The 113,075-nt window shown below is 68.8% G+C and carries 98 protein-coding genes and 6 tRNA genes (2 of these 104 cut by a window edge); 37 read left to right on the top strand and 67 right to left on the bottom strand.

Translation table 11 applies throughout. From position 1 onward, the window contains the following. The 18 genes from ACG04Q_RS14500 to ACG04Q_RS14415 form a co-directional block, all read right to left on the bottom strand. Positions 1-1,000 carry the 5' portion of an ATP phosphoribosyltransferase regulatory subunit gene (locus ACG04Q_RS14500; protein WP_394511640.1) on the bottom strand. It extends 164 nt beyond the left edge of the window, so only the first 1,000 of its 1,164 coding nucleotides appear in the window; the start codon lies at positions 998-1,000; its stop codon lies beyond the left edge, outside the window. 73 nt (positions 1,001-1,073) lie between these two features. After that, positions 1,074-1,256, bottom strand: a complete 183-nt coding sequence (locus ACG04Q_RS14495) for a DUF2065 domain-containing protein (RefSeq protein WP_394511639.1) — start codon at positions 1,254-1,256, stop codon at positions 1,074-1,076. After that, positions 1,253-2,149, bottom strand: a complete 897-nt coding sequence (hflC, locus tag ACG04Q_RS14490) for a protease modulator HflC (RefSeq protein WP_394511638.1) — start codon at positions 2,147-2,149, stop codon at positions 1,253-1,255. The genes ACG04Q_RS14495 and hflC overlap by 4 nt, the downstream gene beginning before the upstream one ends. A 15-nt stretch (positions 2,150-2,164) precedes the next feature. After that, on the bottom strand, positions 2,165-3,412 hold the full coding sequence (gene hflK / locus ACG04Q_RS14485; protein ID WP_394511637.1) for an FtsH protease activity modulator HflK: 1,248 nt from the start codon (positions 3,410-3,412) through the stop codon (positions 2,165-2,167). Further along, complete coding sequence (hflX, locus tag ACG04Q_RS14480) at positions 3,409-4,650, bottom strand: GTPase HflX (RefSeq protein WP_394511636.1); 1,242 nt, start codon at positions 4,648-4,650, stop codon at positions 3,409-3,411. Before hflX ends, hflK begins: the two co-directional genes overlap by 4 nt. Positions 4,651-4,660: 10 nt before the next feature. Continuing rightward, positions 4,661-4,903 (bottom strand): RNA chaperone Hfq, encoded by a 243-nt coding sequence (gene hfq / locus ACG04Q_RS14475; RefSeq protein ID WP_056198163.1) that lies wholly within the window; start codon positions 4,901-4,903, stop codon positions 4,661-4,663. A gap of 79 nt (positions 4,904-4,982) precedes the next feature. Continuing rightward, positions 4,983-6,314 carry a ribosome biogenesis GTPase Der gene (gene der, locus ACG04Q_RS14470; RefSeq protein ID WP_394511635.1) on the bottom strand — a complete coding sequence of 444 codons (1,332 nt, stop codon included), beginning with the start codon at positions 6,312-6,314 and terminating at the stop codon, positions 4,983-4,985. A gap of 10 nt (positions 6,315-6,324) precedes the next feature. Further along, positions 6,325-7,470 carry an outer membrane protein assembly factor BamB gene (gene bamB, locus ACG04Q_RS14465; protein ID WP_394511634.1) on the bottom strand — a complete coding sequence of 382 codons (1,146 nt, stop codon included), beginning with the start codon at positions 7,468-7,470 and terminating at the stop codon, positions 6,325-6,327. After that, positions 7,467-8,138, bottom strand: coding sequence for a YfgM family protein (locus ACG04Q_RS14460; RefSeq protein ID WP_394511633.1), 672 nt, complete (start codon positions 8,136-8,138; stop codon positions 7,467-7,469). Before ACG04Q_RS14460 ends, bamB begins: the two co-directional genes overlap by 4 nt. A gap of 36 nt (positions 8,139-8,174) precedes the next feature. Further along, a complete protein-coding gene (gene hisS / locus ACG04Q_RS14455; protein WP_394511632.1) occupies positions 8,175-9,482 on the bottom strand; it encodes a histidine--tRNA ligase in 1,308 nt (435 codons plus the stop codon). Between the two features lie 11 nt (positions 9,483-9,493). Then, positions 9,494-10,756, bottom strand: coding sequence for a flavodoxin-dependent (E)-4-hydroxy-3-methylbut-2-enyl-diphosphate synthase (gene ispG / locus ACG04Q_RS14450; protein ID WP_394511631.1), 1,263 nt, complete (start codon positions 10,754-10,756; stop codon positions 9,494-9,496). Beyond that, positions 10,756-11,679 (bottom strand): helix-turn-helix domain-containing protein, encoded by a 924-nt coding sequence (locus tag ACG04Q_RS14445; protein WP_394511630.1) that lies wholly within the window; start codon positions 11,677-11,679, stop codon positions 10,756-10,758. Before ACG04Q_RS14445 ends, ispG begins: the two co-directional genes overlap by 1 nt. Before the next feature lie 31 nt (positions 11,680-11,710). Beyond that, positions 11,711-12,496: a type IV pilus biogenesis/stability protein PilW gene (gene pilW / locus ACG04Q_RS14440; RefSeq protein ID WP_394511629.1), complete on the bottom strand. Its 786-nt coding sequence runs from the start codon at positions 12,494-12,496 to the stop codon at positions 11,711-11,713. A gap of 29 nt (positions 12,497-12,525) precedes the next feature. Beyond that, a complete protein-coding gene (gene rlmN / locus ACG04Q_RS14435; protein WP_394511628.1) occupies positions 12,526-13,719 on the bottom strand; it encodes a dual-specificity RNA methyltransferase RlmN in 1,194 nt (397 codons plus the stop codon). A 41-nt stretch (positions 13,720-13,760) separates the two neighbouring features. Next, positions 13,761-14,189: a nucleoside-diphosphate kinase gene (gene ndk, locus ACG04Q_RS14430; protein WP_394397155.1), complete on the bottom strand. Its 429-nt coding sequence runs from the start codon at positions 14,187-14,189 to the stop codon at positions 13,761-13,763. Between the two features lie 83 nt (positions 14,190-14,272). Next, positions 14,273-16,216, bottom strand: a complete 1,944-nt coding sequence (rluB, locus tag ACG04Q_RS14425; protein WP_394511627.1) for a 23S rRNA pseudouridine(2605) synthase RluB — start codon at positions 16,214-16,216, stop codon at positions 14,273-14,275. A gap of 5 nt (positions 16,217-16,221) precedes the next feature. Further along, the gene (gene scpB, locus ACG04Q_RS14420) at positions 16,222-17,034 is read right to left on the bottom strand and encodes an SMC-Scp complex subunit ScpB (RefSeq protein ID WP_394511626.1); all 813 of its coding nucleotides are present in this window, start codon (positions 17,032-17,034) and stop codon (positions 16,222-16,224) included. Positions 17,035-17,273: 239 nt separating this feature from the next. Further along, positions 17,274-18,296, bottom strand: coding sequence for an RluA family pseudouridine synthase (locus ACG04Q_RS14415; protein ID WP_394511625.1), 1,023 nt, complete (start codon positions 18,294-18,296; stop codon positions 17,274-17,276). Positions 18,297-18,338: 42 nt separating this feature from the next. Here ACG04Q_RS14415 and ACG04Q_RS14410 point away from each other — a divergent pair, with 42 nt between their 5' ends. Further along, the gene (locus tag ACG04Q_RS14410) at positions 18,339-19,154 is read left to right on the top strand and encodes an outer membrane protein assembly factor BamD (RefSeq protein WP_394511624.1); all 816 of its coding nucleotides are present in this window, start codon (positions 18,339-18,341) and stop codon (positions 19,152-19,154) included. A 62-nt stretch (positions 19,155-19,216) separates the two neighbouring features. On the opposite strand, the gene ACG04Q_RS14405 is transcribed toward ACG04Q_RS14410, so the two are convergent. Both ACG04Q_RS14405 and ACG04Q_RS14400 read right to left on the bottom strand, forming a co-directional pair. Further along, on the bottom strand, positions 19,217-21,268 hold the full coding sequence (locus ACG04Q_RS14405) for a DNA repair helicase YoaA (protein ID WP_394511623.1): 2,052 nt from the start codon (positions 21,266-21,268) through the stop codon (positions 19,217-19,219). Beyond that, positions 21,255-21,458: a YdcH family protein gene (locus ACG04Q_RS14400; protein WP_394511622.1), complete on the bottom strand. Its 204-nt coding sequence runs from the start codon at positions 21,456-21,458 to the stop codon at positions 21,255-21,257. Before ACG04Q_RS14400 ends, ACG04Q_RS14405 begins: the two co-directional genes overlap by 14 nt. A 62-nt stretch (positions 21,459-21,520) precedes the next feature. Here ACG04Q_RS14400 and ACG04Q_RS14395 point away from each other — a divergent pair, with 62 nt between their 5' ends. Further along, entirely contained in the window at positions 21,521-22,294 is a 774-nt protein-coding gene (locus ACG04Q_RS14395; protein WP_394511621.1) for a PP2C family protein-serine/threonine phosphatase, read from the top strand. Positions 22,295-22,299: 5 nt separating this feature from the next. Here ACG04Q_RS14395 and ACG04Q_RS14390 read toward each other — a convergent pair whose 3' ends face one another. The 5 genes from ACG04Q_RS14390 to ACG04Q_RS14370 form a co-directional block, all read right to left on the bottom strand. Continuing rightward, positions 22,300-22,884, bottom strand: coding sequence for a hypothetical protein (locus ACG04Q_RS14390; RefSeq protein WP_394511620.1), 585 nt, complete (start codon positions 22,882-22,884; stop codon positions 22,300-22,302). After that, positions 22,884-23,984 (bottom strand): cell division protein ZapE, encoded by a 1,101-nt coding sequence (gene zapE / locus ACG04Q_RS14385; protein ID WP_394511619.1) that lies wholly within the window; start codon positions 23,982-23,984, stop codon positions 22,884-22,886. The genes ACG04Q_RS14390 and zapE overlap by 1 nt, the downstream gene beginning before the upstream one ends. Positions 23,985-24,036: 52 nt before the next feature. After that, positions 24,037-25,458, bottom strand: coding sequence for a dihydrolipoyl dehydrogenase (gene lpdA / locus ACG04Q_RS14380; RefSeq protein WP_394511618.1), 1,422 nt, complete (start codon positions 25,456-25,458; stop codon positions 24,037-24,039). A 157-nt stretch (positions 25,459-25,615) separates the two neighbouring features. Then, positions 25,616-26,866 carry a 2-oxoglutarate dehydrogenase complex dihydrolipoyllysine-residue succinyltransferase gene (gene odhB / locus ACG04Q_RS14375; protein ID WP_394511617.1) on the bottom strand — a complete coding sequence of 417 codons (1,251 nt, stop codon included), beginning with the start codon at positions 26,864-26,866 and terminating at the stop codon, positions 25,616-25,618. An 89-nt stretch (positions 26,867-26,955) separates the two neighbouring features. Then, positions 26,956-29,811: a 2-oxoglutarate dehydrogenase E1 component gene (locus ACG04Q_RS14370; RefSeq protein WP_394511616.1), complete on the bottom strand. Its 2,856-nt coding sequence runs from the start codon at positions 29,809-29,811 to the stop codon at positions 26,956-26,958. 295 nt (positions 29,812-30,106) lie between these two features. Between ACG04Q_RS14370 and ACG04Q_RS14365 the strand changes: the two genes are divergently transcribed. The 5 genes from ACG04Q_RS14365 to ACG04Q_RS14345 all read left to right on the top strand — a co-directional run bounded on the left by ACG04Q_RS14365 (position 30,107) and on the right by ACG04Q_RS14345 (position 37,110). Further along, on the top strand, positions 30,107-30,949 hold the full coding sequence (locus ACG04Q_RS14365) for a 2OG-Fe(II) oxygenase family protein (RefSeq protein WP_394511615.1): 843 nt from the start codon (positions 30,107-30,109) through the stop codon (positions 30,947-30,949). A 354-nt stretch (positions 30,950-31,303) separates the two neighbouring features. Continuing rightward, positions 31,304-32,872, top strand: coding sequence for an ABC transporter substrate-binding protein (locus ACG04Q_RS14360; RefSeq protein ID WP_394511614.1), 1,569 nt, complete (start codon positions 31,304-31,306; stop codon positions 32,870-32,872). Further along, positions 32,869-34,434, top strand: coding sequence for an ABC transporter substrate-binding protein (locus ACG04Q_RS14355; RefSeq protein WP_394511613.1), 1,566 nt, complete (start codon positions 32,869-32,871; stop codon positions 34,432-34,434). The genes ACG04Q_RS14360 and ACG04Q_RS14355 overlap by 4 nt, the downstream gene beginning before the upstream one ends. 58 nt (positions 34,435-34,492) lie before the next feature. Next, complete coding sequence (locus tag ACG04Q_RS14350) at positions 34,493-36,439, top strand: UvrD-helicase domain-containing protein (protein WP_394511612.1); 1,947 nt, start codon at positions 34,493-34,495, stop codon at positions 36,437-36,439. A gap of 23 nt (positions 36,440-36,462) precedes the next feature. Beyond that, complete coding sequence (locus ACG04Q_RS14345; protein WP_394511611.1) at positions 36,463-37,110, top strand: trimeric intracellular cation channel family protein; 648 nt, start codon at positions 36,463-36,465, stop codon at positions 37,108-37,110. 21 nt (positions 37,111-37,131) lie between these two features. Here ACG04Q_RS14345 and ACG04Q_RS14340 read toward each other — a convergent pair whose 3' ends face one another. The 5 genes from ACG04Q_RS14340 to ACG04Q_RS14320 form a co-directional block, all read right to left on the bottom strand. After that, positions 37,132-38,823, bottom strand: coding sequence for a beta-1,3-glucanase family protein (locus ACG04Q_RS14340; RefSeq protein ID WP_394511610.1), 1,692 nt, complete (start codon positions 38,821-38,823; stop codon positions 37,132-37,134). Positions 38,824-39,209: 386 nt separating this feature from the next. Further along, the gene (locus tag ACG04Q_RS14335) at positions 39,210-40,163 is read right to left on the bottom strand and encodes an NAD(P)H-dependent flavin oxidoreductase (RefSeq protein ID WP_394511609.1); all 954 of its coding nucleotides are present in this window, start codon (positions 40,161-40,163) and stop codon (positions 39,210-39,212) included. A gap of 13 nt (positions 40,164-40,176) precedes the next feature. Then, a complete protein-coding gene (locus ACG04Q_RS14330; RefSeq protein WP_394511608.1) occupies positions 40,177-41,964 on the bottom strand; it encodes an acyl-CoA dehydrogenase in 1,788 nt (595 codons plus the stop codon). Between the two features lie 75 nt (positions 41,965-42,039). After that, entirely contained in the window at positions 42,040-42,972 is a 933-nt protein-coding gene (locus tag ACG04Q_RS14325; RefSeq protein WP_394511607.1) for an electron transfer flavoprotein subunit alpha/FixB family protein, read from the bottom strand. Positions 42,973-42,998: 26 nt separating this feature from the next. Further along, on the bottom strand, positions 42,999-43,748 hold the full coding sequence (locus tag ACG04Q_RS14320; RefSeq protein WP_394511606.1) for an electron transfer flavoprotein subunit beta/FixA family protein: 750 nt from the start codon (positions 43,746-43,748) through the stop codon (positions 42,999-43,001). A 173-nt stretch (positions 43,749-43,921) separates the two neighbouring features. Here ACG04Q_RS14320 and murI point away from each other — a divergent pair, with 173 nt between their 5' ends. Together murI and ACG04Q_RS14310 are read left to right on the top strand one after the other, a co-directional pair. Further along, positions 43,922-44,722 carry a glutamate racemase gene (gene murI / locus ACG04Q_RS14315; RefSeq protein WP_394511605.1) on the top strand — a complete coding sequence of 267 codons (801 nt, stop codon included), beginning with the start codon at positions 43,922-43,924 and terminating at the stop codon, positions 44,720-44,722. 43 nt (positions 44,723-44,765) lie between these two features. Then, entirely contained in the window at positions 44,766-44,981 is a 216-nt protein-coding gene (locus ACG04Q_RS14310) for a putative motility protein (RefSeq protein WP_394511604.1), read from the top strand. A gap of 31 nt (positions 44,982-45,012) precedes the next feature. Here ACG04Q_RS14310 and ACG04Q_RS14305 read toward each other — a convergent pair. The 12 genes from ACG04Q_RS14305 to ACG04Q_RS14250 form a co-directional block, all read right to left on the bottom strand. Next, positions 45,013-45,100: transfer RNA gene (locus ACG04Q_RS14305), tRNA-Leu, on the bottom strand. A gap of 70 nt (positions 45,101-45,170) precedes the next feature. After that, positions 45,171-45,246: transfer RNA gene (locus tag ACG04Q_RS14300), tRNA-Gly, on the bottom strand. Between the two features lie 49 nt (positions 45,247-45,295). After that, a tRNA-Gly gene (locus tag ACG04Q_RS14295) sits at positions 45,296-45,371 on the bottom strand. A gap of 13 nt (positions 45,372-45,384) precedes the next feature. After that, positions 45,385-45,458 (bottom strand) — tRNA-Cys (locus ACG04Q_RS14290). Positions 45,459-45,544: 86 nt separating this feature from the next. Further along, positions 45,545-45,620 (bottom strand) — tRNA-Gly (locus ACG04Q_RS14285). Between the two features lie 116 nt (positions 45,621-45,736). Next, on the bottom strand, positions 45,737-48,151 hold the full coding sequence (gene lon, locus ACG04Q_RS14280) for an endopeptidase La (protein WP_394511603.1): 2,415 nt from the start codon (positions 48,149-48,151) through the stop codon (positions 45,737-45,739). 69 nt (positions 48,152-48,220) lie between these two features. After that, positions 48,221-49,489, bottom strand: coding sequence for an ATP-dependent Clp protease ATP-binding subunit ClpX (gene clpX, locus ACG04Q_RS14275; protein WP_394511602.1), 1,269 nt, complete (start codon positions 49,487-49,489; stop codon positions 48,221-48,223). 125 nt (positions 49,490-49,614) lie between these two features. Further along, entirely contained in the window at positions 49,615-50,223 is a 609-nt protein-coding gene (gene clpP, locus ACG04Q_RS14270) for an ATP-dependent Clp endopeptidase proteolytic subunit ClpP (RefSeq protein WP_394511601.1), read from the bottom strand. 112 nt (positions 50,224-50,335) lie between these two features. Beyond that, entirely contained in the window at positions 50,336-51,649 is a 1,314-nt protein-coding gene (gene tig, locus ACG04Q_RS14265; protein ID WP_394511600.1) for a trigger factor, read from the bottom strand. A gap of 28 nt (positions 51,650-51,677) precedes the next feature. Continuing rightward, a tRNA-Leu gene (locus ACG04Q_RS14260) sits at positions 51,678-51,764 on the bottom strand. A gap of 298 nt (positions 51,765-52,062) precedes the next feature. Next, positions 52,063-55,248: an efflux RND transporter permease subunit gene (locus tag ACG04Q_RS14255; protein ID WP_394511599.1), complete on the bottom strand. Its 3,186-nt coding sequence runs from the start codon at positions 55,246-55,248 to the stop codon at positions 52,063-52,065. A 13-nt stretch (positions 55,249-55,261) separates the two neighbouring features. Further along, on the bottom strand, positions 55,262-56,284 hold the full coding sequence (locus ACG04Q_RS14250) for an efflux RND transporter periplasmic adaptor subunit (protein ID WP_394511598.1): 1,023 nt from the start codon (positions 56,282-56,284) through the stop codon (positions 55,262-55,264). Positions 56,285-56,523: 239 nt separating this feature from the next. On the opposite strand from ACG04Q_RS14250, the gene hpnC reads away from it, so the two are divergent. The 3 genes from hpnC to hpnE are packed head-to-tail and all read left to right on the top strand — an operon-like array spanning position 56,524 to position 59,467. Continuing rightward, positions 56,524-57,348, top strand: a complete 825-nt coding sequence (gene hpnC, locus ACG04Q_RS14245) for a squalene synthase HpnC (RefSeq protein ID WP_394511597.1) — start codon at positions 56,524-56,526, stop codon at positions 57,346-57,348. Then, positions 57,345-58,193, top strand: coding sequence for a presqualene diphosphate synthase HpnD (hpnD, locus tag ACG04Q_RS14240; RefSeq protein WP_394511596.1), 849 nt, complete (start codon positions 57,345-57,347; stop codon positions 58,191-58,193). The genes hpnC and hpnD overlap by 4 nt, the downstream gene beginning before the upstream one ends. Then, the gene (gene hpnE / locus ACG04Q_RS14235; RefSeq protein ID WP_394511595.1) at positions 58,157-59,467 is read left to right on the top strand and encodes a hydroxysqualene dehydroxylase HpnE; all 1,311 of its coding nucleotides are present in this window, start codon (positions 58,157-58,159) and stop codon (positions 59,465-59,467) included. Before hpnD ends, hpnE begins: the two co-directional genes overlap by 37 nt. Here hpnE and ACG04Q_RS14230 read toward each other — a convergent pair. Continuing rightward, on the bottom strand, positions 59,404-60,399 hold the full coding sequence (locus ACG04Q_RS14230) for a TIGR03790 family protein (protein WP_394511594.1): 996 nt from the start codon (positions 60,397-60,399) through the stop codon (positions 59,404-59,406). The genes hpnE and ACG04Q_RS14230 overlap by 64 nt on opposite strands. A gap of 139 nt (positions 60,400-60,538) precedes the next feature. On the opposite strand from ACG04Q_RS14230, the gene ACG04Q_RS14225 reads away from it, so the two are divergent. Then, positions 60,539-61,306 carry an IclR family transcriptional regulator gene (locus ACG04Q_RS14225; RefSeq protein WP_394511593.1) on the top strand — a complete coding sequence of 256 codons (768 nt, stop codon included), beginning with the start codon at positions 60,539-60,541 and terminating at the stop codon, positions 61,304-61,306. A 115-nt stretch (positions 61,307-61,421) separates the two neighbouring features. Here ACG04Q_RS14225 and pbpG read toward each other — a convergent pair whose 3' ends face one another. The 4 genes from pbpG to pssA form a co-directional block, all read right to left on the bottom strand. Next, on the bottom strand, positions 61,422-62,399 hold the full coding sequence (pbpG, locus tag ACG04Q_RS14220) for a D-alanyl-D-alanine endopeptidase (protein WP_394511739.1): 978 nt from the start codon (positions 62,397-62,399) through the stop codon (positions 61,422-61,424). A 359-nt stretch (positions 62,400-62,758) separates the two neighbouring features. Then, the gene (locus ACG04Q_RS14215; protein ID WP_394511592.1) at positions 62,759-64,300 is read right to left on the bottom strand and encodes a 2-isopropylmalate synthase; all 1,542 of its coding nucleotides are present in this window, start codon (positions 64,298-64,300) and stop codon (positions 62,759-62,761) included. Further along, positions 64,297-65,985: a 2-isopropylmalate synthase gene (gene leuA, locus ACG04Q_RS14210; RefSeq protein ID WP_394511591.1), complete on the bottom strand. Its 1,689-nt coding sequence runs from the start codon at positions 65,983-65,985 to the stop codon at positions 64,297-64,299. The genes ACG04Q_RS14215 and leuA overlap by 4 nt, the downstream gene beginning before the upstream one ends. 197 nt (positions 65,986-66,182) lie before the next feature. Continuing rightward, positions 66,183-67,007 carry a CDP-diacylglycerol--serine O-phosphatidyltransferase gene (pssA, locus tag ACG04Q_RS14205; RefSeq protein WP_394511590.1) on the bottom strand — a complete coding sequence of 275 codons (825 nt, stop codon included), beginning with the start codon at positions 67,005-67,007 and terminating at the stop codon, positions 66,183-66,185. A 73-nt stretch (positions 67,008-67,080) separates the two neighbouring features. On the opposite strand from pssA, the gene ACG04Q_RS14200 reads away from it, so the two are divergent. Continuing rightward, the gene (locus ACG04Q_RS14200; RefSeq protein ID WP_394511589.1) at positions 67,081-67,416 is read left to right on the top strand and encodes an NIPSNAP family protein; all 336 of its coding nucleotides are present in this window, start codon (positions 67,081-67,083) and stop codon (positions 67,414-67,416) included. A gap of 50 nt (positions 67,417-67,466) precedes the next feature. Here the strand turns inward: ACG04Q_RS14200 and ilvC are convergent, their stop codons facing one another. The 3 genes from ilvC to ACG04Q_RS14185 form a co-directional block, all read right to left on the bottom strand. After that, positions 67,467-68,483 (bottom strand): ketol-acid reductoisomerase, encoded by a 1,017-nt coding sequence (gene ilvC / locus ACG04Q_RS14195; RefSeq protein WP_394511588.1) that lies wholly within the window; start codon positions 68,481-68,483, stop codon positions 67,467-67,469. A gap of 52 nt (positions 68,484-68,535) precedes the next feature. Further along, positions 68,536-69,027, bottom strand: coding sequence for an acetolactate synthase small subunit (gene ilvN / locus ACG04Q_RS14190; RefSeq protein WP_268168339.1), 492 nt, complete (start codon positions 69,025-69,027; stop codon positions 68,536-68,538). A gap of 164 nt (positions 69,028-69,191) precedes the next feature. After that, positions 69,192-70,979: an acetolactate synthase 3 catalytic subunit gene (locus tag ACG04Q_RS14185; RefSeq protein WP_394511587.1), complete on the bottom strand. Its 1,788-nt coding sequence runs from the start codon at positions 70,977-70,979 to the stop codon at positions 69,192-69,194. A gap of 229 nt (positions 70,980-71,208) precedes the next feature. On the opposite strand from ACG04Q_RS14185, the gene ACG04Q_RS14180 reads away from it, so the two are divergent. The 7 genes from ACG04Q_RS14180 to ACG04Q_RS14150 all read left to right on the top strand — a co-directional run bounded on the left by ACG04Q_RS14180 (position 71,209) and on the right by ACG04Q_RS14150 (position 75,451). Further along, the gene (locus tag ACG04Q_RS14180; protein ID WP_394511586.1) at positions 71,209-71,775 is read left to right on the top strand and encodes an RNA polymerase sigma factor; all 567 of its coding nucleotides are present in this window, start codon (positions 71,209-71,211) and stop codon (positions 71,773-71,775) included. Positions 71,776-71,831: 56 nt separating this feature from the next. Beyond that, entirely contained in the window at positions 71,832-72,251 is a 420-nt protein-coding gene (locus ACG04Q_RS14175; protein ID WP_394511585.1) for a DUF3619 family protein, read from the top strand. 4 nt (positions 72,252-72,255) lie between these two features. Then, a complete protein-coding gene (locus tag ACG04Q_RS14170; RefSeq protein WP_394511584.1) occupies positions 72,256-73,089 on the top strand; it encodes a DUF3106 domain-containing protein in 834 nt (277 codons plus the stop codon). Further along, positions 73,086-73,598 (top strand): RDD family protein, encoded by a 513-nt coding sequence (locus ACG04Q_RS14165; protein ID WP_394511583.1) that lies wholly within the window; start codon positions 73,086-73,088, stop codon positions 73,596-73,598. Before ACG04Q_RS14170 ends, ACG04Q_RS14165 begins: the two co-directional genes overlap by 4 nt. Next, positions 73,595-73,972, top strand: coding sequence for a diacylglycerol kinase (locus tag ACG04Q_RS14160; RefSeq protein WP_394511582.1), 378 nt, complete (start codon positions 73,595-73,597; stop codon positions 73,970-73,972). Before ACG04Q_RS14165 ends, ACG04Q_RS14160 begins: the two co-directional genes overlap by 4 nt. An 18-nt stretch (positions 73,973-73,990) precedes the next feature. Further along, positions 73,991-74,776 (top strand): AraC family transcriptional regulator, encoded by a 786-nt coding sequence (locus ACG04Q_RS14155; RefSeq protein ID WP_394511581.1) that lies wholly within the window; start codon positions 73,991-73,993, stop codon positions 74,774-74,776. Positions 74,777-74,839: 63 nt separating this feature from the next. Beyond that, positions 74,840-75,451, top strand: coding sequence for a LysE family translocator (locus ACG04Q_RS14150; protein ID WP_394511580.1), 612 nt, complete (start codon positions 74,840-74,842; stop codon positions 75,449-75,451). A 152-nt stretch (positions 75,452-75,603) separates the two neighbouring features. Here the strand turns inward: ACG04Q_RS14150 and ACG04Q_RS14145 are convergent, their stop codons facing one another. Both ACG04Q_RS14145 and ACG04Q_RS14140 read right to left on the bottom strand, forming a co-directional pair. Further along, positions 75,604-75,942, bottom strand: a complete 339-nt coding sequence (locus tag ACG04Q_RS14145) for a P-II family nitrogen regulator (RefSeq protein WP_394397071.1) — start codon at positions 75,940-75,942, stop codon at positions 75,604-75,606. Between the two features lie 33 nt (positions 75,943-75,975). Beyond that, on the bottom strand, positions 75,976-77,970 hold the full coding sequence (locus ACG04Q_RS14140; RefSeq protein WP_394511579.1) for an NAD(+) synthase: 1,995 nt from the start codon (positions 77,968-77,970) through the stop codon (positions 75,976-75,978). Positions 77,971-78,073: 103 nt separating this feature from the next. Here ACG04Q_RS14140 and ACG04Q_RS14135 point away from each other — a divergent pair, with 103 nt between their 5' ends. After that, positions 78,074-79,237 carry a GNAT family N-acetyltransferase gene (locus tag ACG04Q_RS14135; protein ID WP_394511578.1) on the top strand — a complete coding sequence of 388 codons (1,164 nt, stop codon included), beginning with the start codon at positions 78,074-78,076 and terminating at the stop codon, positions 79,235-79,237. A 16-nt stretch (positions 79,238-79,253) separates the two neighbouring features. On the opposite strand, the gene ppa is transcribed toward ACG04Q_RS14135, so the two are convergent. Beyond that, positions 79,254-79,793 (bottom strand): inorganic diphosphatase, encoded by a 540-nt coding sequence (gene ppa, locus ACG04Q_RS14130; protein WP_394511577.1) that lies wholly within the window; start codon positions 79,791-79,793, stop codon positions 79,254-79,256. A 147-nt stretch (positions 79,794-79,940) separates the two neighbouring features. On the opposite strand from ppa, the gene ACG04Q_RS14125 reads away from it, so the two are divergent. Both ACG04Q_RS14125 and ACG04Q_RS14120 read left to right on the top strand, forming a co-directional pair. Then, complete coding sequence (locus tag ACG04Q_RS14125; protein ID WP_394511576.1) at positions 79,941-82,139, top strand: sodium-translocating pyrophosphatase; 2,199 nt, start codon at positions 79,941-79,943, stop codon at positions 82,137-82,139. 85 nt (positions 82,140-82,224) lie between these two features. Continuing rightward, entirely contained in the window at positions 82,225-83,076 is an 852-nt protein-coding gene (locus ACG04Q_RS14120; protein ID WP_394511575.1) for a J domain-containing protein, read from the top strand. 18 nt (positions 83,077-83,094) lie between these two features. Here ACG04Q_RS14120 and ACG04Q_RS14115 read toward each other — a convergent pair whose 3' ends face one another. Genes ACG04Q_RS14115 through ACG04Q_RS14105 form a run of 3 tightly spaced genes read right to left on the bottom strand, consistent with a single transcriptional unit; the run spans position 83,095 to position 86,833 of the window. Next, positions 83,095-83,526, bottom strand: coding sequence for a hypothetical protein (locus tag ACG04Q_RS14115; RefSeq protein WP_394511574.1), 432 nt, complete (start codon positions 83,524-83,526; stop codon positions 83,095-83,097). Between the two features lie 39 nt (positions 83,527-83,565). Continuing rightward, positions 83,566-86,277 carry a protein kinase domain-containing protein gene (locus ACG04Q_RS14110; protein ID WP_394511573.1) on the bottom strand — a complete coding sequence of 904 codons (2,712 nt, stop codon included), beginning with the start codon at positions 86,275-86,277 and terminating at the stop codon, positions 83,566-83,568. Between the two features lies 1 nt (position 86,278). After that, a complete protein-coding gene (locus ACG04Q_RS14105) occupies positions 86,279-86,833 on the bottom strand; it encodes an ECF-type sigma factor (protein WP_394511572.1) in 555 nt (184 codons plus the stop codon). 244 nt (positions 86,834-87,077) lie between these two features. On the opposite strand from ACG04Q_RS14105, the gene ACG04Q_RS14100 reads away from it, so the two are divergent. Next, the gene (locus ACG04Q_RS14100; RefSeq protein ID WP_394511571.1) at positions 87,078-87,584 is read left to right on the top strand and encodes a diguanylate cyclase domain-containing protein; all 507 of its coding nucleotides are present in this window, start codon (positions 87,078-87,080) and stop codon (positions 87,582-87,584) included. A gap of 163 nt (positions 87,585-87,747) precedes the next feature. Here ACG04Q_RS14100 and ACG04Q_RS14095 read toward each other — a convergent pair whose 3' ends face one another. From ACG04Q_RS14095 to ACG04Q_RS14070, 6 genes are all read right to left on the bottom strand, one after another. Continuing rightward, complete coding sequence (locus ACG04Q_RS14095; RefSeq protein ID WP_394511570.1) at positions 87,748-88,458, bottom strand: ABC transporter ATP-binding protein; 711 nt, start codon at positions 88,456-88,458, stop codon at positions 87,748-87,750. Further along, on the bottom strand, positions 88,455-89,228 hold the full coding sequence (locus ACG04Q_RS14090; RefSeq protein ID WP_394511569.1) for an ABC transporter ATP-binding protein: 774 nt from the start codon (positions 89,226-89,228) through the stop codon (positions 88,455-88,457). The genes ACG04Q_RS14095 and ACG04Q_RS14090 overlap by 4 nt, the downstream gene beginning before the upstream one ends. Further along, positions 89,225-90,523 carry a branched-chain amino acid ABC transporter permease gene (locus tag ACG04Q_RS14085; RefSeq protein ID WP_394511568.1) on the bottom strand — a complete coding sequence of 433 codons (1,299 nt, stop codon included), beginning with the start codon at positions 90,521-90,523 and terminating at the stop codon, positions 89,225-89,227. The genes ACG04Q_RS14090 and ACG04Q_RS14085 overlap by 4 nt, the downstream gene beginning before the upstream one ends. 1 nt (position 90,524) lies before the next feature. Beyond that, complete coding sequence (locus tag ACG04Q_RS14080) at positions 90,525-91,487, bottom strand: branched-chain amino acid ABC transporter permease (protein WP_394511738.1); 963 nt, start codon at positions 91,485-91,487, stop codon at positions 90,525-90,527. Between the two features lie 198 nt (positions 91,488-91,685). After that, on the bottom strand, positions 91,686-92,939 hold the full coding sequence (locus ACG04Q_RS14075; RefSeq protein ID WP_394511567.1) for a branched-chain amino acid ABC transporter substrate-binding protein: 1,254 nt from the start codon (positions 92,937-92,939) through the stop codon (positions 91,686-91,688). 56 nt (positions 92,940-92,995) lie between these two features. Beyond that, positions 92,996-94,642, bottom strand: a complete 1,647-nt coding sequence (locus ACG04Q_RS14070; protein ID WP_394511566.1) for a 3-(methylthio)propionyl-CoA ligase — start codon at positions 94,640-94,642, stop codon at positions 92,996-92,998. Positions 94,643-94,776: 134 nt separating this feature from the next. Here ACG04Q_RS14070 and ACG04Q_RS14065 point away from each other — a divergent pair, with 134 nt between their 5' ends. The 6 genes from ACG04Q_RS14065 (at position 94,777) to ACG04Q_RS14040 (ending at position 99,703) form a co-directional block, all read left to right on the top strand. After that, positions 94,777-96,237 carry a protein adenylyltransferase SelO gene (locus ACG04Q_RS14065; RefSeq protein ID WP_394511565.1) on the top strand — a complete coding sequence of 487 codons (1,461 nt, stop codon included), beginning with the start codon at positions 94,777-94,779 and terminating at the stop codon, positions 96,235-96,237. Next, positions 96,234-96,659, top strand: coding sequence for a peptide-methionine (R)-S-oxide reductase MsrB (gene msrB, locus ACG04Q_RS14060; protein WP_394511564.1), 426 nt, complete (start codon positions 96,234-96,236; stop codon positions 96,657-96,659). Before ACG04Q_RS14065 ends, msrB begins: the two co-directional genes overlap by 4 nt. Next, positions 96,656-97,285, top strand: coding sequence for a septation protein A (locus ACG04Q_RS14055; protein ID WP_394511563.1), 630 nt, complete (start codon positions 96,656-96,658; stop codon positions 97,283-97,285). Before msrB ends, ACG04Q_RS14055 begins: the two co-directional genes overlap by 4 nt. After that, positions 97,282-97,545 (top strand): BolA family protein, encoded by a 264-nt coding sequence (locus ACG04Q_RS14050; RefSeq protein WP_394511562.1) that lies wholly within the window; start codon positions 97,282-97,284, stop codon positions 97,543-97,545. Before ACG04Q_RS14055 ends, ACG04Q_RS14050 begins: the two co-directional genes overlap by 4 nt. 69 nt (positions 97,546-97,614) lie before the next feature. Continuing rightward, positions 97,615-98,406: a peptidylprolyl isomerase gene (locus ACG04Q_RS14045; protein WP_394511561.1), complete on the top strand. Its 792-nt coding sequence runs from the start codon at positions 97,615-97,617 to the stop codon at positions 98,404-98,406. A 70-nt stretch (positions 98,407-98,476) separates the two neighbouring features. After that, positions 98,477-99,703, top strand: coding sequence for a cystathionine gamma-synthase family protein (locus ACG04Q_RS14040; protein ID WP_394511560.1), 1,227 nt, complete (start codon positions 98,477-98,479; stop codon positions 99,701-99,703). On the opposite strand, the gene ACG04Q_RS14035 is transcribed toward ACG04Q_RS14040, so the two are convergent. Then, positions 99,700-100,371, bottom strand: coding sequence for an ABC transporter ATP-binding protein (locus ACG04Q_RS14035; RefSeq protein ID WP_394511559.1), 672 nt, complete (start codon positions 100,369-100,371; stop codon positions 99,700-99,702). The two genes, ACG04Q_RS14040 and ACG04Q_RS14035, sit on opposite strands and share 4 nt — an antisense overlap. A 49-nt stretch (positions 100,372-100,420) precedes the next feature. Between ACG04Q_RS14035 and ACG04Q_RS14030 the strand changes: the two genes are divergently transcribed. Then, on the top strand, positions 100,421-101,017 hold the full coding sequence (locus ACG04Q_RS14030; protein ID WP_394511558.1) for an arylesterase: 597 nt from the start codon (positions 100,421-100,423) through the stop codon (positions 101,015-101,017). Positions 101,018-101,035: 18 nt separating this feature from the next. Here ACG04Q_RS14030 and ACG04Q_RS14025 read toward each other — a convergent pair whose 3' ends face one another. After that, the gene (locus ACG04Q_RS14025; protein ID WP_394511557.1) at positions 101,036-102,949 is read right to left on the bottom strand and encodes a DUF6600 domain-containing protein; all 1,914 of its coding nucleotides are present in this window, start codon (positions 102,947-102,949) and stop codon (positions 101,036-101,038) included. A 76-nt stretch (positions 102,950-103,025) separates the two neighbouring features. Further along, positions 103,026-103,565 (bottom strand): peptide deformylase, encoded by a 540-nt coding sequence (def, locus tag ACG04Q_RS14020; RefSeq protein ID WP_394511556.1) that lies wholly within the window; start codon positions 103,563-103,565, stop codon positions 103,026-103,028. 46 nt (positions 103,566-103,611) lie between these two features. Between def and ACG04Q_RS14015 the strand changes: the two genes are divergently transcribed. Continuing rightward, on the top strand, positions 103,612-104,568 hold the full coding sequence (locus ACG04Q_RS14015; RefSeq protein WP_394511555.1) for an MBL fold metallo-hydrolase: 957 nt from the start codon (positions 103,612-103,614) through the stop codon (positions 104,566-104,568). Then, positions 104,565-105,185: a response regulator gene (locus ACG04Q_RS14010; RefSeq protein WP_394511554.1), complete on the top strand. Its 621-nt coding sequence runs from the start codon at positions 104,565-104,567 to the stop codon at positions 105,183-105,185. The genes ACG04Q_RS14015 and ACG04Q_RS14010 overlap by 4 nt, the downstream gene beginning before the upstream one ends. A gap of 29 nt (positions 105,186-105,214) precedes the next feature. On the opposite strand, the gene ACG04Q_RS14005 is transcribed toward ACG04Q_RS14010, so the two are convergent. Next, the gene (locus tag ACG04Q_RS14005; RefSeq protein WP_394511553.1) at positions 105,215-107,032 is read right to left on the bottom strand and encodes a hypothetical protein; all 1,818 of its coding nucleotides are present in this window, start codon (positions 107,030-107,032) and stop codon (positions 105,215-105,217) included. Positions 107,033-107,142: 110 nt separating this feature from the next. Then, on the bottom strand, positions 107,143-109,470 hold the full coding sequence (locus ACG04Q_RS14000; RefSeq protein ID WP_394511552.1) for an ATP-binding protein: 2,328 nt from the start codon (positions 109,468-109,470) through the stop codon (positions 107,143-107,145). Positions 109,471-109,862: 392 nt separating this feature from the next. On the opposite strand from ACG04Q_RS14000, the gene nirB reads away from it, so the two are divergent. The 3 genes from nirB to ACG04Q_RS13985 form a co-directional block, all read left to right on the top strand. Continuing rightward, positions 109,863-112,397 (top strand): nitrite reductase large subunit NirB, encoded by a 2,535-nt coding sequence (gene nirB / locus ACG04Q_RS13995; RefSeq protein ID WP_394511551.1) that lies wholly within the window; start codon positions 109,863-109,865, stop codon positions 112,395-112,397. Positions 112,398-112,417: 20 nt separating this feature from the next. Then, positions 112,418-112,750: a nitrite reductase small subunit NirD gene (gene nirD / locus ACG04Q_RS13990; protein ID WP_394511550.1), complete on the top strand. Its 333-nt coding sequence runs from the start codon at positions 112,418-112,420 to the stop codon at positions 112,748-112,750. Positions 112,751-112,927: 177 nt separating this feature from the next. Beyond that, positions 112,928-113,075: the 5' end (the start) of a formate/nitrite transporter family protein gene (locus ACG04Q_RS13985; RefSeq protein WP_394511549.1), read on the top strand. Its footprint extends 668 nt past the window's final position; 148 of the gene's 816 nt are visible here — the first part of the coding sequence; its start codon is at positions 112,928-112,930; the stop codon falls past the right edge of the window.

The following is a 113,075-nucleotide window of genomic DNA, read 5'->3' as shown; positions in this document are numbered from 1 at the left end:
GAGCGCGCACGGCGGCCCGCAACGGCGTGGCCGGCACCAGCGTCACCAGCGTCTTCAGATCCAGGCTGAAGCCCGCGGCTGGCCGGCGGCGGCCGAACACGGCACCGACCTCGTCGTAGCGGCCACCGCGCAGCACGGCGTCGGAGCAGCCCGCCGAGTAGGCCGCAAAGCGGATGCCTGTGTAGTAGCCGTAGCCTTGCAGATCGGCCAGGTCGAAGCCCAGGCTGACCTCCGGATGCACGGCCGCCAGATGGCCAGCCAGCCAGTCCAGGTCGGCCAGCGCGGCCTCGACCAGCGGATGCGCGGGCAGGCGGCGCGCGGCCTCGGCCAACACCTCGCGGCCGCCGAACAGACTGGGCAGTGCCAGCAGCGCGTCGCGCGTCGCGGCGGGCAGGTCGGCGGTCAGCGTGGCCAGCACGGCAACGTCCTTGGCGGCCAGCGCCGCGGTCAGTGCCGTCAGCGCTTCGGGCGCCAGCTTGACGCCGTCCAGCACGCCCTGCAGCAGGCGCGCATCGCCGAGATCCAGCATGACCTTGTTCAGCCCGGCGCGGCGCAGCGCATCCAGCGCCAGCTCCTGCACTTCCAGGTCGGCCTCCAGGCCGGCGTGGCCGTAGATCTCGACGCCGAACTGCAGCGGCTCGCGGCTGGTGTTCAGGCCGTCCGGCCGCGTGTGGGCCACGGGGCCGCAGTAGCACAGGCGGGTCACGCCCTGGCGGTTCAGCAGGTGGGCATCGATGCGGGCCACCTGCGGCGTCGTGTCGGCGCGCAGGCCCAGCGAGCGGCCGGACAGCTGGTCGACGAGCTTGAACAGCTTGATTTCGCTGTCGCTGCCCGTGCCGGACAGCAGGGAGTCCAGGTGCTCCAGCAGCGGCGGGATGACCAGTTCGCAGCCGTAGCTGCGGGCCATGTCGAGCAGTTCTCTACGCAGCTCTTCGATGCGGCGCGCCTGCGAAGGCAGGACATCGGCAATGTGCTCTGGCAGCAGCCAAGCAGAGGACATGGTCGGGGCAGGCGGTTAAAAACGGCATTGTACCTATGCCCTCCCCGCCTTCAGCGCACCGCGAGCCTTCCGATCAGCGCAACCAGAGCAATCCGACCGCGCCCAGCACGATGCTGAGCAGGCCGATGAAGCGGATCTGGCCATCGCTCATGGCCAGCACGCGGGCGAAGACCTCGCGCCAGCGCGCGGGGCTGAGCAGCGGCATCAGCCCCTCGATGATCAACACCAGCGCCAGCGCGCCGAGCAGTTCGTTCACTTGCGCGCAGGGGCGGCAGCGGGCGCGGCGCCGGAGCCCCGCATGGCCTTGAAGAAGTCGCTGTTGGGGTCCACCACCATCACGTCGCTCTTGGTCTTGAAGCTGGCGCGGTAGGCCATCAGCGAGCGGTAGAACTGCGCGAACTGGGGGTCGCGGCCGAAGGCCTCGGCATACAGGGCCGACGCCTTGGCATCGCCCTCACCCATGATCTTCTGCGCATCGCGGTAGGCCTCGGCGACGATGATCTCGCGCTGGCGGTCCGCGTCGGCCTTGATCTTCTCGCCCTCGGCGGCACCGGTGGAGCGGGCCTCGGCGGCCACGCGCTTGCGCTCGGAGTCCATGCGGCGGTAGACAGACTCCGTGATGCTGGACGCGAAGTCCACGCGCTTGATGCGCACGTCGACGACCTCAATGCCGAACTGCTTGGCCTCGTCGGCCAGGCGCTTGCGCACGTCCTGCATGATCTTCTCGCGCTCGGTGGCCAGCACGGCGATGACCGTGCGCTTGGTCACTTCCTCGTTGAACGCGGCCTGCACGACGGGCGCCAGGCGGTTCTCGACGTTGCGGATGTCGGCACCACTGTTGCGGATGAACTGGCGCGGCTCGGTGATGCGCCACTTGATGAGCCAGTCGATGACCAGACTCTTCTTCTCGGCGGTGAAGATGGCGCGCGATTCGGGGCTGTCCAGCGTCTGCACGCGGCGGTCCAGCAGCACGACGTTCTGGAACGGCGGCGGCATCTTGAACTTCAGGCCGGGCTCGGTGATGACTTCCTTGATCTCGCCCAACGCGTAGACGGCAGCAAACTGCCGCTGGTCAACGATGAAGAGCATGGACGAGCCCAGCATCAGCGCAACCAGGGCGCCGGCGAGGATGGCGGCAATACGGTTCATGAGTCGAATCCTCGATCAGCGGCCGTCGCGGCTGCGCTGGTTGTCACGGCTGCGCAGGTCGTTGGCACTGGGCAGGTTCTGCGGCTCGGGCAGCGTCGTGGCCGGCTGCGGCGGCGACACCGTCACGGTGCCACTGCTGCCCTGCTGCAGCAGCTTGTCGAGCGGCAGATACAGCATGTTGGAGCCGTTGCGGCTGTCCACCATGACCTTGCTGACGTTGGCGTAGATCTGCTGCATCGTGTCGATGTAGATGCGGTCGCGCGTGACCTGCGGCGCCTTCTGGTACTCGGCCAGCACGCTCTTGAAGCGCTCGGCGTCACCCTCGGCACGGGCGATGACGCTGGCCTTGTAGCCCTCGGCCTGCTCGCGCAGCTTGGCGGCATCACCCTGCGCGCTGGGAATCTTGTCGTTGGCGTAGGCCTGCGCGTCGTTCTTCAGCTGCTCGCGGTTGGCGTTGGCCTTCTGCACATCATCGAACGCCGCCTGCACCTGCTCGGGCGGCTGCACGCTCTGCACGTTGACGTTCTTGATCTGCACACCGGCCTTGAGGCGGTCCATCTGCGCCTGGATGGATTTGACGAGGTCGGCAGCGATCGCGTCGCGCTGCTCGTACAGCACCGAGTCCATCGGGCTCTTGCCGACGATCTCGCGCACGGCGGACTCGGCGGCCAGCAGCACGGCCTGCTCGGGGTCGCGGTTCTCGAAGAGGAAGTCCTTCAGGTCGCGGATGGTGAACTGCACCGAGAAGCGGATGTCGACGATGTTCTCGTCCTGCGTCAGCATGGACGAGTCGCGCAGACCCGTGGCCGCGACGACCGAGTTGCGGCCCACCTCGACCTGGCGTAGCTGCGACACCGGCTGCACCTCGTGCGCCTGGAACGGATACGGCAGCCGCCACTGGAAGCCGGCGTCCACCGTCTTGCTGTACTTGCCGAACGACGTGATGACGCCCTGCTGGCCTTCCTGAACGATGAAGAAGCCGCTTGCAAGCCAGCCCATCGCGACGACGCCGGCGATGAGCCCGACGCCGATGCCCGCGCCCTTCATGTCGGGCGCGCCGCCAGCACCACCGCCAGACGACCCGCCGCTGCGCCCGCCGAACATGCCCGACAGCTTGCGGTTGAAGTCACGCCACAGCTCGTCGAGGTCGGGCGGGCCATCATTGCGGCCGTTGTTCAGCAGCCGGCCTGCGGCTCGCGCGACCGGCGTCATCAGGCGCCGGGCCCAGGGGCTGCGGGGCGGAGTGTTGAGAGTGCTGCTCATGCCTGGGTAGGGTCTGAGGAAGAAGAGGCGATGTCCGACGGATCAACGTCGAAACGTGGGTCCCGCTCGTCGGGAATCAAGGGCTGGGCCTGCATGGCCGTCGCAATCAGCTGGCGCAGCTCCGCCAAGCCGTCGCCTTCGACGGCGCTGACGAAGACGCGCGGCGTGGGCTCGGTCGAGCCATTGGGGCGCAGCATCGCGTCAACGATCTCGCGCGGGCGCTGGTCATCGGCCAGCAGGTCCTGCTTGTTGTAGACGAGAATCTGCGGCACGCCGCCGGCGCCGATTTCCTCCAGCACGCGCTCGACCTCGGCCATCTGTTCGTCCAGCACCGGGCTGGCGGCATCGACGACATGCAGCAGCAGGTCGGCGTCGGCCGCCTCCTGCAGCGTCGCGCGGAAGGCCTCGACGAGCTTGTGCGGCAGGTCGCGGATGAAGCCCACCGTGTCGGACAGCGACACGCTGGCCTCGGCCTGCTCCAGGTAGAGCGAGCGCGTGGTGGTGTCCAGCGTCGCGAACAGTTGGTTGGCCGCGTAGCTGCGCGCCTTGGTCAACGCATTGAAGAGCGTGCTCTTGCCTGCGTTCGTGTAGCCGACCAGCGAGACCTTGAAGACGCCGTTGCGGGAGCGGGACTTGCGCTGCGTGCTACGCTGCTTCTGCACCTGCTTGAGGCGCTCCTTGGTCTTCTTGATGCGGTCGTCGATCATGCGACGGTCCAGCTCGATCTGCGCCTCGCCAGGGCCGCCGCGCATGCCGATGCCGCCACTCTGGCGCTCCAGGTGGCTCCAGCGCCGCACCAGGCGCGTGGCCAGGTACTGCAGCCGCGCCAGCTCAACCTGAAGCTTGCCCTCATGGCTCTTGGCGCGCTGGGCGAAGATTTCGAGGATCAGCGCCGTACGGTCGGCGACAGGCACGCCCAGCACCTTCTCGAGGTTGCGCTGCTGCGCGGGCGAGATGGCCTGGTCGAACAGCACTGTGTGGGCCTGGTGGGCCTGCACGAGCAGCTTGATCTCGTCGGCCTTGCCGGAGCCGACGAACAGCGCCGCGTCGGGTGCCGGGCGACGGGCGATGACCTTGGCCACCGGCGTGTCGCCGGCGGACTCGGCCAGCAACGCCAGCTCGTCCAGGCTTTCGTCGAAGCCCTGCTTGGCGGACTGTCGACCGAAATCGACGCCCACAAGAATGGCGCGCGCCGCCTCGGAGGGCGGCGTCGCGGTGTTGGCAGAAGTCGAGGACAAGGGGGTGGGATCAGGCGTCCGCGGGAGCGTCGCCGGCGTGGAAGTTGACCGCGCGGCCCGGCACGACGGTGGAGATCGCGTGCTTGTAGACCATCTGGGTCACCGTGTTGCGAAGCAGCACGACGTACTGATCAAACGATTCGATGTGGCCTTGCAGCTTGATGCCGTTGACGAGGTAGATCGAGACCGGCACGTGCTCCTTGCGCAGCAGGTTCAAAAAAGGATCCTGCAGAAGTTGGCCTTTGTTGCTCATCGGTATGCTCCGAGTTATCGGGGGGTGGGGACTACGGGTAAGACCTTAACACACGGTCTTTGTCCCTCCGGAGGTCAGCCTAGGTCTTTTCGTCGAAGGGATTCTTCGAAGAACGCAGCTCTATCTTCAGCGGCGTGCCAACCAGTTTGTAGTGCGCGCGAATGCGGCCTTCGAGGTAGCGCTTGTAGACCTCGGTGACACCATCCAGCGCATTGCCGTGGATGACGACGATGGGCGGGTTCTGGCCACCCTGGTGCGCGTAGCGCATCTTGGGGCGGGACACGCCCGAACGCTTGGGCTGCTGGTGCTCCACGGCCTCCTGGATGAGGCGGGTGAGCACCGGCGTCGTCATCTTGCGGTAGGCGGACGCATAGGCATCAGCCATCGCGTTCCACAGCGCGGCCAGCCCCTGACGCTTGAGCGCGGAGATCTGGTGCATCGGCGCGAACTTCAGGAAGGCCAGGCGTTGCTCGATCTGGCGCTTCAACGTCTCGCGCTGGTAGCTGTCGACGGCATCCCACTTGTTGCAGGCCAGCACGACCGCACGGCCGCTGTCGAGGATGTAGCCGGCGATGTGAGCGTCCTGGTCGGTCACGCCTTGCGTGGCATCCAGCAGCAGCAGCACGACGTGCGCGTCCGCGATGGCCTGCAGCGTCTTGACGACCGAGAACTTCTCGATGGCCTCGAAGACCTTGCCCTTGCGGCGCAGGCCGGCCGTGTCGATGAGCTTGAACTTCTGGCCGTTGCGCTCGAAGTCCACAGCGATGGCGTCGCGGGTGGTGCCCGGCATGTCGAAGGCGACCAACCGCTCCTCGCCCAGCCAGGTGTTGATCAGCGTGCTCTTGCCGACGTTGGGCCGGCCGGCAACCGCGAGGCGGATGACATCGCGATCCTCGGCCTGGTCGTCGCGCTCGGTCGCGTCGAAGGGCTCCAGCACGGCATCGAGCAGGCTGCGGATGCCCTGCCCGTGCGCCGACGAGATCGGGTGCGGCTCACCCATGCCCAGTTCGTGGAACTCGGCCAGCAGCGGCGACTCGCTCATGCCCTCGGCCTTGTTGACGGCCAGATGCACGCGCTTGTTGACGCTGCGCAGGTAGCGGGCGATGTCGCTGTCATGCGCCGACAGGCCCAGGCGGACGTCGACGACGAAGATGACCGCATCGGCCTCGGCGACCGCCTGCTTGGTCTGCTTGGCCATCTCCTTGACGATGCCGGTGGAGCTGTCGGGCTCGAAGCCGCCGGTGTCGATGACGATGAACTCACGGTCGCCCAGGCGGCCGTCGCCGTAGTGGCGGTCGCGCGTCAGGCCGGCGAAGTCGGCCACGATGGCATCGCGCGACTTCGTCAGGCGGTTGAACAGCGTCGACTTGCCCACGTTGGGGCGGCCGACCAAGGCAATCACTGGCTTCATGTCGTGGGCTTCATTCCGCCTTGATGGCGAACAGGCCGCCATTGCGGGTCGCCACCAGGGCGGTGTCACCCAGCAGCGTGATGGCGGCGACGGGGGTGCCGTCGGTGGCGATGCGTGAGCGGGTCTTGCCGGTATCGCGGTCCAGCAGGTGAACCTGGCCTTCGAAGTCGCCCACGATGACCTGCTTGTTCAGCACCACCGGCGCGGACAGCTTGCGGAGCTGGAACTGGTCGGCCGACCAGGCCAGGTCGCCGTTGGCCAGCTTCCAGGCCGACATGCGATCCGACGCGTCACCGGCGACGACGATCTGGTCGTCCGCACCGATGCCGTTGGTGCCACCGACGATGCGGTTCCAAAGCGCGCTGCCGCGCTCGGCGTTGACGCAGCCCACGGAGGACTGGAATGCGCGCGCGCAGATGACCTCGCCCTGGCGCACGGCCGGGCCGACGAGGTCGGCCAGACGCTCGACCTCATTGGTGCCCCGCGGCGTGGCCACGCTGGCTTCCCAGCGCAGCTGACCCTTGAGCGGGTCGACGCCAGCCAGGCGCGCACCCTGGCCAACGATCAGCGTGTCCTTGTAGGCCATCAGCACGCCGGCCTTGGCCAGCGTCAGCGGCTCGCCGGGGCGGCGCAGTTCCCAGATCTTGCGGCCGTCCAACGCGTCGAACGCGATGACCTGACGGTCCAGCGTCAGCGCGAAGACGCGCTCACCGGCCACCAGCGGCGCGGCGATGACGGGCGTGGGCAGCGCCTTCTTCCAGACCACGCTGCCCTTGTCCAACACGACCAGCTCGTTGTCGCGGTTGACCACCGCGGCGAAGCGGCCGTCACTGCCGACGCCGGCCGCCAGCTTGGCGCCGGCCGTGCCGCGCCACAGCTCGCGGCCGTCGGCGGCGGCCAGCGCGCGCACGCTGCCGTCGACGCTGGCGACGACGAACCGGTCCCCCGGCGTCGCGATGCTGAGCGGGAAGGTGACGTCGTCACCCTTGCTGCTCCAGACGACGCGGCCCGTGGCCGGGCCGGTCAGCGCCTCCAGCACGGCGGGCTTGTTCTTGGCGTCGCCGAACCAGTTGTTCCAGGTGTTGCTGATCGTCGAACAGCCCGACAGCGTGGCCGCGGCCAGCGAGATCAGCGTGACGTGAACGAGGCGCTTCATTGCGCGGCTCCAGGCGTGGCTTCGACGGCGGTGGGCACGCCCAGCGTGGCGAGCTTGGCTTCGATGATGCGGCGGTAGTCCTGCGTCTTCTCGAGGCCGGCCAGCGCCTTCTGGTACTCGGCCTTGGCCGCATCGCGCTTGTCCTGCAGCAGCAGCGCGTCACCGCGGCGGTCGGCCACCAGCGCGGCGAACTCGGCGGACTTGATGGCGTCCAGCGTCTTCAGCGCGTCGTCGTAGGCCTTGGCGTCCAGTTGCAGGCCGGCCAGGCGCAGCCGGGCCAGGTCACGGTAGGAGCTCTCAGAGCCCTGCTCGGCCACCCAGGTCAGGCTCTGCTTGGCGTCATCGGCCTTGCCCTTGTCCAGCTGCAGCTTGGCGACCTGCAGGCCGGCCTGCGCCGCGAAACCGGTGGCAGCGAAGCGAGCCTTGAGGTCGCCGGCGGCGGCGCTGGCCTTGTCGAGGTCCTGCGCGCTGACGGCGCGGTCAAACTCGTCGTACATCGCGGCGGCCTTGGCGGCCTGGTCGCGCTGGTACCAGTTCCAGCCCTGCCAGGCGGCAAAGGCGGCGAGCGCAGCCGTGATCAACCACGTGATCAGGTTGCCCCAGCGCTTCCAGAAGGCCTTGAGCTGGTCAAGTTGTTCTTGTTCTTCGAGGTCGAGATGCGATGCCATGAGAGGAAGTCAGCTTGTGCAGGGCGGGGCCCGGGATTATGCGGTGCGCAGTTCGGCCGCCCAGGCGGCCACGTCGGCGAGTTGGCGGCTGGTCTGTTCAGCCCCGTCGCGAAGCGGCTTCACAGCCACTTCGCCGCGAGCCAGCTCATCGGCGCCGAACACCAGCGCGTAGCGCGCGCCGGAGCCATCGGCCTTCTTGAACTGCGACTTGAACGAGCCGCCGCCGGCGTGCATCTGCACGGCCACGCCGGCCGCGCGCAGCGCTTCCAGCGTGGGCAGGATGCGCGGCAGCTCGGCCGGATCGGGCACGACGGCGTAGACGTCCGGCGCCGCGGTGGGCGCCTGCAAGCCCAGTGTCTCCAGCAGCAGCAGCAGCCGCTCCAGGCCCATGCCGAAGCCGACCGCCGGTGTCGCCTTGCCGCCCAGCTGCTCGACGAGGCCGTCGTAGCGGCCGCCAGCGCAGACGGTGCCCTGGGCGCCCAGCTTGTCCGTCACCCACTCGAAGACGGTGAGGTTGTAGTAGTCCAGCCCGCGCACGAGGCGCGGGTTGATGCGGTAGGCCAGGCCGACGGCATCCAGCAGCGCCTTCACGCCGTTGAAGTGCGCCAGCGAGGCTTCGCCCAGGAAGTCCAGCAGCTTGGGTGCGGCCTCGGCCATGGCCTGCATGGTCGGGTTCTTGGTGTCCAGCACGCGCAGCGGGTTGCTGTACATGCGGGACTTGGCCTCCTCGTCCAGCACGTCCTGGTGCTGCTCCAGGTGAGCGATCAGCGCGGCACGGTGCGCGGCACGTTCGTCGGGCTGGCCCAGGCAATTGATCTCCAGCGTGACGTCCTCGCCCTCCTTCAGGCCCAGCTCGCGCCAAAGCGTGCGGGCCAGCAGAATGACCTCGGCGTCCACGTCCGGGCCGGCAAAGCCCAGCGCCTCGATGCCCATCTGGTGGAACTGGCGGTAGCGGCCCTTCTGCGGCTTCTCGCGGCGAAACATCGGGCCGACGTAGTACAGCCGGCGCGGGCTGTCGCGCAGGTAGCTGTGCTCGATCATCGCGCGCACGACGCCCGCCGTGCCCTCGGGGCGCAGCGCCAGGTGCTCGGCATGGCCGTGCTTGTCGGCGCGGTCCTCGAAGGCATACATCTCCTTCTCGACGATGTCCGTCACCTCGCCGATGCCGCGCACGAACAGCGCCGTCGGCTCGACGATGGGCACGCGCACGTTGCTGTAGCCGTAGCGCGCCAGCACGCCGCGCATCGTCGCTTCGAGTTGCTCCCAGCGCGCCGATTCCGGCGGCAGGATGTCGTTCATGCCCTTGACAGCCTGGAGCGGCTGCACTTTCTTGGTCTCGCTCATGGGATCCGTGTTCAGGCCGTGGCCTTGGCGCCGAAGCGCTTCTCGATGTAGTTCTCGACCAGCGCGTGGAACTCCTGCGCGATGTTGTCGCCACGCAGGGTCACGGCCTTCTCGCCGTCGATGAAGACGGGCGCCGCGGGCGCCTCGCCGGTGCCGGGCAGGCTGATGCCGATGTCGGCGTGCTTGCTCTCGCCGGGACCGTTGACGATGCAGCCCATGACGGCCACCTTCATCTCCTCGACACCGGGGTACTTGTTGCGCCAGACCGGCATCTGCAGGCGCAGGAAGTCGTCGATCTGCTTGGCCAGTTCCTGGAACGTGGTGCTGGTGGTGCGGCCGCAGCCCGGGCAGGCCGTAACGCTGGGGTTGAAGTGGCGCAGACCCAGCGACTGCAGGATCTCCAGCGCGACGACGACCTCCTGCGTGCGCGCCTCGCCCGGCTGCGGCGTGAGGCTGACGCGGATGGTGTCGCCGATGCCCTCCTGCGCCAGGATGCCCAAGGCGACGGAGGACGCGACGGTGCCCTTGGTGCCCATGCCGGCTTCGGTCAGCCCCAGGTGCAGCGCGTAATCGCAGCGGCGGGCCAGCTCGCGGTAGACCGAGATCAGGTCCTGCACGCCGCTGACCTTGCAGCTGATGATGATGTTGTCGGGGTTCATGCCCAGCTCGCGGGCATAGGCGGCTGACGTCAGCGCGGACTCGACCAGCGCCTGGTACATGACCGGCTTGGCGCCCCAGGGCTGCGCGCGGCGGGCGTTCTCGTCCATGAACTGCGTGAGCAGCTCCTGGTCCAGGCTGCCCCAGTTGACGCCGATGCGCACGACCTTGTCGTACTTCATCGCCGCTTCGATCATCTGGGCGAACTGCTTGTCCTTCTTCTCGCCCTTGCCCACGTTGCCGGGGTTGATGCGGTACTTGGACAGCGCCTGCGCCATGGCCGGATGCTCGGTCAGCAGGCGGTGGCCGTTGTAGTGGAAGTCCCCCACCAGCGGCACATCGATGCCCATGCGGTCCAGCTGCTCGCGGATGTAGGGCACCTGCTCGGCGGCTTCCGGCGTGTTGACCGTGATGCGCACCATCTCGGAACCGGCGATGGCCAGCTCCTTGACCTGGATGGCGGTCCCGATGGCGTCCACCGTATCGGTGTTCGTCATCGACTGCACGCGCACCGGCGCATCACCGCCGACGGTCACGACTCGGTTGCCCCAGACGACGCGGGCCTGGCGACTCCTGCGCGGCGCGGGGGCGGCCTCGGGAATGATCCACTCGCTCATCAATTCAACTCCAGACGGGCGACGTTGTTGTTGGCGCGGGCGGCCAGGTCGACGACGCTGCCGCGCCATTCGATCCTGGTGCCGCCCACGTTGCCGACGCGCACCTTGTACGGCGCGGCGCCAGAGAAATCCTGCTGTTCACCCTGGCGCAGCACGCGCGACAGCACGATCTGCCCCCTGGCATCGACGATCTCGATCCAGCTGTCGGCGCTGGCCGTCACGCGCAGCGCCGATCCGGCCGCAGCGGCCACCGCCGCTGGCACGGGCGCCGGTGCGGCGGCGGGCGGCGGCGCGACGTCACGCACCTGCAACGGCGCCGACGCAACGACGGCGGGCGCGGACGCAGCCAAGGTCGCGGGGGCCGACGTCACCGGCTCGGTGGCGGCCGGCGCGGGCACGAACTCGACGACGGGCGCACTGCCGGCGGCGGCCGTCACGACGCCCGAAGCCGGCAAAGCGGCCGCCGGCGCCGAGGCCGCGTCGCGCTCGGGCAGCCAGCCGGCGGGAATCCAGTAAATGGCCGCCGCAGCGATCAGCAGCAGGGCCGGGCCCCACACGACCGGTCGCGCGACGACGGCGAGCACGCCGCCGTCGATGGGGCCGCCCGCGCTGCGCTCGCGGAAGGGCTGGTTCAGACCGGGGCGCATGTCGAACTGCTGGTCGCGCGTGCGTGGCAGCAGCGCGAGCACCGGCGCTGCGTCGATCTTCAGCGCCCGGCAGACCGAAGTCGCCAGTGCGCGCGCGAAGGTCGCGTCGGGCAGGTCGTCATAGCGGTCGGCCTCCAACGCCTCCAGCTTGGCCTGGGGCACCTTGAGCATGACGGCCAGCGCCGCGATATGCAGGCCGCGCTGCTGGCGCGCGTTCCTCAGCCAGGCGCCAGCGGTGGTTGCCTGGGGCTCGCGCCCCTCGGAGATGGGTTCCATCGTCTCTTCTTCTTGTCGGCCGCGCAGCGGCTCAGTCTTCGTAGCGGCCGGCGTCCAGCGCCTGCGTTTCCGGGGCCTGCGGGAACCTGCGGCGCAGGATCTGGGCCAGGTCGTCGACCGCGTTGCTATGGCCCAGCTTGCGCTCGACGCGCAGCTGCAACCACACGCTCTGCGCATTGAGCTGCTCGGGCTGGTCGTTGACGCGCTTCACGTAGAAGCGGGCCCGCTCCAGCTCTCGGTTGCGGTAGAGCACTTCCGACAGGTTGACGGCGATGACGGGGCTGCCGGGGTCCAGCTCGAAGGCCCGCGACAGCGTCTTCTCGGCCACCAGCAGGCGGCCGGCACGCGCCTCGCACACGCCCTTGGCCAACAGCGTGCGGGCCGGCGCACGGTAGGTGGACTGGGCCAGCGCCTGATCGAACAGCGAGTCGGCCGTCGGCCAGCGCTGTTGCTGGCACAGGAACCAGCCGTAGTTGTGCAGCGTATCGGGGTCGTTGGGGTAGACAGCCAAGGCGCGCCGGAAGGTTTCCTCGGCGAGCTGGTGGTCGCCCATAGCGGCGTAGATGAGACCACGCAGGTTCACGGCCTCGCGCATGTCGGGCTTGGCCTGCAGCGCGAGCTTGAGCTCGTCCAGCGCGGTCGGGAACTGGCCGCGCGAGAAGTAGCCCTGAGCCAGCTCCAGCCGGATGGCCGCGCGGCGGTCGGCATCGGTCTGGTCGGAATCGGTCTTGATCTCGCGGTCGGCGGTGGGCGCGGTGCCGGTGGTGGCACAGGCCGCCAGCAGACAGGCAGTCAGGACGGTCAGCAGTCGCTTCATCAAATCCTCGTGGTTGGACACCCAGCGTGTCACGGCGTGGATTTGGCCACCGTCACGGGGGCCCTGACCATGCGGATATGCGCGCGGGTGCGGTCCTGCACCTCGCCGGCCAGCTGGCCACAGGCGGCGTCGATGTCGTCGCCGCGCGTCTTGCGCACGGTCGTCACGATGCCGGCCTGGATCAGCACCTCGGCAAAGGCCTGCACGCGCGCATTCGTGCTTCGGATCAGGCCCGACGCCGGGAACGGATTGAACGGGATCAGGTTGATCTTGCAACTGACACCGGAGCCCCCACGCTCACCTGCCGGCTCGCTGCCCCCCGAGGGGGTGCCCGGCGCCTTGGGGCGGCCCGGCGTCGCCGGCTTGCCCTTGAGCAGCTTGACGAGCTCGCGCGCCTGCTCCGGCGAATCGTTCACCTCCTGCAGCATGCAGTACTCGAAGGTGATGAAGTCGCGCGGCGCCTTCTCCAGGTAGCGGTTGCAGCTGTCCAGCAGCTCGGCGATCGGGTACTTCTTGTTCAGCGGCACGAGCTGGTCGCGCAGCGGATCGGTCGGCGCGTGCAGGCTGACGGCCAGCGCGACGGGGCAGTCCTCGCGCAGCCGGTCGATCATCGGTACGACGCCGGACGTCGACACCGTCACGCGGCGGCGGCTCAGGCCGTAGCCGTGGTCGTCCAGCATGGTCTTCAGCGACGGGACCAGCTGGTCGTAGTTCTGCAGCGGCTCGCCCATGCCCATCATCACCACGTTGGAGATGACGCGTTCAGCGGTGTTGAGGCGCTTGCGCAGCGAATGCTCGGCAAACCACAGCTGGGCCGTGATCTCGGCCGTCGTCAGGTTGCGGCTGAAGCCCTGATGGCCGGTGGAGCAGAAGCGGCAGCCCACGGCGCAGCCGGCCTGGCTGGAGACGCACAGCGTGCCACGGTCGTCCTCCGGAATGAACACCGCCTCGACCGCGTTGCCGGCACCGACATCGAACAGCCATTTGATGGTGCCGTCGGCGGACACATGCTCGGAGATCACTGGCAGCGCGGTGATGTGCGCACGGCCCTTGAGCTTGTCGCGCAAGGACTTGGCGAGGTCGGACATCTGATCGAAGTCCGACGCGCCCTTCTGGTGGACCCAGCGGAACAGCTGGGTCGCACGGAACTTCTTTTCGCCCAGTTGCTCGCAGTAGGCGGCCAGGCCTGGCAAGTCAAAACCGAGCAGGTTGACCGCGTCCATACGAACTTCCTGGGCCGGGGTCTCCCGACCCCGTTGGGGGTTTACTTGGCAGCGTAGACGTTCATGCCGGGGAAGAAGAACGCCACTTCGACGGCGGCCGTTTCGGCGGCGTCGGAGCCGTGCACGGCGTTGGCGTCGATGCTGTCGGCGAAGTCGGCGCGGATGGTGCCCTTCTCGGCCTTCTTCGGGTCGGTCGCGCCCATCAGGTCACGGTTCTTCAGGATGGCGCCTTCGCCTTGCAGGGCCTGGATCATCACGGGACCGCTGATCATGAAGTTGACCAGGTCGTTGAAGAACGGGCGGGCCTTGTGAACGGCGTAGAACTGCTCGGCTTCACCGCGCGACAGGTGCACCATCTTGGCGGCGACGACCTTCAGGCCGGCGGCTTCGAAGCGGGCGTAGATCTGGCCGATGACGTTCTTCGCCACGGCATCGGGCTTGATGATGGACAGGGTGGTTTCGATCGCCATGGAATTCTCCTGAAGGGGCGTATTGGACAAAGCCTGCGATTGTAGCGTTCAGGGATGACCCTAGTTGCAGCTTGAAGCCAGTTTCAGCGCCGGCCGCCGTAGCCGCCGCCCGAACGGCCGCCACCGCCCTTGCCGCCACGACCACCGCCACCGCCACCGCGGCGCAGGAAGGCGTCGCCGCCGATGTAGCCCACGGAGGTCTGCATCGGATCGGGCTCGCGCGGGCCGCCCTTGTTGCCGCCGCCGCGAGGCCTGTCCTGCTGCTGGCTGCCGCCGGCGCCGAAGCCCTGGGGCAGACCGCGCTTGCCGCCGCTGGCGTGGCGGCGGTCGAAGGTCTGCTCCAACGGATTGATGTGGTGAGGAATGAAGTCATCGTCATCCTCATCGTGATCCCGGCGCTGCACGCGCTCCTCGCGTTGCGGACGCTGCTGCTGCGGCTCGGGCGGCCGGCTGGGGCGCGGGCCGACGCCGGCATGGCGGTCGTCGTTGCGGCGCTTGTTGCGGTCGTTCTTGCCGCCCTGCTGCTGGCCCTTGCCCTGGCCTGGCTGGCCCTGACCTTGGTTCTGGCCGGCATTGGACGTATGCCCCGCCAGGCGGCGGATGACGCGCACATCGTCGTCGCCCAGCTCCACCCAGACGCCACGCTTGAGGCCTCGCGGCAGCACAACGGTGCCGTAGCGGATGCGGATCAGGCGGCTGACGACCATGCCGACGGCCTCGAACAGCTTGCGCACCTCGCGGTTGCGGCCTTCGGTGATCGTCACGCGGTACCAGCGGTTTGCGCCTTCGCCACCACCATCCTCGATGGCCTTGAACGCGGCCGTCTGGCCGTCGACGCTGACGCCTTCCAGCAGCTTGGCGCGTTGCTCGTCACTCAGCGAGCCCAGCACACGGGCCGCGTACTCGCGCTCCACGCCGAAGCGCGGGTGCATCAGCTGGTTGGCGAGCTCACCCGAGTTGGTGAACAGCAGCAGACCTTCGGTGTTGATGTCCAGGCGGCCGACGGACTGCCACTTCTGACCCTGCACGCGCGGCAGCGTGCGGAACACGGTCGGCCGGCCCTCGGGGTCGTTGAACGTCGACACCTCGCCGGTGGGCTTGTGGTAGGCCAGGATGCGCGGGTTGGGGGGCGAGATGCGCACGCGCACATCCTTGCCGTTGACCTTCACGCGGTCGCCGAACGAGATGCGCTGGCCGACGTGGGCGACCTCGCCGTTCACCTCGATCTTGCCCTCGGCGATCCACTCCTCGATGTCGCGGCGCGAACCGATGCCGGACTGCGCCAGCACCTTCTGCAGTTTGGGCGCGTCGGCGTCGGCCGCCAGCACGCGCTTGGTCTCGCCGTCACCGGCCTCTGCCTCGTCCGGCTCGGGGCGCAGCGTGGGCGGCTCGCCCAGCGGACCTTCGGACTCGGCATCCAGGTTGCCCGACAACACATCGGCAAAGCGCGCGCCGGCGGCCTCCACCAGCTCTGGCGTCACGGCCGGGCTGGGCGGCTCGCTGCCGCCACCTTCCGCCTGCGTCGCCGCCTGGCGCTCCGCACGCTCCTTGCGGTTGCGCCGGCGGTTGCGGCTGCGGCCACCGCGCTCACCGTCCTCGCCCTCGCCGCCGCCGCCCTCACCTTCATCAACGCCGTCACCCTCGCCCGCCGCCGCGGCCGGCGCCGCAGCCGGCACCTCGTCCGCCAGCGTGAACAGCGGCGCCTGCGCCGACTCGGGCGCCACCGCCGGCGCCGACTCAGCCTCGGCGGCGGCCGCCTTGCGCGGCGCGCGCTTGCGGGCCGGGGCCGGGGCTGCCTCCTCTGCAGGCGCGGCCTCAGGCGCAGCAGCCTCGGGGGCCTGCGCCTCGGCTGCGATGGCCTTGCGGCGCGTGCGCTTCACCGGCACGGCGGCCTCGTCCGCGGCAGCCGCCGCCTCCGGAGCGACCTCGATGGCAGCAGCCTTGGTCGTGCGGCGCCGCTTGGGCGCTGCGGGTGCATCGCCTTCGGCGGCGGGCAGGGGCTTGTCTTGATCGGCGGCGTCGTTCATGCGGGTCAGTGCTGGGGTTGCGGGGACGGATCGGTGGGATCGGTGGGATCGGTGGGACTGGAATCAGGCAGGGCGGGGGTGCCGTCGTTGCCGAACAGGCTCAGCGACGGTGCCCGGTGGTCGGCCAGAGCCTTGGTGGCCTCGGGCTCGGGCTCAGGCTCGGGCGCTGCGGCAGGCGGCTCCACGAGCGGGTCGACAGCCAGTTCGGACGATGCCTCGGGCGCCGCCTCGGCCGGAGTCTCGGCAGACACCTCCTCGGCGTCGGCCAGCAATTGGCCCTGCAACGCCTCGAAGGCCGGCGGCTCGCTGCCGACGTCCAGCGCCGGCAACTGTTCCAGGCTGGCCAGGCCCAGGTCGTCGAGAAAAGCCTTGGTCGTCGCGTACAGCGCCGGCCGGCCAGGCGTCTCGCGGTGGCCGATGACGTCGATCCAGCCGCGGTCTTCCAGCTGCTTGATGATCTGGCTGGCCACGACGACGCCGCGGATGTCCTCGATGTCGCCGCGGGTGACGGGCTGGCGGTAGGCAATGATGGCCAGCGTCTCCAGCACGGCGCGCGAGTAGCGCGGCGGCTTTTCCGGGTGCAGCCGGTCCAGGTACTCGCGCAGCTCGGGCCGGCTCTGGAAGCGCCAGCCCGAGGCCAGCGCCACCAGCTCCACGCCCTTGCCGTCCCAGTCGCGGCCCAGGTCGTCGAGCAGGCTGCGCAGCGTGTCGGCGCCAAGCTCGTCGGCGAACAGGCTGCGCATCTCGCGCAACGTCAGCGGCTGCGAGGCACAGATCAGCGCGGTTTCAAGGACGCGCTTGGCATCCTGGGTATTCATGAACTCAACTTCGCACCCTCAATGGGGAGAGCTCTGGCGATGGCCCCTGGCCTGCGCGCCTGGTCCAGGCGTTCGTCGGGCGGCGGGGCGGTCTGGCATGGTGCGCCGCGGCCGGCCTTCAAGGGGCGGGCGCATCGGCGATCTGGTTGGCGGCTTCCGGGAGGGACTGCGATCCCGCGAAGGGCTGCAACCTCGTGGCGCAGCGCTCAGGCACAACAACGGAGCGCATTGTAGCCATGTCAGCCGGCAAGCTCCGCCGCGCCCACCTGTGCCCACGCCGCGGCCAGGTCGGCGGGCAGCGGCGCGCGCAGCGCCAGCGCCTCGCCGGAGGCCGGGTGCGTGAACGACAGCCGCGCCGCATGCAGCGCCTGGCGCGTCATCCCCAGCGCCGGCACGCCGCCGTACAGCGTGTCTGCCAGCAGCGGGTGGCCGCTGTGCGTCAGGTGCACGCGGATCTGGTGCGTGCGGCCCGTGTGCAGCACGCAATGCACGGCGCTGACCGGCCGCGCCTGCCCGTTGACCTGCACCTCGCCCACGCCCAGCGGGAACACGTCGGTACGCGCCGGCTTGCCGAGGTTGGCGGGCGCGATGGCCATCTTCACGCGCGATACCGGGTCGCGGCGCATCGCCTTCTCGACGACGAACGGCTCCTCGACACGCCCCCACGCCAGCGCCAGGTACTCGCGATGCACCTCGCGGGCGGCGATCTGGCGGCTCAGCGCCGTGACGGCCTCCAGCGTCTTGCCGACCACCATCAGCCCGCTGGTGTCCTTGTCCAGGCGGTGCACGATGCCGGCACGCGGCAGGCTGGCCGCCGCCGGGTGGTGGGCCAGCAGCCCGTTCATCAGCGTGCCGGACCAGTTGCCCGGCGCCGGGTGCACCACCAGGCCCACCGGCTTGTCGATGACCATCAGGTGCTCGTCCTCGAACACGATGTCCAGCGCCATCGCCTCGGCACGGAACGCGCGGCTCTCGTCGGTGGGCTGCAGCTCGATCTCGATCCGCTGGCCGGCGCGCAGCTTGTGCGCCGGCTTGAGCAAAGCTTTGCCGTCCACCGTCACGCAGCCGCGCTCGATGAGCGCCTGCAGGTGATTGCGCGAGAACTCGGGCGCCAGGCCCGTCAGCCAGCGGTCCAGCCGCTCCCCATGCCCGCCCGCATCGACGTCGGCACCGCGGCGCTCGGGCGCCTCGTCGCCGGGCGCGAACTCGCCCGCGTCGTCTTCCGGGTCCTGAAGACCCCCCGCCCTATACTCCGCGTCCATTGTTCAGTGTGACCGGCCGGCAGCTAAGCCCCGACTTCAGACATGTTTGTTGAGAAATTCAAGGCTGGCCGCATCGTCGCCGGCGCCGTCCTGATGGCGTTCGCGCTCGGCATGAGCGGCTGCGGCTCCACGGCCAAGGACGACCCGAACTCGCAGGCCGCACTGGACAAATTGTATGCAGACGCGAAGGACGACCTGAACGCCGGCAGCTACGACCGCGCGATCAAGACGCTGGAGAAGATCGAAGGCCGCGCCGCCGGCACGACGATGGGCCAGCAGGCCACGCTGGACCTGGCCTGGGCCTACTACAAGACGGCCGAGCGCGCGCAGGCGGTGTCCACGCTGGACCGCTTCATCAAGCTCAACCCGTCCAGCCCGGCGATGGACTACGCCCTCTACATGAAGGGCATCGTCAACTTCAACGAGGACCTGGGCCTGTTCGGCCGCCTCGCCGGCCAGGACGTCTCCGAGCGCGACCAGCAGGCCTCGCGCGAGGCGCTGCTGGCCTTCCGCCAGCTCGTCGAGCAGTTCCCCGAATCCAAGTACGCGGCCGACGCGCAGACGCGCGCCAACTTCATCTCCAACACGCTGGCGGCCTACGAGGTGCACGTCGCGCGCTACTACTTCAACCGCAAGGCCTACGTGGCCGCGGCCAATCGCGCGCAGTCGGCCGTCGCCGAGTTCCAGTACGCGCCCGGCATCGAGGAAGCGCTCTACATCATGAGCGAGAGCTACGACAAGCTGGGCCTCACGCAGCTGCGCGACGACGCGCGCCGCGTGCTCGACAAGAACTTCCCCGACAGCGAGTACGCATCGGGCGGCGGCAAGAAGAAGAAGCCGTGGTGGAAAGTCTGGTGAATTGAATGAACGGGCCGTCAGGCCCGTTTTTCATTGCAGCCCGGGCACGCCCCGCCCACGCTTCAGGTTCGCTCCGCGTTCAGCCGCTGCAGCCACTCCAGCGCCTCGGCCTCGTTGGCCACGGGCGTCATCGGCGGCAACGCGGCGCGCAGCCGGCGGCCGTAGTTCATGCCGGCCATGCGCGGGTCGCACACCACCAGCAGGCCGCGGTCGGTCTCGGTGCGGATCAGCCGCCCCGCCCCCTGCTTGAGCGCAATCGCCGCCTCGGCGATGAAATACTCCGAGAACGCGTTGCGCCCCTCGGCCTCCAGCCGCTGCACGCGCGCCTCCACGAGCGGGTCGTTGGGCGGCGGGAACGGCAGCTTGTCGATGACAACACACTGCAGCGCCTCGCCCGGCACATCGATGCCTTCCCAAAAGCTCGCCGAGCCCACCAGCACCGACGCCGGGTTGTCGAGAAAGCGCTGCAGCAGCACACGCTTCGGCAGCGCCCCCTGCTGCAGCACGGCGATGGCGTCGCCGCCCTCCTCGAAGCGCTCGCGCAGCGCGTCGGCCACGGTCTGCAGGTTGCGCAGCGTCGTCGTCAGCACGAAGGTGCGCCCGCCCAGCGCCCTGGCCAACCTCGACGCCAGCAGCGCGACGCTGGGCGCATGCGCCGGCTCAGCAGGCTTCGGGAACCCCCGCGGCACGTACAGCCGCGCATGGGCCGCGTAGTCGAACGGGCTGCCGACGCGCAGGATCTCGGCATCCTGCAACCCGGCGGGCTCGGTGAACCAGGTCAGGCGCTCGTCGTCGCCCAGCGTGGCGGACGTGAAGATCCACGCCTTGGGCGGGCCTTCGAGCTGCTGCTGCATCGCGTCGCGGATGTCCAGCGGCGACTCGACCAGCCGGGCCGCGTGCGGGCTGATGTCTATCCAGCGCACATCGCCCGGGTCGGGGTCGGCCGCGAACTGCCTGGCCAGGTCGCGCAGCTGCTGGGCGCGTTCGCACAGCCGCGCAAAGTCGGGCGCGGCCTCGCGCACCGCGGTCAGCGCCTCCAGCGCGCCGGCGCAGGCCTGCTCGACACCCGCGAGCGCCGCACCGAAGGCGGGCTGCGTGGCGCGCTCCTTCCAGCCCAGCTTCAGCGTGCCGCGCAGCTCGCGCCCGGCCGTGGCCAGCGCGCCGGCGGCCGCCAGCCGCAGCTCGCGCGCGGCCTTCTCGACGCCGGCATGCAGCCCCTGCCAGTCGTTCACGCCGCGCGCATGGGCCAGGCCTTGCGCCAGCATGTCGCGCGCGAAGTCGATCAGTGCGGCCGTGCCCAGCAGCGTGCCGAGGAACTGCACGCCGGCCTCGGCCAGTTGGTGCGCCTCGTCGAAGATGGCGATCTCGACGCTGGGCAGCAGCTCGGCCACGCCGGTGTCGCGCAGCGTCATGTCGGCGAAAAACAGGTGGTGGTTGACGACGACGACATCGGCCTCCATCGCCTCGCGCCGCGCCTTCACGACGTAGCAGGCCTTCCAGTCCGGGCATTCCTGGCCCAGGCAGTTCTCGCGGCTGGAGCTGACGATGGGGATGATGGGCGAGCGCTCGTCCAGGCCGTCGATCTCGGCGAAGTCGCCCGTCGCCGTGCCCAGCGCCCAGCGCTCGATGCGCGCCAACGACATCGCGGTGCGCCGGTCCGGGAACTCGCCGGACACGCGCGCCTCCTTCATGCGGTGCAGGCACAGGTAGCTGCTGCGGCCTTTCAGCAGCGCCAGCCGCACGGGCGTGTTCAGCGCCTTGGTGAGCCGCGGCAGGTCGCGCAGGTAGAGCTGGTCCTGCAGGCTCTTGGTGGCCGTGCTGATGAGCGCGCGGCTGCCCGCCAGCAGCGCGGGCACGAGGTAGGCGAAGGTCTTGCCGACGCCCGTCCCGGCCTCGACAACCAGGGCCTGGCGGCGGCTCAGCGCGCGCGCGACGGCACGGGTCATCTGCAGCTGCGGCTCACGGGGCTTGTAGCCCGGGTCCAGCCGGGCCAGCGGGCCGTCGTGGTCGAACGCCGCCTCGACGGCCTGAGCCAGCTCGTCGGCGGCAGGCGGCGCGGGCGGCGTGGCCTGGTCGAGCGCGTCCAGCCAGTCGTCCAGGTCAGGCTCGGTCATCGGGCTCGGACGTGACTTCCAGGCGCGCGATCATGTCGCGCAGCGCCAGCCGGCGCTTCTTCAGCCGCTGCAGCGCCAGTTCGTCCAGTGGCGCCTGCTCGGCCATCCGGTCGATCATCGCGTCAAGGTCGGCATGCTCCATGCGCAACTCGATGAGCCGCCGCGTCAGCGAGTGAAGTTGTTCATCCATCCGGGGTTAACGAGAGCGGCTCACGACGGGTCGAAAGCGGACAGGCCAGTATAGTTTTCGCCATGGCATCTCCCTCCACCGCCGCCGGATTCCGACTCAGCGCCGCCACCGGCACCCACCGTGGCGACCGCGCCTACCAGCAGGACCAGGTGGCCGTCATCGCCCACCCGCGCATCGAGGGCTGCGTGATGGGCATCGTGGCCGACGGCATGGGCGGCAAGAGCGGCGGCCGCAAGGCGGCCGACCAGGTCATCCTGACCGCCCGCCAGCTGTTCGAGCGCTACTCGCCCGAGGACGAATCACCCGCGGAGCTGCTGAGCCAGATCACGTCCGAGGCGCACCTGATGATCAAGCTGACGGCCATCTCCGCCGAGGAGGAGCCGCACAGCACCATCGCCGGCTTCGTCGTCAGCAGCGACCGCTGCGCGCACTGGATCCACTCCGGCGACTCCCGCATCTACTGGTTCCGCGGCGCGCGCCTCGTGAAGCGCTCCATGGACCATTCGTACGTGCAGCGCCTCGTCGACGAAGGCCAGCTGACCGAAGCCGAAGCCAGCTCACACCCGCAGAGCAACCTGCTGACCGCGTGTCTCGGCACCGTGCAGGACCCGACGTCCACGTCGGAGCGCTTCGAGGGCCTGGAAGTGGGCGATACGCTGATGTGCTGCAGCGACGGGCTGTGGCACTACTTCACCGCGCAGGAGCTGGGCAGCGTGCTGTACAGCCTGCCGCCGCGCGAGGCGGCCGAGCTGCTGGTGAGCAAGGCGCGCCAGCGCGCGCGCGGCGGCGGCGACAACCTCTCGCTCGCCATCGTCAAGCTCGAGAACCTCGACTGAGCCGGTTACCTCGACGCGGCTGACGCGCCCGGCACGGGCAGCGGCGCAGCCGCAGGCTTGCCGCGATGCTGCTGCCGGGCCTCGTTCTCGGCGACGCGTTCGCGCATGCGCTCCTGGCGCTGCTGCGCGCGTTCGCGCCGCTCGGCGGCCTGGGCCTGCGCCTGGCTGGCGGCCTTGTCGCGCTCGCGCGCCGCGGCCTCGGGGTTGCGGGCCCGCGTGACGTGCGAGGCCGGCACAGCGGGCGGCTCCGCCGGCGGGGCGGCCAGCAGCTGCTGGCGGCGCTGGCCCTCCTCCTGCGCGGCGGCCAGCTCGCGCTCCTTCACGCGCTGAGTCTGCGCGGCGGCACGGCCGCGGCGCTCCTCGGCGGCCAGCTCATGCTCGTGCCGCACCAGCGGCGCCAGCGCGGCCTGGCGGCGCTGGCGCACGTCCTCCAGGCAGGGGCTGACGGCGAAGCGCTGCTGGCACTCGGCGGCCTCCCGCTCGAAACGCTGCTCGACCGCGGCGCGCTGCGCGGCGACCTCGGCACGCGTGGCGGGCTGGATCTGCGGCGCCGAAGCGGCAGCAGCAAGGACAAGGATCGAAAGGCTCATCAGGTCAGCGATGTGTCGACGTCACGCCGGGCCAGCGCAAGGTACTCCGCCGAGCGCATTTCCTGCAAGCGCGACACGGTGCGCGGGAACTCGTGGGCCAGCGGGCCTTCGGTGTAGAGCGCCTCCGCCGGCACCGCCGCCGAGATGATGAGCTTGACGCGGCGGTCGTACAGCACGTCCACCAGCCACGTGAAGCGGCGCGCCTCGCTGGCCAGCCGCACGGGCATCTCGGGCACGTCGGACAGGATGACGGTGTGGAACTGGCTGGCCAGCTCCAGGTAGTCGTTCTGCGAGCGCGGGCCGCCGCACAGCGTCTGGAAGTCGAACCACACGACGCCACCGGCGCGCCGGCGCGCGTAGATCGCGCGGTGCTCGATCATCAGCTTGCGGTCCTCGTCCTGCGCCTCGGCGAGCGATTCGAAGGCCTGCGTCAGCGTGGCCTCGGTCTCGTCGTTCAGAGGCGTCAGGTAGAGCTTCATGTCCTCCAGCGTGCGGCGACGGTAGTCGGTGCCGGCGTCGACGTTGATGACTTCCAGATTCGCCTTCAGCAGCTCGATGGCCGGCAGGATGCGGTCGCGGTGCAGCCCGTTGGGGTACAGCTCATCCGGGTGGAAGTTGGACGTGGTGACGATGGACACGCGGTTGCGGAACAGCGCGTCCAGCAGCCGGTGCAGGATCATCGCGTCGGTCACGTCCGCCACATGGAATTCGTCGAAGCAGATGAGGCGAAAGCGCCGCGCGATGCGCTTGCCCAGCTCCTCCAGCGGGTCGGCGATGCCCTTGAGCTCCTGCAGCTCGCGGTGCACCTCGCGCATGAACTCGTGGAAGTGCAGACGCGTCTTGCGCGTCAGCGGCACGGCCTGGAAGAAGCAGTCCATCAGGAAGCTCTTGCCGCGGCCCACGCCGCCGTACATGTAGACGCCACGCGGGATGGGCGGGCGCACCAGCAGCTTGGTCACGGCGTTGCTGCGGCGGGCCTTGTAGGCCTCCCACTCGTCCTGGCAGCGCTGCAGCGCCTGGATGGCCCGCAGCTGCGCCGCGTCGGCCTTGAAGCCGCGCTCGGCGAGGGTCTGCTGGTAGAGCTCGGTGACTGTGGTCATGGCAAAAAAAGGGGCGACTGTTCGGCCGCCCCTTTTGTGTCGCTGTGCGCGATCAGAAGTTCAGCGTGCGCTTGTCGACGGCCAGCGCCGCTTCCTTGGTCGCCTCGGACAGCGACGGGTGGGCGTGGCAGATGCGGGCGATGTCCTCGGCCGAGGCCTTGAACTCCATCGCGACGACGGCTTCCGAGATCAGCTCGGACGCGAACGGGCCGATGATGTGCACGCCCAGGATCTCGTCGGTCTTGGCATCGGCCAGGAACTTGACGAAGCCGGTCGTGTCACCCAGCGCGCGGGCGCGGCCGTTGGCCAGGAACGGGAACTGGCCGGCCTTGTAAGCCACGCCTTCGCTTTTCAGCTGCTGCTCGGTCTTGCCGACCCAGGCGATCTCGGGGCTGGTGTAGATGACCCAAGGGATGGTGTTGAAGTTGACGTGGCCATGCTGGCCGGCCATGCGCTCGGCCACCGCCACGCCCTCTTCCTCGGCCTTGTGCGCGAGCATGGGGCCACGCACCACGTCACCCACGGCCCAGACGCCCGGCAGGTTGGTCTTGCACTCGTCGTCGACGACGATGGCGCCGCGGTCGTCGAGCTTCAGGCCCACGGCCTCAACGTTCAGGCCGATGGTGTTGGGCACGCGGCCGATGGAGACGATCAGCTTGTCGACCACCAGCGTCTGCTCGGCACCCTTGGCGTCGGTGTAGGCGACGGTGACGTCGTTCTTGCCCTTGGTGACCTTGCTGATCTTGACGCTGAGCTGGATGTCCAGGCCCTGCTTCTTGAAGACCTTGGCGGCTTCCTTGGCCACGCCTTCGTCGGCCGCGGCCAGGAAGGCCGGCATGGCTTCCAGGATAGTCACTTCCGAACCCAGGCGACGCCAGACCGAGCCCATCTCCAGGCCGATCACGCCCGAGCCGATGACGCCCAGCTTGCCCGGCACGGCCGGGATGCGCAGCGCGCCGTCGTTGGACAGGATCAGCTCTTCGTCGAACTCCGCGCCGGGCAGTTGGCGGGCGTTGGAACCCGTGGCCAGGATGACCTGCTTGGCGAACACGGTCTCGTCGCCGGCCTTGAGTTCATAACCGCCATCCTTGGCGGCGACGAAGCTGCCGCGGCCGTGGAAGAAGGTGACCTTGTTCTTCTTGAACAGGTAGAGGATGCCGTCGTTGTTCTGCTTCACGACGGCATCCTTGCGACCGACCATCTTGGCGATGTCGATCTTCAGGTTGTCCAGGCTGATGCCGTGCTCAGCGAAGTGGTGGCCGGCATGGTCGAAGTGCTCCGACGACTGCAGCAGCGCCTTGGACGGGATGCAGCCCACGTTCGTGCAGGTGCCGCCCGGGGCCGGGCCGCCCTTGTCGTTCTTCCACTCGTCGACACAGGCGACGTTCATGCCGAGCTGCGCCGCGCGGATGGCCGCGATGTAGCCGCCGGGGCCGCCGCCGATGACGACGACGTCGAATTGCTTGGTGGTCATTCAGTTCTCCAACTCTTCGTTGACGCCCCTGTCGGAGCGTAGCGAGCGGCTTCAGGGCAAGGCGCGGGTGCCGAGGCACCGGAACGTAGCAGCGCTACGCGAGGATGCCGAGGACGGGCCCCACAGCGCCGCCATGAAGCCGCGCAGTAGCTCCGACTTAGATGTCGAACAGCAGGCGCGACGGGTCTTCCAGCGCGTCCTTCATCGCCACCAGGCCCAGCACGGCTTCGCGGCCGTCGATGATGCGGTGGTCATAGGACATGGCCAGGTAGTTCATCGGGCGGATGACGATCTGGCCGTTCTCGACGACGGCGCGGTCCTTGGTGGCGTGCACGCCCAGGATGGCCGACTGCGGCGGGTTGATGATGGGCGTGGACAGCATGGAGCCGAAGGTGCCGCCGTTGGAGATGGAGAAGGTGCCGCCGCTCATCTCGTCGATGCCGAGCTTGCCTTCCTGGGCCTTCTTGCCGAACTCGGCGATCTTCTTCTCGATGTCGGCGAAGCTCATCTGGTCCGCATTGCGCAGGATGGGCACGACCAGGCCGCGCGGCGAGCCGACGGCGATACCGATGTCGAAATAGCCGTGGTAGACGATGTCGTTACCGTCGACCGAGGCGTTCAGAACCGGGTACTTCTTCAGCGCGTGCACGGCGGCCTTCACGAAGAAGCTCATGAAGCCCAGCTTGGTGCCGTGTTCCTTGGTGAAGCTGTCCTGGAACTTCTTGCGCAGCTCCATCACTGGGGCCATGTTCACTTCGTTGAACGTGGTCAGGATGGCGTTGGTGGCTTGCGACTGCAGCAGGCGCTCGGCGATGCGGGCGCGCAGGCGGGTCATGGGCACGCGCTGCTCGGGGCGCTCGCCCAGGCTTTGCAGGCTGGGAGCGGCCACGCTGGGCAGCGGCTTGGCGACGGCGGGCGCGGCGGGCACGACCAGCGGGGCGGCGGCGGGCTTGGCCGAGGCGGCCAGCGCGTCGCCCTTGGTCACGCGGCCGTCCTTGCCGGAGCCGGCGACGTCGGTGGCCGCCAGGCCCTTCTCGGCCAGGATCTTGGCGGCGGCGGGCATGGCCACGTCACCCTTGTTGCCGCCGGTGGCAGCGGGGGCGGCGGTCGCCGGTGCAGCGGCCGGCGCGGCAGCAGCGGGCGCGGGCGCGGCAGCGCCGGCCTTGCCTTCGGTGTCGATCTTGGCCAGCAACTGCTGGCTGGTGACGGTGCTGCCATCGGCGACGCCGATCTCGGTCAGCACGCCGGAAGCGGGTGCCGGCACTTCCAGCACGACCTTGTCGGTCTCGATCTCGACGAGGGTCTCGTCGACGGTGACGGCTTCGCCGGGCTTCTTCTTCCAGGTCAGCAGCGTGCCTTCGGAAACGGATTCGGAGAACTGGGGAACTTGGACGTCAACGATGGCCATGATGTGGAGGCTCCGTGTCTTGTATTTGGGTGTGAGATGCGCAGGCGCAAGCGAGCGCAGCGCCTGTTCAGGGCGCTGCGCGGCAGGTCTTATTTGGTGAGGATGAAGCCCTTGAGCTTGGCGAAGGCCTGATCCAGCAGCGCCTTCTGCTGCTCCTGATGCAGGTGGGCGTAGCCGCAGGCCGGGCTGGCGCTGGCGGCGCGGCCGGCATAGCCGAGCTTCTGGCCTTCGAGCATGTTCTCGTGCACATAGTGCTGCACAAAGAACCAGGCCCCCTGGTTCTGAGGCTCGTCCTGGCACCAGACGATGTCGGTGGCGTTCGGGTACTTCTTCAGCTCGGCCGCGAAGGCCTTGTGCGGGAAGGGGTACAGCTGCTCGACACGGATGATGGCCACGTCGTTGTGCTTCTTCTCGGCACGGGTCTTGACGAGGTCGTAGTAGACCTTGCCCGAGCAGACGATGACGCGCTTGACCTTGTCGGCCGCGATCTCGGCGTTCTGCTCGCCGATGACGGTCTTGAACTCGCCCTTGGTGAACTCGGCCAGCGGCGACGTCGCGTCCTTCGCGCGCAGCAGGCTCTTGGGCGTCATGATGACCAGCGGCTTGCGGAACATGCGCAGCATCTGGCGGCGCAGCACATGGAAGATCTGCGAGGCCGTGGTGGGCTGCACGATCTGCATGTTGTTGTCCGCAGCCAGCTGCATGAAGCGCTCCAGGCGGGCCGAGCTGTGCTCGGGGCCCTGGCCTTCGTAGCCGTGCGGCAGCATCATCGTCAGGCCGTTGGCACGGCCCCACTTCACTTCGCCGGAGGCGATGAACTGGTCGATGACGACCTGCGCGCCGTTGACGAAGTCACCGAACTGGGCTTCCCAGATGGTCAGCGTGTTGGGCTCGGCGGCGGCGTAGCCGTACTCGAAGCCCAGCACCGCCTCTTCCGACAGGATGGAGTCGATGACGACGAAGGGTGCCTGGCCCTCGGCGACGTTCTGCAGCGGGATGTAGGTGCCGTCGTCCCAGTTGGTGCGGTTCTGGTCGTGCAGCACGGCATGGCGGTGCGTGAACGTGCCGCGGCCGCTGTCCTCGCCCGACAGGCGCACCGGGTAGCCGGAAGCCACCAGCGACGCGAACGCCATGGACTCGCCCATGCCCCAGTCGATGTTGACCTCACCTCGGCCCATCGCGGCGCGGTCGGCGTACAGCTTCGCGACGAGGTTGTGCGGCGTGAAGTCCTTGGGCAGCGTCGTCAGCTTCTCGGCCAGGCGCTTCCACTCGGTGGCGGGGATGGCGGTGTCGCAGCTGTCCGTCCACTTCTTGCCCAGGAAGGGCGACCAGTCGGTGGCGAACTTGCTCTTGAAGTTGGTCAGCACCGGGTCGACGGTGTGGCGGCCTTCGTCCATGGCGGCCCGGTAGGTCTTGACCATCTCGTCCGGGCCCTCGGCAGGCAGCACGTTCTGGGCGACCAGCTTGTCGGCGTAGACCTTGCGCGTGCCGGGGTGGGCGCCGATCTTCTTGTACATCAGCGGCTGCGTCAGCGCCGGCGTGTCCTGCTCGTTGTGGCCCAGCTTGCGGAAGCAGACGATGTCGATGACGACGTCCTTCTTGAACTCGGCGCGGTAGTCCATGCACAGCTGCATGGCGTAGACGACGGCTTCCGGGTCGTCACCGTTCACGTGCAGCACGGGCGCCTCGACCATCTTGACGACGTCGGAGCAGTACCAGGTGGAGCGCAGGTCGCGCGGGTCGCTGGTGGTGAAGCCGATCTGGTTGTTGATGACGATGTGCACCGTGCCGCCCGTGCGGTAGCCGCGGGTCTGGGCCATCGCCAGCGTTTCCTGCACGACGCCCTGGCCACCGAAGGCCGCGTCACCGTGCACCAGCACCGGCAGCACCTGCGCGCCGGCGGTGTCGCCACGGCGGTCCTGGCGGGCGCGCACGCTGCCTTCGACGACCGGGTTGACGATTTCCAGGTGGGACGGGTTGAAGGCCAGCGACAGGTGCACCGGGCCGCCGGCCGTGGACACGTCGGAGCTGAAGCCCTGGTGGTACTTCACGTCACCGGCGGGCAGGTCTTCGGCAGCCTTGTGCTCGAACTCGGCGAACAGGTCGGCAGGCATCTTGCCCAGCGTGTTGACCAGCACGTTCAGGCGGCCGCGGTGGGCCATGCCGATGACGATTTCCTGCACGCCGCGTTCACCGGCGCGCTTGATCAGCTCGTCCATCGCGGCGATGAAGCTCTCGCCGCCTTCCAGCGAGAAGCGCTTCTGGCCGACGTACTTGGTGTGCAGGTAGCGCTCCAGGCCCTCGGCGGCCGTCAGGCGTTCCAGGATGGCCTTCTTCTTCTCGGCGCCGAAGGCGGGCTTGCTGCGCGACTTCTCCAGGCGCTCCTGCCACCAGCGCTTCTCGGCCGGATCGGAGCCATGCATGAACTCGGCGCCGATGCTGCCGCAGTAGGTCTCGCGCAGCGCCTGCACGATCTGGCGCAGCGTCATGGTCTCGCCACCGAAGTAGCTGTTCACGGCGCTGAACGAGATGTCCATGTCGGACTCGGTCAGGTCGTAGAACGCGGGGTCGAGTTCGGGGATCTTGGGGCGCTCGGCGCGCTTGAGCGGGTCCAGCTCCGCCCAGCGGTTGCCGAGGAAGCGGTAGGCCGCGATCAGCGACTGCACGTGCACCTGCTTGCGGGCGACGGCCAGATCGGCGCTGGAGGCCTTGTTGGCGAAGGCGTTGGCCTTGGCCCGTTGAGCGAAAGATTCGATGACCGGCGCGTGGGCGACGTCACGGGCCTCGCTGCCGTCCACGGCCGGGACGTGCTGGAGGGCGTCGAAGTAGTCGCGCCAGTTGTCGGGCACGGAGCCCGGGTTGTCGAGGTAAGCCTCGTACATCTCCTCCACGTACGGGGCATTGCCACCGAACAGGTAGGAGTTCGACCTGTATTGCTGCATCATCTTTCGCTCACCTCATGCCCCGGTTTCCAGGGAGTTGGCTGGTTGAAGAACCTTCCGCGACACGGCTCGACCGATTGGCGGATTGCGACCCACCTTCTCTGGAGTCAGAAAAAGGGACGGGAAGGACCATAAGTCTCAAGGGGCCGAACTCTAGCACCTCGGGTTTGCCCGGCAAGCCGCTCGGGTTGCGACAAAGTTCACTGATCCAGGATTTGAAAAGTTGACTGCTCAGTAAACTTGCGCCCGCGACAGCCCCGCGATTGAATGGCTGCGCAGGGACATTCAGGAGATCCCCATGCAAGTCCAGGTCGTCGACTACCGCGCGCCCGACGCGGCCGAAAAGTTCACCCGCTCCCTGCACGAGACCGGGTTCGGCGTGCTGACCAACCACCCCATCCGCCAGGCGCTGGTCGAGAAGATCTATGCCGACTGGCTGGCCTTCTTCAACGGCGAGGCCAAGCACGGATTCGCGTTTTCCAAGGAAACGCAGGACGGCTATTTCTCCACCGAGATTTCCGAAACCGCGAAGGGCTCGACGCAGAAGGACATCAAGGAATACTTCCACGTCTACCCCTGGGGTCGCATCCCTGAACAACTGAAGGCGGACGCCCTCACCTACTACCGCGAGGCCAACGCGCTGGCGGAGGAACTGCTGGGCTGGGTCGAGAAGTACACGCCGCCGGAGATCGCCGCGCGCTACCGCGAGCCGCTGTCGAACATGATCCAGGGCAGCACGAAGACGCTGCTGCGCGTGCTGCGCTATCCGCCGCTGACGGGCAACGAGCCCGCCGGCTCGCTGCGTGCGGCGGCGCATGGCGACATCAACCTGCTGACCATCCTGCCCGCCGCCAACGAGCCGGGCCTGCAGGTGCTGGGCAAGGACGGTGCCTGGCACGACGTGCCGTGCGACTTCGGCACGCTGACGATCAACATCGGTGACATGCTCCAGGAGGCCTCGGAGGGCTACTACCCGTCGACGCAGCACCGCGTCGTCAACCCCACCGGTGAAGGCGCGAAGAAGAGCCGCGTGTCACTGCCGCTGTTCCTGCATCCGCGTGACAACGTCGTGCTCAGCGACCGCTACACGGCGGACGCCTACCTCAACGAGCGCCTGCGCGAGCTGGGCGTCAAGACCTGACGCGACAGGTCATCGAAATCCACCCCGACGCGCCGCCCAAGCCGGCCGTCGGCGCGGCGTGCAACGGCTGCGGCGTCTGCTGCCTGGCCGAGCCCTGCCCGCTGGGCGCGCTGCTGAGCCGGCGCCTCAAAGGTGCCTGCGTCGCCCTGCAATGGGACGGTGCACGCTATGTGTGCGGCGCGCTGACGGCGCAACCGAGCGGCCCGCGGGGCTGGCTGGTGAAGCGCTGGATCTCGTCGGGCAGCGGTTGCGATTGCTCACTGGAAGTCGCGGGCAAGCCCTAGCCAGAACCTCAGCGCGCGCCGCTACATTTTTTGGCTTCTGCCGTCCCTCAACTCCGACGAAGGAAGCCGCATGAAGTCCACGCTCCGCCTGCTGCCACTGCTGGCCGCGCTCACCCTGGTCGCCGCCCAGGCCGCCCCGCTGCGCTGGGCCGCGCAGAACGACATCCTGACGCTGGACCCGCACTCGCAGGACCACAACACCTCCAACGCCATCGGCGCCCACATCTACGAGGGCCTGACCCGGCTGAGCAAGGACTACCGCCCCGAGCCGTCGCTGGCCACCAAGTGGACGTACCTCTCGCAGACGCAGGTGCGCTTCGACCTGCGCAAGGGGGTGAAGTTCCACGACGGCTCGCCGTTCACGGCCGACGACGTCGTGTTCAGCTTCGGCCGCATCACGCAGCCGCAGGGCACCAAGCAGACCTATGTGTCGGGCATCAAGGCCGTGAAGAAGATCGACGACCACACGGTCGACCTGATCCTCGAGGCCCCCACGCCGATGCTGCTGCAGAACATCATCAGCTTCTCCATCATGAGCAAGGCGTGGTCGGCGAAGAACAACACGACCAACACGCAGGACTACAAGGCCAAGGAAGAGAACTACGCGTCGCGCAACGCCAACGGCACGGGGCCGTACAAGCTGGTGAGCTGGCAGCCCGACCAGGCCGTGAAGATGGTGGCCAACACCGCATGGTGGGACAAGAACCCCGGCAACGTCACCGAGCTGAGCTACCTGCCCATCAAGAGCGCGCCGACGCGTGTGGCGGCGCTGCTGTCGGGCGACGTGGACCTCGTCACCGACCTGCCACCGCAGGACTTCTTCAAGCTGAAGGAGGACGGCAAGGTCAGGCTGCTGGAAGGCTCGGAGATCCGCACCATCTTCTTCGTCATGGACCAGGGCAGCGACGAGTTGCGCGAGTCCAGCGTGAAGGGCAAGAACCCGTTCAAGGACCGAAAAGTGCGCGAGGCGATGAACCTGGCGCTGGACCGCGAGGCGATCAAGCGCAGCATCATGCGTGGCCTGTCGGTGCCGGGGGCGCTGATGATCCCACCCGGCGTGAACGGCTACGACGCGGCGCTGGACACGCCCCTCAAGCCCGACCTCGACAAGGCCCGCAAGCTGCTGGCCGAGGCGGGCTATGCCCAGGGCTTCGAGCTGCCGCTGCACTGCCCCAACAACCGCTACGTCAACGACGAGCAGATCTGCCAGGCGGCCGTGTCCATGTGGGCCAAGATCGGCGTGAAGACCCGGCTGGTGGCCGCGCCCTTTTCCACGCACAGCCAGACCTTCCAGCGCGGCGAGTCGCCGTTCTACATGCTGGGCTGGGGCGTCTCCACCTATGACGCGCTGTACGCGATGCAGGCCTGGGGCCACACGCGCACCAACGGCGCGGACGGCAACTTCAACTTCGGCAAGGTCAGCGACGCCAAGCTCGATGAGCTGATCCAGAAGATCAAGTTCGAGCCCGACGTGCCCAGACGCAACGCGCTGATCCGCGAGGCGCTGCTGCGCATCCGCGACGAGTCGCTGTTCATCCCCATCCACCACCAGATCCGCCCGTGGGCGATGAAGCCGGGCGTGGACACCGCGCACCGCTCCAACGACTACTTCGAAGCCCGCTACACGACCGTCAAATGAGCAAGCTCGCCACCCTCGCCACCGCCCTGCTGCTGGCCGCCAACCTGGCCGGCGCGAACACGCTGCGCTGGGCCGCGCAGAACGACGTGCAGACGCTGGACCCGCACTCGCAGAACCACTCCGCCACGGCCACCATCACGGGCTATGCCTACGAGGGCCTGACGCGCTACACGGAGAAGTTCGACGTGGAACCGGCGCTGGCGACAAAGTGGACCTACGTGACGCCCACGCAGCTGCGCTTCGACCTGCGCCGCGGCGTGAAGTTCCACGACGGCACGCCGTTCACGGCGGACGATGTGGTCTTCAGCCTGCAGCGCATCAAGCATCCGGCCAGCAACATGATCATCTACGCCTCCGGCATCAAGGAGGTGAAGAAGATCGACAGCCACACGGTGGACTTCATCCTCGACGGCCCCAACCCCGTGCTGACGCGCAACCTGACCTATGTGCGCATCATGAGCAAGGCCTGGGCGCAGAAGAACCGCAACGAGAACCCGCAGGACTTCAAGGCCAAGGAGGACACCTATGCGTCTCGCAACGCGATGGGCACGGGGCCTTTCCGCATCACGGGCTGGACGCCGGACCAGAAGCTCACGATGGTGGCCAACAAGGACTGGTGGGACAAGCCGTCCGGCAACATCAGCGCGGTGACCTACCTGCCGATCAAGTCGGACGCGACGCGCGTCGCCGCGCTGCTGTCGGGCGACCTGGATCTGTTGACCGACCTGCCGCCGCAGGACGTCGCCAAGCTCAAGGCCGACCCGCGGCTCAAGGTCATCGACGGGCCCGAGAACCGCACCATCTTCTTCGCGCTGGACGCCAGCAGCGACGAAATCAAGGGCAGCAGCGTGAAGGGCAAGAACCCGTTCAAGGACAGGCGCGTGCGCGAGGCGCTGTCCATCGCCATCGACCGCGAGGCCATCAAGCGCAGCCTGATGCGCGGCCTCTCCATCCCCGCGGCCGTCATGGTGGCGCCGGTGACCTACGGCTGGTCGGCCGAGCTGGACACCGTCGCCAAGCCGGACGTGGCGCGCGCAAAGCAACTGCTGGCGGATGCGGGCTACGCCGAGGGCTTTGAGGTGCCGCTGGCCTGCCCCAACGACCGCTACGTCAACGACGAGGAGATCTGCCAGGCCGTGGTGGCCATGTGGGCGCGCATCGGCGTGAAGGCAAGGCTGACGACGCAGCCGATGACGCAGCACTCTGCCGCGATGCAGCGCTTCGAGCTGCCGCTGTACATGTACGGCTGGGGCGTGACGACGTTCGACGCGCAGTACACGCTGCAGGACATCGTGCACACCAAGACCGGCGGCGTCGACGGCAAGGGTAACTTCTCGCGCGTCAGCGACGCCAAGGTGGACGCGCTGGTGCAGCAGATGAAGGTCGAGACCGACGTGCCCAAGCGGCTGGCGCTGATGCAGGAAGCGCTCAAGCGCACCCGCGACGAGTTCCTGTTCATCCCCATTCACCACCAGGTGCGCCCGTGGGCCATGCGGGCCGGCGTGACGATCCCGCACTCGGCCAACGACGCGCCGCAGGCCAAGTGGGCGACGGTGAAGTGATGCGGCCCGACGTGCAACGTCGCTAGTCGGGCCCATGCGGCGCGGGACAATCCGCTCGATGAGCGACGTCCCCTTCCAGCCCACTGGCATCACCCCCAGCGCCGAACAGCTGGCCATCCAGCTGCTGAGAACCCGCCTGCTGCTCGTGGAGGCCAATGCCGGCGCGGCGAAGACGACGACGCTGGCGCTGCGCATCGCGCAGGCGCTGCAGCGCGGCGCCCAGCCCGAGACCGTGCTGGCCCTGACGTACACGGCGCCCGCCGTCACGGCGCTCCAGCAGCGGCTGGCGAGCATCGGCGTGCCCCGGGCGGTCGTGCAGAAGCTGCGCATCCAGACCTTCGAGGCCTTCAGCCTGGCCGTGCTCGTGGCCGCTGAAGGCGTGGCCACGCGCGTCATCGCGTCGCCCGAGCAGGCCAGGCCCTACGTGGTGCGCGCCATCGAACGCGCGCAGTCGCTGCCGGACGAGCGCCACCCCGACGACCTGATGGCCGACGCCCAGCCGCACGACCTCGTCGAAGGGCTGCTGAAGTCCTTCGACGTGCTCAAGGGCCGCATGGTGGTGGAGCATCTCGACCCGGAGGAGCGCATGACGCCCGCGCTGGCCGACGAGCTGGGCTTCGGCTACCTGACGATGCGCGCCTGGGCCTGCTACGAGTTCGCCCGCAAGGGCGGCCACCCCGACCGGCCGGAGTTCCGCTTCCAGGGCGACGGCGCCTACGACCTGGCCCGGGCGCTGCTGAGCGGCGAGATCGACGCCGGCGACGCGGCGCTGCAGCAGGGCCTCACGCTGATCTGCGTCGACGAGATGCACGACGTGAACCGCGCCGCCTTCACCGTGCTGAAGGCGGTGCTGGCCGCCAACCCGCGCGCCGCGTTCGTCGGCGTGGGCGACCGGGACCAGGTCATCCACTCGCAGACGGGCGCCGAGGCCGGCTTCATGCGCGAGCACTTCCGCGCCGAGATCGGCACGCCCGAGGTGCTGCCGCTGACGCACAGCCGCCGCTTCAGCCCGCAGCTGGCCCGCCACGTCGGCGCGCTGGCCGGCAAGCCCTACGCGGCGGACGACGCGCTGCAGACGGCCATCCGGCTGGAGCCCTGCGAGAGCCCGCGGCTGGCCGCTGCCTTCATCGCCCGCCAGGCGCAGGCCCACCACCCGCAGAAGGCGCTGTCCAGCCTGCGGGTGCTGCTGCGGCATGCCGCGCAGTCCGTGCTGATCGAACATGAGCTGCTGCGCCTCGGGGTGCCGTACGACGCGGTGGGCTTCGCGCCCTACCTGGAGCGCCCCGAGACGCTGCTGGTGCGCGGCCTGCATGCCAGCGCCTGCCAGGACTACACGGGCTTCGAAACCCCGGCGCAGCGGGCCGCGCTGCTGGACGCGCTGCTGCTGTTCTCGGGCGCCCGCGTGGACAGCATCGAGCTGCGCCACCTCGACAGCGCCGACGCCCAGCGCGTGGCGGTGGCCGAGGCCGCGGTCAGCGCCGACACGACGCACGCCTTCATCGACGCCCATGTGCTGCGCAGCGCCCACCCCGCCGCCCGGCGGCAGCTGCAGGCCGCCATGGCCCTCCTGCGCACGCAGGACGCCGGGGCCTTCGAGGCCTCGTTCCTGAACGCGCTGGACCCGCTGGCGCTGGCCGCCCGCGTGTTCGTGCGCCGGGAGGATGCCGCCCAGGTGGCCGACAACATCGCGCAGCTGCACCGCGTGGCTGTCACCGAGGAGGCCGGCGTGGCCGGCGCGTTCCGCATGTTCACGGCCATGGACGGCGCGCGACGGCGCCTGCGCAGCAACGACCGCGTCGTGCTGTCCAGCATCGAGGCCGCGAAAGGGCTGGAGTTCGACCACGTCATCGTGCCGCACCTGTCCGCCGGCGAGTTCGGCGACGGCTCGACCGAGACGCGCAACCTGCTCTACGTGGCCATGACACGCGCCAGGCGTCAGCTCACGCTGACGTTCGACCCGCGCCGCCCGTCCCGCTTCCTGAAGGACGCGGCGTTGATCGACTGAGCGAACCGCAAGCGCCTGCCTTCATGAAACCTCCCGTCATCAACTTCTCCACGCTGCAATCCGCCGTCGAGATCACGGCCACCCTCGCCTTCGCGCTGTCCGGCCTGCTGGCCGGCGCGCGCAAGCAGCTGGACGTCGTCGGCCTGTGCATCGTCGCCGGCCTGTCGGCCTTCGGTGGCGGCACGCTGCGCGATGTGCTGCTGGACCGGCGCCCGTTCTTCTGGGTGGAACATGCCGACTGGCTGTGGGCACTGATGGGCCTGTGCCTGGCGGCCATGCTGTTCATGCGCCGACGCCACCTGGCACTGACCGAGCGCGCCATCCAGTGGCCCGACGCGCTGGGCCTGGGCCTGTTCACCGCCAACGGCACACTGGTGGCGCTGGACGCCGGCATGCCGGCCATCGTCGCGGTGCTGATGGGCGTTATCACGGCCACCTTCGGCGGCGTGCTGCGTGACATCGTCTGCAACGAGATCCCGGCCGCGTTCCACGACCACCGGCCCTACGCGCTGTGCAGCTTCGTCGGCGCCTGGGTGCTGGTGGCTGCGGCGGCACTGGGCTGGCCGCAGTGGGCCACGATCAGCGCCGCCGCCGCAACCGCGGTGGCGCTGCGCGGCGTGGCGCTGTGGACGGGCTGGACGCTGCCGGTCTGGCGCATCAACAAGCGCTGACCGCGCGCCCGGCCCACCTCGTCACCAGCCGATCGTGTAGGTCACCGTCGTCGGCGCCTGCGTGTGCAGCGACGGGCTGAAGTCGCCCACGTCGTCGTAGGCAAAGCCATAGGCCTTCTTGTTGATGCTGTGGTCGTGCCAGAACTTCGCGAACCAGTTGCCCAGCTGGCCGGTCGGGTAGTGGGCCGACTGCACGTACCAGTTGGCCGGCGTCTCCATCACGTGGCGGTTCAGCGCGGCACAGATCTGCGCCTGAATCTGCAGCTGCGTGCCGATGTTGGTGGGGTTGCCGCTGGCATCGGCCAGCAGGCCCGCACCCAGCAGCACCATGGCGGTGTCGGGCTTGCCGTTGATGTAGAACGTGCCCGCCGTCGAGCCGCCCGTGAACGTGAAGCGGTCACCGCTGACGCGGCCACGGAAGGTGCCCAGGTTCTGCAGCGTGAAGACGAGGTCTTCGTTGCGGTAGCGGGCCCACACGGCGTCGATGTAGGGCTGCAGATAGTTGGCATTGGCCGCGCCGGGTTTGAACGTGGCGTGGGCTGGCGCCATGATGCGGTACGGCGCATACGGCGCCTGCGCCAGGTGCTTGAACTGCGACGGCACCTCGGCGATGAACTTGCTGAACAGTTGGTCGCGCGTCTCGGCCAGCGCCTCGCCCACGGTCTGGTCGTAGCCGCCCAGGCCCTGCACGCGCAGCTTCAGCGGGAAGCCGAAGTGATCCACCCGCGTCGTGTTGATGAAGATGCCCTGGTCCGGCTTGCCCTGCGGGATGATGGCCATCTCGCCGAAGTCGAAGTAGACGTCGATGTTGGGATCGGTCGGGTTCTCGATGTTGGCGCCGGCGTAGCCGACGTTGCCGTTGCCGTCGATGACGACGCGGATGTACATCGGCGAGCCCACCGACATCAGCACGCGCGCCGAGTCCAGCGCCGGGATGGTGATGGAGCGCGTGTTGCTGAGTTTGTGGAAGTAATTGGTGTAGGTGACGCCGTTCTTCGTCAGCGCGCCGTTGTCGGCCGTGGACATCGGGATCAGGTTGCCCGCGGCATCCACGCGCACGAACTTGCCGGTGGACCAGTCACGGCCAATGATGGCCCAGTAGACCTGATCGTCGGTCCAGCGGCCGCCGGTCTGGTTGACGATGTTGAAGGTGGTGCGGCCATTCCAGCTGGTGGCGCTGGTGCCCACGCGGAAGGACGAGGTCAGGTCGTTGAAACCACGGTTGACGAGGTTGGGCTCGCTGGCCGTCAGCGCCAGCGAACTGCCGCCGTAGTTGATGTCATTGAACAGCGTGACCTGGTAGCCCGCCTGCACCTTGACCGACGACACGCGGTCGTTCCAGGCAGAGCCGATCCAGCTTGAATCGGCGCTGACGCACAGGCTGGCGCCGGTGTAGTTGACGTCGGCATAGAAGCAGACCGGGCCGCTGGCCGCGGTGTCGCCATTCACCGTGTAGGTGAACCTGGGCGTGTCGTACGCCGGTGTGCCGTTGTTGTAGGTGAACCAGTAGCCGATGACGTTGCCGCTGGCGACCGTCACCTTCTGCTCGTAGCGGCCGTTGGCGGCCGTCATGCGGACGTTCTGCTGCGCGCCGTTGTTGATGCTGTAGTGCGCGTCGACCCAGCTGGTCGACACATTGGATTTGAACCAGATCGTGGCGGTGCTGCCGCTGACCTCCACGCCCTGTGTGTAGTCCTGGGCCAGGGCCGGCATGGCGCCGAGCAGCCCGACGGCCAGCCACCAACACGCGCCGAGCAGGCGCAAGCAACGTAGAACAAGATTCACCTGTGTCTCCTTGCCCGCCTGCGGATGGCGGGTCGTTCAGAGGCCCCAACGACGCGATTCCCGAGGGCCGGAGCTCGGCTGCAACAGGCCCACAGCACTCACCAGCGGGCAGCCGCCGCCGGAGTCAGGCCACGTTGAAAGCACAATTTGAAAGCGCTTTCATGTTCGCGCCGAATCCTCCCGGGAACGGCTCGAAAGCGGTTTCATGGGAAACCCGTGCATGCCGTTTTCATGAGTCGCCCGCATCAGGGACAGGAAACCCACCAAAGCAAACGGCCGCCCGAGGGCGGCCGTTCGACATGGGCGCATCCAGCTCAGTTCAGCGCCAGGCGCGCGCGCGCGGCGGCGTATTCGCGCTTGAGCCGCGCAATCAGCTCGGCCGCCGGCAGCACCTGCTTGACAGCGCCGATGCCCTGACCGCTGCCCCAGATGTCCTTCCAGGCCTTGGCCGCGCCGCCGCCGAAGTTCATCTTGCTGGGGTCGCTCTCGGGCAGGTTGTCCGGGTCCAGGCCGGCCGCCACGACCGAGCCGCGCAGATAGTTGCCGTGCACGCCGGTGAAGAGGTTGCTGTAGACGATGTCGTCGCTGTTGCTGGCGACGATCATCTGCTTGTACTCGGCGGCCGCCCGGGCCTCTTCAGTGGCGATGAAGGCCGAGCCGATGTAGGCCAGGTCCGCGCCCATGGCCTGTGCGGCCAGCACCGCGTCGCCGGTGGCCATCGAGCCCGACAGCGCCAGCGGGCCGTCGAACCATTCGCGGATCTCCTGGATCAGCGCGAACGGGCTCTTCACGCCCGCATGGCCGCCCGCGCCGGCCGCCACGGCAATCAGGCCGTCGGCGCCCTTCTCGATGGCCTTCTTCGCGAACTTGTTGTTGATGATGTCGTGCAGCACGATGCCGCCCCAGCCGTGCACCGCCTGGTTCACGTCTTCACGCGCGCCGAGGCTCGTGATGATGATGGGCACCTTGTACTTGGCGCACACCTGCATGTCGTGCTCCAGCCGCTCGTTGCTCTTGTGCACGATCTGGTTGATCGCGAACGGCGCGGCCGGACGGTCAGGGTTGGCCTTGTTGTAGGCCGCCAGCGTCTCCGTGATTTCGGCCAGCCACTCGTCGAGCAGCTCGGCCGGGCGCGCGTTCAGCGCCGGCATGGAGCCGACGACGCCGGCCTTGCACTGCTCGATGACGAGCTTGGGGTTGCTGATGATGAACAGCGGCGAGCCGATGACCGGCAGCGGCAGGTTCTTCAGGATGTCGGGCAATGCCAAGGGGATGTCTCCGTCAGAAAGCGTCGAGGCTCAGTTCGGTCACGCTGTCGGCGCCATCGACGATGGCACTGCGCAGCGCGCCGGTGCGCGGCAGGATGTGCTCGGCGTAGAAGCGCGCGGTGGCGATCTTGGCTTCCATGAAGGGCTTGTCAGTCGCCAAGGCGTCTTCGGCCACGAGCAGCGCACGGGCGAGCTGCCAACCGGCGACGAGGTTGCCCGCCAGCATCAGGTAGGGCACCGAACCGGCATAGGCCGCGTTGGGGTTGCCCTTGGCTGCGCCGGCAATGAAGTCGACGGCGGCGAGATAGTCCTCTCGCGACGCGCGCAGCGCCTTCAGGACAGCCTTTGCAGCGGCGCTGTCACGCTTGGCCAGTTGGCTTTCAGTCACCTCGATCTGCGCCGCCACCGCGCGCGCCAGCTGGCCGCCATCGCGCGCCGTCTTGCGGCCGACGAGGTCGTTGGCCTGGATGGCAGTGGTGCCTTCGTAGATGGTCAGGATCTTGGCGTCGCGGTAGTACTGCGCCGCGCCGGTTTCCTCGATGAAGCCCATGCCGCCGTGCACCTGCACGCCCAGCGACGTGACTTCCAGGCTCATCTCGGTGCTGTAGCCCTTCACCAGCGGCACCATGAAGTCGTAGAAGGCCTGGTTCTGCTTGCGGGCGTCGGCGTCGGGGTGATGGTGGGCTGCGTCGAAGGCGGCCGCGGCCGTGCTCGCCATGGCGCGGCAGCCCTCGGTGAGCGCGCGCATCGTCATCAGCATGCGACGCACGTCGGGGTGGTGAATGATGGCGGCGCTGCCGGGCTTGGAGCCATCCACCGGACGCGACTGCACGCGGTCCTTGGCGTAGGCGACGGCCTTCTGGTAGGCGCGGTCGGCAATGCCGATGCCCTGCACGCCCACGCCGTAGCGGGCGGCGTTCATCATGATGAACATGTACTCCAGGCCGCGGTTCTCCTGGCCGATCAGCGTGCCGATGGCGCCGCCATGATCGCCGAACTGCAGCACGGCCGTGGGGCTGGCCTTGATGCCCATCTTGTGCTCGATGGACACGCAGTGCGCGTCGTTGCGCGCGCCGAGGGAACCGTCGGCGTTGACGAGGAACTTCGGCACCAGGAACAGACTGATGCCCTTCACGCCCTCCGGCGCACCGGCCACGCGGGCCAGCACGAGGTGGACGATGTTCTCGGCCATGTCGTGCTCACCGTAGGTGATGAAGATCTTGGTGCCGAAGATCTTGTAGGTGCCGTCACCTTGCGGCTCGGCACGCGTGCGCACCAGCGCCAGGTCCGAGCCCGCCTGCGGCTCGGTCAGGTTCATCGTGCCGGTCCACGAGCCGTCCAGCAGCTTGGGGATGAAGGTGGCGCGCTGCTCGTCGCTGCCAGCCGTCAGCAAGGCCTCGACGGCGCCGTCGGTCAGCAGCGGGCACAGCGCGAAGCTCATGTTGGCGGCCTGCAGCATCTCGTTGCAGGCGGCGGCGATGGTCTTGGGCGCGCCTTGGCCGCCGAAGTCGGTCGGGTGCTGCAGGCCCTGCCAGCCACCCTCGGCATAGGCGCGGAAAGCGTCCTTGAAGCCGGGCGTCGTCGTGACCTGGCCGTCCTTCCAGAACGACGGGTTCTTGTCGCCTTCCCAGTTCAGCGGGGCGATGACGTCCTGCGTCAGCTTGGCGCATTCCTCCAGCACGGCGCCGGCAGTGTCCAGGCCGAAGTCGGCAAAGGCGGGGATCTGCTCGGTCAGCGTCTCCAGGCCAGCCAGGTGCTGGATGTTGAAGAGCATGTCCTTGACGGGGGCTTGGTAACTCATTTGTTCCTCCGGGCGGATACAAAAAGGGCGCCGCAACGACCGGAGTCGGGGCGCCCGGTGCAGTCGGCTTGCGGTTTACAGCGCGTTGACGAGTTCCGGCACGGCCGTGAACAGGTCGGCTTCGAGGCCGTAGTCGGCCACCGAGAAGATCGGGGCTTCCGGGTCCTTGTTGATGGCGACGATGACCTTGGAGTCCTTCATGCCGGCCAGATGCTGGATGGCGCCGGAGATGCCGGCCGCCACGTACAGCTGCGGCGCGACGATCTTGCCGGTCTGGCCGACCTGCCAGTCGTTGGGCGCGTAGCCCGCGTCGACGGCGGCACGCGAGGCACCGAGGGCAGCGCCCAGCTTGTCGGCCAGCGGCGTCAGCACTTCCATGAACTTCTCGTTCGAGCCCAGCGCGCGGCCGCCCGACACGATGATCTTGGCGGCGGTCAGCTCGGGGCGGTCGCTCTTCGTCACCTCACGGCCGACGAAGCTGCTCTTGCCGCTGTCGGCAGCCGCAGCGGCAGATTCCACCGCGGCGGCACCACCGGTGGCGGCGGCCGGGTCGAAGCCGGTCGTGCGCACGGTGATGACCTTGACGGCATCGGCGCTCTGCACGGTGGCGATGGCGTTGCCAGCGTAGATCGGGCGCTCGAAGGTGTCGGCGCTGACGACCTTGGTGATGTCGCTGATCTGGCCCACGTCCAGCAGGGCCGCGACGCGCGGCGCCACGTTCTTGCCCGAGGCGGTGGCCGGGAAGAGGATGTGGCTGTAGCCCGAGGCCAGTGCGATCACCTGGGCGGCGACGTTCTCGGCCAGGCCCTCGGCCAGTGCGGCCGAGTCGGCGTGCAGCACCTTGGCCACACCGGCGATCTGCGCGGCCGCCGCAGCGGCGGCACCGGCGTTGTGGCCGGCCACCAGCACGTGCACGTCGCCACCGAGGGCGGCAGCAGCGGTGACGGTGTTCAGCGTGGCGCCCTTGATCGAGGCGTTGTCGTGTTCGGCAATGACGAGTGCGGTCATGTCAAAGTCTCCAGATTCGATACGGCTTAGATGACCTTGGCTTCGGTCTTCAGCTTGGTCACCAGCGTGGCGACGTCGGGCACCTTCACGCCCGCACCGCGCTTGGGCGGCTCGCTGACCTTCAGCGTCTTGATGCGCGGCGCCACGTCCACGCCCAGGTCGGCCGGCTTCACGGTTTCCAGCGGCTTCTTCTTCGCCTTCATGATGTTGGGCAGCGTCACGTAACGCGGCTCGTTCAGGCGCAGGTCGGTCGTCACCACGGCCGGCAGGCTCAGGGCCACGGTCTCGAGGCCGCCGTCCACTTCGCGCGTCACGTTGACCTTGTCGCCGGCCACTTCCACCTTGGACGCGAACGTGCCTTGCGGCATGCCGGTCAGCGCGGCGAGCATCTGGCCGGTCTGGTTGCAATCGTCGTCGATGGCCTGCTTGCCCAGGATCACCAGGCCCGGCTGCTCCTTGTCCACCAGCGCCTTCAGCAGCTTGGCGACGGCCAGCGGCTGCAGCTCGGCGTCGGTCTCGACGAGGATGGCGCGGTCGGCGCCGATGGCCATCGCCGTGCGCAGCGTTTCCTGGCACTGCGTGACGCCGCAGGACACGGCGATCACCTCGGTGACGGCGCCCTTCTCCTTCAGGCGCACGGCCTCTTCGACGGCGATCTCGTCGAAGGGGTTCATCGACATCTTGACGTTGGCGATATCAACGCCCGTGCCGTCGCTCTTCACGCGCACCTTGACGTTGTAGTCCACGACACGTTTGACAGGGACCAAGACCTTCATCGAAAACTCCAGCTCGAATTGACGTAAACGTTAATCGGATTCTACGGGGCGCTCCGGGCGGAGCCGTGCAGAAAAAAGCACGATCGTTCGATTCTAGCCATGGCGCCGTCAGCGTCGAGACAAGTCTTTTTGGAGAGGCCTCTCGAATCCGTGAAGCTAGACTGCTTTTGCCCATGCAGACAGACTCCCCCACGCGCCGCGAGATCGGCGTTTTCGATTCCGGCGTCGGCGGCTTCACGGTGCTGCGCGAGTTGCGCACGCTGCTGCCCACCGCCCCGCTACGCTACCTGGCCGACACCGCGTACGCCCCGTACGGCAGCCGCACGCCAGATGACATCCGCGCCCGCAGCTTCGCCATCACCGAGCACCTCGTCGAGCAAGGCGCCGGCCTCATCGTCATCGCGTGCAACACCGCCACGGCCCATGCCATCGAGGCCTTGCGTGCGCGCTGGCCCGACCTGCCCTTCGTCGGCACCGAGCCCGGCATCAAGCCCGCCGTCGCGGCCTCGCGCAACGGCCGCATCGGCCTGCTGGCCACGGCCGCCACGGCCGCCAGCGAAAGACTGCTGGCCCTGATCGAACGCCATGCCGGCGACCGGCAGGTCGTCGTCCAGGGCTGCCCGGGCATCGTCGACCACATCGAAGCCGGCGATCTCGACAGCGCCGAACTGCGCGCGCTGGTCAGGCAGCACTGCGAGCCGCTGCGCGCGGCGGGCGTCGACACGGCGCTGCTGGGCTGCACGCATTACCCGCTGATTGAGCCTCTGTGGCACGAGGCGCTGGGCGCCGACGTGCAGTTGCTGCGCATCGAGACCGCCGTCGCCCGCCGGGCCGCAGACTTGTGGCAACCAGACGCCGGACCTCCTGCGCTGCACATCGACACCAGCGGCGACCCGACCGCGCTGCGTGGCTGGATAGCGCACGTGCTGGGCTGGCGCGAACCGGACGTGCGCCGCTGGCCGGCGGCGCGCTGAATTCGACGCTCAAGTCGGTGCCGGGACGGCCGATAGGGAACGAATGAACATCGCCAATTCCGCCAGCGTCACCGCGGTCGTGAACAGCGCCTCCAGCGGCGAGCCCGGCAGCGTTCGGGTCGCCGCCAGCATGCTGGTGCTCAAGCAGGCCCTGCAGACGCAAGCCGAGGGCGCCGTCGCGCTGCTGAACGCACTGCCCCAGCAGCCCGCACTGACCACGGAGGGCAACATCGGCCGCCATGTGAACACGTTTGTGTGAAGCCCGCCTCCCGGCCGGCTCAGCGCGACTGTGGTGCCCGGGACGGGACTTGAACCCGTACGCCTGTTGAGGGCGGCGGATTTTAAGTCCGCTGCGTTTACCGATTTCGCCACCCGGGCCGCGGGCCGGATTATCTGCGGCCGCACAAAAGAAAACGGGAGACCCGATTGCTCGAATCTCCCGTGAATTTGGAGCGGGTAACGAGGCTCGAACTCGTGACCTCAACCTTGGCAAGGTTGCGCTCTACCAACTGAGCTACACCCGCGCATTTCGTTCAGCCTGCCGGGGCTGGACATCGGTGCGACCGATTTGTCTGGAGCGGGTAACGAGGCTCGAACTCGTGACCTCAACCTTGGCAAGGTTGCGCTCTACCAACTGAGCTACACCCGCATGGTGTCTATTTTGGAGGCGCGGTCCGGAGTCGAACCGGACTAACCGGATTTGCAATCCGGGGCATAACCGCTTTGCTACCGCGCCGCCGTAAAACCCAAATCAACGCCGTTGGTGCGACGTCGACAACTACTGATGAAAAAGGGAAGCCGGGGCTTCCCTTCTCTGGAACCTGGAGCGGGTAACGAGGCTCGAACTCGTGACCTCAACCTTGGCAAGGTTGCGCTCTACCAACTGAGCTACACCCGCATTGCTTCGGCTTTCGCCGGGCAATTTCGCTACACCTCTTCGATTTCTGTCAGCGATCTAGCGAAGCTGGAAGTTTAATCCAGTTTTCGGCCCGATTGCAAGCGAATCACAATTTTTCAGTGCGGCACCGTCACGCTCTTGGCCGCGCCCTCTTCCGGCTTGGCCGCGGCCACGGGCACTTCCTCGTCAGGCAGCGGCGTCGGCGCGGCCTCCAGCGCGACTTCGAGCACCCGTTCGATCCAGCGCACCGGCACGATCTCGAGCTGGTTCTTCACGTTCTCCGGAATGTCCTGCAGATCCTTGACGTTCTCTTCCGGGATCATCACGGTCTTGATGCCACCACGGTGGGCCGCCAGCAGCTTCTCCTTGAGGCCACCGATGGCGGTGACTTCGCCGCGCAGCGTGATCTCGCCGGTCATCGCGACATCGGCACGCACGGGGATGCCCGTCAGCGCCGACACGAAGGCCGTCGTCATCGCCGCACCCGCGCTCGGGCCGTCCTTGGGCGTGGCGCCGTCCGGCACGTGCACGTGCACGTCACGCTTCTCGAAGACCTCGTCCTTGATGCCCAGGCGGCGAGCGCGCGAGCGCACCACGGTGCGGGCGGCCTCGACGGACTCCTTCATCACGTCGCCCAGCGATCCCGTGCGGATGATGTTGCCCTTGCCCGGCATCGCGGTCGCCTCGATGGTCAGCAGATCGCCGCCCACCTCGGTCCACGCGAGGCCGACGACCTGGCCGACCTGGTTCTTCTTCTCGGCACGACCGAAGTCGTACTTGCGCACGCCGAGGAACTCGTGGAGGTTGTCCTCCGTGACGACGACCTTGCTGTCGTAGGTCTTGAGCTGGATGCCCTTCACCACCTTGCGGCAGATCTTGGACATCTCGCGCTCGAGCGAACGCACACCCGCTTCCCGCGTGTAGTAGCGGATCACGCCGCGCACGGCCGACTCGGTGACTTCGAGCTCCTCGTCCAGCACGCCGTTGTTCTTGCGTTGCTTGGGCAGCAGGTAGGTCTGCGCGATGTTGACCTTCTCGTCCTCGGTGTAGCCCGACAGGCGGATCACTTCCATCCGGTCCAGCAGCGCCGGCGGGATGTTCATCGAGTTGGACGTGGCGACGAACATCACGTCGGACAGGTCGAAGTCGACCTCGATGTAGTGGTCACCAAAGGTGTGGTTCTGCTCGGGGTCCAGCACCTCCAGCAGCGCCGAGGACGGGTCGCCACGGAAGTCCATGCCCAGCTTGTCGATCTCGTCGAGCAGGAACAGCGGGTTGCGCGTACCCACCTTGGTCAGCGACTGCAGCACCTTGCCCGGCATGGAGCCGATGTAGGTGCGGCGGTGGCCGCGGATCTCGGCTTCATCGCGCACGCCGCCCAGCGCCATGCGGATGAACTTGCGGCCGGTGGCGCGCGCCACGCTCTGGCCGAGCGAGGTCTTGCCGACACCCGGGGGGCCGACCAGGCAGAGGATGGGCGCCTTGACCTTGTCGACGCGCTGTTGCACCGCGAGGTATTCGAGGATGCGATCCTTGACCTTCTCGAGGCCATAGTGGTCTTCGTTCAGCACGTCCTCGGCGTTCTTGAGGTCGTGCTTGATCTTGGTCTTCTTGCTCCAGGGCAGGTTGACCAGGGTATCGATGTAGTTGCGCACCACCGTGGCTTCGGCGGACATCGGCGACATCAGCTTGAGCTTCTTCAGCTCGGCGTCGGCCTTCTTGCGCGCCTCCTTGGGCATCTTGGCGGCGAGGATCTTCTTCTCGAGCTCCTCCATGTCGGCGCCGTCCTCGCCGTCGCCAAGCTCCTTCTGGATGGCCTTGACCTGCTCGTTCAGGTAGTACTCGCGCTGGCTCTTCTCCATCTGGCGCTTGACGCGGCCACGGATGCGCTTCTCGACCTGCAGGATGTCGACTTCATGCTCAAGCAGGTCGAGCAACTTTTCCAGGCGCTTGGCCACGTCGGCCAGGTCCAGCACGGCCTGCTTGGCGTCGAGCTTGAGCGGCAGATGGGCGGCGATGGTGTCGGCCAGGCGGCCCGGGTCGTCGATGCCGCCGATGGACGTGAGGATCTCGGGCGGGATCTTCTTGTTGAGCTTGACGTACTGGTCGAACTGCTGCGTCACGGCGCGGCGCAGGGCCTCGACTTCGGGCGCGTGCTCGGTCTCGGGCGGGATGGGCGTGACTTCGGCGACGAAGTGCTCGCCGGGCTCCGTGATGGAGCTGGTGGTGGCGCGCTGCAGGCCTTCGACCAGCACCTTCACGGTGCCGTCGGGCAGCTTCAGCATCTGCAGGATGCTGGAGACGCAGCCGACCTCGAACATGTCTTCGGGCTTGGGCTCGTCCTTGCCGGCGGCCTTCTGGGCCACCAGCATGATCTGACGGCCCGCCTCCATCGCGGCTTCCAGCGCCTTGATGGACTTGGGACGCCCGACGAACAGCGGGATGACCATGTGCGGGAACACGACCACGTCACGCAGCGGCAGCAGCGGCAGCGTGATCGGGTCGGCGGGGAGGATGGGGTGTCCGGACATGAAGACCTCTCTTTCTCAGGCCGATGTGCGGCCTGAGGGGGCGATTGCAAGTTGAGGGCTTGGTGCGGTTTACGCGCTGGCCTTTTGTTCGCGATAGACCAGCAAGGGACGTGCCGTGGCGTCCTCGATGTTGTGCTCGTCCAGCACGACCTTCTCGACGCCTTCCAGCGCCGGCAACTCGAACATGGTGTCGATGAGCGACTGCTCCATGATGGAGCGCAGGCCGCGGGCACCGGTCTTGCGCGCCAGCGCCTTGCGGGCGATGGCCGCGAGCGCCGGCTTGCGGATTTCGAGTTCGACGCCGTCCATCTCGAACAGCTGCTGGTACTGCTTGACCAGCGCATTCTTGGGTTCGGTCAGGATCTGAATCAGCGCGTCCTCAGTCAGCTCGCCCAACGTCGCGACGACGGGCAGGCGGCCGACGAGCTCGGGAATGAGGCCGAACTTGATGATGTCCTCGGGCTCGCACTCACGGAAGACCTCGCCGACCTTCTTGTCGGACTTGCTCTTCACGGTCGCGCCGAAGCCGATGCCGGACTTCTCGCTGCGGTTCTGGATGACCTTCTCCAGGCCGTCGAAGGCACCGCCGCAGATGAACAGGATGTTGGTCGTGTCGATCTGCAGGAAGTCCTGGTTGGGGTGCTTGCGGCCGCCCTGCGGCGGCACCGAGGCCATCGTGCCTTCGACGAGCTTGAGCAGCGCCTGCTGCACGCCTTCGCCGGACACGTCGCGCGTGATGGACGGGTTGTCGGCCTTGCGCGAGATCTTGTCGATCTCGTCGATGTAGACGATGCCGCGCTGCGCACGCTCGACGTCGTAATTGCAGTTCTGCAGCAGCTTCTGGATGATGTTCTCGACGTCCTCGCCGACGTAGCCGGCTTCGGTCAGCGTCGTCGCGTCGGCGATCACGAACGGCACGTTCAGCAGGCGTGCCAGCGTCTGCGCCAGCAGCGTCTTGCCGGAGCCGGTGGGGCCGATCAAGAGGATGTTGCTCTTGGACAGCTCGACCGATTCCTTGGCCGTCGCCATGTGGCGCAGGCGCTTGTAGTGGTTGTAGACGGCCACGGCCAGCGTGCGCTTGGCGACGTCCTGGCCGATGACGTATTGGTCCAGACTGGCCTTGATCTCGCTGGGCACGGGCAGGTCAGACTTGCCGGCGCGTGCAGCGGGAGCCGGCGCGGGGATCTCGTCACGGACGATGTCGTTGCACAGCTCGATGCACTCGTCGCAGATGAAGACGGACGGGCCGGCGATCAGCTTCTTGACCTCGTGCTGGCTCTTGCCGCAGAAGGAGCAGTACAGAACTTTCTCGCTGGAGGTGCCTTTTTTCTCGGCCATGAAACTGCTCAATGAGAGGCGGGATGCCTCGAATGATGATAGTCCAAACGATCTCGGGACCCTTGCGGGGATAAGGGTCCCGATTTCGCTGCGATTCCCGGGGGCCGGCGACGGCCCGTCAGGACTCAGGGGCGATGTTCCAGCACCTGGTCGATCAGGCCGTAGCTCTGCGCCTCGGCAGCGGACATGAAGTAGTCGCGTTCCGTGTCCGACTGGATTTTCTCCAGCGTCTGCCCCGTGCGCTCAGCGAGGATGCGGTTCAGCGCCTCGCGAGTCTTCAGGATTTCACGCGCATGGATCTCGATGTCCGTTGCCTGGCCCTGTGCGCCACCCAGAGGCTGGTGGATCATGACCTTGGCGTTGGGCAGCGAGAAGCGCTTGCCCTTGGCGCCGGCCGCCAGCAGGAAGGCGCCCATGCTGGCCGCCATGCCCATGCACAGCGTCGACACCTCGGGCTTGATGAAGTTCATCGTGTCGAAGATGGACATGCCAGCCGACACGCTGCCTCCCGGGCTGTTGATGTAGAGCGAGATCTCCTTGTCGGGGTTCTCGCTCTCCAGGAACAGCAACTGGGCGACGACTAGGTTGGCGACCGCGTCATTCACCGGGCCGACCAGGAAGACGATGCGCTCGCGCAGCAGGCGCGAGTAGATGTCGTAGGCGCGCTCGCCACGGCCCGACTGTTCGATGACCATGGGCACGAGGCCGAGATTGCTGGTGTCCAGAGCGCTCATTCAAATCCTTGAAATCAATTTCAACTGCAACCGTTATGGGGGCGGATTATGGCCACGCAAGTAAAAAGGCGCCGGGCCTTGCGGCGCGGCGCCTTCGTCATGCGAAGGGCTTTCAGTTGCCCTGGGCCATCAGCTCGTCGAACGGCAGGGCCTTGTCGGTGACCTTGGCGGTCGCCAGCACGAAGTCCGTGACGTTGTTCTCGACAACGACGGCCTCGACTTCGGCCATGCGCTCGCGGTCGCTCAGGTACCAGCGCATGACTTCGGCGGGCTTCTCGTAGCTCTGCGACAGCTCTTCGATGTGCGACTGCAGCTGGGCCGGCTTGGCCTGCAGGTTGTTGGCGCGCACCAGTTCGGCCACCACCAGGCCCAGGCGCACGCGGCGCTCGGCTTGGGGCTTGAAGATGTCGGCGGGGATCTCGGCCTTGTCGGCGTCCTTCACACCACGCTTCTTCAGGTCCTCGCGGGCCTGACCGACCATGCGCTCGGCCTCGCCCTGCACCAGCGCGTTGGGCACGTCCAGCTCCGACACGGCCACCAGCGCGTCCATGACGGCGCCCTTGTTACGGGCCAGCACGCGGAACTTCACCTCGCGCTCGAGGTTCTTCTTGATGTCGGCGCGCAGCGCTTCAACCGTCGCGTCCTTGATGCCCAGTGACTTGGCAAACGCCTCGTTCACTTCGGGCAGGTGCTGGGCTTCGATCTTCTTGACCGTGACGAGGAAGTCGGCTTCCTTGCCGGCCACGTCCTTGCCGTGGTAGTCCTCGGGGAACTGCAGCGGGAAGGTCTTGCTCTCGCCGGCCTTCATGCCGCGCACGGCGGCGTCGAACTGCTCCAGCATCTGGCCTTCGCCGATCAGGAACTGGAAACCCTCGGCCTTGCCACCCTGGAAGGGCTCGCCGTCGATCTTGCCTTCGAAGTCGATGGTGACGCGATCACCGGCGGCGGCCACGTCGGCAGCGGCACGCTGGGCGAAGCTGCGGCGCTGCTTGCGCAGGATCTCGACGGTCTTGTCGATGGCTTCTTCGGTGACGTCACTGGTGACGCGCTCGACTTCGGCGGCGGCCAGGTCGCCGATCTTCACTTCGGGGTAGACCTCGAAGGTGGCGTCGAAAGCCATCTGGCCTTCGGGGGCCTGGTCCTTCTGCTCGATGCGGGGCATGCCGGCGACGCGCAGCTGCGCTTCGTTGGCGGCGTTGTTGAAGGCGGCGCCGAGCTTGTCGTTGACGACTTCGTATTGCACCGAGTAGCCGTAGCGCTGGGCGACGACGTTCATCGGCACCTTGCCGGGGCGGAAGCCGTCGGCCTTGACGGTGCGGGCCAGCTTCTTCAGGCGGGCTTCGACTTCGCTGTTGATCTCAGCGGCCGCCACGTGCAGGGTGATGCGGCGTTCCAGCTTTTCGAGGGTTTCGACGGTGACGGCCATGATGGACTCGGGAACAGTTGAAGGACAGTGGTGCGCGGGGCCGGACTCGAACCGGCACGCCCGTGAAGGCGTCAGGACCTAAACCTGGTGCGTCTACCAATTTCGCCACCCGCGCAACGGGTTGGTTCTGGATGGGCTGCCCGTCTTTGAAGACGCCGGCAACCCTTTAGACACGATTCGGGCGATTCGGCAAACCGGCGATTGTAGCGACCTCGCACGACTTGCCGGCCGCCCCGGCGTGCGGGGCGGCAAAACCCTAGGAAAAGTGAGCCCGTTGTCCGGCCTGGCGTCGCTGAACGCGGGCCAGCCCGGCCGGTCAACCGCGGGGACGCGGCTGCTCGCGGCATTGAGCCGCCAGCAGCCCCAAGCGGGCCCGCTCGGGAGCGGCCCGGCGCTCGGCCCGAACACGAAGTTCAAGTCGGGTCGGGTATTTCGCTGTCGACGAACTGGCTGTGCAGACGACTCTGCTCTTCCTCGCGCGGCCGCATGACGCGGAACCAGGCCGCGTACATGGCCGGCAGGGCCAGCAGCGTCAGGACGGTCGCGACGATGAGGCCGCCCATGATGGCCACGGCCATCGGCCCCCAGAACACGCTGCGCGACAGCGGGATCATGGCGAGCACGGCGGCGGCGGCCGTCAGCACGATGGGCCGGAAGCGACGGACGGCGGACTCGACGATTGCCGACCAGTCCGGCACGCCGCGGGCGCGGTCCTGCTCGATCTGGTCGATCAGGATGACGGAGTTGCGCATGATCATGCCCATCAGCGCGATGACGCCCAGCAGCGCGACGAAGCCGAATGGCCGGTTCAGCAGCAGCAGTGCCATCGCGACGCCGGCAATGCCCAGCGGGCCGGTCAGGAACACCAGCATCGCGCGGCTGAAGCTGTGCAGTTGCAGCATCAGCAGCGTGAAGGTGATGAACAGCATCACCGGCACGCCAGCGGCGATGGAGCCCTGGCCCTTGCTGCTCTCCTCCACGGCACCAGCGATCTGGATGCTGTAGCCGATGGGCATCTGCTTCTGCAGTTCGTCCAGCTTGGGCCAGACCTCCTTCGTGACCGTGGCGCCCTGCAGGCCTTCGGCCACGTCGCCCTGCACGGTGACGGCGTAGAGCCGCCCCTCGCGCCACATGACGCCGGGCTCCCAGTCGAACTCGACCTTGGCGATCTGCGTCAGCGGGATGGCGCGGCCGGTGGCCGTGGGCACGTAGGCATTGCCGATGTCGGTGATGACGGCGCGCTCCTCCTGCGGCTGGCGCAGCACGATGTCGATGAGCTTGTCGGCCTCGCGGTACTGGCCGATGACGGTGCCCGACAGCAGCGTACGCGCGGACTGCGCGAGGCTCTGGCTGGACACGCCCAGCGCGCGCGCCTTGTCCTGGTCCACGGTCAGGCGCAGCGTCTTGACGTTCTCGTTCCAGTTGTCGTTGACGCCGCGCATGTTGGCGTTGGCGCGCAGGATGTCCTTGGCCTTGTCGGCCCAGTCGCGCACGATCTTGGGGTCGGCGCCCGTCACGCGGAACTGCACCGGGTACGGCACCGGTGGGCCGTTGGGCAGCAGCTTCACGCGGCCGCGCGCCTCCGGGAACTCCTCGGCCAGCACGGCCGGCAGGCGCTTGCGCAGCTCCTCGCGCGCCGTCAGATCCTTGGGCAGCAGGATGAACTGCGTCACGTTGGCCTGCGGGAAGATCTGGTCCAGCGGCAGGTAGAAGCGCGGCAGGCCCGAACCCACCCAGGCGGTCACGGTCGCGATGCTGGTTTCCTTCAGCATGCGTGCCTCAAAGCGCTTGGCCAGCGCCTCGGTCTCCTGGATGGTGGAGCCTTCGGGCAGCCACAGGTCCACCAGCACCTCGGGGCGGCTGGAATCCGGGAAGAACTGCTGCTGCACCCGGCCCATGCCGACGATGCCCAAAGCGAACACCAGCAACGTGATGCCGATGGTCTTCCAGCGGTTCTCCACGCACCAGCGCACGACCGCGCGGAAGCGGTTGTAGAACGGCGTGTCGAACAGCTCGTGCACCTCGCCTTCCGCATGCTGCTTGCTCTTCAGCAACAGCGCGCCCAGGTAGGGCACGAAGTACACCGACACCACCCAGGAGATGACCAGCGACGCGGCCGTCACGGCGAAGATCGCGAAGGTGTATTCACCCACCGTGGACTTGGCCAGGCCGATGGGCAGGAAGCCCACCGCCGTGATCAACGTGCCGGTCAGCATGGGCATGGCCGTCACGTCGTAGGCGTAGGTGGCGGCGTGCATCTTGTCGTAGCCCTCTTCGAGCTTGCGCACCATCATCTCGACGGCAATGATGGCGTCGTCCACCAGCAGCCCGAGCGCAATGATCAGCGAGCCCAGCGAGATCTTGTGCAGGCCCACGCCCCAATAGAACATGGCCGTGAACGTGATGGCCAGCACCAGCGGGATGGTGATGGCGACGACGAGGCCGGGCCAGACGTCGATGCGCAGCGGCCGGGTGTGCAGGCCCAGCGCGATGAAGCTGACCGCCAGCACGATGACGACGGCCTCGATGAGCACGTGCACGAACTCGCCCACCGACGTCGTGACGGCCTTGGGCTGGTCCTGCACCTGCTCCAGCTGGATACCGGCCGGCAGCTCGCGCTCGATGCCCTTCAGCGCCACGGACAGCGCCTTGCCCATCGCGATGATGTCGCCGCCCTTGGCCATGGAGACGCCCAGCGCCAGCACTTCCTTGCCCTGGTGCCGCACCTTGGTGGCCGGCGGGTCGACGTAGGCGCGCTTGATCTCGGCGATATCGCCCAGCCGCAACTGGCTGGACGCGCCGGTCTGGGGATTCGTGGCGCGGATGGGCACCTCGGCCAGCGCCTGGGCCGACGTGAACTGGCCCTGCACGCGGATCTGGAAGTTGGCGCTGCCGGCGTTCAGCACGCCCGCGCCCTCCACCGCGTTCTGCGCGCCGATCTGCGCGATGACCTGGCTGAAGTCCAGGCCCAGCTGGGCCAGGCGCTTCTGCGAGACCTCGATGAACAGCTTCTCCGGCTGCACGCCGAAGATCTCAACCTTGGCCACGTCCTTGACCTGCAGCAACGCCTGGCGCACGCGGTCGGCATGCTCGCGCAGCTCCTCGCGGCTGAAGCCGTCGGCCGACAGCGCGTAGATGGAGCCGTAGACGTCACCGAACTCGTCGTTGAACACCGGCCCCAGCACACCCTGCGGCAGCGTGGACCGCATGTCGTTGATCTTCTTGCGCGTCTGGTACCAGAGGTCGGCCACCTCCTTGGGCGGCGTGTTGTCCTTGACCTGGAAGATGGTCAGCGACTCGCCGGGCTTGGTGTACGAGCGGATCTTGTCCGCATGGTTCACCTCCTGCAGCGTCTTCTCGATCTTGTCGGTGACCTGGTCGGCCATCTGCTGCGCCGTCGCGCCGGGCCAGAAGGCCTGGATGACCATGGCGCGGAAGGTGAACGGCGGGTCTTCGTCCTGGCCCAGCTGGAAGTAGGCGGCGAAGCCCATCAGCATCAGCACCACCATCAGGTAGCGCGTCAGCGCCGGGTGCTCCAGCGCCCAGCGCGAGACGTTGAAGCGGTCGCCCACCGCGGCCTTGTTGGGAGGGATGTTCATGCGCGCCCCCGGCTCAGCGAGAGGCCGCGGCCGCAGGCGGGGCGGCCACGGTGCGCGGCGGCACGTAGCGCTTGACCTTCTGCCCCGGCGCCAGCACATGCACGCCGGCCACGACGACCTCCTGCCCGGCACTCAGGCCACCCGCGATGACCACGTCGTTGCCGTCGGCGCCGCCCACCTGCACCGGCTGGGGCTTGACGGTCATGGACGCAGGATCCAGCAGCCACACCGAGGTCTTGCCCTCCTGCTGCAGCACGGCCGCCAGCGGCAGCTTGATGACGCCGGCCATCTGCGGCAGCTCCAGCACAACGGTGGCGCTCTGGCCCAGCTTCACGTCCAGCTTGCCGGCGTCGGCCTTGATGAGGAAGGTGCGCGTGACCGGGTCGGCCGCGGCGGCCACCTCACGCAGCGTCAGCGGCGCGGTCTTGTCGCTGCCCCACAGCCGCACCTTCAGCGCGCCAGGCTGGCTGGCCGCGGCCTTCACGCGGGCGATCTGGTCCTCGGGCACCGAAAAGACGATGTCGCGCGGGCCATCCAGCGCGACGCTGAACACGGGCGTGCCGGCGGCCAGCACCTGGCCCGGCTCGGCGTTGACGCCGGTGACGACGCCGGCGCCGTCGGCCACCAGTTGCGCGTAGGCCGCCTGGTTGCCCTGCACGTCGGCCTGCGCCTTGGCCTGCTCCAGCTGCGCCTGTGCGGCCTTGAAGGCCGAGTCGCGCCGCTCCAGCTCGGCAGCGCTGATGAAGCCCTGGCGCTGCAGGTCAACGAAGCGCTTGTAGTCGGCGCCCAGCTGGTCGCGGTTGGTGCGCGCGGCGGCCACGCCGGCCGCGGCGGCCGCCTCGGCCAGCTTCAGATCCTGCCCGTCGATGCGCGCCAGCACCTGGCCGGCCTTCACGGTGTCGCCCAGGTTCACCGCGCGGCTCAGCAGCTTGCCGCTGACGCGAAAGGACAGCCGCGATTCGACCCGCGCCTTGACCTCGGCCGCATACTCATGGCTGGCGCTCGCCGCACCGGCGCTGACCAACTGGGTGCGCACCGCGCGTTCCGGTTCGGGTGCGGCAGCTTGCTTGCCGCAGGCCGAAAGCAGTGCCGCCAACAGCAAGGGCGGTGCGAGACGCAGAAGATGGGGCATGCAGACCTCGGCAGAGATGGGCGCCAGCCTCGAAATTTAATGACCGGCGGGTCAGTAATGTATTCAGACCCTGTGACGGCTGTCAAACCTCGAAGAGGTTCGCTGGAACGGCGGGCATTTGCAAGCGGAAGTTGAGAAACAGCTTGAGCGTCGACCACTACGAGAACTTCCCCGTTGCCTCCGTGCTGTGCCCGCCCGCGCTGCGGCCGGCCGTGATCGCGATCTACCACTTCGCCCGCACCGCCGACGACCTGGCCGACGAGGGGGACGCCGCCCCCGCCGAGCGCCGCCAGGCGCTGCGCGACTACCGCGCCGACCTGGCCGCCACCGTCGCCGGCCGGGCGCCGTCGCCGCGCTGGCCGCGCGTCTTCACGCCGCTGGCGCGCGAGATGCACCGCCTGCAGCCCGTGCTGCTGCACGACCTGCTGGACGCCTTCGAGCAGGACCTGGCACCGCCCCGCTACCGCGACCGCGCCCACCTGCTGGACTACTGCCGCCGCTCGGCCAACCCGGTCGGCCGCCTGCTGCTGGGGCTGTACGGGGTGAATGACGCCGACTCGCTGCGCCGCTCGGACGCGATCTGCTCGGCGCTGCAGCTGATCAACTTCTGGCAGGACTTCACCCGCGACGGGCCCAACGGCAGGCTCTACGTGCCGCACGACGACCTGGACCGCCACGGCCTCACCGCCGACGACGTGCTGGCCTGCCGGGACGGCGCGGCAGCCCGGGCGCTGATCGCCGACCTCTGCGGCTGGGCCCGCGCACTGATGCGCGACGGCGCGCCGCTGGCCCGCACCCTGCCAGGCCGCGCCGGCTGGGAGCTGCGCCTGGTCGTGCAGGGCGGCCTGCTGATCCTCGACAAGATCGCCGCCGGTGGCCACGACAGCCTGTTGCGCCGCCCCGCCGTCACCGCCTCGGATCTGCCCCGGCTGCTGTGGCGTGCGCTGACAATGCGGGCCACACCATGACCCCAGAGCAATACGTCCAGGAGAAAGCCGCCGCCAGCGGCTCCAGCTTCTATTACGCCTTCCTGTTCCTGCCGCCGCCGCGGCGCGCGGCCATCACGGCCTTCTACGCGTTCTGCCGCGAGGTCGACGACGTCGTCGACGAGACGCAGGACCCGGGCGTCGCCGCCACCAAGCTCGCCTGGTGGCGCAAGGAAGCCGCGGCCGCGTTCGCCGGCCAGCCCAGCCACCCGGCCATGAAGGCGCTGATGCCGCATGTGGCGGCCTACGACATCCGGCTGGAGCACCTGAACGCCGTCATCGAAGGCTGCGAGATGGACCTGCAGCAGACGCGCTACCTCGACTACGCCGGCCTGGCCCGCTACTGCCACCTGGTGGCCGGCGTCGTCGGCGAAGTGGCCAGCGGCATCTTCGGCCGCACGCAGCCGCAGACGGTGCAGTACGCCCACAAGCTGGGCCTGGCCATGCAGTTGACCAACATCATCCGCGACGTCGGCGACGACGCGCGGCGCGGCCGCATCTACCTGCCGGTGAACGAGCTGCAGCAGTTTGGCGTCAAGGCCAACGAGATCCTGTTGCGCAGCAAGCCCTGGGGCTACAGCGAGCGCTTCACGGCGCTGATGCAGTTCCAGGCCCAGCGCGCGCACCAGCTCTACGACGAGGCGCTGGCGCTGCTGCCGGCCGCCGACCGCGCCACGCAGAAGCCCGGGCTGATGATGGCCAACATCTACCGCGCGCTGCTCGTGGAGATCGAGCGCGAGAACTTCCAGGTGCTGCACCAGCGCATCTCGCTGACGCCGGTGCGCAAGCTGTGGATCGCGATGAAAACCAACTGGCGCGGACGTTGAAGGTCGCCGTCGTCGGAGGCGGCTGGGCCGGCATCTCGGCCGCGGTCACGCTGGCCGATGCGGGCCACGACATCACCGTCTTCGAGATGGCGCCGCAGCTGGGCGGCCGGGCACGCAGCGTGGCCGGCACGCCCGACTACGACAACGGCCAGCACATCCTCATCGGCGCCTACCGCGACAGCCTCGCGCTGATGCGCCGGCTGGGCGTGGACCCGGCCGCGGTGCTGAAGCGCCTGCCACTGGCCCTGCCCTACCCCGGCGAGCCGGGCCTGCGGCTGCCGCCAGGCCCGCCACTCGTCGCCTTCACGCGCGGCGTGCTGGCGCACGGCGGCTGGCCGCTGGGCGCCCGGCTCGGGCTGCTGCTGGCGGCCGGCGGCTGGCTGGCACGGGGCTTCCGCTGCGACGCGGCCTTGAGCGTCGCCCAGCTGTGCGCCGGGCTGCCCGGGCCGGTCAAGCGCGACCTGATCGACCCGCTGTGCGTCGCCGCACTGAACACACCCGCACCTCAGGCCAGCGCCCGCGTGTTCCTGCGCGTGCTGAAGGACGCGCTGTTCAGCGGCGCCGGCAGCGCCGACCTGCTGCTGCCGCGGCGACCACTGTCCGAGCTGCTGGCCGGCCCGGCAACGGGCTGGCTGGGCGAGCGGCTGCGGCTGGGCGCGCGGGTGCACGCCCTCGAACCCGGCTGGCGCGTGGACGGCGAGGCCTTCGACGCCGTCGTGCTGGCCTGCACCAGCGTGGAGGCCGCGCGGCTGACCGCAGGCATCGCGCCCGCCTGGTCGGGCACGGCACAAGCCCTGGGCTTCGAGCCCATCATCACCGTCTACCTGCACAGCCGCGGCAGCGCCCTGCCCTCGCCGATGCTGGCGCTGCGCGAGGGCGCCGACTCACCGGCCCAGTTCGTCTTCGACCATGGCGCTTTAGGCGGCGCGCCGGGCCGCTTCGCCTTCGTCGTCAGCGGCGCCGCGCCGTGGGTGGCGCGCGGCGGCTGCGCCGAGGCCGTGCTGGCGCAGGCGACGCGCGAGCTGCGCTGGGCCACGCCGCCCGTCATCGACAAGGTGCTGACCGAGAAGCGCGCCACCTTCGCCTGCACGCCCGGCATCGCACGGCCGCCGGCCCTCATCGCGCCGGGCCTGTGGGCGGCCGGGGACTACGTCGACGGCCCCTACCCGGCCACGCTGGAAGGCGCCGTGCGGGCGGGGCGCAACGCCGCTCACGGCGTCGTAGGCACCGGCGCGAACGGCGCGGCCAGGGGCTCGCCGACGAACACGCCCTGAGCCGGCCACGCGACGCTGTGCCAGTAGGCCTCCAGCGCGCTGACGCCCTGCGCGTAGGCCTGGATCAGCACCTGCGGGTGCGGGAACTTCTGCAGGTGGTTGCAGGGCTCGCTGGCCGTGCCGTAGGTGGCCGTGGCGCCGGCATCGATCCAGTCCAGGATGTTCATCTGGCCCTCGCCCGCGGGCCGGTCCAGTTGGCCGCCGAACGACGTCAGGTGGTCGGCCAGCGCGCCGGGCAGCCACTCCCCGCCCAGCGGCGCCGGCACGCGCGCCAGCCCGGTCTGGTAGACCAGCGTGCGACGCAGGGGCGGCAGCGCGTCGCTCCTGACCCGCGCGACCTCGAAGCCGGCCACGCCGGGCACCGGACCCGCCGGCGGGAACAGCCGCTCGCGCACGTTGCGGTTGGCATCGGGCGTGGCGGCCAGGTAGGCGACCGCGGGCTGCGCGGCGCCGCCAGCCAGAAAGTGGTCGGACGCGATGCCGCGCTCGATCATCGCCATCGCGGCCGGTACTGAACGCGCCGCCAGCTGCATGGCCGGCCGCAGCCCCAGCACCACCCACGGCCGGGCACCGAAGTAGCTCACGTAGGGGCTGGGCCGCGTGGGTGCGCAGCTGTTCGCGCAGACGTCGGGCTGCAGCCCCTGGCCCAGCGCGCTGGTCAGCGAGTTGCAGTCCACCGCATAGGGCTGCACCCAGGCCAGCGCCAGGCCGTTGACGCTCTCGGGCAACTGGCTGCGGAGGGCGTCGTTCAGTGCGGTGAACTCGTCACGCGTCAGGTTGGCGCGCTGCGGCAGCTGCACGCGCACGATGTTGGCGTCCGGGATGCCGCGGCGCCGGGCGTAGTACTCGCCGATGGTCACCGAGTAAGGGTCGGCCGTGTTGATGACCAGGCCGAGTTCCGCCGCCGTGATGCGGCCGTACAGCTTGGGCATGCGCAGCCACGCTGCCGGTGCGTCGGCCGCCTGGGCCAAACCCGCGCCAGCCCACAACAGCAACGCGCCGAGGACTTGCCACGTTCTGAAGCCCGCTTTCGCCATACAAAACACCCGCAATCTCCCCCACAATGACGGCATGAAATCCAAAGAAGCGCAAACCCCGGCGATCCAGGTGCTGGAGCGCATGTTCGCGCTGCTGGACGTGCTGGCCCGGCATCAGGACCCCGTGTCGCTGAAGGCGCTGTCCGAGGCCACCGGCCTGCACCCGTCGACGGCGCACCGCATTCTCAACGACCTGACGCTGGGTCGTTTCGTCGATCGCCCCGAAGCCGGCAGCTATCGCCTGGGCATGCGCATGCTGGAGCTGGGCAACCTCGTGAAGGCACGGCTGGACGTGCGCGACGCCGCGCTGCCCGCGATGCGCGAGCTGCACAAGTTCACCCACCAGCCGGTCAACCTGTCGGTGCGCCAGGGCGACGAGATCGTCTACATCGAGCGGACCTACTCCGAGCGCTCCGGCATGCAGGTCGTGCGCGCCGTTGGCGGCCGTGCGCCGCTGCACCTGACGTCGGTGGGCAAGCTGTTCCTGGCCAGCGACGACAGCCCGCGCGTGCGCGCCTACGCCACGCGCACGGGGCTGTCGGGCCACACGCGCAACAGCCTCACCGACATCGGCGCGCTGGAGCGCGAGCTGGCCATGGTGCGCCAGCGCGGCATCGCCCGCGACGACGAGGAACTGGAGCTGGGCGTGCGATGCATGGCCGCCGGCATCTACGACGACCAGGCCAAGCTGGTGGCCGGCCTGTCCATCTCGGCGCCGGCCGACCGGCTCGAGGAAGGCTGGGTCGTGCGGCTCAAGGAAACCGCCGCGCAGATCTCGACGGCACTCGGTTACCGGGCCTGAAACAGGCGCTCCTCGCCCAGTTCTGCCCGCTGGACGCGGCCGACCTGGTCGGTGCCCCTCGCTTCAGAAACAAGAACGACGCCATGAGGCGCCGTTTTCATGGACGGATCAACCGTCAGAACTTGGTCGACACCGTCGCCGCCTGCTCGCCCGGCTGCGACGCCAGCCACTTGCGCATGCGCTCGGCATCGGCGATCCGCGACGCCTTGCCGCTGGAATCCAGGAACACCATGATCAGCTTGCGGCCCGCCATGCTGGCCTGCATGACCAGGCACTTGCCCGCCTCGTTGATGAAGCCGGTCTTCTGCAGGCCGATGTCCCACAGCGGGTTGGACAGCAGGCCGTTGGTGGAGCGGAACTGCACCAGGCGCTTGCCCAGCGACACGCGCGCCTCGCGCGACGTCGACAGCTCACGCAGGATGGGCACCTGGCTGGTCACGTTGACGAGCTTGGCCAGGTCGGCCGCGCTGCTCTGGTTGCGGCTGGACAGGCCGGTCGGCTCCACGTAGTGCGTGTCCGTCATGCCCAGGGCCACCGCCTTCGCGTTCATGGCCGTGACAAAGGCATCGAGGCCGCCAGGATAGTTGCGGCCCAGCGCGTGAGCGGCGCGGTTCTCGCTGGACATCAGTGCCAGGTGCAGCATCTCGCCGCGTGTGAGCGTCGTGCCGAAGGCCAGGCGCGAGCCGGTGTTCTTCTCGGTGTCCTTGTCCTCGTCGGTGACGGTCAGCTTCTCGTCCATCGGCAGGCCGGACTCGACAACCACCAGCGCCGTCATCAGCTTGGTGATGGACGCGATGGGCAGCACGGCCTGCGGGTTCTTGGAGAACAGCACCTCGTTGGTGTTCTGGTCCAGCACGTAGGCCACGCTGGACTTGAGCGACAGCGGGTCATCCGCCTCGTGCAGGCCGGCCACCTGGCCGAACGTGGGCACGGCGCGCGCCACGGGCGCGGCCTGCTTGCGCAGCACGACGGACTTGACCTTGCGCGTCTGCGTGGCGGACGCCTTGGCCTTGGTGGATTTGCTGGCGGCGGCCTCGGCGGTGCTGGTCACGGCCAGCAGGCTGAGGCTCAGGAATACGGCGGCGAATGGAATCTTCAACGGGGTCCCCAACAGCAGGGCGGCAGTGTACGTGACGCCAAAATCACTGACAAGATAAGAACTTAGGCCAGATACCTCAAGTGAGGTCTCGTGACGGTTCCATCGCGTTGCAGCGGGTCCAACGTTCGCAAGTAGGCCTGGGCTGACAGACGACGTGTATCAGGATCAGCCCCAGATGGCCCACCGGCCCTTCCCGCACGCTGCCCACGGGTGGCCTTGGCGCGATTCTGTGGCCGCCACCCGGTGCGGGAGGCGCGAGCAGCGGGGCGAATTCGCGCCAGATTCCACACCAACGGGTAACGATTGCAGCCGGCGTGACGCGGGTCACGCCAGTTACAGCGCCCGGGCGGCGGCTACCCCTGGGCAGCGACCCGCTCGGCCTTGCTCAGCAGCTTGTTCAGCGCCGACAGGTAGGCCTTGGCCGAGGCCACGACGATGTCCGGGTCGGCCCCCACGCCGTTGACGACACGGCCGGCATGCTGCAGCCGCACCGTCACCTCGCCCTGCGATTCGGTGCTGCCACCGGTGATGGCGTTGACCGAATACAGCAGCATCTCGGCGCCCGACTGCACGACCGACTCGATGGCCTGCAGCGTCGCGTCCACCGGGCCGTTGCCGTCGCTCTCGGCGCGGTGTTCCTGCGCACCCATCGCGAAGACGATGGCGGCGTGCGGACGCTCCCCGGTCTCGCTGCGCTGGGACAGCGACAGCAGCCGGAAGTGCTCCTGCTCGGCCGTCACCGACTCGTCCATGACGAGGGCGATGATGTCCTCGTCGAAGATCTCGTTCTTGCGGTCGGCCAGGTCCTTGAAGCGCACGAAGGCCGCGTTGACTTCGGCCTCGCTCTCCAGCTCGATGCCCAGTTCCTGCAGCCGCTGCTTGAACGCGTTGCGGCCCGACAGCTTGCCCAGCACGATCTTGTTGGCCGCCCAGCCCACGTCCTCGGCGCGCATGATCTCGTAGGTGTCGCGCGCCTTCAGCACGCCGTCCTGGTGGATGCCGCTGGCATGTGCGAACGCGTTGGCGCCGACGACGGCCTTGTTGGGCTGCACGACGAAGCCGGTGGTCTGCGACACCAGCTTGGAGGCCGGCACGATCTGCGAGGTCTCGATGCCGACATCCAGGCCGAAGTAGTCGCGCCGCGTCTTGACGGCCATGACGACTTCTTCGAGCGAGCAGTTGCCAGCGCGCTCGCCCAGGCCGTTGATGGTGCATTCGATCTGGCGTGCGCCGCCGATCTTCACGCCGGCCAGCGAGTTGGCCACCGCCATGCCGAGGTCGTTGTGGCAGTGCACGCTCCAGATCGCCTGGTCGGAGTTGGGCACCTTCTCGCGCAGGCGGCGGATGAAGTCGCCGTAGAGCTCGGGGATGCCATAGCCGACCGTGTCGGGGATGTTGATGGTGCCGGCACCCTCGCGGATGACGGCCTCGCAGACACGGGCCAGGAAGTCGATGTCGGAACGGTAGCCGTCCTCGGGCGAGAACTCGATGTCGCCGCACAGGTTGCGGGCGAAGCGCACCGCCAGCGTCGCCTGGTCCAGCACCTGCTCGCGCGTCATGCGCAGCTTCTTCTCCATGTGGAGTTCGCTGGTGGCGATGAAGGTGTGGATGCGCGCGCGCCTGGCGCCGGCCAGCGCCTCGGCGGCGCGCGAGATGTCGCGGTCATTGGCGCGGGCCAGCGAGCAGACGGTGCTGTCCTTGATGGCGGCGGCGATGGCCTTCACGGCCTCGAAGTCGCCGTTGCTGGACGCCGCGAAGCCGGCTTCGATGACGTCGACCTTCATGCGCTCCAGCTGACGCGCGATGCGCAGCTTCTCGTCACGCGTCATGGACGCGCCGGGCGACTGTTCGCCGTCGCGCAGCGTGGTGTCGAAGATGATGAGCTTGTCGGTCATCGCACGTTTTCCTCTCGAATCTGGGGCACCGTGACGGGTGCGCGGGACAGGCCGGACAGGATGGCCTGCATGGATGCACGCACGATGCTGCCATCAATGCCGACGCCGTGGCGCGTCACGTCGCCCACGCGCAGCTCCAGGTAGGCCACCGCGCGCGCGTCGGCGCCGCTGCCGATGGCGTGCTCGTGGTAGTCCAGCACGCGCACTTCCTGGCCCAGGCGGGCGGACAGCGCGTTGACGAAGGCGTCGATGGGCCCGTTGCCCTCACCCTGCACGTGGCCCATCCAGCCGCCCAGCACGACCTCGGCCGACAGCCGCATCGCGCCGCCCGCGACCTCGGTCATCTGCGGCTGCACGACGGCAGCGGCTGCACTGCCGATGCCGTACTCGCGCTCGAAGATGGCGTGGATGTCCGCGGCCGTGAGTTCCTTGCCGGCGTCGTCCATGACGCGCTGCACGACCTGGCTGAATTCGATCTGCAGCCGGCGCGGCAGTTCCAGCCCGTACTCCGTCTCCAGCAGGTAGGCGATGCCGCCCTTGCCGGACTGGCTGTTCACGCGGATGACGGCGTCGTAGCTGCGGCCCAGGTCCTTGGGGTCGACCGGCAGATAGGGCATGTCCCAGATGTCGCCAGGCTGGCGCGCGGCGAAGGCCTTCTTGATGGCGTCCTGGTGGGAGCCGGAGAAGGAGGTGTACACGAGATCGCCCACGTACGGATGGCGTGGGTGGACCGGGATCTGCGTGCAGTGCTCGACGCAGCGGCGCACCTCGTCGATGTCCGAGAAGTCCAGCTGCGGGTCCACACCCTGGGTGTAGAGATTCAGTGCGATGTTGACGAGGTCGACGTTGCCGGTGCGCTCGCCGTTGCCGAACAGGCAACCCTCGACGCGGTCGGCGCCAGCCATCAGGGCCAGTTCACCGGCGGCGGTGCCGGTGCCGCGGTCGTTGTGCGGATGGACCGACAGCACGATGCAGTCGCGCCGTTCGAGGTGACGGTGCATCCACTCGATCATGTCGGCAAAGATGTTGGGCGTGCTGTGCTCGACGGTGGACGGCAGGTTGATGATGCACTTGCGATCGGGCGTGGGCGCCCAGACGGCCGTGACGGCATCGACCACGCGCTTGCTGAAGGCCAGCTCGGTGCCCGAGAACATCTCGGGCGAGTACTCGAAGCGCCAGTCCGTGCCCGGCCGTGCGGCAGCCAGGTCCTTGATCTGGCGGGCGTGCGAGGCGGCGAGTTCCACGATGCCGTCCTCGTCCTGCCCCAGCACGACTCGCCGCATGATGGGCGCGACCGCGTTGTAGACGTGCACGATGACGTGCCTGGCGCCGTCCAGCGCCTCGAAGGTGCGCTCGATGAGGTGGGACCGTGCCTGCGTCAGCACCTGGATGGTCACGTCGTCGGGGATATGGCCGCCCTCGATGAGCAGGCGCACGAAGTCGAACTCGGTCTGCGAGGCGGAGGGGAAGCCGACCTCGATCTCCTTGAACCCGATCTTCACGAGCTGCTGGAACATGCGCAGCTTGCGGGCGATGTCCATGGGCTCGATGAGGGCCTGGTTGCCGTCCCGCAGGTCGGTGCTCAGCCAGATCGGCGCACGGGTCAGCACGGCATCGGGCCAGGTGCGGTCCGGCAGTGCGATCGGTGCGAAGGGGCGGTACTTGAGCTGCGGTTGCTTCAACATGGTGGGTCCATCCGAGGGGGTGGGCGCAACCTGCAGCTGTCAGAAACTCGAACGGCCCGCTGCGGTTGCAAACGGGCCGTTGGGGTCAGGGGTGAGCGTACGCGCGCGACTGACTAGCGAACCCGTGGTTCCTCTAGGGCTAGTAGCAGGCTAATTCGCGTGGCGCGGCTCATGGGGCTGGAATCTAGCACGAAAGCCTATTGGTGCAAGCCACGCTCGTCGGGCTCGTCCGTGCTCGTGGAGATGACGCTCACGGGCTTGCCCTTGGCCTTGCGCCACGCGTAGATGACATAGCCCGACAGGCCGTAAACACAGAAGACACCGAAGAGAACACGCGATGGATCGAGTGCTGCGAGGCCGATGCCGAGCATGATCACGACCAGCACGAAGAAGGGCACGGAGCGTCGCCGGTCGAAGACTTTGAAGCTGTAGAACGGAGCATTCGTCACCATCGAAAGCCCGGCAAACAGGGTGATGCCGTAGGCCGCCCAGGTGACCCAACTGCCGGGCTTCACGCCCGCGTAGTCAGCCTGGTCAACCACCGACCAGATCAGGCCGATGACCAGCGCCGCCGCGGCGGGGCTGGGCAGGCCCTGGAAGTAACGCTTGTCGACGACGCCGATGTTGACGTTGAAGCGCGCCAGCCGCAGCGCCGCACCAGCGATGTAGACGAAGGCCGGGATCCAGCCCGGCTTGCCCATGTCCTTCAGCGCCCACATGTAGACGATCAGCGCCGGCGCGGCGCCGAAGGCGACCATGTCGGACAGGCTGTCCATCTGCTCGCCGAAGGCGGACTGGGTGTTCGTCATGCGCGCGACGCGACCGTCCAGGCTGTCAAGGATGGCGGCGGCAAAGATGGCCACGCAGGCCACCTCGAAGCGGCCATTCATGGCCATCACGATGGCGTAGAACGCGCTGAACAGCGCGCCCAGCGTGATGGCATTGGGCAGCGCGTAGATGCCTTTGCGGCGCGGGCGGACGGCGAGGCTGGGCTCGTCGTCCTCGATGGGATCAGGGGTCATAGGTTGGCAGGATAGCTGACAGATCCCGGCAATTGCCGCTCCTAGCATGTCGGGAACGACAGGACACCTTGTGATGAAGCTGATAGAGGTTCGAACCTACCGCCTGAGGCCGGGCTGCGCCGAGCGCTTTGTCACGGCCGTGCGCGCCGCCCTCCCACTGGTGCGGGCCAGCGGGATGGATGTCGTCGCCTTCGGTCGCTCGGATCACGAAGAGGAGAGCTTTTTCCTCATCCGCGCCTTCGACAGCCGCGAGCAGTTGGTGGCCCGGCAGGACGCCTTCTACGGCTCCGCCGTCTGGCGCGAAGGGCCGCGGCAGGCACTGGTCGACTGCCTGGACACCTACCTCAACACCTTGCTGTGGCTGCCCGAGGCCGCCGTGGACTCGTTGCGGGCCAACCATCAGCCCTGAACGAAAAAGGCCGGCATGCGCCGGCCTTTTGTGCACCCGAAGGTGGGCAATCAGTTCTTGGACTTGTCGACCAGCTTGTTGGCCTTGATCCAGGGCATCATGTCGCGCAGCTTGGCGCCCACCTGCTCGATGGGGTGCTCGGCGGTCAGGCGGCGGCGGCTGATCAGCGTCGGAGCGCCGGCCTTGTTCTCCAGGATGAAGGATTTGGCGTACTCGCCGGTCTGGATGTCCTTCAGGCACTGGCGCATCGCGTTCTTGGTGTCCTCGGTCACGACGCGCGGGCCGGTCACGTACTCACCGTACTCGGCGTTGTTCGAGATCGAGTAGTTCATGTTCGCGATGCCGCCTTCGTAGATCAGGTCGACGATCAGCTTGAGCTCGTGCAGGCACTCGAAGTAAGCCATTTCGGGCGCGTAGCCGGCTTCGGTCAGCGTCTCGAAGCCCGCCTTGATCAGCTCCACGGCACCGCCGCACAGCACGGCCTGCTCGCCGAACAGGTCGGTCTCGGTCTCTTCACGGAACGAGGTCTCGATGATGCCGGCCTTGCCGCCGCCGTTCGCCGCGGCATAGCTCAGGGCCAGGTCACGGGCCTTGCCGGTGGTGTCCTGGTAGACGGCGATCAGGTGGGGCACGCCGCCACCCTGGCGATAGGTGCCGCGCACGGTGTGGCCGGGGGCCTTGGGGGCGACCATCCAGACGTCGATGTCGGCGCGCGGCTGCACCTGGCCGTAGTGCACGTTGAAGCCGTGGGCGAAGGCCAGCGAGGCGCCGGCCTTCAGGTTGGGGGCGACTTCCTTGTTGTAGACGTCGGCGATCTGCTCGTCGGGCAGCAGGATCATGACCACGTCGGCCGTCTTCACGGCCTCGGCGATCTCGGCGACCTTCAGGCCGGCACCTTCCGCCTTGGCCCAGGACGCGCCGCCACGGCGCAGCGCCACGGTGACTTTGCAGCCGCTGTCGTTCAGGTTCTGCGCGTGGGCGTGGCCTTGTGAGCCGTAGCCGATGATGGTGACGTTCTTGCCCTTGATGAGGCTGAGATCGGCGTCCTTGTCGTAGTAGACGTTCATGATGGGTCGTGCTCCAGGAAAAAACTGTGGGGTTGTTGGGGGTGAGAACGGATCAGACGCGCAGGATGCGCTCGCCGCGGCCGATGCCGCTGGCGCCGGTGCGGACGGTTTCCAGGATCGCCGCGCGGTCGATCGCGTCGATGAAGGCGTCGAGCTTGCCGGCGTCGCCGGTCAGCTCGATGGTGTAGGTCTTCTCGGTCACGTCGATGATGCGGCCGCGGAAGATGTCGGCCGTGCGCTTGATCTCCTCGCGCTCCTTGCCGACGGCGCGCACCTTGATGAGCATCAGCTCGCGCTCGGTGTAGTTGCCCTCGGTCAGGTCGACGACCTTGACGACCTCGATGAGGCGGTTCAGGTGCTTGGTGATCTGCTCGATGACCTCGTCGGAGCCGGTGGTCACGATGGTCATGCGCGACAGCGAGGCGTCCTCGGTCGGCGCGACCGTGAGGCTCTCGATGTTGTAGCCGCGGGCGGAGAACAGGCCGACGACGCGCGACAGCGCGCCGGGCTCGTTCTCGATGAGCAAGGCAATGATGTGTTTCATGGGTTCTCGTCCTTCGCGCTCTTCAGCGCCACCGGTGGTAACCGGCGAGCCTTGGCAGCGGGTTCGATTCAAAAAGGGAGGCCTGCCGGGTCGGCTGTGTTCGGCATCCGCCGCCGGCATCGGCGGGGGCGGTAACCCTCGCCAGCACCCACGGCTTCAGCCGGTCACAGGTCTTCCGACCCCAGCAGCATTTCCGAGATGCCCTTGCCCGCCTTGACCATGGGCCAGACGTTCTCGGTCGGATCGGTGCGGATGTCCAGGAACACGGTGCGATCCTTCAGACGCATCGCCTCCTTCAGCGCGGGCTCCACGTCGCTGGGCTTCTCGACCAGGATGCCGACGTGGCCATAGGCCTCGGCCAGCTTCACGAAGTCGGGCAGCGCATCCATGTAGCTGTGCGAGTAGCGGCCCTCGTAGTCGAGTTGCTGCCACTGCCGCACCATGCCCAGGTAGCGGTTGTTCAGCGAGACGATCTTGACCGGCGTCTTGTACTGGAAGCAGGTCGACAGCTCCTGGATGCACATCTGGATGCTGCCCTCGCCGGTGATGCAGAACACATCCGACTCCGGCTTCGCCAGCTTGATGCCCATCGCGTACGGCAGGCCCACGCCCATCGTGCCCAGGCCACCGGAGTTGATCCAGCGGCGCGGCTCGTCGAACTTGTAGAACTGCGCGGCCCACATCTGGTGCTGGCCGACGTCCGACGTGATGTAGGTGTCGCGGTCGCGGGTCAGCTTCCACAGCGTGTCGACCACCATCTGCGGCTTGATGACCTCGTCCGAGCCTTTGTAGGCCAGGCAGTCGCGGCGGCGCCACTCATTGATCTGGCTCCACCATGCGTTGACGCTGTTCGCGTCGGGCTTGGCCTGTGCTTCCTTCAGCTGGGCGATCAGTTCCTGCAGCACATCCTTCACGTCGCCCACGATGGGGATGTCGACGCGCACGCGCTTGGAGATCGACGACGGGTCGATGTCCACGTGGATGATCTTGCGCTCGACCGAGCCGAAGTGCTTGGGGTTGCCGATCACGCGGTCGTCGAAGCGCGCGCCCACGGCCAGCAGCACGTCGCAGTGCTGCATGGTCATGTTGGCTTCGTACGTGCCGTGCATGCCCAGCATGCCCAGGAAGCGCGGGTCGGTGCCGGGCATGGCGCCCAGGCCCATCAGCGTGTTCGTGCAGGGGAAGCCCAGCATGTCCACCAGCTGGCGCAGCTCGGCCGTGGCTTCACCCAGGATGACGCCACCACCCGTGTAGATGTAGGGGCGCTTCGCCTGCAGCAGCAGTTGCACCGCCTTGCGGATCTGGCCGCTGTGGCCCTTCTTGGCCGGGTTGTAGGACCGCATCTCGATGCGGTCCGGGTAGCTGAACGTCGTCTTCGCAAGCGACACATCCTTGGGGATGTCGACCACCACCGGCCCGGGCCGGCCGGTGCGGGCAATGTGGAACGCCTTCTTCAGCGTCACCGCCAGGTCGCGCACGTCCTTCACCAGGAAGTTGTGCTTGACGATGGGGCGCGTAATGCCGACCGTGTCGCACTCCTGGAAGGCGTCCAGGCCGATCGCTGGCGTCGGGACCTGGCCCGAGATGATGACCATCGGGATCGAGTCCATGTAGGCGGTGGCGATGCCCGTGATGGCATTCGTCACACCCGGACCGGACGTCACCAGCGCCACGCCCACTTCGCCAGAGGCGCGGGCAAAGCCGTCAGCGGCATGGACGGCGGCCTGCTCATGACGCACCAGCACGTGCTGGATGCTGTCCTGCTTGTAGAGCGCGTCGTAGATGTAGAGCACCGCGCCGCCGGGGTAGCCCCAGAGATGACGCACCCCTTCGGCCTGCAGGCAGCGAACGAGGATCTCGGAGCCATTGAGCTCCGCGGTGGAAGAATTGGGGGAGGAGGTGTGCGGCTGCGCCAGGGCGGCGCGCTTCATTTCCGCGGCAGACATGTCCATTTTTAGAACCTTTGCGAATTTCTCTAACGAAAAACCATTGGTGCTCCTCTTCTCACCCTCGTGAGGTGGATTCGGAACCTGCGCGATCAACAGATGGGGCCCGAGTCGGGCAGCCATCGAAAGACCCAGTAACGCTATTGCGAAGCCGTATTATGCCGGGCGAAAACGCCCAAGCCTTCGTATAAGACGAATGCCATAATCCTGCGCTGCCGTCCGGACCCGCCCCGCCTTGGCCACCGACAAAGAACTCAACGACTTCCTGCGTACCGTGGACCGCCGCGCCTTCAAGCGCACGGCCTACCTTGTCCGCGATGACGATGCCGCCCTGGACATCGTGCAGGACGCCATGATCAAGCTGGCCGAGAACTATTTCGACCGCCCTGCGGCGGAGCTGCCGCTGCTGTTCCAGCGCATCCTGTCGAACGCGACGATGGACTATTTCCGTCGCCAGAAGACGCGCAATGCGGTCATGACCAACATGTCGGACTTCGAAGGCGCCTCGTCCGACGACGACTTCGACCTGCTGGAGATCCTGGAGTCACAGGACGGCGCCCTGGGCGCGCTGAGCGCGGCGGACGAGGTCAGCCGGGCGCAGATCTTGCAAAGAATCGAAGCCGAGGTCGAAACACTGCCAACGCGTCAACGCGAAGCCTTCCTGCTGCGTTACTGGGAGGAACTGGATGTTGCCGAGACCGCCGCCGTGATGGGCTGTTCGGAGGGCAGCGTGAAAACGCACTGCTCCCGAGCCGTTCATGCATTGGCCAAGGCGCTCAAGGCCAAGGGGATCACGCTATGAAGTCGCCAAATTTTTCCGCCCCGTCTGCAGAACGGAATGCCCGCCTGGAGGCCAGCGTGACGCGCTTCGGGCTGCGTGTCGCGGCCGGTCTGACCGAACGCAATGCAGCACTGCCGCACGACGTGTCCGAGCGGCTGCGCTTTGCGCGTGAGCAGGCGCTTGCGCGCGCCGCAGCGGCGCGTGCCGCCAGCACCGCCACCGCCCCGGCAGGCACTCTGGTGGTGCAGGCGAACGGCCAGACGCTGGCCTTGAACGGCGGTCCGCGCGGCGGCGACGGCGGCCTGTGGGCCAAGCTGGTGTCGGCGCTGCCGCTGATCCTGCTGCTGGCCGGGCTGCTGATCATGCAGCAAGGCCACTTCAACGAGCAGATCGCCGCACAGGCCGAGGTTGACACCGCGCTGCTCAGCGACACCCTGCCTCCCGCCGCCTTCAGCGACCCCGGTTTCTCGGAATTCCTGAGAGATGGGGAAGAATGACCGGATGTTCATGATCCGAGCCGCGACCCCGCCGCCCGCCCGACCACCCCGCCTGCTGATGGCCCTGCTGCTCAGCGCAGCGGGGCTTTCTGCTTTTGCGCAGGCGCCCGACGCGGCTTCGGCGCCCGAAGCCGCCGCAAGCGTCGCCCGGCCAACGGCGCCCGCCATCAGCCCGCGGCCGCTGCCCAAGTCGGTGGCGCCAACCTCGCTGGGCGCGCCGCCGGCCAAGTGGAGCGGCCTGACACCCAAGCAGCAGGCGCTGCTGGCGCCGCTGGAGCGCGACTGGGCCGACATCTCCGATTCGCAGCGCAGCAAGTGGCTCAGTGCCACGCCGACGCTGGCGACGATGTCGGGCGAGGAAATCAAGCGCGTGCATGACCGCATGCGCGACTGGGCGCAGCTCAGCACGGCCGACCGGCTGAACGCGCGCATCGGCTTCCAGGTCGCACGGCAGTTGACCGCCGAGCAACGCCAGGCCCGCTGGGAGGCCTACCAGGCGCTGCCCGCCGAGGAGCGGCAGGCGTTGGCGGACAAGGCGCTGGCGCGCCGCGAGGCACAGGCCGCGCCCCGCAGCGCCTTGCCCAAGACCCTGGAAGCCAAGCCCAAGTCCAACATCGTGCCGACCGCGCCCAAGCTGCTGCCATCGGTGCCCGTGACGGCCGGGCTGGTGCAGGCCAAGCCCGGCGCCACGACGGTGCTGATCTCACGCCGCCCGACACCGCCGCGCCATCTGGCGGTGGGCGAGACCAAGGTGGTGGCCGACCCCGCGCTGGTGGACCCGCAGACGCTGCTGCCCCGCTCGCTGAAGGCGCCGCCGGCGTCCGCGCCCGGCCGATGACGGTCGCGGCCGACCCGCGCGCCGCGCCCCCGGGCCTGGCGCGGCGCTTTGCAGCCTTCCTGTACGAAGGCGTGCTGCTGTTCGGCGTGATCTTCTTCGCCGGTTTCCTGTACTCGGTGCTGACGCGCCAGCAGCACGCGCTGGAGGGCCGTGTCGGGCTGGGGATGTTCCTGTTCTTCGTGCTGGGCGTGTACTTCGTCGGCTTCTGGACGCACTCGGGCCAGACGTTGGCGATGAAGACCTGGCATCTGCGCGTCACCGACGCTGCTGGCCGACCGCTGGGCTGGCGGCGCGCGCTGCTGCGCTACCTGTTCAGCTGGCTGTGGTTCATGCCGGCGCTGGTCAGCGTGTGGGCGCTAGGCCTGCACGGCGGCGGCGCCATCATCGGCAGCCTGCTGGCCGGCGTTGCCGGATACCTGCTCATCGCGCGCCTGCACCCGCAGCGACAATTCCTGCACGACGCGATCTGTGGCTCGCGCGTCATCACCCAACTTCCCGTGCGCTCATGACCAACCCGCACAAGGGCCGCACCGGCCTGGACCGCATCATCCACGCTGCCGGCTATTCCTGGGCCGGCCTCAAGGCGGCATACACCGGCGAGAGCGCCTTCCGCCAGGAGACCTGGCTGTGTGTCGTCGCCGCACCGTTCGCGTTCTGGCTGGCGCAGAGCTGGGAGCAGGCAGCGCTGCTGCTGGGCTCGCTGCTGCTGATCCTCATCGTCGAGCTGCTGAACTCGGCCGTCGAGGCGGTCGTCGACCGCGTGTCTTTCGAGCGGCACGAACTGTCCAAGCGCGCCAAGGACATCGCCAGCGCCGCGGTGCTGATGGCACTGGTGCTGGCGGCCGGCATCTGGGGCGCGGCCCTCTGGCAGCACATCCGCTGACGGCGTGACACCCGGGCCATGAGTTCGGCCCGGGGCTTCCAGCTGCTGCATTCCGGCATGGCCGGCGTGCAGGCGGTGGCGGCCGACTCGGCACACACCTTCGGGCGCCACACGCACGACCAGTTCGGCATCGGCCTCATCGAGCGCGGCGCGCAGAAGTCGGCCAGCGGGCGCGGCGTCGTCGAGGCGATGGCCGGCGACCTGATCACCGTGAACCCCGGCGAGGTGCACGACGGCAAGCCCTTCGACGCCAGCGGCCGGCGCTGGCGCATGCTGTACCTCGACGCGGCGCTGCTGCTGAATGCCGCCGTCGACATCGCGCCGGCAACCGCTTTCGAGTTCACCGCGCCGGTGCTGCGCGACGCCCCACTGGTGGCGCGTTTCGGCGCGCTGTTCGGCGCCATCACAGCCGGCGGCAATGCACTCCACGCCGAGGCCGCGCTGCTGGCGCTGGTGGCCGGGCTGCTGAGGCCGGCGGGCGGCCGGGCCGCCGTCGGCGCGGCCGTGGCCGCGGCGCGCGAGCGCATGGACGATGACCCGGCCTGCGCGCCGACGCTGGCTGCCCTCGCCGCCGAGGCGGGCTTGAGCCGCTATCAGTTCCTGCGCGCCTTCACGCGGCTGACGGGCCTGCCGCCGCACGCCTACCTGATGCAGCGCCGCGTGCAGCATGCCCGCCGGCTGGTCGGCGACGGCTGGGCACTGGCCGACGCCGCAACGGCCAGCGGCTTTGCGGACCAGAGCCACATGACGCGCTGCTTCGTGCGCAGTTTCGGCCTCACGCCCGGCGCCTTCGCACGGCGCTGAAATTTCGTTCAAGACGGCTGCACGGGCCCGCCGCAGCATGGCGGCACCACGAGGAGCTCACGCATGAACCTGGAATTTCTTGCCGTCTCGCTGCTGGTCGTCGCATCACCCGGCACGGGCGCGGCCATCACCATCGCCACCGGCCTGTCGCAAGGCACGCGCATGGCGATGCTCGCCGCCCTAGGCTGCACGCTAGGCATCGTGCCCCACATGCTGGCCGCGGCGACCGGCCTGGCGGCGCTGCTGCACGCCAGCGCGCTGGCCTTCGAGGCCGTGAAATATGCCGGCGTGGCCTACCTGCTCTACCTCGCCTGGATGACCTGGCGGGAGCAGGGTGTGCTGGCCGTCCCGGCCGAAGGCACGCGGCGCTCGAACGGGCAGGTCGTGCGGCACGCGGCCCTGGTGAACCTGCTCAATCCCAAGCTGTCGATGTTCTTCCTGGCCTTCCTGCCACAGTTCATCGCCCCGGATGACGCGGCGCCGACGCTGACGATGCTGCAGCTGTCGGCCGTCTTCATGGCGATGACGTTCACGGTGTTCGCGCTGTACGGCGCCTTCGCGGCACGCATGCGCGAGCGCGTGCTGGGCAGCGCCACGGCCATGGCCTGGCTGCGCCGCAGCTTCGCGGCCACCTTCGTGGCGCTGGGGGCGAAGCTGGCGTTGACGTCGCGCTAAGGCGATCCGGAGTATTTCGGGCCGAGCGCCGGGCCGCCCCAAGCCGGCCCGTCTGGCGATGTTGCCCGGGCTCAATGCCGGGCAATCGCCGTACCCTCGGGGGACCGACTGGGCTCGCTCGCGTTCAGCGGCGAGACCAGGCGAGGGGCAGCTTAAACAGCCGCTTCGTCGGTCTCGCCCGTGCGGATGCGCACGACCTGCTCGACCGTCTGCACGAAGATCTTGCCGTCGCCGATCTTGCCGGTCTTGGCGGCCTTCAGGATGGCGTCGATGCAGCGCTCGACCTCGTCGTCCTTCACGACGACCTCGACCTTGACCTTGGGCAGGAAGTCGACGACGTACTCGGCGCCACGGTACAGCTCGGTGTGTCCCTTCTGGCGGCCGAAGCCCTTGACCTCGGTGACCGTCAGGCCCGAGGCGCCCACCTCGGCCAGCGCTTCGCGGACCTCGTCGAGCTTGAAGGGTTTGATGATGGCGGTGATCTGCTTCATGGGGCGAGGCTCCTGGGTTCGTCTGACGCCAATTTAAGCATGTTCATCCGGGATGCGATCCAGATCTGCCAGCCAGATGGCCGCCTCCGAATCGCTGGGCATGCGCCAGTCGCCCCGTGGCGACAGCGAGCCGCCGCTGCCGACCTTGGGCGCGTTGGGCACGCAGCTGCGCTTGAACTGGCTGCCCTTGAAGAAGCGCTGCACGAAGATGCGCAGAACCCGCTTGATCTCGGCGAGCGCGTAGGCCTCCTGCCAGGCTTGCCGGGCCAGGAAGGCGATCTTGGCCGGCGCGTAGCCGTGGCGCAGCGTGTAGAACAGGTTGAAGTCCTGCAGTGCGTAGGCGCCCACGGTGGCCTCCGTGCTCTGCAGGCTGCCAGGGATCAGCTCGGGGCTGATCTCGGTGTCGAGGATGTCCAGCAGCACCTGCGTGTCCGTGCCGGCGCCCAGCTGATGCGTCTCGGCCACCCAGCGCACCAGGTGCTGGATCAGCGTCTTGGGCACGCTGGCATTCACGTTGTAGTGCGACATGTGGTCGCCCACGCCGTAGGTGCACCAGCCCAACGCCAGCTCCGACAGGTCGCCCGTGCCCAGCACCAGGCCGCCGGTCAGGTTGGCCAGGCGGAACAGGTGGTTGGTGCGCTCGCCGGCCTGCACGTTCTCGAAGGTGACGTCGTAGACCGGCTGCTCGTCGCGGTGCGGATGGCCGATGTCCTGCAGCATCTGCAGGCAACTGGGCCGGATGTCGATCTCGCGCGCCTCGCAGCCCACGGCCGCCATCAGCCGCAGCGCCTGGGCGCGGGTGCGCTCGCCGGTGGCGAAGCCGGGCATGGTCACGCCGATGATGTTGGTGCGCGGCAGGCCCAGCGCGTCCATCGCGCGGGCGGCCACCAGCAACGCATGCGTGGAGTCCAGCCCGCCCGAGATGCCCACCACCAGCTTCTGGATGCCGCTGGAGGCCAGGCGCTGCGTCAGCCCCTGGACCTGGATGGCGTAGACCTCCTGGCAGCGCTCGTCGCGACGGCCGGGGTCTGCTGGCACGTAGGGGAAGCGTTCGACACGACGACGCAAGCCCAGCGGCTGGTCGCGGTCCAGGCCCAGCTGGAAGCCCACGTGGCGGAAGGTACTCAGCTGCGCGGCGTGCACGCGCACGGACTGGCCGAAGCTGGTCTGCCGCATGCGCTCGCGGGCCAGGCGCTCCAGGTCCACGTCGGCCGTGACGAGCTGCGAGCGGCGCTGGAAGCGCTCCGACTCGACCAGCAGCTCGCCGTTCTCACAGATGAGGGCCTGGCCGTCCCAGGCCAGGTCGGTCGTCGACTCGCCCGCACCGGCCGATGAATAGACATAGGCCGCCAGGCAGCGTGCCGACTGCTGCGACACCAGCTGGCGCCGGTAGCCCGCCTTGCCGATGACGACGTTGGACGCCGACAGGTTGACCAGCACCGTTGCACCGGCCAGCGCCGCGAACGAAGACGGCGGGATGGGCGTCCACACGTCCTCGCAGATCTCCACGTGCAGGCGCAGCAGCGGCAGGTCGTCGGCCGCGAAGATCTGGCGGCTGCCAAACGGCACCTGCTGGCCCAGCAGCACGACGCTGTCCACCGTCGCCTCCTCGCCCGACGCGAACTGGCGCGCCTCGTAGAACTCGCCGTAGTTCGGCAAATAGGTCTTGGGCACGACGCCGAGGATGCGGCCGCGCAGCAGCACGACGGCGCAGTTGAACAGGCGCTGCTCGACGCGCAACGGCAGGCCGACGATGGCGACGGTGGGCAGATCCACGGTGGCGGCCAGCACGGCGGCCAGCGCCGCCTCGCAGCCGTCGAGCAGCGCGCGCTGGTGGAAGAGGTCGTCGCAGCTGTAGGCCGACAGGCCCAGCTCGGGGAAGGCCACGACGGCGGTGCCCTCGCCCGCGGCCTGCCTCAGCAGCGCAATCGTCTGTTCGGCGTTGAACGCCGGATCGGCCACGCGGCACAGGGGCACGCCCACGGCGAGGCGGGCGAAATCATGGCTGTAGAGATTGTCGAAACGCATGGGCTGCATCCTGCCATCAAGCGGGCCCGCCGGCAGCCGGCGGGGCACGCAAGAAACCCCGCCCCGCGGGCGTGAATGCCAACTGCCGTTCCAATACGGCGCCATGCCCACCCTCCGCGTCGACGACTCGCCCGCTGCCCTGCCTCGCGAAGCCTGGAACCGCCTGCTGGCCGCGTCGCCCCGGCCCACGCCGTTCATGCGCCACGAGTACCTGCAAGCGCTGCACACCTCCGGATCGGCCACGGCCGACACCGGCTGGCAGCCGCAGTTCCTGTCGCTGTGGCAGGGCGACGAGCTGCTGGCCGCCTGCCCGGCCTGGCTGAAGGGTCATTCGTACGGCGAGTACGTGTTCGACTGGGCCTGGGCCGACGCCTACCGACGCCACGGCCTCGCCTACTACCCCAAGCTGCTGGTGGCCGTGCCGTTCACGCCGGTGCCGGGCAGCCGGCTGCTGGCGGTGGACGACGACGCCCGTGCGCTGCTGGCGCAGGCCCTGCGCGCGCTGGCGACGGAGACCGACGCGTCGTCGCTGCACGTGCTGTTCGGCGACGCAGCGGACCAGGCCGCGCTGGCCGCCGCCGGCTGCACCGCGCGCCACGGCGTGCAGTTCCACTGGACGGCCGAGGGCGATGCCGACTTCACCGCCTTCCTCGCCCGGCTGCAACGCGACAAGCGCAAGAAGATCCAGCAGGAGCAACGCCGCGTGCGCGAGGCCGGCATCGAGTTCCAGGCGCGCGAGGGCGCGGCCATCTCGGCCGAGGACTGGGACTACTTCTACCGCTGCTACCAGCAGACCTACCGCGAGCATCACAGCACGCCCTACCTGAGCCGCGACTTCTTCGCCCGCATGGCGAGCGACATGCCCGAGCACTGGTTGATGTTTGTCGCGTATCGCGAGGGCGAGCGCGTCGCCACGTCGCTGATCGCGCTGGACCCGGCGCAGCGCGCCGCCTTCGGCCGCTACTGGGGCGCCACCGAGCACATCCCCAACCTGCACTTCGATGCCTGCTACTACCAGCCGCTGGCCTGGTGCATCGCGAACGGCTACCAGCGCTTCGAGGGCGGCGCGCAGGGCGAGCACAAGATGGCCCGCGGCCTGATGCCCACGCCGACGGCCTCCAGCCACTGGCTGGCGCATCCGGCATTTGCCGATGCCGTCAACGACTTCCTGGCGCGCGAGGGCGAGGCCATGACGGGCTATCTGAGCGAACTCAACGAGCACGCGCCGTACAAAGCAAAAGACGCCGCGGATGCGGCGTCTTCCTGATCGGGCGCGGGCCTGATTACTTCTGCTCGGCCTTGGCGTAGTTGGCCATGCCGTCGGCGATTTCCGACTTGGCCTTCTCCGGGCCTTCCCAGCCCTTGACCTTGACCCACTTGCCCTTCTCCAGGTCCTTGTAGTGCTCGAAGAAGTGCTGGATGGCCGACAGGCGCATCGGGTTCACGTCCTCGATCTTTTCCCAGTGGCTGTACATGGGCAGGATCTTGTTGGTGGGCACGGCCAGCAGCTTGGCATCGCCACCCGCCTCGTCGTCCATCATCAGCACGCCCAGCGGGCGGCAGGTCACGACGACGCCAGGCGTCAGCGCGAACGGGGTGATGACCAGCACGTCCACCGGGTCACCGTCGTCGGCCAGCGTCTTGGGGATGTAGCCGTAGTTGCACGGGTAGTACATCGGCGTGGTCAGGAAGCGGTCGACGAACAGCGCGCCGCTTTCCTTGTCGACCTCGTACTTGATCGGGTCGGCATTCATCGGGATCTCGATGATGACGTTGAACTCGTCGGGCGCCTTGGCGCCGGGGGACACGTTGTGCAGGCTCATGGTCGTCGTTCTTAGGGGCTGGAAAACCCGCATTCTAGGTTGCTGGTAAACGCTAGCCACTACCGCGGGGCTGCCCCGTAAGCTCCGCCGCACGCTCCCTGTACCGCAGGGAGATCGATTCACACACGCACCTGAGGAGACGAATACATGTCGACGGAGATGGCGTTGTATTTCGCGCTGGGCTGCGGCCTCGCGGCCGTTCTTTATGGGTTCATCCAGCGCAGCTGGATCCTGAGTCAGGACGCGGGCAATGCCCGCATGCAGGAGATCGCGACCGCGATCCAGCAGGGGGCCGCCGCCTACCTGGGCCGGCAGTACCGCACCATCGCCATCGTCGGCGTCGTGCTGGCCATCGCCATCGCGGCGTCGGGCTTGGGGCTGACGACGGCGGTCGGCTTCGTCGTCGGCGCGGTGCTCTCGGGCATCTGCGGCTTCATCGGCATGAACATCTCGGTGCGCGCCAACGTGCGCACCGCGCAGGCCGCCACCAAGGGCATAGGCCCGGCGCTGGACGTGGCCTTCAAGGGCGGCGCCATCACCGGCATGCTGGTGGTGGGCCTGGGCCTGCTGGGCGTGGGCGGCTTCTACCTCGCCATCGGCGGCGGGCATGACAGCGCCGCGCTCAAGCCCATGCTGGGCCTGGCCTTCGGCTCGTCGCTGATCTCCATCTTCGCGCGGCTGGGTGGCGGCATCTTCACCAAGGGCGCCGACGTCGGTGCCGACCTCGTCGGCAAGGTCGAGGCCGGCATCCCCGAGGACGACCCGCGCAACCCGGCGGTGATTGCCGACAACGTCGGCGACAACGTCGGCGACTGCGCCGGCATGGCGGCCGACCTGTTCGAGACCTACGCCGTCACGCTGATCGCCGCGATGGCGCTGGGCGCGCTGATGGTGGTGGGCGACTCGGCCGCGGCCGGCGTCATCTACCCGCTGGCGCTGGGCGGCGTGTCCATCATCGCGTCCATCATCGGGTGCATGTTCGTGAAAGCCAGCGACGGCATGAAGAACGTGATGCCGGCGCTGTACAAGGGCCTCATCGTGGCCGGCGTGCTGAGCCTGATCGCCTTCTTCTTCGTCACCCGGGCCATGTTCCCCGGCGACATCCAGCTGGCCGGCGGCGGCAGCACCAACGCGATGGCGCTGTTCGGCGCCTGCACCGTGGGCCTGCTGCTGACCGCGGCCATGGTGTGGATCACCGAGTACTACACCGGCACGCAGTACCACCCGGTGCAGCACGTCGCGCAGGCCTCCACCACGGGGCACGGCACCAACGTCATCGCGGGTCTCGGCGTGTCGATGAAGTCCACCGCCTGGCCGGTGCTGTTCGTCTGCGCGGCCATCTACTCGGCCTACGGGCTGGCGGGCCTGTACGGCATTGCCGTCGCGGCCACGTCCATGCTCAGCATGGCCGGCATCGTCGTCGCGCTGGACGCCTACGGCCCCATCACCGACAACGCCGGCGGCATTGCCGAGATGAGCGAGCTGCCCGACAGCGTGCGCGACGTCACCGACCCGCTGGACGCCGTGGGCAACACCACCAAGGCCGTCACCAAGGGCTACGCCATCGGCTCGGCCGGCCTCGCGGCGCTGGTGCTGTTTGCCGACTACACGCACGCACTGGAAGCGCGCGGCATGCATGTCGCGTTCGACCTGAGCGATCACAAGGTCATCCTCGGCCTGTTCATCGGCGGGCTGATTCCCTACCTGTTCGGCGCCATGGCCATGGAAGCCGTGGGCCGGGCCGCGGGTGCCGTCGTCGTGGAAGTGCGCAAGCAGTTCGCCGACGGCGCCATCATGGCCGGCCGGCGCAAGCCCGAGTACGGCGCCGCGGTCGACATGCTGACCACCGCCGCCATCAAGGAAATGATCGTGCCGTCGCTGCTGCCCGTGGCCGCACCCATCATCGTGGGCCTGGTGCTCGGCCCGGCCGCGCTCGGCGGCCTGCTGATGGGCACCATCGTCACCGGCCTGTTCGTCGGCATCTCCATGTGCACCGGCGGCGGCGCTTGGGACAACGCCAAGAAGCTCATCGAAGAGGGCTTCAAGGACGACAAGGGCGTCGTCCACAAGAAGGGCGGCGAGGCGCACAAGGCCGCCGTGACGGGCGACACCGTAGGCGACCCCTACAAGGACACCGCCGGCCCGGCCGTGAACCCGCTCATCAAGATCATCAACATCGTGGCGCTGCTCATCGTGCCGCTGCTGCCGCTGCCCGCTGGCAGCAAGGCGCCGGAGCCGACGCCCGCCGCAGCCACGGCGGCTGCCCCCGCGGCACCTGCCGCCAGCATGAGCGACGCACCCGCCGCCAGCCTGAGCGAGGCGCCCGCCTCCGCGGCCTCGCAGTAACTCCCGAGAACCTCAAGCCCGAAAGGCCCGCGAATTCACGGTTCGCGGGCTTTTTTCGCATCGGGCCCACGGCAAAATTGCACGCATGGCGAGCATGGCGATCACGAGGCACGAACTGACGCGGCGACGCGAGCAGTTGCAGGACCTCCAGCGCTACCTCGCGGTGCTGGAGGCCGACCACGACGGCGCCCGCGCCAAGCTGCTGGGGTTCCGGCTGCGCTACCTGGAGGCGTTAGGCCCGCTGATGCAGGAGCTGGACGCGCTGGAGGCCCAGCTGCAGCAGGCCACCGCGCTGCTGGCCGAGGCGCTCAAGCGCCAGGGCGTCGACGCACCCATGCCGGCCGCGCCGCGCGCCCGGCCCTGGCCCGACGTCCCCGCCCTGCCCGACCCGGTGCCGCTGCCGCCCGAGCCCACGGGCCCCATGACCGACCTGCCGCCGCCCAGCCTGAAGACGCTGTACCGGCGCGCGGCCATGCGCTTTCACCCCGACCTGGCGCCCTCGGGCCCGGAGCGCGAGGTGTGCGAGCAACGCATGATGGTCGTCAACGAGGCCTACGCGAACAGCGACCGCGCGCGGCTGGAGAGCCTGCTGCTGGCCGCGGGCGAGCTGCCCGAGAAGGTGATTGGCGGCCCGGCCGACGCGGTGCGCGCCTGGCTGGGCCTGTGCGAGCACATGGTGCAGGGCCGCATCCGCGTCGTGCAGGCGCAGCACGCCCTGCTGCAGAACCTGCAGATGCATCAGCTGCGCGTGGCCATCGAGCGCGCCGAGACCGGCGGCATGAAGCCGCTGGAGATCATGGCCAACCGGCTGCGCGCGCAGATCGCGGAGCGCCGCCAGGAGCTCTACATCGGCGAGCGCGTGGGCAGCGATGCGAGGCTGGCGGCGGACTTCCTGAGGAAGCGGTATCAGCGGTTGACGGGGCTCGGCCTCGGCTGAGCCGAGGCCGCAGCGCGCTCAGGCGCCGTCGTTCTGAACCTGCGGGTCGGCGCTGGAGTACAGCTGCGTGGGCGCCTGCGTGCTGGAGAAGATCAGCAGCACGCCGACAGTGACCACCGCCTGCGTCGTGACCGGCACGGTGACCTGCTTTTGATCGGCCGACGGAATGAAGCTGGGGTCGACCGCCACGGTGTCCGTGCGGTCCGACACCGCGCCCACCAGCACCCAGTTGCAGCCACTCTTCTGCGGCGACGCCATCACGAAGGTGACGCCACCCGCGGATTGCTTGATCTGCAGGGGCTGCTCCGCTGGCTTGGTGCAGGCACTGTCCTTGAAGAACAGACAGGCCGCACTGTTGGGATCAGTCGGCGACGGGGCGACCTGAACGTAGTAGGTCTTCGGGCTTTGCGCAGTGACGGCCGTCACGTAGATGGCGGAAGCAGTGGACATGAAACACCTTTCAGTCAGCGGTTTGGGGTTGAGGGAAGGTCAGGGAGAAGCGTTCGACGTCAACGCACTTTGTGCCTGCAGCCATTGCTCATGGCGCTGCACATCGCCGGCCCGCCCCAGGCAGTGCGCCACCTGGGCGGCCACCTGGGTCAAGCCAGCGTGAACGTGATGCAGGGGCGCCAGCAGCGGGCTCTTCAATTCGGTGGCCAGCTCCTGGCAGCGCTGCGCTCGCTGCGCAGCCTCTGGCGTCAGTTCGGTCGCCGCCAGCAGGCGAAGCTCCAGCAGCGCCTGGCGCAGGTTCAAGTCCAGCGGCGAGGCCGCCTGATCAGCCTGCAGCAGTTCCACCGTGTCGCGCAAGCTGTCTTGCGCGACCGGGACGCCGCCCGTCGCCAGCAAGGCTCGCGCCTGCATCTGATTCAGCTCGGCGCGCAGCGGATGCCAACGCGGGGAGCGCTTGTCAGCCTCCAGTTCGGCCAGCCGCTGCTGCAGCGCCGCCACGACCGCCGCAGACGGCGGCTTCACCTGGCTGCGCAGCAGGCCCGCCTCCGCCCGAATGAGCCGGTAGACCGCCTTGCGGTTCTTGGGATCAATGTCGCGCAACGCTCGAAAAGCCTGGATGGCGCGCCCGAACATGCTTGCTCCAGCCTCCTTGCGGCCGGCCTTGAGCAGCACGTCGCCCAGGGCGTAAGCGCTGTTGCCCAGCTTCTCCAGCCATCCCTGGTCGGCAGGGAATTTCTGGCACAGCGCCTCGGCCGTTTCCAGAGCCTGCCTGAACACGGCTTCCGCCTGCACGTAGCGGCCCCGCTGTGCCAGCGTGGAGCCCAGCCAGCTCAGGCTGTCGGACCACTCGGCCGTCAATGCGGCGTCACCTGGCTTGCGTTGCAGCACTTCCAGCTTGAGCGCGACGGAATGGCGGAAGGATCGCTCGGCCTCGGCCAGTTGCCCCTGGTCCAGCGCCAGCGACCCGAGGTTGTTTTCCGCATACCCCACTTCCGCCGTGGCGTCGTCGTCCTGCGGCATGGCCTGCAGCCAGCGCTGGCTGACGTCCCGGTACCGATCCCAGGCCACCTTCGCCTCGGCAAAGCGGCGCTGCGTGTAGTGGATGTGCCCCAGCCAGAACGCCGCCTGCCCCTGCGCCTTGCGCCAAGCGGCCAGCATCTCCGCTTGCGGCGGATCGCCCTGCAGCAGCGCGTTGGCGGCCGTCAGCGGCTCGATGGCGGCGTCCAGCTCGCGCTTGGAGACGCGCACCTCGCCGATCACCGTCAAGGCCTTGGCGCGCTGCAGCCGGGCCAGCGGGCCGGCCTCGGCGTCTTCGGCCAGGAAACCCAGCGACTTGGCGCCCACGCTGTCCAGCAGCTCCAGCCGCCCGATGGGCCGCAGCTTGTCGGCGAACTCGCCCAGCATGTAGCTGAGCAGGTCCTCCGCCTGCTGGCGGCGGGCCTGGGCCTGCTGCTCGGCGGCCTCGGCGCGGCGGGCCTGCAGCGCGCTGACGGTCGTCAGCCCCAACAGCGCCAGCACCGCCGCCGCCCCCGCGGCCACGGCCACGCGGTGGCGGCGCACGAAGCGGTTCAGCACGTAGAGCCGGCTGTCGGGCCGGGCCATGATGGGCTCGTGGCTCAGCCAGCGCTGCAGGTCGTCGGCCATCGCCTGCGCGTTGGCGTAGCGCTCGGCGGGCGACTTCTTCAGCGCCTTGGCGATGATGGTGTCGAGGTCGCCGCGCAGCTCGCGGGCCTGGCGGGCGATGGCGTCGTCCTCGTGGTCGACGGCCACGTCGGACAGCCGCTTGGGCACCAGCTCCACCACGGCCTTGAGCCGGTCCAGCTGGGTCTGCGTGTCGTCGGCCGTGGGGTGGCGGCCGCCCAGCAGCAGGTACAGCAGCACGCCCAGCGCGTAGACGTCGGTGGCCGTCGTCACGTCGGCCTGCTGCACCTGCTCGGGCGCGGCGAACTGCGGCGTGAAGGCGCTGCCGGCGCGCTGCGTCAGCTCGGTGGCGGCGGCGCCCTGGCTGGCCTGGGTGGCGTCGGCCAGCAGCTTGGCGATGCCGAAGTCCAGCAGCTTCACGTCGCCCTGCTCGGTGACGAGGATGTTGCTGGGCTTCAAGTCGCGGTGCAGGATGAGCCGCGCATGCGCGTGGGCCACGGCGGCCAGCACGTCCAGGAACAGGCGCACGCGCTCCTGCACGCCAAGCTGGCGCACACGGCAGTAAGCGTCGATGGGCCGGCCGTCGACGTACTCCAGCACGAGGTAGGGTTGCCGCCCCTCGTGCAGGCCCGCATCCAGCAGCCGCGCGATGTGCGGGTGGGACAGGCGCGCAAGGATCTCGCCCTCGCGCGCGAAGCGGCCGGCGTCGCCGCGCCCCAGCAGGCCGGTGGTGAGGAACTTGACGGCCACCTGGCCCTCGAAGCGTCCGTCGGCGCGCCGCGCCAGCCACACGGTGCCCATGCCGCCCTGCCCCAGCTGGCGCTCCAGCACGTAGGGGCCCAGCGCCTGGCCGGCGAGGTCCGGCGGCGCTTCGTCGTCGGGCACGGCGGCCAGCGCCTCCTGCCACTGCGCCACCACCGGCTCGCTCATGAAGCCTTCGGCATCCAGCGCGTCGGCCTGCGCCAGCAGGCGGCGCAGTTGGTCGGCCGTGTCGGCGTCGTCGGCCTGCAGCGCGGCCAGGCGTTCGGCACGGGCGGGCGGGGCCAGGTCCAGCAGTTCATCGAGCAGAGGGCTCAGCGACAGCCAGCGTTGCCGGTCGAGCACGGCCATGTCAGCCCCCGAGGCTCATGGACAGGAACAGTCGCGCCTTCTGCCAGTCGCGCTGCACAGTGCGCTCGGTGATGCCCAGCGCGTCGGCGATCTCCTGCTCGCGCAGGCCGGCGAAGTAGCGCATCTCCACGACCTTGGCCAGCCGCGGCTCCATCTGGGCCAGCTCGTCCAGCGCCTCGTGCACGCGCAGCAGGTCGTCGTCGGCCTGCGGCAACTGATCGGCCAACGCGGTGTCCAGCGTGAGGTGACCCACGCCGCCGCCGCGGCGCTCGGCCTGGCGGGCGCGAACCAGGTCGATGACGACGGAGCGCATGGCCTGGGCCGCGTAGGCGAGGAAGTGGCGCCGATCGGGGAAGCTGGCGCCGTCGGCGCCGGCCAGGCGCAGCCAGGCTTCATGCACCAGCGCGGTGGTGTCCAGCAACGTGACGTGGCCCGCCTGGCGCACGTGGCGGCGGGCCAGGCGCTGCAGGTCCACGTAGAGCTGCGCCACCACCTGGTCGGCGGCGGCGCGGTCGCCCTGCCCGGCGGCCTGCAGCAGTTGGGTGATGGCTTGCACGGGCCGGACTCTAACGGCTGGGCGCCGCGGAGCGACAGCGTGGCGCCGCTGATCGCCGGGTTTTGAAACTTTTTTTCAGACGGCGTGTCGGGTTTTGTGTCGCCCCCGCGTTCTGTCAGATGAGGGCCGATCACGCGCCCGGCCCGGGAGGCGGCGCAAGCCGGGGCCGTCAAGTGATCGGGCCTCACTCACCGCGCACGCCCCGCGGCCGTGCACGCGATGCAACCCCGCCAGTCCAGACGCCATGTCCCAAGCGCCTCTCCTCGCCGACGTCCCATCCACCAGCCCGCGCGCCGGCGCGTCCACGCGGCTGCCGCAAGCCGATTCCGTGGCCGCCTTCGGCTTGCGCACCTCGCGCCATTTCGCCCAATGCCGGCGGGAGAGCGGGCAGTTGGCGCTGGTGTGGGTCGAGGTGCAGGCGCAGGCGCGCGCCGACGGCGAGCTGGCCTCGGCCGAGCATGACGCCCTCATCCAGACCGTCAGCCTGCGGCTGCGCAACCGGGTGCGCGGCTCGGACGAGGTCGTCTACATGGCCGGCAACAGCTTTGCCGTGCTGCTGCTGGCGGCCGGCCCAGCGGAGGCCCGCCTCGTCGAGCACCGGCTGCTGCAGGCGCTGCGTGGCGCCTACTGCGTGGACAGCCGGCTGATCCAGTTGGGCGTGCAGCTGGGCACCGCGGTGTTCCCGCAGGCCGGGCGCAACGGCGCCGAGCTGGCGGAGGCAGCGCGCGCGAACCTCGCGATGCGCGGCTGAAACGCAGAGATTTCGGGCCGAGCGCCGGGCCGCCCCAAGCCGGCCCATCGGGCACCCAGTGGGCGGCATGTGCCTGCCGAAGGGCTGCGGCGCTGCCGCAGCGCGGTCTGCAAGACCGATCAGACCGTCCGCGTTCAGCGGGGCGGGCTGAGCGAGGGGCTCCTCACACCTCCAGCCACTCCTTGCGGATATAGGCATTGCCGCGCAGCTCGGCCGGTGTGCCCTCGAAGACGATGCGGCCGTGGCCCATCACGTAGCAGCGCTCGGAGATCTCCAGCGCGATGGCCAGCTTCTGCTCCACCAGCAGCACGGCGATGCCGCGGTTCTTGAGCTCCTTGAGGTACTCGGCCACCAGCTCGACGATCTTGGGCGCCAGGCCCTCGGTGGGCTCGTCGATCATGATGAGGTCGGGGTCGCCCATCAGCGTGCGGCACAGCGTGAGCATCTGCTGCTCGCCGCCGGACAGCACGCCGGCCTCGGTGTGCTGGCGTTCCTTGAGCCGCGGGAACATCCGGTACATGTCGTCGAAGCTCCAGCGCGGCTTCTTCGCGCCATGCTTCTCCCCCAGCATCAGGTTCTGGTGCACGGTGAGCTTGGGGAAGATGTCGCGGTTCTCCGGCACATAGCCGATGCCGAGGTGGGCAATCTCGTAGGCCTTGCGGCCCACCAGCTCCTGGTCGCCCCAGCGCACCGACCCCTTGGCATCGACCTGGCCCATGATGGTCTTGACCATCGTGGAGCGGCCCGCGCCATTGCGGCCCAGCAAGCTGACGATCTCGCCCGGCTTCACTTCCATGCTGACACCATGCAGCACATGGCTCTTGCCGTAGAAGGCGTGGACGTTGTCCAGCTTGAGTGTGCGCTGCTGGGTCATGCTGCCGCCGCCTGTGTTTCTGCCAGCACGGAGCCCAGGTAGGCCTCCTGCACCCGCGCATTCGCGCGCACCGCGTCCGGCGTGTCGAAGGCGATGACCTCGCCATAGACCAGCACGGCGATCTTGTCGGCCAGGCCGAAGACGACGCCCATGTCGTGCTCCACGGTCAGCAGCGTCTTGCCCACGGTCACCTCGCGGATCAGCTGGATGAAGCGCTTGGTCTCGCTCTTGCTCATGCCGGCGGTGGGCTCGTCCAGCAGGATGACGCTGGACCCGCCGGCGATGGTGATGCCGATCTCCAGCGCCCGCGCCTCGGCGTAGGTGAGGTTCATGGCCAGCACGTCGCGGCGCTTGTCGAGCTTGATCATCTCCAGGATGGCTTCAGCGCGGTCGTTGGCATCGTCCAGGTCGGCCAGGAACTTCCAGAAGGCGTAGCGGTGACCCAGGCTCCACAGCACGGCGCAGCGGATGTTCTCGAACACCGACAGCCGCGTGAACAGGTTGGAGACCTGGAAGCTGCGCGACAGGCCCTGGCGGTTGATCTCGTAGGGCTTGCGGCCGTCGATGCGCGAGCCATGCAGATGGATCTCGCCAGACGTCGGCGCAAAGCGGCCGCTGATGAGGTTGAACAGCGTGCTCTTGCCGGCGCCATTGGGGCCGATGATGGCGACGCGCTCGCCGGCCTGCACGGCCAGGTTGGCGCCGCGGATGATCTCGCTCTTGCCGAAGCTCTTGCGCACGTCGCGCAGTTCGAGGGCGTAACTGCTCACAGCGCTTCCCTCCGCTTGATCTCTTTTTCGATGTCTTCCTGGATCTCGCCCCACTGGCGCACGTAGTGGCGGCGGGCCAGCTCGAACAGCGCACCGCCGACGACGATCATGAAGCCGGCGCCAAACCACGCATCGAGCCCCCCGCTGTCCAGCGTCGCGCCCATGAAGCGCAACTCGGGGCCCAGCGCCTCGTTGAGCTGGCGGTGGTAGAGCATCTCGATCATGGCCGCGGCCCCCACCAGCGCCGCCAACGCCGCGCCGCCCAGCGCGAGGTAGGACGTCCAGATCCTGCCCAGCTTGCCGAAGGCCGCGACGCGCAGATTCATGAGGATGAGGCTGGCGATGCCGCCCGGCGCGTACATGACCATGAACAGGAAGATCAGCCCCAGGTACAGCAGCCAGGCCTTCGTCAGCTCCGCCAGCATGACGCCGCAGAACACCATCAGCACGGCGCCGATGATGGGGCCGAAGAAGAACATCGCGCCGCCCAGGAACGTGAACAGCAGGTAGGCGCCGGAGCGCGCCGCGTGCAGCACGTCGCCGCCGTTGACGATTTCCGTGTTGATGGCCCCCAGCCCGCCCGCGATGCCGGCGAAGAAGCCGGAGATGGCGAACGCGAGGAAGCGCACCCAGTGCGTGTCGTAGCCGATGAACTCGACACGCTCCGGGTTGTCGCGCACCGCGTTCAGCATGCGGCCCAGCGGCGTGCGCGTCAGCGCGAACATCAGTGCCGTGCAGACAAAGCAGTAGACGGCCACGAGGTAGTAGACCTGGATCTGCGGGCCAAACGTGATGCCCATGACCGGCTGCCCGACGACACGGTTGCTGGACACGCCACCCTCGCCGCCGGAGAACTCTGGCAGCATCAGCGCCAGCGCGAACACCAGTTCGCCGATGCCCAGCGTGATCATCGCGAACGGCGTGCCGGCCTTCTTCGTGGACACATAGCCCAGGAACACCGCGCACAGCAGGCCCGCCATGCCACCCACCAGCGGGATCAGGCTGACGGGGAGGCCCAGCGTGCCGGCGCCCACCTTGTTCAGCGCATGGATGGCCAGGAAGGCGCCCATGCCGCTGTAGACGGCATGGCCGAAGCTCAGCATGCCGCCCTGCCCCAGCAGGATGTTGTAGGCCAGGCAGGCAATGATGCCGATGCCCATCTGCGTGAGCATGGTCTGCGCGAGGCCGCTGGTCCAGATCTTCGGCGCCACCAGCAGGGCCAGCGCGAAGAAGCCCCAGATGATCCAGCGCCCGACGTTCAGCGGCTTGAAGTGGAATTCCTTGACCTTGCTCATGTCAGTCCTCCCGCGTGCCGAGGAGGCCCTTGGGCCGGAATATCAGGATCAGCACCATCAGCAGGTAGGGCAGGATGGGCGCCACCTCGGCCATCGTCAGGCGCAGCAGCGGGTAGCCCGGCGTGGCCTGCGTGACGGTGAAGCCCAGTGATGTGAGCAGCGTTGCCAGCGAGCCGTTGACCGTCAGTGGCAGCGTCTGCAGCAGGCCCACGACGATGGAGCCGACAAAGGCGCCGGCCAGCGAGCCGATGCCGCCCACCACGACGACGACGAAGATGATGGCGCCGATGAAGGCCGCCATGTTGGGCTCGGTCACGAAGGTGATGCCGCCCACCACACCGGCCAGCCCGGCCAGCGCGCAGCCGCTGCCGAACACCAGCATCAGCACGCGCGGCACGTTGTGGCCCAGCGCCTCCACCATCTCGGGGTGCGTCAGCGACGCCTGAATGACCAGGCCCACGCGGGTGCGCGTAAGCAGCAGCCACAGCGCCAGCAGCATCAGCAGCGCCACGGCCATCATGAAGACCTTGGTCAGCGGGAAGTTGGAGCAGGACACCGCGGCCGCGCAGACCTCCGGCCCGGCCTTGCCCAGCACCAGCGACATGCCCTGCGCCGCATGCGACACGATGGTGAACGCCGAGCCCTGCAGCTCCGGCGGCGGCGTGAACGGCACAGCCGTGCGCCCCCACACCAGCTGCACCAGCTCCAGGATCACGTAGGACAGGCCGAAGGTGATCAGCAGCTCCGGCACATGGCCGAACTTGTGCACGCGCCGCAGCGCCAGCCGCTCGAAACCCGCGCCCATCACGCCCACGGCCAGCGGCGCCAGCAGCAGCGCCGGCCAGAAGCCCAGCACGCCGACCAGCGAGTAGGCCACGTAGGCCCCCACCATGTAGAAGCTGGCATGCGCGAAGTTCAGCACGCCCATCATGCTGAAGATCAGCGTGAGGCCCGAGCTGAGCATGAACAGCAGCAGCCCGGAGGACAGGCCGTTCAGCAGGTTGATGAAGACTTGATCCAAAACCGCCCCTTCAGAAACCACGCTCCCGGCTGAGCCGGATTGCGTCGCGAGCGGGCCGAGGTCGGGTTCGGGACGCGCAGCCGTACACGCGTACGGCGAGCATCACGAGCCCGAGATCGGCCCGCGCAGCAGCAAAACGGCTTAGCCGGGCCGCTTCATCTGGCAGGACGTCGGCGTGGAAGACACGTACGAGTCGTACTGCTTCACCGGCGCCAGCGTCATGCCCGTCTTCTCGGGGCTGTAGGGGTACTTGGCATCGGCTTTCTGCCAGACCGAGATGAACAGCGGCTGCTGCAGCTGGTGGTCGGTCTTGCGCATCGTCACTTCACCGTTGAAGCCCTTGACCGTCAGGCCTTCCATCGCCGCGGCCACCTTCACGGGGTCGGTGGACTTGGCGTTGGCCATGGCCTGGCTCAGCATCGTGTAGATGTTCTGGATGCTGAGCGTGTACATGTCGTCGTTGAAGCGCTTGTTGTACTCCTCGGCATCCTTCTGCGCCTGGCCGCCCAGGTTGTAGTGGCTGTAGGCCACCTGGAACACGCGGCCCGCGCCGCCCGTTCCCAGCGCGGTGGGCGTGCCGGTCACGCCGGTGTAGTAGGTGAAGAACTTGCCGTTGTAGCCCGCCTCGTTGGCGGCCTTCACCAGCAGCGCCAGGTCGGAGCCCCAGTTGCCGGTGATGACGGTGTCGGCACCGCTGGCCTTGATCTTGGCGACGTAGGGCGCGAAGTCGCGCACCTGGGCCAGCGGGTGCAGGTCCTCGCCGACGATCTGGATGTCAGGGCGCTTGCGGGCCAGCGTCTCCTTGGCGTACTTGGCGACCTGGTGGCCGTGCGCGTAGTTCTGGTTCAGCAGGAAGACCTTCTTCACGTCCGGCTGGTCCTTGATGAAGGACGACATGGCTTCCATCTTCATCGACGTGTCGGCGTCGAAGCGGAAGTGCCAGTAGCTGCACTTGCTGTTGGTCAGGTCGGGGTCCACCGCCGAGTAGTTCAGGTAGACGATTTCCTTGCCGGGGTTGCGCTCGTTGTGCTTGGTGACGGCGTCGCTCAGCGCCAGCGCCACGCTGGAGCCGTTGCCCTGCATGATGTAGCGGATGCCCTGGTCGGCCGCGGCCTTCAGCAGGTTCAGCGATTCGGCCGGGCTCAGCTTGTTGTCGAAGGTCACGACCTCGAACTTCACGCCGGCGGGGTTGCTCTTGTTGAACTTCTCGCCGAGGAACTGGAAGGTCTTGACCTGGTTCTGCCCCACGGGGCCCATCAGGCCGGAGAGCGCATCGATGTAGGCCAGCTTGACCGTCTCGCCCTTCTGGGCGTGCGCGGCACCCGCTGCAAGCGCCAGGGCGGCGGCCGCCGTGAGTGCGCGCACCGGGAAGCGGACCGAGTTGATGTCCAACATGCTTGTCTCCTTTGTTGTGGCTGGGGAACGGGAATGTAGGCGCAGTCGGCAGCCGCTCAGGCCGTCGGCAGACGGTGGTCCTTGAGCTGGTCGCGCAGCTTCAGTTTCTGGATCTTGCCGGTGGCGGTGTGCGGGATCTCGCTGACGAAGATGACGTCGTCCGGCACCTGCCACTTGGCGATGCGGCCTTCGTAGAAGGCCAGCAGTTCCTCGCGCGTGACGGTGGCATCGGGCTTCTTCACGACCACCAGCAACGGGCGCTCGTCCCACTTCGGGTGGCGCGCCGCAATCGCCGCCGCCTCGAACACGCCCGGGTGAGCCATGGCGATGTTCTCGAGGTCGATGGACGAGATCCACTCGCCGCCGGACTTGATGACGTCCTTGCTGCGATCGGTGATCTGCATGAAACCGTCGGCATCGATGGTGGCCACGTCGCCGGTGGGGAACCAGCCCGGTTCGCCATCCACGCTGACCAGCGGCGATGCGTCGTTCTTGTAGTACTGGCTGATGACCCAGTGGCCGCGCACGACAAGGTTGCCGGCTGATGCGCCGTCCCAGGGCAGCGAGCGGCCGTCGTCGTCGATGATGGCCATGTCCACGCCGTAGATGACGCGGCCCTGCTTTTCCAGCAGGCGCTGCTGAGCATCCGCCGGCAGGTTCAGCTGGCGCGTCGTCAGCTTGGACAGCGTGCCCAGCGGCGACATCTCCGTCATGCCCCAGGCGTGGATGACCTCGATGCCGAAGTCGTCCTGCAGCGACTTCATCATCGCCGGTGGGCAGGCCGCGCCGCCGATGACGGTGCGCTTGAAGCTGGAGAACTTCAGGCCGCCCGCCTTCACGTAGTTCAGCAGGCCCAGCCACACGGTGGGCACGCCGGCCGAGAACGTGACCTGCTCGCCCTCGAAGAGTTCGTACAGGCTCTTGCCGTCCAGGTGCGGGCCCGGGAACACCAGCTTGAAGCCCACCAGCGCCGCGCTGTACGGCAGCCCCCACGCGTTGACGTGGAACATCGGCACGACCGGCAGCACCACGTCACGGCTGGAGCAATCCATCGCATCCGGTAGCGCCGAAGCGTAGGCATGCAGCACGGTGGAGCGGTGGCTGTAGACAGCGCCCTTGGGGTTGCCCGTGGTGCCCGAGGTGTAGCAGATGCTGGACGCGGTGTTCTCGTCCAGCGCCGGCCAGGCGTAGTCGCCGCTCTCGGCGGCCAGCAGGTCGTCGAAGCACAGCAGGTTGGGAATCGCGCTGGCCGCCGGCATGTGGGCGCGCGACGTCATCAGCACGAAGTGCTGCACCGTCTTCAGCGCCGGCGCGATCTTCTCGACCAGCGGCAGGAAGGTGGCGTCGAAGCACAGCACCCGGTCCTCGGCGTCGCCGGCGATCCAGACGATCTGCTCGGGGAACAGCCGCGGGTTGATCGTGTGGCACACCAGCCCGGAGCCCGAGGCGCCGTAGTAGATCTCCAGGTGGCGGTGGCCGTTCCAGGCCAGCGTGGCCACACGGTCGCCGGGCTGGCAGCCCAGCCGCGCGAAGGCCTGCGCGGCCTGGCGGGAACGCAGCGCCACCTCGCGCCAGTTGCTGCGATGCAGGTCGCCCTCGACCCGCTTGCTGACGATCTCGGTCTCCCCCGAATGCCGCTCGGCGTGCCTCAGCAACGACGAGATCAGCAGCGGGTCCGACATCATCCGGCCCATCAATGCCATGGTTGTCTCCTGGCCATCTTGTCGGTCCAGTCTAGCCTCGGGCGAGAGACCCCAAACGTCACAACCGCGACCCTCGCACCCCGGGGAAACACCCAGGCCAACGAGGCCCAAAGGCCTCTCACTAAACTGGTGCGATGACACCGCTGGATGGCCTGCACTGGCCCAACCGCTTTGCCGCGCTGGGGCCCGATTTCTACACCGAGCTGCCGGCCCAGGGCCTGCCCGGCCCTCACTGGGTCGCCACCAGCCCCGCCTGTGCCGGCCTGCTGGGCTGGCCCGCCGACTGGGCCGCGCGCGATGGCGCGCTGGGCGTGTTCTCCGGCAACGCCACCTGGCCCGGCATGCGCCCGCTGGCCTCCGTCTACAGCGGCCACCAGTTCGGCGTGTGGGCCGGCCAGCTGGGCGACGGCCGCGCGCTGTGGCTGGGCGAGGTCGACACACCCGCCGGCCCGCTGGAGCTGCAGCTCAAGGGTGCCGGCATGACGCCCTACTCCCGCCGCGCCGACGGCCGCGCCGTGCTGCGCTCGTCCATCCGCGAGTTCCTGTGCTCCGAGGCCATGGCCGCCCTGGGCGTGCCGACGACGCGGGCGCTGTGCATCACCGGCTCGCGCCTGCCCGTGCGGCGCGAGACCCTCGAGACCGCCGCCGTCGTCACGCGCGTGGCACCCAGCTTCATCCGCTTCGGCCACTTCGAGCACTTCGCGCACCACGAGCAGCTGGACGCGCTGCGCCGCCTGGCCGACTGGTTCATCGCGCACCACGCGCCGGAATGCGCCAGCGCGCCCGAGCCGGCCGTCGCGCTGCTGCAGAAGGTGGCGCTGCAGACGGCCGACCTCGTCGCGCACTGGCAGGCCATCGGCTTTTGCCACGGCGTCATGAACACCGACAACATGTCCATGCTGGGCCTGACGCTGGATTACGGCCCGTTCGGCTTCATGGACGCCTTCGACCCCGGCCACATCTGCAACCACAGCGACGACCGCGGCCGCTACGCCTACGCGCGCCAGCCCGGCGTCGCGTTCTGGAACCTGCATGCACTGGCCCAGGCGTTGCTGCCGCTGCTGCCCATCGACACCGACCAGGCCGCCGAGGCGTCGACCGAGCGGCTGCTGGAGGCCGTGGAGGCCTTCCGCGGCCGCTTTGCGGGCCAGATGCTCGGCCGCATGCGTGCCAAGCTGGGCCTCACGGGCGAAGACGACGGCGACCAGGCGCTGGCCGACGACTTCCTGAAGCTGATGGCCGCATCGCGCGCCGACTACACGATCACGTTCCGCCGCCTGTCCCGCGCGCTCGGCAACCCCGAGCCGCTGCGCGACATGTTCCTGGACCGCGACGCGCTGGACGCCTGGCTGGCCCGCTGGCGTGCCCGCGTGGCGCCCGACGCCCAGGCGCGCATGCTGGCCGTCAACCCGGCCGTCGTGCTGCGCAACCACCTCGCCGAGGGCGCCATCCGTGCCGCAGATCACGGCGACTTCAGCGAAACCGAGCGGCTGCTGAAAGTTCTGAGCCGCCCGTTCGACGAACCCGAGAACCCCGGCGACGCGGCGCTGCCGCCCGACTGGGCCCACAGCCTCGAAGTCTCCTGCTCATCATGACCCACGACAACGCCAAGCCCTACCCCGTCCAGAAGACCGACGCCGAGTGGCGCGAGCAGCTGGACCCCATGCAGTACCAGGTCGCCCGCCACGCGGCGACCGAGCGCGCCTTCACCGGCAAGTACTGGGACCACTTCACCGACGGCCACTACAACTGCATCGGCTGCGGCACGCCGCTGTTCGAGTCCGGCACCAAGTTCGACGCCGGCTGCGGCTGGCCCAGCTACTGGGCCCCCGTGAACAGCGAGGTCATCGAGCGCGTCGTCGACTGCAGCCACGGCATGGTGCGCGTGGAGGTGCGCTGCAACAACTGCGGCTCGCACCTGGGCCATGTGTTCCCGGATGGCCCCGAGCCGACCGGCGAGCGCTACTGCATCAACTCGGCCGCCATCGACTTCGTCGGGGACAATTCCTCTTCATGAAGTTATTGCTCGACTTTCTCCCGCTGATCCTCTTCTTCGTCGCCTTCAAGGGCGCGGAAGGCAACCCCGATGCCGCGGCCGCGTTCGCGACGCAGCACTTCGGCTTCCTCGTGCAGGGCGGCGTCGTGGGCCCCACGGAGGCGCCGGTGCTGCTGGCCACCGTCGTGGTCATGCTGGCCACGCTGGCGCAGGCCGCCATCCTGAAAGTCCGCGGCCAGAAGATCGACCTGATGCTGTGGATCAGCCTGGCGCTGGTGGTCGTGCTGGGCGGCGCGACGATCTGGTTCCACAACGAGACCTTCATCAAGTGGAAGCCCACCGGCCTGTACTGGGCCATGGCGCTGACGCTGTGGATCTCGCTGGCGATGTTCCGCAAGAACCTCATCCAGGCGATGCTCGGCGCCCAGCTGACGCTGCCCGACACGATCTGGGGCAAGCTCAACCGCGCGTGGGTGCTGTTCTTCGCGGCCATGGGCGTCGTCAACCTCTACGTCGCCTACAACTTCTCCACGTCGGCCTGGGCCAACTTCAAGGTCTTCGGCGTCACGGGCCTGATCCTGGTGTTCACCGTCGCGCAGAGCCTGTACCTCGGCAAGCACCTGCCGCCGGAGGAGGGCGGCAAATGACGATCGCCGCAGACATCGAGCGCCGGCTGCAGGCCGAGCTGGCCCCGTCGCTGCTGACGATCCGCGACGACAGCGCCGATCACGCCGGCCATGCCGGAGCCCGCGAAGGCGGCCACTTTCATGTGACTGTCGTGTCACCTCGCTTTACCGGTCTGCAAAGGTTGGCGCGGCATCGGCTCGTCTATCATTGCCTGTCTGACCTGATGCAGCGCGGCATCCATGCCCTGGCCATCGATGCCAAGGCGCCGGGCGAAAGCTGACGGTCGAGCGTGATCGAACCGCGCGCCCCGCCCCGGGCGCGATTTTTTTAGTCCCACCTCATCCCATCCATGAAGAAGTTTGCGCTCGCCGCCATCGTCGCGGCACTGGTTCCGGCCGCTGCCATTGCGCAGAACGTGGCCACCGTCAACGGCAAGCCCGTGCCCAAGGCGCGCGTCGAGACGCTGATCCAGCAGGTCACCAAGAGCGGCCAGCAGCAGCGCTCGCCCGAGCTGGAAGCGCAGGTCAAGGACGAAGTGGTCCGTCGCGAGATCTTCATGCAGGCCGCCGAAGCCCGCGGCATCCCGCAGAGCGCCGACTACAAGGCCCAGCTGGACCTGGCCCGCCAGATGCTGCTGATCCGCGGCCTGATGGAAGACTTCAAGGCCAAGAACCCGGTCGGCGACGCCGAAGCGCAGGCCGAGTACGACAAGTTCAAGGCCGCCAACACCGGCAACGAATACCGCGCACGCCACATCCTGGTGGAGAAGGAAGAAGACGCCAAGGCACTGATCGCGCAGATCAAGGGCGGCGCCAACTTCGAGGAACTGGCCAAGAAGAACTCCAAGGACACCGGCTCCGCGCAGAACGGCGGCGACCTGGACTTCGCCAACCCCAACAACTTCGTGCCCGAGTTCAGCAAGGCCATGACCGCGCTGCAAAAGGGCGAGATGACGCAGGAGCCGGTGAAGAGCCAGTTCGGCTACCACATCATCAAGCTCGAAGACATCCGCCCGGCCACGTTCCCGGCCTTCGACGACGTCAAGGCCCAGATCAAGCAGCGCATCGAGCAGCAGAAGATGGCCGAGTTCCAGGACGGCCTGATCAAGAAGGCCAAGACCGACTACACCTTCAGCAAGTAAGGCGCCCTCGCCTGGCCTGCCCCGAGACCCGCCCCGGCGGGTCTTTTGCCATCTGGACCCGAGCCCCACCATGTCCGACGCCCTCAGCACCCGCCTCGTCCACGCCGCCGGTGGCGACCGCCATTCCGGCGGCGTCCATGTGCCCGTCCATCCGTCCGTGCAGTACGCCTACGAGAACGTCGAGGACCTGATCGGCGTGTTCCAGGGCAAGGTCAAGGGCAGCTTCAACTACGCGCGCCAGGGCACGCCGACGACGGCGGCGCTGGAGGCCGTCGTCACCGAGCTGGAGGGCGGCACCGGCAGCATCAGCTTCGCCACCGGCATGGCGGCGCTGACGGCGCTGTTCCTGACGCTGCTGAAGGCCGGCGACCACCTCGTCACCAGCGCCCGCGTGTTCGGCAACACCAACAGCCTGTTCCAGACGCTGGAGGGCCTGGGCATCGCCGTCAGCCGCGTGGATGCCGGCGACGTGGCGGCCGTGCAGGCCGCGCTGCGGCCCGAGACGCGCATGGTGTTCGCCGAGACCATCGCCAACCCCAGCACGCGCATCCCCGACCTCGAAGGCCTCGGCGCGCTGTGCCGCGAGCGTGGGCTGCTGTACGTCGTCGACAACACGGTCACGTCACCGGCGCTGTGCAAACCGAAGCGCTTCGGCGCCGGCCTCGTCATGAACTCGCTGACCAAGACGCTGGCCGGCCACGGCGAGGCGCTGGGCGGCATGGTCACCGACACGGGCTGCTTCGACTGGGCCAGCTACCCCAACATCTTCCCGGCCTACCGCCAGGGCGATCCGCGCGGCTGGGGCCTGCAGCAGATCCGCAAGAAGGGCCTGCGCGACATGGGCGGCACGCTGTCCAGCGAGGCGGCGCACCGCATCCTCGTCGGCATGGAGACGCTGGAACTGCGCCTGCGCCGCAGCAGCGACACGGCGCTGGCGCTGGCCCGCCACCTGGCGGCCCACCCGGCCATCGCCCAGGTGCACTACCCGATGCTGGAGAGCCACCCCGAGCACGCCCGCGCCCGCGACTGGTTCGGCGGCGGCTCTTGGATGATGGCCTTCGAGCTGGGCGACGCCAGCCGCCTCGTCGAGGTGCTGAACCGCCTGCGCCTGCCGCTGAAGGCCACCGGCCTGGCCGACACGCGCACGCTCATCATCCCGGTGGCGCCGACCATCTTCTGGGAGATGGGCGCCGAGTCGCGTGCCGCGATGGGCATCGCCGACGGGCTGGTGCGGCTGTCGGTGGGGCTGGAAGCCCCGGAAGACCTGATCGCCGACTTCGACCAGGCGCTGGCCTAAGCCGCGAGCCGCCCCGCCTCGATGCGCAGCTGGCGCTCGCAGCGCGCCGCGATCTCACGGTCGTGCGTCACGAGCACCAGCGTCGTGCCGGCCTCGCGGTTCAGCTCGAACATCAGTGCCATCACCGCCGCACCGGTCGCGAAGTCCAGGCTGCCGGTCGGCTCGTCGGCCAGCAGCAGCGCCGGCCGCTGCACGAAGGCGCGCGCCAGCGCCACGCGCTGCTGCTCGCCGCCCGACAACACGCGCGGGTAGTGGCCCAGCCGCTCGCCCAGGCCCACGCGGTCCAGCATCGCGGCGGCCTGCTCGCGGGCGTCGCGCGCCCCGCGCAGCTCCAGCGGCAGCATCACGTTCTCCAGCGCCGTCAGGTTGGGCAGCAGCTGGAAGCTCTGGAACACGAAGCCCAGCTCCTTCGCCCGCACCGCGGCGCGCTGGTCCTCGTCCAGCGTGAACAAGTCCTGCCCGCGCAGCTTGACGGTGCCGCCGCTGGGCACGTCCAGGCCCGCGAGGATGGCCAGCAGCGTGCTCTTGCCGGAGCCCGAGGCGCCCACGATCGCCACCGACTCCTGAGCGCTCAGCGTGAAGCTGATGTCATGCAGAATCGTCAGCTCCCCGGTCGCGTCGCGCACGCGTTTGGTGATCTGATCAACTTGGACAAGGGCTTCGGGCATGTCGGGACTGCGGCGTCGTGGGGTGTTGGCGCACTTTAGCCTGGGGGTGATGGCAGGCCTTTCGTCAGGGATCTCCGGGGCCGCGGCCGAGGCGCCGGTCATCCTCGTCGTCGGCGACAGCCTGTCGGCCGAGTACGGCCTGAAGGCCGGCGACGGCTGGGTGGCGCTGCTGCAGGCGCGGCTGGCGCAGCAGAAGAAGCCGCACCGCGTCGTCAACGCCAGCATCAGCGGCGACACGACGGCCGGCGGCCGCAGCCGGCTGCCCGCCGCGCTGCGCACGCACAAGCCGGCCATCGTCGTCATCGAGCTGGGCGGCAACGATGCGCTGCGGGGCCTGCCGCTGAGCAGCACGCGCGACAACCTGCTGACCATGGCGAAGGCGGCCCAGGCCGCCGGTGCCAAGGTCATCGTCGTGGGCATGCAGGTGCCACCCAACTACGGCGCCAGCTACGGCCGCGAGTTCGAGGGGCTGTTCGCCGAGGTCGCCAAGCAGGCCAAGGCGGCGCTGGTGCCCTTCCTGCTCAAGGGCGTGGCGGACCGGGCGGATGCGATGGACTGGTTCCAGCCCGACCGCATCCACCCGCTGGCCAAGGCGCATCCGGCGATGCTGGACAACGTCTGGCCGGCGCTGAAGCCGCTGCTGTAGCGGCGGCCGGCCGCGCGTTCAGTTCTCGTTCTGGTTCGGGTTGCGGCGCGGGCCGTCGGGGCGGCCGCGCTGCGGGCCGTCGTTGCGCGGCGGCTGGGCCTGCGGCTGCGGCTGGGGTTGCGGCATCTGCACGCGCGGCGGCTCGGGCTGGCGCATGGGCATCTCGACGCGGCGCGGCGGCTCCATCGCCGGCGCGCGCTGCTCGGGCATGGGCGCCGGGCGCGGCTGCTCGAACTGCGGCGGCTGCACGCGACGCGGCTCGTCGCGGCGCTCCTCACGCCTGTCTTCCCGCCTTTCTTCACGCCGCTCCTCGCGGCGGTCCTCCCGGCGCTCTTCACGCTGCGGCTGCTGCATGCGCCACGGCATGTTGTTGTCGCCCCCGGCGCGCGGCGGCTCGAAGGACGGGCGCGGCTGGGCCACGGGCACCTGCGGCTGCACGACCGCGGGCATCGAAGGCTGCGGGCCGACGGCCTCGGGCGCCCGCGGCTGCACCTCACGGCGGATCGGCAACGCGTTGTCGCTGCGCCAGCCCATGCCGGGCTCGCGGTCCCGTTCGCGCTCGCGGTGGCGCGGCACGTCGTTGTCGGCCGGCCGCGTGGGCACGGGCGGCAGCACGGTGGCCAGGTCGCCCCGGCCTGGCGCCACAGGCAGCGGGCGGCTCCAGCCCGGCTCGGGCTTGCGGTCGGGGCCGCGCACGGGCAGCGGCTGGATGGCGGCGCCCGGCGCCGGCAGCGTGCTCACGGCCGCAGGCACGTCGCGGTAGCGGTGCGGGCGCTGCACGGTGACGGGGTCGCGCAGGTCGCGCGGGTCGTTCACGCGGTGCTCGTAGCGCGGCGTGTGGCGGTAGGCGGGGCGGTAGACCTCGCGCGGCGCCAGCGGGTACCAGCCGTAGCGCGGCGGCGGCGGACGGCTGCCGATGCTGATGCCCACGCTGACCGAGCCGCCGCCCACCCAGCCGACGAGCGCCGGCGCGTAGACGGGGCGGTGCACGTAGGCGCCTGGCGACCAGCACCAGCGCCCGCCCCAGCTGACCCAGCGGCCGTAGTGGAAGGGCGCGAAACCCCAGGGCGCGTCATCCACCCAGGTCCAGCCCCAGTGACGCGACCAGACCCAGCGGCCGTAGCGGTAAGGCGCCCAGTCGACGACGGTCAGCGTGGTCGGCACCCACACGGTGCCGTATTCGGGCGCGGTCTCCCAGCGGCCGTAGCGGTCCAGGTCCTCGGCGCCGGTCATCTCGGCCGACACGTAACGCGCCACGGGCCGGTCGCCCTCCTCGCGGCTCTCGGCCAGCACCCAGTCGCCGAAGCCGTCGCTGTACAGCGGGCCACGCTCGGCGCGCGGGCCGTCGGGCCACCACAGCTCCACCTGCTCGCCGGTGCCCATGACGACCGGGGCGGCAGCCCGCGACCACTCGAAGCGCATGCGGCCCTGCCAGACGTAGATCTTGCTGCCGCGGTCCAGCTGCTCGACACGGTACAGCCCTTCACGCTCCGGCTGGGCCGTGCCCTCGCGCGTGCGCAGCCTCGTCTCGGCGACGTTCTCGGCATTGCGCAGCCGGATGGCCACGTCGCCGCGGTCGATCTGCAGCAGCGTCTGGCCGTCGTCGAGCTGGCTGAGTTCCAGGTCGCTGCGCTCGTCCACCCAGACGGTGGTGGAGCCCACGCGCAGCGACACGCGGCCGCGCTCGTCGGTGCGCACGCGGTCGCCCTCGGCGACGGTCTGGTTGCGGGTCAGCCGGGTCCATTCGCGGCTGTCGTGGTCGAACAACCAGGCGTCGCCCACGACGCTGACGACGCGGCCGGCGCGCGACGGCGGGTCGCGGTCCGTGTCCTGCGCCTTGGCCGCGGGCACGATGGCCACCAGCAGCGCCATCGCGAGGATGCGCCAGTGGCGACGGGTCAGGACAAGCCTGGATTCGGTGGACTGGGTCATGAGCCGGTGCTCCTTTGCGCCTGCGCAACGCGCCGCGCGCGCTGACGGTGCACGGAAGTTACAAGTGTTTCAAGCGTCAGTCGTCGTCCGCGTTCGGGTCCAGCTCGGGGAACAGCACGGACGTGTAGCCGAAGCGCGTGAAGTCGGTGACGCGCATCGGGTACAGGATGCCGTCCAGGTGGTCGCACTCGTGCTGCACGACGCGGGCGTGGAAGCCGTCGGCGACGCGGGCTATGGGCTGGCCGTCCGCATCAAAGCCGGTGTAGCGGATGCGCTCGTCACGCGCGACGACGCCGCGCAGCCCGGGCACGGACAGGCAGCCCTCCCAGCCCTCGGTGCGCCCGCCGTCCAGCACCTCGATGACGGGGTTGATGAGCACGGTGGGCGGCACGGGCGGCGCGTCGGGGTAACGCACGTTCTTCGAGTAGCCGAAAATCACCAGCCGCAGGTCGACGCCGATCTGCGGCGCGGCCAGGCCGGCGCCGCTGGCGGCGGCCATGGTCTCGAACATGTCGGCGATCAGCGCCTTCAGCGCCGGCGTGCCGAATTCGGTGACCGGCCTGGCGACGCGCAGCAGCCGCGGGTCGCCCATCTTCAGAATCTCGTGAACCGCCACCGCGGCCTCCTTGGGCTATCGTGAGCGGTGATTTTAGGAAGCGCTCTTGCTTGATTTCATCGACGACCTCGGCCACGGCATCTATGCCATCGACACCGGCTTCCAGCGCCCGCGCTTCGACGCCGCGTTCCTGATCGTCGAGGGCGGCCGCGCCGCCTTCATCGACACCGGCACCAACCACGCCGTGCCGCGCCTGCTGGCGGCGCTGAACGCACTGGGCCTGGCGCCGGAGGCGGTCGACTGGGTCATCCCGACGCACGTGCACCTGGACCACGCCGGAGGCGTGGGCCTGCTGATGGAGGCACTGCCGCAGGCCCGGGCGCTCGTGCACCCGCGCGGCCTGCGCCACCTGGTGAACCCGACGGCGCTGTGGCTGAGCGCGCTGAGCGTCTACGGCGACGAGGAGATGCAGCGCAGCTACGGCAAGCTGGTGCCGGTGCCCGCGGAGCGCGCCGACGCGTCGCACGACGAGCAGGTCATCCACCTGGCCGGGCGGCCGCTGCGGCTCATCGACACGCCGGGCCACGCGCGGCATCACCATGCCATCTGGGACGAGAAGAGCCGCAGCTGGTTCACCGGAGACACCTTCGGCCTGTCCTACCGCGAGTTCGATGTCGATGGCCGTGCCTGGATCCTGCCCACCAGCACGCCGGTGCAGTTCGAGCCCGAGGCGCTGAAGGCCACCGTCGCGCGGCTGCTGGACGCCGAGCCACTGGCCATGCAGGTGACGCACTACGGCCGCATCGGCGGCTCGGTGGGCGAGGTGCGGCGGCTTGCCGCGCTGATGCTCGACCAGGTGGACGAGATGGTGCAGGCCGCGCGCACGGCCAACCTGGCGCCCGACCGCCACGCAGCCCTGAAGACGGCACTGCAGCAAGGCTACCTGGCCCGGCTGCGCGCCCACGGGCATGCCGCCGACGCGACGGCCGCCGACTGGCTGGCGATGGACATCGAGCTCAACGCCCAGGGCCTGGAGGTCTGGCTGGACCGGTCACCCGCATGAGGATCCTGCTCGTCGACGACCACCGCCTGCTGGCGGACGCGCTGGGCAGCCTGATCGAGGCGCGATTCCCGGATTGGACGGTCGTGCAGGCCGCCAGCCTGGCCGAGGCGCTGCCGCAGCTGGACATTGCCCCGGACCTGGTGCTGCTGGACCTGGGGCTGCCCGACGCCAGTGGCGTGCAGGCGGTGCAGGCGGTGCGCGCCCACGCGCCGCAGGTGCGCATCGTCGTGCTGTCGGCGGACGACCGCCCGGACACCGTGCGGGCCACGATCGAGCTGGGGGCCAGCGGCTTCGTGCCCAAGCGGGCAGACAGCCGCGAGCTGGTTCAGGCGCTGGCCACGATGCTGGAGGGGCGCGTGACCCTGCCGCCCACGCTGCTGGCCAGCTGGCCCCGCGCCACGGGGGAGCCCTCGGTCGAACTGACGCCCCGCCAGCTGGACGTCTTGCGCCTGCTGGTGGACGGGCAGTCCAACAAGCTGATCTGCCGCAGCCTGGGGCTGTCGGAGTCGTCGGTCAAGACGCACCTCGAAGCGGTCTACCGCCGGCTGGGTGTGGGCAATCGCACCCAGGCGGTGGTGGCCGCGGCACGGCTGGGGCTGACGTTCGCCAGCCCCTGACCGGCCGGCCGCCGCGGCGGCCGCGGGCGTCAGCCCGGCTGCGCCACCGACAACACGATGCGCGCCGGCCGGTTGGCATCCTGGTAGGGCTGCAGCACGACGCTGAGGCCGCTGCCAGGGCGCAGGAACACCGCCGAACGCACGTTGGTGGTCTTGCCGTCGCTGGTGGGCACCGCGGTGGCGGCGTCGCGCTGCCAGAAGCCGGTGAACGGCTTGTTGATCTGCAGGGTTTCCGCATGCGTCGCGGCGCCGGTGACCCCCGAGACCCGCACGAAGCTGGCCGCGGCGCTGTCCACGGACTGGATGGTGTGGGTGTTGGTGTCGGTGGCCGTGCTCGACCGGCCGGTCGCCCAGTTCCAGTACACGTTCCAGTTGCCGCTGGCCGTGCCCACCGCGGGCAGGCTCAGGGTGCGCACCTTGGTGGCGTAGCTGACGCTGCCATCGCCCTTGCTGTCGGGCGTCAGCACGTTGGTGCCGATGGCGATGTAGTCGCCCTGGCCCGTGCGGTAGACGAAGTTGCGATCCATCCACGGGCCACCTTCACCGACGCCGGTGTCGTCGGAATGGTTGGTGAAGCTGCCGTCGGCCAGCACTGCCACCGGGCGCTTGCGGGCCTTGATCGTGTCGGGAAGGGCCGTGCAGGTGGTGGTGGCCAGGCCGTCGTACCAGCAGCCCTGCGTGAACTGCTGGAAGCCCGCCGCAGAAATGGTGACGGTGCCGTAGCCAAAGGTCCAGCCAACGCTGTTCACCGCGCCATCGGCCGTGTCGCTGCCCAGCACGTTCCAGTCGCCGGCCAGCTCGGCCAGCGTATGGCTCTGCACCGGAACGGCCATCACGGCATTGCCCTGCGCCGTCGTCGCGACGATGACACCGGACGGCGCGACCATGATGTCGTCACCGGCGCTGCTGGTGAAGCGGCAGCTGCCGTTGGCCGTCAGGGTTTGCGGACCGTTCAGCGTCGTGCCGTCGACACTGGCGTAGGACGTCAGCGTCACCGCCTGCTTGGCATCGATGCTGATCTTGATTCGCTGCGCGGCGGTACCGCCGGTCACGCCGGTCAGTACGGCCCAGTAGTCGGTGGCCCGCAGTGCGCTGCAGGTGGGCGCCGCCGGCTTCAACAGCAGCTCGGGCGCGAGAGCGCTGGCAGTGACTGAAGTCGCGCTGGTGTTGGTGGCAGCGACCGTCTCGGCCAGCTGTCCCAGCGTGCTGCTGGCCGCGGTGAGCTTGGCGGCCAGCGCGTCGAGCGCCTTGTCCTGCGCATTGCCGGCGGTGCTGCCGCTGGCCGCCACCAGGGTGCCGCTGACGAAATCACCGATCGCGCTGGTGTCGACGCCGGCAGCCGTCAGCACCGTGAGCACGGCGGTCTGCGCGTCGGCGAGCTTGGTGGTCGTGACGCTGCTGCCCAGCGACGCGGCGGTAGCGGCCGTGTACCACGTGGCTGCCGACTGGCCGGCCATCTGCGCGACCATCAACTCGGTCAGCGGCGTGATGTTGGCCTTGGCGGTCGTGGCGGCCGAGTGCAGCTTGTCGCTGCCGGACACGGCCTCCAGCACGCAGGGCAGCGCACCGCCGGTGATGGCGAGCGTGTAGCTGCCGTCCGCCCCGGCCGTGGCGGTGCCGGTGCCGGTGGCGCACTTGGCGGAGATGGCGGCACCGCCGAGTGCCGCGCCCTTGGCCACGACGCCATTGAGTGACAGTGCGGCCGGCGGCGGCGGTGCCGGCGTGGGCGCCGGGGCCGGGGCATCGGAGCCACCGCCACCGCAGGCGGTCAGCATCAGCGTGGTGGCCAGTGCGACGGCGGGCAGCGCACGGGTCGGGGCGGGAGGGGGCGGAAGAATCTGCTTCATGGTGAGCCTGCGAGCAAGGTGATGACGCCGCGGACTCTAGAAAGCCGGTTGCGCCGCAGCCATCGGCCAAACGGCCGAACCGCTCCACGAAGTTGTGGAATCCTGCCGGCTCAGGCAGACACCTGGCCGCCCCAGGCTCCCTGGATGGCCTGGGCGAGCTGCTCGGCGCGGAACGGCTTGTGCACGACGGGCAGCCCGCTGGCCGCCAGCACGGCCAGATCGGCCGGCGCCGTGTTGCCGGTCACGACGAGGGCCGGCACGCCCGGCTGCACTGCCCGCACGCGGGCCACCACGTCCAGCCCGCTGCCGCCGGGCAGGCGCATGTCGGTCACCAGCAGGTCCAGCGCCGGCAGACCGGCATCGATCTGCGCGGCCAGCTCGGCGGGTGACGCCAACGCCAGCACCTCGGCGCCCCAGGCCTGCAGCCGCAGCCGCAGCGCCTCGCGGGCGCCCGCGTCGTCCTCCACCAGCGCCACACGCCGCCCGCGCAGGTCGGGCGCGTCCGTGGGCACTGCGGGGCCGGCGCCCTGCCCGCCTGGGCCCGCCGCGCAGGCGGGCAGCTCCAAGCCGAAGCAGGCGCCACGCCCCGGTGTCGAGCGCAACGTCACCGCGGTGCCCAGCAAGCCGGCGGCGCGGCGCACGATGGCCAGGCCCAGACCCAGGCCCAGCGCGCGGTCGCGCTGCGGGTTGTCGAGCTGGACGAAGTCCTCGAACACGCGGGCCTGCTGGTCCAGCGGGATGCCGCGCCCGGTGTCCCAGACGGCGATGCGCCAGTTTGCGCCGCGCCGCCGCACGCCGACCAGCGCGCCACCACGCTCGGTGTAGCGCAACGCATTGGTGACGAGGTTGCGCAGCACCTGCTCGATCAGCACCGCGTCGCCCAGCACGACGGCGTCCGCCGGCACGCGCAGCCGCAGCCGCAGCCCCTTGCGGGCCGCCGCCTCACGCTCGTGCGCCGCCACCGCCTCCAGCAGCGGTGCCAGCGCCACCGGCTCGCGCGCGACGCGCAGGCCACCGGAGTCCAGCCGGGACAGGTCCAGCAAGCCGGCCAGCAGCCCCTCCATCGCGGCCACAGCCTCGTCGACGCGGCCGATCAGCCGCTGCTGCGCCGGCGACGCGAGCTGCTCGCGCAGCACGCCGATCAGCACGCCGATGGTCACCATGGGCTGGCGCAGGTCATGGCTGGCGGCGGCGAGAAAGCGCGTCTTGGCGAGGTTGGCCGCCTCCAGCTCGGCAGTGCGCTCGCGCACGCGCTGTTCCAGCAGTTGCCCCGCACGCTCGGACTCCGCCAGCGCCGACACGAGCCGTGCGCCCAGCATGCCGCCGTAGATCAGCGCCAGCAGCGGGCTCAGCCAAGGCAGCAGGAACTCCCAGTGCTGCGGCAGGCGGCCGGACTGCAGCAGCATGTCGTGCACGCCACCCGCAACGAACGCCAGCCCCAGCCCCGCCAGCAGCCAGAAGCTGCGCCGCTGGCGCCGCCAGGCGGCCCGCACGAGCAGCGCCGTCGCGACGGCAGCGTTGATCGACAGCAGCGGGTAGACCCACTGCCGCAGCCGGTCCAGCGCTGCGGCATCTGCCGGCGCCAACAAGCCGGCCGCCGCGCTGCCAACGGCCACCGCGACAAGCCAGCGCCGCCAGGCCTGCCAGCGCGGCGCGCCCAGCGACAACCCGAAGAAGCCGTACATCGCGTTGATCGCGACGATGAGCAGGTACATCACCAGCCCGGCCCCGCCGGGCGAGGGCACACCGGGCTCCACGAAGGCGATGTTGCGCAGCGCCAGCACCAGCGCCAGCAGGCCGAACCAGCCCATCGTGATCTCGCTGCGCCGGCGCGCCCACAGCAGCAGCGCGAACAGGGCCGCGCCGCCCGCCAGCCCGTTCAACGCGCGCGGCACGTCCACCAGCGCACGCCGGTACCGCAGCGCGTGAGGCTCGACCTGGGCCACCGGACCGAGCCACAGCACGCCCAGCCCGGCGCGCAGGCCGCCCAGCTCCTCGATCAGCACCTCGTTGTCGCCCGCCCGCAGCGCGCCGCCGGGCAGCGCCACCAGCAGCGGCGTGGTGCGCGGCTGCAGCGCATCGGGCATGTCCAACGTGTTGCTGACCAGCGTGCCGTTGAGCCAGACGCGATGGTGCAGCGGGAAGCGTGCCGACCACAGCGCCCACGGCTCGCCGGCATCGGGCACGCTGACGCTCAGCCGATAGCGCCCCAGCCCCGGCCGCGGCACGCCGCGGCGGCCCCAGTCGTCCGGCAGCGCCTGCGCCTGCCAGTGCCCATCGGCGCCCTGCCACTGCAGTTGCTCGATGCGCTGCGCCCCCGCCTGGGCCCAGGCCGCAGGGGCCGCCCCGCAGCACAGCCAGGCCAGCAGCACGAGGCCCGCCACGCGCACGGCAGCCCACCAGCAACGATGACCGGTTGGCGGGCTGGCATGCGGCATGGCGGTGGCGGCTGGCGGGATGGTGGACGGGGCCCGCGCAATGTAGGCGAGCCCGGGGCCGCAGCCATCGGCCGTTCGGCCGATGCGCCACGCCAGGGCGGCCCGCCAACAGGGCAAGCCGCCCCTTGCTGGTGCGCTTTGTCGCACCGCCCCTGTGCCGGGCGGGCTGAATCAGGCGGCCAGCCCACGGGCGGGAGCAGGCACGCGTCTTGCAAAGTCTTGAGCGAGAGGTCGCGCTTGCGCCGGCCCCTTGGGATGCTTCGCCAACGGTGGCGGCACCCAAACGACCGGCCCCGACCGAGCAGACAGCTGCTTGCGGGGCTTTTCTTTTTGGTGCCTCCGATCACGTCGCCCGCGGCGCGCCGGCGGCACCCGCTTCGCAAGAACAGACCATGCACATCGTCCTCATCGGCCACGGAATGGTGGGCCAGAAATTTCTCGAATCCCTCGCCGAAGGCCCCGCCGCCGGCCAGGTGCAGGTGACGGTGCTGTGCGAGGAGCCGCGCCCGGCCTACGACCGCGTGCACCTGTCGGAGTTCTTCTCGGGCAAGTCGGCCGAGGACCTGTCGCTGGTGCCCGAAGGCTTCTTCGAAAAGACCGGCTTCACGCTGCGCCTGGGCGCCAGAGTCGTCTCCATCGAGCGCCGCGACCACACGCTCAAGCTGGCCGACGGCGAGGTCATCCACTACGACAAGCTGGTCATCGCGACCGGCTCCTACCCCTTCGTGCCGGCCGTGCCGGGCCGCGACCGCCCGCATTGCCACGTCTATCGCACCATCGAGGACCTGGAAGGCATGCAGGCCAGCGGCCGTGTGTCAAAGAGCGGCGTCGTCATCGGCGGCGGCCTGCTGGGGCTGGAATGCGCGAAGGCGCTGCGCGACATGGGCCTGCAGACGCATGTCGTCGAGTTCGCGCCGCGCCTGATGGCCGTGCAGGTGGACGACGGCGGCGGCCGCGTGCTGCGCGAGAAGATCGAGGCGCTCGGCGTGCAGGTGCACACCAGCCGCAACACGGTGGAGATCACCGACGGCGTGTCCGCCCGCCACCGCCTCGTGTTCACCGACGGCACCTGGCTGGAGACCGACATGCTGGTGTTTTCCGCCGGCATCCGCCCGCGCGACGAACTGGGCCGCCAGAGCGTGCTGGCCACGGGCCCGCGTGGCGGCATCGTCATCGACGACCACTGCCGCACCAGCGACCGCAACGTGTACGCGATTGGCGAGGTCGCCTCGTGGCGCGAGCAGACGTTCGGCCTCGTCGCCCCCGGCTACGAGATGGCCCGGGTGGCCGCGCGCCACATCAGCGGCGATGCCGAAGCCGCCTTCCCCGGCGCCGACATGAGCACCAAGCTCAAGCTGATGGGCGTGGACGTGGCCAGCATCGGTGACGCACACGGCAAGACGCCCAAGTGCCGCAGCTACCAGTACGTGGACGAGCGCAAGCAGGTCTACAAGCGACTGGTCGTCAGCGAGGACGGCCAGTTCCTGCTGGGCGCCGTGCTGGTGGGCGACGCCGAGGAGTACGGCACGCTGCTGCAGATGGCGCTGAACGGCATCAAGCTGCCGGCCGCGCCCGAGTTCCTGATCCTGCCGTCATCGGATTCAAGCGACGGCAAGGCCAAGTTCGCCATCGGCCCCGACGCGCTGCCCGACAGCGCGCAGCTGTGCTCGTGCAACAACGTCACCAAGGGCCAGATCTGCGCGGCCGTCGGCGAGGGCTGCACCACCATCGGTGACATCAAGGCCTGCACGAAAGCAGGCGCCACCTGCGGCGGCTGCGTGCCGCTGGTCACGCAGGTCATGAAGCTGGAGATGGCCAAGCGCGGCATGGCCGTCAACAACCACCTCTGCGAGCACTTCCCACACTCGCGCCAGGAGCTGTACCACCTGATCCGCGTCGGCGGCATCAAGACCTTCGGCGAGCTGATGGCCAAGCACGGCAAGGGCCTGGGCTGCGACATCTGCAAGCCCGCCGCCGCGAGCATTTTCGCGTCGTGCTGGAACGACTTTGTGCTCAAGCCCGAACTCGCCGCGCTGCAGGACAGCAACGACTACTACCTCGGCAACATCCAGAAGGACGGCAGCTACTCCGTCGTGCCGCGCATGCCGGGCGGCGAGGTCACGCCGGATGGCCTCATCGCCGTGGGCCAGATTGCCAAGAAGTACGGCCTGTACACCAAGATCACCGGCGGCGCCCGCGTGGACATGTTCGGCGCCCGCGTCGAGCAGCTGCCGCTGATCTGGGAGGAACTGATCGCCGCCGGGTTCGAGTCCGGCCATGCCTACGGCAAATCGCTGCGCACGGTGAAGAGCTGCGTGGGCAGCACCTGGTGCCGCTATGGCGTGGACGATTCCGTCGGCCTCGCCGTCGAGATCGAGAACCGCTACAAGGGCTTGCGCGCGCCGCACAAGATCAAGTTCGGCGTGTCCGGCTGCACGCGCGAATGCGCCGAGGCCCAGGGCAAGGACGTGGGCATCATCGCCACCGACAAGGGCTGGAACCTCTACGTCTGCGGCAACGGCGGCATGAAGCCGCGCCACGCCGAGCTGATCGCCAGCGACCTGAGCAAGGCCGACCTGATCAAGTACGTCGACCGCTTCCTGATGTTCTACGTGCGCACGGCCGACCGCCTGCAGCGCACCAGCACCTGGCGCGACAACATGGAGGGCGGCCTGGACTACCTGAAGAGCGTCGTCATCGACGACAAGCTGGGCCTGGGTGCCGAACTGGAAGCGCAGATGCAGGCCGTCGTCGACAGCTACCAGTGCGAATGGAAGACCGCCGTGACGACGCCGGAAGTGCGTCAGCGCTTCCGCAGCTTCGTCAACAGCGACAAGGCCGACGAGAAGATCATCTTCGTCGAGGAGCGCGGCCAGATCCGCCCCGCACGGCCGGAAGAACGCGCCGAAGAAGCCCAACCCGCCTGAGCCCAGCCAAGGAGTACCGCATGAGCAACAGGACCTTCACCCCCATCTGCAGCGTCGACCAGATCCTGCCCGACACCGGCGTCGCAGCCCTCGTGAACGGCCGCCACGTGGCCGTGTTCCGCGTCGGCGCAGACCGCTTCCACGCCATCGACAACATCGACCCGCGCTCCGGCGCCAGCGTGCTGTCGCGCGGCCTGGTCGGCAACCTCGGCGAGCGCATCGTCGTCGCCTCGCCGCTCTACAAGAACCATTTCGACCTCAGCACGGGCGAATGCCTGGAAGCGCCCGAGCAATCGGTACGGGCGCACACCGTGCAGGTGCAGGACGGTCGCGTGCTCGTCGCACTGGCCTGAAGTTCCCCACCCTCCGGCCCGGGCCCGCCGCCCGGCCGGATGGGCCGTTCCCGGTGGCAACGACGCCACGCGCGACAGCAAACCCCAGACGCCCCCAGCCGGACCGGTTGGGGGCGTCTGCGTTTTGCGCCAGCAACCTCCCCACCCTTTCCCCACCCACACGAAACGAGACAAGCCATGGCCTATGTCGTCCCGACCGAGTTCGTCACCAAGATGGTCGACGCCGGTGAATCCAAGCTGCTGATGTCCACCCGCGACACGCTGATCCGCGCCTACATGGCGGGCGCCATCCTGGCGCTGGCCGCGGCCTTCGCGGTGACCGTCA

This window comes from Pelomonas lactea (genome assembly GCF_043555885.1).
Taxonomy (GTDB): Bacteria; Pseudomonadota; Gammaproteobacteria; order Burkholderiales; family Burkholderiaceae_C; genus Pelomonas; species Pelomonas lactea.
Note: the sequence above shows the minus strand (reverse complement) of the source record. Positions and strands in the feature narration are given on the sequence as shown.

Bases quoted from the DNA above. Each gene is read 5' to 3' on its own strand.
- ispG (WP_394511631.1), bottom strand. From the start codon at position 10,756: ATGAGCGAGTGGATCATTCCCGAGGCCGCCCCCGCGCCGCGCAGGAGT.
- clpP (WP_394511601.1), bottom strand. From the start codon at position 50,223: ATGAGCGCTCTGGACACCAGCAATCTCGGCCTCGTGCCCATGGTCATC.
- ilvC (WP_394511588.1), bottom strand. From the start codon at position 68,483: ATGAACGTCTACTACGACAAGGACGCCGATCTCAGCCTCATCAAGGGC.
- ACG04Q_RS14010 (WP_394511554.1), top strand. From the start codon at position 104,565: ATGAGGATCCTGCTCGTCGACGACCACCGCCTGCTGGCGGACGCGCTG.
- ACG04Q_RS14340 (WP_394511610.1), bottom strand. From the start codon at position 38,823: ATGCCGGCCCTGGCCCAGGACTACACACAGGGCGTGGAGGTCAGCGGC.
- clpX (WP_394511602.1), bottom strand. From the start codon at position 49,489: ATGGCCGAGAAAAAAGGCACCTCCAGCGAGAAAGTTCTGTACTGCTCC.
- hfq (WP_056198163.1), bottom strand. From the start codon at position 4,903: ATGAGCAACAAAGGCCAACTTCTGCAGGATCCTTTTTTGAACCTGCTG.
- ACG04Q_RS14225 (WP_394511593.1), top strand. From the start codon at position 60,539: ATGAAATCCAAAGAAGCGCAAACCCCGGCGATCCAGGTGCTGGAGCGC.
- ACG04Q_RS14255 (WP_394511599.1), bottom strand. From the start codon at position 55,248: ATGAACATCCCTCCCAACAAGGCCGCGGTGGGCGACCGCTTCAACGTC.
- ACG04Q_RS14165 (WP_394511583.1), top strand. From the start codon at position 73,086: ATGACGGTCGCGGCCGACCCGCGCGCCGCGCCCCCGGGCCTGGCGCGG.
- scpB (WP_394511626.1), bottom strand. From the start codon at position 17,034: ATGAATACCCAGGATGCCAAGCGCGTCCTTGAAACCGCGCTGATCTGT.
- msrB (WP_394511564.1), top strand. From the start codon at position 96,234: ATGACCCACGACAACGCCAAGCCCTACCCCGTCCAGAAGACCGACGCC.
- der (WP_394511635.1), bottom strand. From the start codon at position 6,314: ATGAAGCCAGTGATTGCCTTGGTCGGCCGCCCCAACGTGGGCAAGTCG.
- pilW (WP_394511629.1), bottom strand. From the start codon at position 12,496: ATGAAGCGACTGCTGACCGTCCTGACTGCCTGTCTGCTGGCGGCCTGT.
- ACG04Q_RS14035 (WP_394511559.1), bottom strand. From the start codon at position 100,371: ATGCCCGAAGCCCTTGTCCAAGTTGATCAGATCACCAAACGCGTGCGC.
- bamB (WP_394511634.1), bottom strand. From the start codon at position 7,470: ATGAAGCGCCTCGTTCACGTCACGCTGATCTCGCTGGCCGCGGCCACG.
- ACG04Q_RS14125 (WP_394511576.1), top strand. From the start codon at position 79,941: ATGTCGACGGAGATGGCGTTGTATTTCGCGCTGGGCTGCGGCCTCGCG.
- ACG04Q_RS14095 (WP_394511570.1), bottom strand. From the start codon at position 88,458: ATGACCCAGCAGCGCACACTCAAGCTGGACAACGTCCACGCCTTCTAC.
- nirB (WP_394511551.1), top strand. From the start codon at position 109,863: ATGCACATCGTCCTCATCGGCCACGGAATGGTGGGCCAGAAATTTCTC.
- ACG04Q_RS14360 (WP_394511614.1), top strand. From the start codon at position 31,304: ATGAAGTCCACGCTCCGCCTGCTGCCACTGCTGGCCGCGCTCACCCTG.
- ACG04Q_RS14365 (WP_394511615.1), top strand. From the start codon at position 30,107: ATGCAAGTCCAGGTCGTCGACTACCGCGCGCCCGACGCGGCCGAAAAG.
- ACG04Q_RS14070 (WP_394511566.1), bottom strand. From the start codon at position 94,642: ATGGCATTGATGGGCCGGATGATGTCGGACCCGCTGCTGATCTCGTCG.
- ACG04Q_RS14405 (WP_394511623.1), bottom strand. From the start codon at position 21,268: ATGACCGAGCCTGACCTGGACGACTGGCTGGACGCGCTCGACCAGGCC.
- murI (WP_394511605.1), top strand. From the start codon at position 43,922: ATGCAGACAGACTCCCCCACGCGCCGCGAGATCGGCGTTTTCGATTCC.
- ACG04Q_RS14005 (WP_394511553.1), bottom strand. From the start codon at position 107,032: ATGAAGCAGATTCTTCCGCCCCCTCCCGCCCCGACCCGTGCGCTGCCC.
- ACG04Q_RS14030 (WP_394511558.1), top strand. From the start codon at position 100,421: ATGGCAGGCCTTTCGTCAGGGATCTCCGGGGCCGCGGCCGAGGCGCCG.
- ACG04Q_RS14135 (WP_394511578.1), top strand. From the start codon at position 78,074: ATGCCCACCCTCCGCGTCGACGACTCGCCCGCTGCCCTGCCTCGCGAA.
- ACG04Q_RS14140 (WP_394511579.1), bottom strand. From the start codon at position 77,970: ATGCGTTTCGACAATCTCTACAGCCATGATTTCGCCCGCCTCGCCGTG.
- ACG04Q_RS14330 (WP_394511608.1), bottom strand. From the start codon at position 41,964: ATGAGTTACCAAGCCCCCGTCAAGGACATGCTCTTCAACATCCAGCAC.
- rluB (WP_394511627.1), bottom strand. From the start codon at position 16,216: ATGAACGACGCCGCCGATCAAGACAAGCCCCTGCCCGCCGCCGAAGGC.
- ilvN (WP_268168339.1), bottom strand. From the start codon at position 69,027: ATGAAACACATCATTGCCTTGCTCATCGAGAACGAGCCCGGCGCGCTG.
- ACG04Q_RS14185 (WP_394511587.1), bottom strand. From the start codon at position 70,979: ATGGACATGTCTGCCGCGGAAATGAAGCGCGCCGCCCTGGCGCAGCCG.
- hisS (WP_394511632.1), bottom strand. From the start codon at position 9,482: ATGAGCGAGACCAAGAAAGTGCAGCCGCTCCAGGCTGTCAAGGGCATG.
- ACG04Q_RS14000 (WP_394511552.1), bottom strand. From the start codon at position 109,470: ATGCCGCATGCCAGCCCGCCAACCGGTCATCGTTGCTGGTGGGCTGCC.
- ACG04Q_RS14230 (WP_394511594.1), bottom strand. From the start codon at position 60,399: ATGCCCAAGCTGTACGGCCGCATCACGGCGGCGGAACTCGGCCTGGTC.
- ppa (WP_394511577.1), bottom strand. From the start codon at position 79,793: ATGAGCCTGCACAACGTGTCCCCCGGCGCCAAGGCGCCCGACGAGTTC.
- rlmN (WP_394511628.1), bottom strand. From the start codon at position 13,719: ATGGACGCGGTCAACCTGCTCGGTTTTGACTTGCCAGGCCTGGCCGCC.
- nirD (WP_394511550.1), top strand. From the start codon at position 112,418: ATGAGCAACAGGACCTTCACCCCCATCTGCAGCGTCGACCAGATCCTG.
- ACG04Q_RS14065 (WP_394511565.1), top strand. From the start codon at position 94,777: ATGACACCGCTGGATGGCCTGCACTGGCCCAACCGCTTTGCCGCGCTG.
- ACG04Q_RS14115 (WP_394511574.1), bottom strand. From the start codon at position 83,526: ATGTCCACTGCTTCCGCCATCTACGTGACGGCCGTCACTGCGCAAAGC.
- ACG04Q_RS14100 (WP_394511571.1), top strand. From the start codon at position 87,078: ATGTCCCAAGCGCCTCTCCTCGCCGACGTCCCATCCACCAGCCCGCGC.
- tig (WP_394511600.1), bottom strand. From the start codon at position 51,649: ATGGCCGTCACCGTCGAAACCCTCGAAAAGCTGGAACGCCGCATCACC.
- ACG04Q_RS14025 (WP_394511557.1), bottom strand. From the start codon at position 102,949: ATGACCCAGTCCACCGAATCCAGGCTTGTCCTGACCCGTCGCCACTGG.
- leuA (WP_394511591.1), bottom strand. From the start codon at position 65,985: ATGTTGAAGCAACCGCAGCTCAAGTACCGCCCCTTCGCACCGATCGCA.
- ACG04Q_RS14415 (WP_394511625.1), bottom strand. From the start codon at position 18,296: ATGGACGCGGAGTATAGGGCGGGGGGTCTTCAGGACCCGGAAGACGAC.
- ACG04Q_RS14445 (WP_394511630.1), bottom strand. From the start codon at position 11,679: ATGGAACCCATCTCCGAGGGGCGCGAGCCCCAGGCAACCACCGCTGGC.
- hpnD (WP_394511596.1), top strand. From the start codon at position 57,345: ATGACCCCAGAGCAATACGTCCAGGAGAAAGCCGCCGCCAGCGGCTCC.
- hflK (WP_394511637.1), bottom strand. From the start codon at position 3,412: ATGAGCAGCACTCTCAACACTCCGCCCCGCAGCCCCTGGGCCCGGCGC.
- ACG04Q_RS14400 (WP_394511622.1), bottom strand. From the start codon at position 21,458: ATGGATGAACAACTTCACTCGCTGACGCGGCGGCTCATCGAGTTGCGC.
- ndk (WP_394397155.1), bottom strand. From the start codon at position 14,189: ATGGCGATCGAAACCACCCTGTCCATCATCAAGCCCGATGCCGTGGCG.
- lon (WP_394511603.1), bottom strand. From the start codon at position 48,151: ATGTCCGGACACCCCATCCTCCCCGCCGACCCGATCACGCTGCCGCTG.
- ACG04Q_RS14050 (WP_394511562.1), top strand. From the start codon at position 97,282: ATGACGATCGCCGCAGACATCGAGCGCCGGCTGCAGGCCGAGCTGGCC.
- ACG04Q_RS14310 (WP_394511604.1), top strand. From the start codon at position 44,766: ATGAACATCGCCAATTCCGCCAGCGTCACCGCGGTCGTGAACAGCGCC.
- ACG04Q_RS14045 (WP_394511561.1), top strand. From the start codon at position 97,615: ATGAAGAAGTTTGCGCTCGCCGCCATCGTCGCGGCACTGGTTCCGGCC.
- hflC (WP_394511638.1), bottom strand. From the start codon at position 2,149: ATGAACCGTATTGCCGCCATCCTCGCCGGCGCCCTGGTTGCGCTGATG.
- ACG04Q_RS14055 (WP_394511563.1), top strand. From the start codon at position 96,656: ATGAAGTTATTGCTCGACTTTCTCCCGCTGATCCTCTTCTTCGTCGCC.
- ACG04Q_RS14325 (WP_394511607.1), bottom strand. From the start codon at position 42,972: ATGACCGCACTCGTCATTGCCGAACACGACAACGCCTCGATCAAGGGC.
- ACG04Q_RS14370 (WP_394511616.1), bottom strand. From the start codon at position 29,811: ATGATGCAGCAATACAGGTCGAACTCCTACCTGTTCGGTGGCAATGCC.
- zapE (WP_394511619.1), bottom strand. From the start codon at position 23,984: ATGACCACAGTCACCGAGCTCTACCAGCAGACCCTCGCCGAGCGCGGC.
- ACG04Q_RS14155 (WP_394511581.1), top strand. From the start codon at position 73,991: ATGAGTTCGGCCCGGGGCTTCCAGCTGCTGCATTCCGGCATGGCCGGC.
- ACG04Q_RS14200 (WP_394511589.1), top strand. From the start codon at position 67,081: ATGAAGCTGATAGAGGTTCGAACCTACCGCCTGAGGCCGGGCTGCGCC.
- ACG04Q_RS14345 (WP_394511611.1), top strand. From the start codon at position 36,463: ATGAAACCTCCCGTCATCAACTTCTCCACGCTGCAATCCGCCGTCGAG.
- lpdA (WP_394511618.1), bottom strand. From the start codon at position 25,458: ATGACCACCAAGCAATTCGACGTCGTCGTCATCGGCGGCGGCCCCGGC.
- ACG04Q_RS14040 (WP_394511560.1), top strand. From the start codon at position 98,477: ATGTCCGACGCCCTCAGCACCCGCCTCGTCCACGCCGCCGGTGGCGAC.
- ACG04Q_RS14110 (WP_394511573.1), bottom strand. From the start codon at position 86,277: ATGGCCGTGCTCGACCGGCAACGCTGGCTGTCGCTGAGCCCTCTGCTC.
- ACG04Q_RS14120 (WP_394511575.1), top strand. From the start codon at position 82,225: ATGGCGAGCATGGCGATCACGAGGCACGAACTGACGCGGCGACGCGAG.
- ACG04Q_RS14145 (WP_394397071.1), bottom strand. From the start codon at position 75,942: ATGAAGCAGATCACCGCCATCATCAAACCCTTCAAGCTCGACGAGGTC.
- ACG04Q_RS14395 (WP_394511621.1), top strand. From the start codon at position 21,521: ATGGCATCTCCCTCCACCGCCGCCGGATTCCGACTCAGCGCCGCCACC.
- ACG04Q_RS14410 (WP_394511624.1), top strand. From the start codon at position 18,339: ATGTTTGTTGAGAAATTCAAGGCTGGCCGCATCGTCGCCGGCGCCGTC.
- ACG04Q_RS14215 (WP_394511592.1), bottom strand. From the start codon at position 64,300: ATGACCGACAAGCTCATCATCTTCGACACCACGCTGCGCGACGGCGAA.
- ACG04Q_RS14080 (WP_394511738.1), bottom strand. From the start codon at position 91,487: ATGCTCAGCTCGGGCCTCACGCTGATCTTCAGCATGATGGGCGTGCTG.
- ACG04Q_RS14170 (WP_394511584.1), top strand. From the start codon at position 72,256: ATGTTCATGATCCGAGCCGCGACCCCGCCGCCCGCCCGACCACCCCGC.
- ACG04Q_RS14355 (WP_394511613.1), top strand. From the start codon at position 32,869: ATGAGCAAGCTCGCCACCCTCGCCACCGCCCTGCTGCTGGCCGCCAAC.
- ACG04Q_RS14085 (WP_394511568.1), bottom strand. From the start codon at position 90,523: ATGAGCAAGGTCAAGGAATTCCACTTCAAGCCGCTGAACGTCGGGCGC.
- ACG04Q_RS14320 (WP_394511606.1), bottom strand. From the start codon at position 43,748: ATGAAGGTCTTGGTCCCTGTCAAACGTGTCGTGGACTACAACGTCAAG.
- ACG04Q_RS14075 (WP_394511567.1), bottom strand. From the start codon at position 92,939: ATGTTGGACATCAACTCGGTCCGCTTCCCGGTGCGCGCACTCACGGCG.
- ACG04Q_RS14150 (WP_394511580.1), top strand. From the start codon at position 74,840: ATGAACCTGGAATTTCTTGCCGTCTCGCTGCTGGTCGTCGCATCACCC.
- ACG04Q_RS14390 (WP_394511620.1), bottom strand. From the start codon at position 22,884: ATGAGCCTTTCGATCCTTGTCCTTGCTGCTGCCGCTTCGGCGCCGCAG.
- ACG04Q_RS14350 (WP_394511612.1), top strand. From the start codon at position 34,493: ATGAGCGACGTCCCCTTCCAGCCCACTGGCATCACCCCCAGCGCCGAA.
- ACG04Q_RS14160 (WP_394511582.1), top strand. From the start codon at position 73,595: ATGACCAACCCGCACAAGGGCCGCACCGGCCTGGACCGCATCATCCAC.
- ACG04Q_RS14460 (WP_394511633.1), bottom strand. From the start codon at position 8,138: ATGGCATCGCATCTCGACCTCGAAGAACAAGAACAACTTGACCAGCTC.
- odhB (WP_394511617.1), bottom strand. From the start codon at position 26,866: ATGGCCATCGTTGACGTCCAAGTTCCCCAGTTCTCCGAATCCGTTTCC.
- pssA (WP_394511590.1), bottom strand. From the start codon at position 67,007: ATGACCCCTGATCCCATCGAGGACGACGAGCCCAGCCTCGCCGTCCGC.